The sequence below is a fragment of the Saccharibacillus sp. JS10 genome (assembly GCF_024436065.1).
Taxonomy (GTDB): Bacteria; Bacillota; Bacilli; order Paenibacillales; family Paenibacillaceae; genus Saccharibacillus.
On record NZ_JANFNS010000002.1, the window covers coordinates 519,043 to 634,385 of the forward strand.

Here is a 115,343-nt window from a genome sequence, read left to right on the forward strand (position 1 = left end):
AGTTAGAATATATTCTTTATGGATTTGGCGACCCTGGAGCGAACTTAGCAGCGGCTTACGGAGAGATCTTCGCGATGCGCGTTGCGATTCGAACGATGGAAGCTTTAGTAGACCCGAAAATTCTGGCGTTAGGCAATCCGCTCGTGATTTTAGCAAAAGCCGTACTAGAAGGCTTGATTGTTGCGGTTGCCGATATGGCAAAACTTGCGACGCAAGGGCATGTCGAGTTGGCAAAAACGATCCCGATCAAGCTTACGTACAAAGATCATCTTCGATTGTTTTTGTTCGCGCATCCGGGTAACGACAATCGGTTATCGCGAATGTTGGCGCTGATCCGGTTTGATACCGGCGTAAACCCTGACGACCACTACACGTATCTGTCTGGCGAAGCGGCGATTTCGATGCCAATCTGGTTTTTGCCGGGTGTCATGCACAGCTTAAATATAGGCGGAGATAGCGGTGTCGGTTCCGAATACACGGTCGATATCCAAGCGGACTATTCTTATTGATTGACGGAGGCGGATCATGAAGAAATGGTACCAAAAGATCCGGCGCTCAGATAACGAGCGGGGCAGCATTGTGCTTGAAGCGTCGCTGGTGCTGCCTATTTTTTTGTTCCTGTTTGTTTTTTTGGCTTATATCGTACAGATGACGGCGTACTCAACGGTGCTACAATCTACAGCTTCGGAAGCGGCTAAACAAGTCTCGGTACACTTATATCCCGTACAGATGGCAGCCGATCATTTGAAAAAAACAGAGCCGATCGCAAAAGGGCTCCAAGGTTTTTCGAAAATTTCATTTAGTGAATTGGCGGCTACATACGCTTCTGATCTTCCTGAACCGATCGGAGGTTGGGTAAGCGAAGCCGCTGCAACCGGAGACGTTCCTCTTCAATCGTTAAAAGACGAAGTTTCTTCGGCGGTACTGGATCCAGTGATCAAGCCGATGCTGCAACCTCTGATTAAAGACGGACCGCTCAAGCTCGATAAGCTTCATGTGATCGGTATTTCGGTTCCGACGACCGGAGAAACCAATCTTCCTTATTTCGGAATGGAACTGACTTACGAAATGCCGATCCGAGTTCCGTTTACGGGTAAGCCGATCTATATTCGCGCCAAAGCAGAAGAACGGGCATGGATCGGCGATACCGGAGAAACAGGTGGGGCGTCAGAAACTTCTTCCGATTCAAGCAGCGGCTCTGCCACGATTACTTCTGTACCTAGCCCTGCGTATCCGGGGAGCCGGGCGACGATTACCGCGAAGGTTGAACCGGGTCAGACGGCAACGATCAAAGTCGTTTACAAAACAGGCAATAGCCGTGCTCGTTACTTGGGACAACAAACGGCAGATGCTTCGGGGAAACTATCGTGGACATGGTTGGTAGGTGGAAATACGACACCCGGGGAATGGGCGCTTGTAGTCGAGACTGCAAGCGGAGCAACCGCAGAAGCTAGTTTTGAAGTTCGAACTCGCGATTGAATATTTAATAAAACAAAGAAAGAAGCGGGGGAGCAAAATGAATGATCTGATCGCTTATATCGGGTGTGGGTTTTTTCTGGCAATTGCGTTTATGACCGATATTCGTACACAAAAAATCCCGAATCTGTTAAATCTGGCTTTTGTTTGTAGCGGGCTGATCTATCAAGGGATTGTGCACGGTTGGGATGGGTTATTATTTGCGGCAAAAGGTGGAGCTATCGGATTTGTGGTGTTATTCGTGTTGTATGTATTAGGAGCGGTAGGAGCTGGGGATGTAAAGTTATTTGCCGGAATCGGAGCTTGGACAGGAACGCTATTTGCGGCTCAAACGCTGCTGTATTCGATCTTGTTTGCGGGAGCGATCGGTCTGGGTATCTTAATTTTCCGCCGCGAAGGCATGGTTCGAATCAAACGGATTTTCAGCAGTATATTCCGTGTTTTGATGCTTCGAAGCTTTGCGCCGCTTGCTTCTGATCGAGTCAATCATCTGACGTTTCCATTTATGTGGGCGGTATTGCCCGGCGCTTTAGCCGGATACTTTTATATGTACTAAGGAGTGTTGGATGTGGAAGAATGGATCACCGATTTTATTCAAAGCGATACAACGTATATGGTGCTAAAAAACAAACTAAGCGGCGAAGATTTGAACCGGGTGCAAGTCAAAATGCTGGCTTCTTCTAATGTGCCGCATGTGCTGGATCTGCATGTCCGCGAAGTGGATAACGAAGCACAGCTTCATTATAATATCGGCGGCAAAAGAATGTTATCGACCTGTATCAAAACCGAAAAAATCACGTTGGTCGAATATTACGCGTTACTTTTACAGATCGTAACGGCACTTGAATATGGAATGACTTATATGCTAAGCCCTAACGGATTTTTGCTACAAGAAGATTATATGTTCGTTGACGGCGCTCTATCGGAAGGAACTGTCTATCTAACGTATTTGCCTCTGAATAAGTCGGCGGAACTAGCTCCAAGTCGAGAGCGAATCGGCGGGCTTGCGGCACGTTGGATGGCGTATATCGACGATCTGCGAGGTAGCGGCGTTCAGCGTATTTTGCAAATGTGCGAACAATCTTCTTTTTCGTTACAGGCTTTAAAAAGTCTGTTGATCGGTCTATTAGCAGGAAGTGGTAAGCAACCAACCGGAAATTTAGTCGCAGCAGGAGCTGCGGCGACGCAAACTTCTTATCCGATCCATGAACAAAGCGGAATCTCTCATCAGTCGGAAAGATTTAATGCGATGCCAAACAATTACGCTGCTGCGCCTAACGGAGGTGTTGCTTATGCGGAACCGGCTGTTCCTTTTCCGGTACATTCATTGCCAATGTCTACACAGACTCAAGCGCCTTCGGCTGCCACGCAATCCGATCAGCATCATGTACGACTTGACGCTGGGAAACTGCAATCGAATTTAGAGCCTTCTTTAAATCAACAAGCGGAACTTTCGAATACTTCAGAAGAAGAATCGAAAAAAGATAAAAACGGACGCTTAGTCGTGCCGTTAATCAGTATGATGCTGTTGGCTTTATTATGGAAGTTTCTATATTTGGATAGTCCAAGTACGATCAATCTGCTGATTTGCGTTGTCGCTACGCCAATTATTCTTGTATTCGCCTATTTAGGCTGGGCGCGCAAATTGAAATTCAATAAGCGAAGTGCAGATCGGATCGACGAGCAAGAAGAAGCGGCTGCATTGTCTATGCCGTGGCAAGAACCTAGAGCGACTTCTACAGGTCAGCGCGTTTTTTATGGGCAACCTGAAGTTGCTTCTGCTGCTCCGATGCAATCGGAAAATTTTCAAGTTCCTGATTTTCTCAAGCCTGCGTCGTCTCGACAAGCTGAACGTACCGAGTATAGCTCAGGCATGCAACCACAGATAGCTTCGCAAGATGCAGTACCTAATTATGCAGCTGATTCTGCCACCGGTGTATTATCTTCACCAGCTTATCAACCGACTGTTGTATTAGGCAGCGGACAAGACGGATTTACAAATGCAGCAGGTCAAGCGTCGTCTTCTTCGTATCGATTGGAACGTTTGGAAAACGGCTCGCTTCCCAAAAGTATCGTGTTGCCAACCGGCAGCTTTACGATCGGTCGCTCTGAAGAAGTTGCGCAGCATGTGGAGACAGCAGCAGGGATCTCGCGTGCGCACGTGGAACTCGCATTATCTACCGCGCACTGCACGATTAAAGACATGGGTTCGCGCAACGGCACCAAACTCAACGACGAAGTTCTAACCCCTTACAAAGCGTATGATCTGAACGAAGGCGATACCTTTAAAATTGCCGGGATCTCGTATACGCTTCGTTGCGGATAGTTTCTTACACTCTCCAATCGCTATATATTATGGATCAAACGAGTCGAATTCGGCAACTTCCGAACCAGGCTCTTTTTTGATTTTCCTTGCTTTTTAAAAGGAACAAGGGATATTATGTTAAAAAGTAAAAAAGGAGGTAATACATAATGAAAAACACTAAAATCACAAGACTGAACTTGTCGGAAGGAATGATCAATAACAAAACTACGAGGATATTTGAAAGGGGCTAATTAAGCTCAATGACCGTATTAAAAAACTTTTTCCATTCTTTTAACCAAGTATTAACCCAGAGCGCAGATCAAGCTGCGGTAGATCCCCGTCATCGTGAACAGTTGCAAATGAATGAATACGTGAATCAAATGGAACAACAAGATCATGTCAAAAAAGGATTATGGATGAATTTGTTTTTGACGTTGAAAAAAGAGTTTTTCTCTTTTTTTGTACTGAGCTTGCTTGTTGCGACCGCGATGGCGGTACTTCCGCTGTTTTTGAATGAAGTATTTACGAGCTTGGAAAATCAAGTTTTGGGCGAACGTCTTCTTCAAGCGGCGTTAAGCCTGACTGTGCTTCTGGTTTTCAAATTAATAGTCGATACGTACTGCCGATGGAAAGAATCGAAACTGATGATTTTAATTCACCAAGTGACGATGCGATTTGTGTTTAGGCGTATTCAAAATATCGACGTTACCGAATTGCAAAGAAAAAATAAAGATCCGATCAGTTTTTTGACGATGTATGCGTCGCAAATAACCCAAATCGTTTATATCGTAGATTTTATAACGACTACTTTGCTGCAAATAGTGTTAATCGTCTTATTGGTTAAAGGATTCGGGTTGCTTAGTTTTGTGGTATTAGGTTGCCTGATTCTTTCGACTTTTGTTTTACAGCGGTTAATCGTTCTGATCGGCAGAGTCTATTTTCAATATATGACGCTCAACCATGAACGGATTAGCCTGCTCAAAACGACGATTGAAGAAATCAAAAAGATCAACCGGCAAAAGATCGAACCGCAATTTTCGCTGACTTTGAAAAAAGTCCGGAGTAAGCAAATCGGCGTTTTGAGAAAAAGAGCGACCTTGCAAACCATCAATCGTGTGCTTGAAGATAATCTTAGCCCGCTATTGTCGCTGCTGCTGGTGGTATTGGCGTTCCAGTCGAACTTGGGAATTTCGATTTCTGAGATTTTTTCGTTGTTGGTGATTTTAGGAATGATCTTAAGTAGCCTAAGTAATAACTTAGCCAACTACAGAGTCATTCGGAATACAAAAGAACCGACTCGGGAATTGGAACAAACGATTTTTAATGATACGGTGAAGCCGGATTTCAAAAGCGAAAATTTGGCAAAAGATGCGAAGTCGGAACTTCTTTTCACAAACGGTAACGAAGAAGAAGCAATTTCTATCCAACCGGGAGACAAAGTCGCGGTATTAGGAAAAAGCGGCGCAGGGAAAACTCGATTGTTATTAAAAGTTGCCGGAATCGAGAATTCTGCGTTTAAGTTTCCGTTGGAAATCGCGAATCCTTTTCGATCTTTGTTGGTGGAGAAAAACACGATCTTATTCGATGCTTCGATCCTCGAAATCATTACGCTTTTTGCTAAAGAAATCGATGCACATTGGTATCACTCAGCTGTTTCTAAAAGTGGCTTGCGCAAAGATTTGCTCAAAGAACCGGGTAGCGATCTACGGCTATTGAGCAGCGTCGAACAAAATCTATCCGAAGGGCAATTGCAACGCGTGATGCTGGCGCAAGCGCTCTATCATGATCCTGAGTTATTGTTGCTGGATAATATCTTTAGCTCGTTTGATGCCGAACTTGCACATGAAGTCGCGTCTCGACTTTTCAAAGATGAAAAGAAATCAGACACGGTTTTGTTCACGACAAGCCGAGCTGATCTTTTGCCGTATGCGGATAATTTTTTGATCATTGACGACGAACAGCTAATCTTGTACACCAAAGAAGAAGTGCAAAATCAAGATCAGTACGCACGCTTGAGCGCAATTCTAGGACAAGAGTCTATGGATGAATGGTTGGAGGAATTGAGGAAAGCGGAAGTTGAAAATTCTGGCTTTAAGTATGATTTTTCGAAAGAACTGCCCACTCAAACGCTCCATCAACCGTCTATTTCTTCTATTCCTATAGCAAGCACGTATGATCGTACAGAGAACGTCGCATATTCATTAAAAGACTTTTTCAAAAATACGTGTTCGATCTTTACGCCTCTGTATATGATATGGATTTTGGTTTCTTTGGTCGTCTATTCGGCATCTATTATTGTATTCCCTTATCTGATCCAGCAAGCAGACGGAACTCATCCTAACTTTTTGTGGCTCGGTATCGGAGTAGTGATTGCCGGGATCGTTGCCAGTATCATCAGGTATTTAGTCACGTACCGAGCTTCGATTGGTGCGATCGAACAATTGCATCAGTCGTTTTTCGATAGGATATTATCCGGTGAAAACAAGATTAACAAAAACAAAATGATCGGCAGAGTCACGGAAGACTATACCGATCTCGAGATGGAGCAGCCCAACAATCTCGTGTCAATTGCGATGGCGCTGATCTTATCTCTTGCGTATCTAGCAATATTTTTAGGGAATAACCTGATTTATCTGGTCATTGTAATTCCGATTGGCTTGGCTTTATGGCATACGTATTTTACGGTGAAAAAAGTCATCGTTGCCAGTAGCAGGCTGAAAGCGGATGTTCGAGGACCTGTGTTTAACTTTTTCAGTCCAAGTCTATACAATCGAACGTATCGGAATTCGGACATTTTCAAACAGAAAGTGTACGCTCGTTTTTCGGATTTAGCCGATATTCATTCGTATGGAGCATATTGGAGCAGCCTAGCGAATGTACGCGTATCTTTTTCGATTAACGGTCTTACGATGATTTTGTTTATCGGTATGATCTGGGGAACGGTGTGGTTTGGACAATATTCGTGGATCGCGTCGAGCGTCACCTTATATCTGGCGTATAACTTTTCCGGATATTTAACGGCGATAATCAATCAATTGCTAAAGATGGATTCAACCCAGATTCTGTTCCAAAGGCTTGCCGAATTAAACGGAACTTCAACTTTGCCTGCAACGCAAAAAGTCGCGAAGTCTGATCCAGATTATACAATCGATCGAAAGCAACTTAATGAAGAGAATTTGGCTTCGCTCCATCTGGTTGCCAAAAATCTCAGTTATCGCATGGAGGGAGAAGAAGCTTTTCTTTTCGAAAACTTGTCTTTTGAATTGAAAAATGGAGACATGATGGCTGTCGTAGGACCTTCCGGTTCAGGTAAATCGACATTGGGCAATCTGATCGCCGGTCGTTTGGAAGCTACCGAAGGGAAATTGATCGCAAAAGGAGAATCTTCGACAAGCGATAACTTTGACCATGTACTGACTGTAGAAAGCAATCTGCCTAAGCTTGCGATTACCGTTCGTGAATTTGTTGATCCTTGCTCCAAACATACGGAAGAAGCAATTCGTCTTTTGGCAACCGAGCTTCATTTGCACAAAAATGATTTGCTCAGTATGCCTTTGAATGATTTGAGTGCAGGGGAATTGCAAATCGTGAATCTGATGCGCGCTTTTCTGATTTCTCCAAAATGGTTAGTGCTAGATGAAGCGACGAGTTCAGTTGAAGCATCTGTAGAAAGAGCCATGATTAAAAAATGGCAACAAGAACGTCCGGAAACGTCGGTCGTGATGATTACACATCGGATCAGAAATTTAGATTTGTTTGAACAAGTGATTTCGATGTAGATTCATCATGCGACGAGCGAAAAGATTTCAAGAGAGTGAGGTCATTCAATGAATAAAATCGTGTTTAACCTAGCCTCATCCTTTTTAATGGGATTGCTCGCTTTTTATATTTTGACGCAGCAAATCACGGTCGCCGCCATATTCGTTAGCCTAGCCGCAACAGGAATTGTCGCACTCGGATACGTATTGCACGATCGACTCAAAAAAAGAAGTCAGTGATCTTGTTTTAACTCGCGAACCGCTATACCCATCTTTCCAATAAAAAAGAGTCTGCCCGGAAATCTCCGAGGCAGACTCTTTGCTTTGTTCATTTCTTCTCCAAATCCCGCACGGCATCTTCCGCTTCCACATGCTCGAACGTAAATCCGGCTTGTTCTGCCGCTGTCGGAACGACATGCTGGCCGCCGAGTACCATCAGCGACATTTCGCCGAGTACCGTCTTCATCAGAGGTGCCGGAACCGGGAACCAATGAGGTCTTCCGATGACTTTGGCGATGGTGCGTCCCAATTGATCTTGCACGACCGCATTCGGAGCGACTCCGTTCACAGCGCCGGAGATATTGGAATGAGTCAAGCAGAATTCGAACAGCGCAGTCAGATCATCGATATGAATCCACGACATCCATTGTTTGCCGCTACCGAGTTTACCGCCGCCCATCAGCTTATACGGAAGTTTGAGAACGGGGTATACACCTGCTTCGCGTCCCAGCACAAGCCCGATACGCACTTTCACTAAACGGATATTCGGGTTTTTCTCGATCGGATCTGCGGCATGTTCCCATTTGATCGATAATTGCGAAGGAAAATCTTGGCCGCCCGGCGGAGATTGTTCGTCAAATACTTGATGTTCGTCCGTGCCGTAGATGCCGATCGCAGAAGCTTGCACGAATACAGAAGGTTGATGTTCCAGACGGTCGATCGCTTGAATTAACTTTTGCGTAGCTTCCAGGCGGGAACGTTCCATTTCGGCTTTTGCCTGATCGGTCCATCTTTGCGTAAGGGAAGAACCCGCTAGATTGACGATTCCGTCGTAGCCGTCCAATAGCTGCGGATTTTGAGTAAGTTCGTCCCACGTAATCACGGCTGGCTCTGAACCCCGATTTTGCTCCGGTTTTTTACGCGAGATGACGACTACCGAATGACCGGAACGAACCAGTCGTTGCGCCAATTTTTTGCCGATAAATCCTGTACCGCCGCTGATTGCGATCTTCATGATAAACCTCCTGACCCAGCAGCCCGGGATAAATAACTGCCGTTTCCGCAAAATATAATTCTTTTTTTTCTATTAAACGCCGAACGTTTTCAAAATACAAATGGGAAGACAATCCAGCGGTTATTTATGACTTCCCACTTCCTCATAGATTTCTTGTCCGCTTCACGTTAAAATGAAACAAGGTTTGAGCAGTTTACTTGTTTGTATATCCAAAAAGGATATACAGAGTATCTGCCAACAAAGAGGAGGATGAAACATGCTTAAAATTGGCTCCCATGTGTCTTTTTCAGACAAGGGACTTATTAGTGCAGCGAATGAAGCGAATGGTTACGGATCGACATCGTTTATGATATATACCGGCGCTCCGCAAAATACGCGTCGCAAACCGATGGAGACGATGAATATCGAAGAAGGTCGCAAGCTGATGGAGCAAAACGGCGTCTCCGAGATTGTCGTTCATGCTCCGTATATCGTGAACTTAGGCTCGTACAAAGACGCGACGTACGAACTGGGCGTTAGCTTTTTGCAAGAAGAAATTCGCCGTACGCATGCTCTCGGAACGAAGCAGATCGTTTTGCATCCGGGTGCTTTTACCGATCGGGACGCGGAGTACGGGATTGAGCGTATTGCAGCGGGCTTAACCGAAGTGCTGCGCGGCGTACCGGAAACCGATGTGAATATTGCGCTTGAGACGATGGCGGGCAAAGGTACGGAAGTCGGTCGCTCGTTCGAAGAATTGGCGCAAATTATTGATAAAGTACCGGATAATGATCGTCTGAGCATTTGTATGGACACTTGCCATATTCACGACGCCGGTTATGATGTGGCTGGAGATTTCGATCAAGTGCTGAAGCAATTCGATGACATCGTGGGACTGAATCGTCTGGCTGTCATGCACATTAATGATAGTAAAAATCCGTCTGGCGCGAAAAAAGACCGTCATACGCCGCTCGGTACAGGATGGATCGGATTTGACGCGTTGAACAAAGTCGTGAATCACTCGTCGCTCAGCCATCTTCCGTTTATTTTGGAAACGCCGTGGATTGGCAAAGACGTCAAAACGCAGCGTCCGATGTACGAAGTCGAGATCGCGCTTCTTCGCGGCACAGTAGAGGAGCGCTTTGGAACAGGCTTTGCCGAAGACGTAGAGAAATTGCAATCGTTTTTCGCTTCCAAAGAAATCGATCCGCGCGCGTTTACTTTGGATGTATGGAATACACTCAAAAACGATGCGAAAGCGAAAAAAGCCGATCCGCGCGAACCGTTAGAACGTCTATATGATCTGGCGATCGAAGCTGCGTTACTGCCGAATCTGTCTGAAGAAGATTTGAATAAACGATTGATCGGCGTATTATCTGGAAAATATCTGAAATAGAATCAAGGGGGATCTTAGAATCATGGAGCGTCATATCAAAACTGCGGGTTCCGCGACTCAACAACCATCGGAACATCGCGCACGTATGCTTATTTCTTGCCCGGATGGTCCGGGAATCGTATCGGCAGTCTCACGTTTTCTGTTCGATCACGGTGCGAATATCGTCCAATCCGACCAATATACGATGGACCCGGATGGCGGGATGTTCTTTATGCGGATCGAATTCGATCTGGAAGGGCTGAACGAGAAGCAAGCGAAGTTGGAAGAAGATTTTGAAGAAATCGCGCAGCGGTTTTCGATGGATTGGAATATTTACCGCGCAGCGAAAAAGAAAAAAATCGCGATTTTCGTATCCAAAGAAGATCATTGTCTTGTTGAATTGCTATGGCAATGGCAAGCTGGCGATCTGGATGCCGAAATCGCGGTTGTCGTGAGCAATCATCCAGATATGCGTCAGTATGTTGAATCGTTCGGGATTGAATATCGCCATATTCCGGTAACGAAAGACAACAAGCCAGAAGCGGAACGTCAGCAGCTGGAAGCGGTAGGCGATGATATTGATCTGATCGTATTGGCACGTTATATGCAGATCGTGTCGCCGTACTTTATCGAAAATTATCGTAACCGTATCATTAATATTCACCACTCGTTTTTGCCGGCATTCGTTGGAGGAAAACCGTATGCACAAGCGTATGATCGCGGTGTGAAAATTATCGGTGCGACGGCGCACTATGTGACCGAAGAGCTGGACGGCGGACCGATTATCGAGCAAGACGTACAGCGCGTGAGTCACCGCGACGATGTGCCGGAATTGAAACGAATCGGACGCACAATCGAGCGAGTGGTTCTGGCGCGCGCTGTCAAATGGCATGCAGAAGACCGGATCTTGGTGCATCACAACAAGACTGTCGTTTTCAATTAAAATAAGACAAAATTGTAAACCGGTGATTTCGTAACTTAAAGCAACTTGGGATCGTCTTACTTAAGGGGAGACGTCCAGACTGCCAAGTTGGATCAAAAAGATTAGCCAAAAGGCACCCAAGGACGACCTGTTGATTGCTCAACAGGTCTATGTTCTTTTAAAGGATGTAAAAATCATCTAGTTATGGATAAGAGGTATGAAGGTCTTTGGCGCTTTTAATTAAAGAAAGGGGAAGATGAGATTGGATGTTATAAAAAAAGGAGTCAAAATCGTCTTCGCTGCACTGCTGGCGATGATGATCCTGATGACGGTAATTCCGACAGCACTTGTTCAAGCTCAAGTTGAATCCGAAAGTGATTCCCTACAAGTGACAACCGAATTCGGGTACGGCGGTAAAGTGAATGAAGGTCGTTGGAATCCGCTCAAAGTGACGTTAACGAGCAAGCGTGATCTGGAAGGCGACTTGGTTATTCAAGTTAGTCCGCAAAATGGATTAGGCGAAAGTACATATGTCAGACATGTTGAACTTCCGGCAGGCACGGCAAAAGAAGTCGTACTCGCAATTCCGGGAGGTTCGTATTCACGCAATACAAGTCTGCTTCAGTTTTATAAAGGATCGGTTGAAAAAGGGAAATCGGTACCTTTTAGCGAAGGACGTGCTTATTTATCGAGTGCGATTCAACAAGGCGGCGTGATGGGCGTATTATCGTCTGATCCCGACACCATGAATTTTATGAGTTTGTTGCAATCTACAGGCAGTCTTGTAAAAGTCGTGCCGCTGAAAGCTGCTGATATCGGCGAAGATCCAATGTTGCTAGATGGATTGGATGCGCTTGTTATCAACGATTTCCCGATGGATACATTAAACGAGGCTCAAACTCAAGCGATTCGTAGTTGGGTACAACGGGGCGGCACACTGGTATGGGGCGGTGGAAGCACCTATCCGAAAACGGTCGGAGCTTTGGAAGATCTATCTCCCGTTCAAGCTTCGGGAGGGACTGTACAAAGTTCGGCATCGACGTTGGCTTCCGCAGATCGCGAGAAAAAACTCCCTGCGAATACATCGCTTACGCTCACGAAAAGTGAAGCTAAGCCTAATGCACAAGTTCGCTATGAATCAAATGGCGTACCTATCATTGCTTCGATGCCAATGCAAGCTGGCGAAGTCTTTTATGCCGGATATGATCTTTCGCTAGAACCTTTGGCATCTTGGCAAGGCAGTGCGAAATTGTGGGGCGAGTTGCTGCAATCTCGTTTGCAAGGCAATGCCGTAGTCAATGGGATGTTTGGCAATGTCTATTCGAATTTATCGTATGCCCTGGATTATTTCCCTTCGATCCATCTACCTAAATTGAATGTGCTGGTATGGATGTTATTGATCTATGTGGTCATTGTTGCACCGATTCTGTATCTGATCTTACGGAAATTCGATAAGCGCGAATGGGCTTGGATCGGAATTCCGCTGATTGCAGTCGTGTCGAGCGCGGCAATCTATATGACCGGATCTTCGGATAAAACCAATGAACTTGCCCATACGCTCAGCTATGTGAATATGAACGGAGAAGGACAGGGCGTACGAAGCAATACGACTGCTTTATTTGTTCCCCGTTCGGGTGAGTATGAGATTGATTTTCCGCAAAACACATCGGTTTCGATGATGAATAGTGACGCCTTTTTCGGAATGAATGGTGAAGTTAGCCGCAAATTGTCTACCTTTGTTCGTCAAGAACCGGACAACACGCAGCTTCATTTAGGCGATATGTCGTACTGGTCGGTGTCCAAATTTGCTTTTGACGAAGCGAAGCCTGTCGATACCGGAAAATGGACAACCGATCTTAGCGTGGATGAAAAAGGCGCAATCGTAGGTACGGTGACGAATGACACGAAGCGTTCCTTTACCGATGTTGCGCTGATCGCAGGCAACCAATTGTACAAGTTAGGCACATTGAAACCTGCAGAAACCGTAACGATTGGTAAAGGATTCACGATTTCTTCGACTTATTATGATATTAGCAATCTACTGCTTACCAGTCAGACGACAGCCGAAGACCCTTATCTTCGTCAACGTTCAATGCTGCAAAATATGCCGGAAAGCAATGCAACGATGAATCCCAACGGAGTCGAGAACACTTATTTGATCGCTTTTGAAGAAAGTGCGGATGAACCTTTTGACGTAGACGGAAAGTCTGTCCGTAACGATCGACTGAGTTTGTATAAGCAGCCCGTGTCGTTAGAACTTATAAAAGATGGCGAAGTGCGTATTCCATCCGGTTATATCGGCGGGTATGTCGCACATACGAATACCACTCAAGTGAGCGACGATGGAAACGGTCGAATCAACGCTTCGCCGGGGGTTATGACGGTTGCGTATCAATTGCCGGATCTGGGGGAAGTGAATTACGAAGATCTAGAAATCAACTTGCCGGATGGACGTATTCAGACCGCGGCATTGGAATTATGGAATCAACAGAAAAAAGATTGGGAACCGGTCGATTGGAAAACAGGCGCAACGAACGCGATTTACAACAATGCTGCCGATTATGTGAATCCAGACAATCGTATCCAGATTCGTTTCCAAATCAAACAATGGACATCCCTTATATTGCCGCAGATCAAGTTGAAAGGAGCGGTGCAACCATGATCGAGATCAAAGACTTAAGTAAACGATACGGGAATTTCCAAGCGTTGGATCAGATTAGTCTGAATATCGAAGCGGGAACCGTTTTTGGATTTGTAGGACCGAACGGAGCCGGGAAATCGACGACGATGTCGATCTTGGCGACGCTCCTTTTGCCGGATTCGGGAATCGCCAAAGTCAGCGGTTTTGACGTCACGCGCCATCCGAAAGAAGTACGTCGCCGTATTGGCTATATGCCTGACTTTTTCGGTGTGTATGATCAATTCAAAACCGATGAGTATCTGCATTTCTATGGAGCGAGTTACGGGATTGCCCGTGCGGAGCGGGAACAATTGATTCCGCAACTGCTGGAACTTGTGAATTTGTCGGATAAAAAAGACGCGTATGTCGATGGTCTGTCTCGCGGGATGAAGCAGCGTCTATGCCTGGCACGAAGTCTGGTTCATGATCCGGAAGTGTTAATTTTGGACGAACCGGCTTCGGGGCTTGATCCGAGAGCGCGAATCGAAATGCGCGAGATTTTGAAAGAACTCAAACGGATGGGCAAAACGATCATCATTTCTTCGCATATTTTGCCTGAACTTGCCGAAATGGTCGATCAGATTGGCGTGATTGAACATGGTCGTATGGTGGCGCAAGGCAAAGTATCGGATATCCAAAGCCGGATGAGAGTCAATCGCGTACTTCATATTCGAACGATGAGCCGTCAAGACGAACTTGCGGAGAAACTGCAAGACGAACCCTACGTGAGCCGGGTACTGAGCGACGCTAACGGAATCCAAGTTCATTTTAGCGGGCAAGACGCCGAACAGATGCAGCTTCTTCGCCGTATTTTAGATTGGGAATATGAAGTGGTCTCATTCAATGAAGCGCAAACGAATTTGGAAGATGTCTTCCTTGAAATCACCAAAGGAGGAGCCGCGATATGAAAATGAAAACCAAATTCGGTGGCGGAAGCAATCTGTGGATCAATCCTGTACTCGACAAAGAATTCCGTCTACGGATGCGGACGCCGCGTTCTTTTGTCGCTTTGTTATCGTATATTCTGATTTTGGGGCTGCTTGCCATTGGATTTATTTACGTGACATTGGGGCTGCAAGATCAACAAAGCGGAATGCGGTTTGATCCTTCGGTGAGCCGCAGCTTGTTCTATGTGCTGAGTATCGCGCAGCTGGTATTGATCGCTTTTATGACACCGGCGTTAACCGCAGGCGTGATTAGCGGCGAACGCGAAAAGCAGACGCTGAATATCTTGCTCACTACGCAGCAAAGCTCGACCGCGATCGTGCTCAGCAAATTAGTGTCTTCGTTAGCTTTTATGATGTTGGTCGTCCTTGCGACATTGCCGATCTATAGCATCGTATTTTTGTATGGCGGGATATCGCCTTCGCAATTGATCCAAGTCTTTTTATTTTATATTTTCACGATGCTGCTGCTCGGTTCGATCGGCATCATGTGCTCGACTTTGTTCAAACGGACGATTGTATCGGTCATTACGACATACGGAATCTCGTTAGTGATCTTTTTGATTACAGGCATTGTGTATCTTTTGTTGCTTCGCGTTGTGCAGCAATCGTATTACAGCGTAGCGATTCCGCCGACGTATTCGTGGATCGGATTTATTTTGGGATTGAATCCGGCGGGAGCGTTAATCAGTATTTTCGAACCGACTCTTTCTTCGCAAGCTTTTTTGATGACTAATATGAATGCACAAAATCAAGCCCCGATTTCGTTATGGCTAGAGTTTGTTTTGGTCTACAGTGTGTTGATTATCGTGGCACTTTGGATTGCGATTCGCCGGATTCGTCCTGTGCGTCGTAAAAGTAAGAATCGATCTTCGAAATCCAATCATCCGGTGAATCCTTCTACATCTACGCAGTCAGACGTTGCCGAGATGACACCTAATCCTCCGGAAAAATCATAGAAAGGAGCCGCGATATGAAGCAGATTCTAACGTCGATCCGAGCCGTTCGATTGCGTTTGCAACTTTTCAAAGTGTTTTCTTATGCAGGGCGCGGTCTGACGATCGGATGGTTAGCCGCTGTCGCCTTGTGGAGTCTGTCTTTTGTAATACCGATTCCTTATCTATGGCTTTGGGCATTGACCTGCGCGGCGTCGGGTCTGCTTCTTGGCGCTGCTGCTTCTTTTCTTCATCCGATTTCTTTGGAGCAAGCAGCGAAAAAAATGGATCTTGCCGATTCTTCCGAGGAAAGACAAGATCTGATGATGACTGCTTTGGAGTTTCAGCAAGTGGATTCAAATGCAGCCAACTGGCAACGTAAACAAGCTCAAGCTTACGGCTTAGCATTTGTAGAGCAACGGAAAAAGCGATTGCCGCTGATTTGGAAGTGGAATAGCTGGATGGTCGTCTCGATCGGTTCAATCGCCGTTTGTGTACTGTTGTCGATCTTGCCAAGCCCTATGGATCAAGTATTAAATCAACGTGCACAGCAACAAGCAATGATCAAAACGCAGCAAAAAAAAGCGGAAGAACTGGCAAAAAAATTAAGCCAAGCGCCGCTTCAACCGGAATCGCGTCAATCGCTTCAAGAAGTACCGACTAGGCTTGCCAAGGAACTCGGCGACACGCGCCGTGTCGATCAAGCATTAGACAAAATGGAACAAGCGATGAAACAACTCAGTCGACAATCGGACGAAGCAGCGGAGGAGCAAAAAAAGCTGGAAGATTGGAATCGCCGTCTGGCTTCGCAAAAAAGTCTACAAGAAGCAGCTAAATCTTCTACAGAGCTGCCCAAGCGTACCGAAAATTTGAAAAAAGCTTTATCGAAATTATCGGAACCGCAAAAAAAGGAACTTGCCGAAGCTATGAAAAATTTAGCGAAGCAAGCTCCTCAAAGCGGGAAACAAACGGCTGCCTTGCAAAAAGCGTTGGAGCAAGCCGCGGAGCAATTAGCAAAATCAGGGCAGCTGAGCGATCAGCAGCTTCAAGATTTAGTCGAAAAAATGGCGGCGGCAGCGGCGGAATCGCAGTCGTTAGCGGAGCAAAGCGAACTTGCGGGGCAAGCGGCGGCGCAACTCGCTCAAAACGGAATGAATATGGCGTCAGAGCTTGCGGCTTCGGGCGTGTCCATCTCCGATACATGGGGAGAAGCAGGCGAAGCTGAGGCAGTGGCAAGTGCAGGATCGTCAGGAGAATCCGATTCTTCGGGCGATGGTTCCGGGCAAGGTCAAGGCGAAGGTTCTGCTCCATCGGGAGCGGAGAGCGGTCAAGGCGCAGGTCAAGGTTCTGGATCCGGTCAAGGATCGGGTCAGGGAGCAGGCACCGGTCAAGGAGCTTCCGGCAACGGTGCAGGTTCCGGGTCAGGCGGACAAGCGGGGCAAGGCGGAAGCGGAGCCGGGTTTGGCAGCGGAGGACGAGATCTTGTCACGACGCCGAGAGATCTGCAAGGTTCAGGCAACGTTCAATCCGATCAAGGGCCTTCTAGCGGCGGCGGTGAAAAGCAGAAGGGCGGAGTATCGCCGACTATTGACGGTACTCAGCGTCCGTACGATGAAGTCTATAGTCAATATTCACGGCGGGCGAAAGAGTCGATCGGTCGAAAAGATTTGCCGCAAAACGTACAAGGATTGGTCGAAAGTTATTTTACCGAAATTCAGCCCGGTTCTTAAATCGGCAATTTTAAAATTCAATCAAATCCACAGTGAAAAGGAGCGTATCTATGTTGCAAGAAACCGATCGGATCGACAGTTGGAGAGCAACGATAGAAGAGGTACGTCAAGAAATCGGGAAAGTCATCGTTGGACAAGCCGAAACGGTCGAGCAGATGTTATGGTGTGTGTTTGCCGGCGGTCATGCGCTGCTGGAAGGCATACCGGGACTTGGCAAAACGATGCTGGTACGCGCCGCTGCCGACACATTGGATTTGCCTTTTTCCCGGATTCAATTCACGCCTGATCTGATGCCTAGCGATATTACGGGAACCGATGTGATTCATTTTGGCGGAGAAGGCGGCGTCTCGGGAGAATTTCGCCCAGGGCCTTTGTTTGGCAGCATCGTACTTGCCGACGAAATCAATCGGGCTACACCGAAAACGCAAAGCGCGCTGCTTGAAGCGATGCAGGAAAAAACGATCACAGTCGGGGGAACGACGCATCGATTGCCGGAGCCGTTTTTTGTATTGGCGACGCAAAACCCGTTAGAAAACGAAGGTACCTATCCGTTACCCGAAGCGCAGTTGGATCGTTTTTTGCTCAAATTAGACGTGAATTATCCTTCGCCGGATGAGCTTAAAGAAATTATTCGCCGCACGACAACCACATTCTCGCACCAAGCTGTCAAGATCGCCGATGCTGCGTCCGTATCGGAAATTCAGCGCGGAGTGAAAGACGTATTAGTCGCTGAAGAAGTGTTGGATTACGGCGTCCGTCTACTCATGATGACACATCCCGATCAACCGTATTCCCCAGATTCCGTCAAACGATATGTCAGATTCGGTTCGGGTCCTCGCGGTCTGCAAGCCATGATCGCGGTCGCGAAAGTTCGCGCGATGATGAAAGGCAGAATGCACGTATCGACAGGGGATTTGCGAGCGGTTGCTACACCTGCCATGCGTCATCGGTTATTGCTCAATTTTGAAGGGCAAGCAGACGGCATTTCACCGGATTTGCTGGTCGCCGATATTTTAAAAAGTCTGGAATCTTCGAAATGAAAAATCAACCGTTGCTGGAAGCGGATTGGATTGCTCAATTGGATCGCTTGACGTTATCGACAAAGCAACGCGTGCGCGGCACCCGGCAAGGAAGACGCCGCTCCAAAGAATTGGGCGTATCGCTTGAATTCGCGGATTACCGGGAATATACGCCGGGTGACGATGTACGCAGATTCGATTGGAGCGTATACGGGCGTACCGGACGCAAAGTGGTTCGTCAGTATTTGGACGAACAAGAACTTCAAGTGACGCTGTATGTCGATCATTCGCAATCGATGCAGTTCGGGGATGAACACGGATATTCCAAATGGTTACATAGCGCCAAACTTGCGGCAAGTATCGGTTATATGACGCTTGCGGCTTATGATCGGCTTGCGATTTACCGGGTAGACGATGAGATTAACGAAGGGCTTCCTTTGTTGCGCGGGCGAGCTGCGGCGCATCGTTTACTTTCTTTTTTGGAACATACAGAAGTGTCGGGGCGAGGAAGTCTAAGCGAAGCTTTTCAAAACACAGCCAAGTTACCGAAGTTGCCCGGAATGACATGGATCTTCTCGGATTGCTGGACAGAAAGCGGCGAAGCCGAACTTGAAGAAGCGATTGCTAGACTGCAAGCCGCAAGGCAAGAAGTAGTCTTGGTTCAAGTGCTAAGCCGAGAAGAGATTCAGCCGAGCTTGACCGGAGATTTGAAGCTGATCGATGCGGAGCTAGGTACGTTCAAAGAAGCGGCGATTACGGGCAGATTGATCGAGGCGTATGAAAAAGAATTTGCCGCTTACCGGGGACGACTCGCCGAATTTTGCGCACGCCGAGGCGTTGCTTATGTACTGGCGCCTATTGACGTACCGCTTCGCGAAATCGTATTTGGCAGATGCCGTGAACTCGGATTGATTCGCTAACGTCATCGTAGAAAGGAGGTGCGGATTGTGGGGATCGGTTCTTGGGCTGGGCTATGGTTTTTGTGGAGTATTCCGCTTATCGTCTTGATGTATCTATTAAAGCGGAAATTTATCGACACCCCGGTATCTAGCCATTTGTTATGGAGACGGGTACTTGAAAATACCGAAGCCAATCGTCCGTGGCAAAAATTGCGGCATCGTCTACTGATGTGGTTGCAATTGTTAGTTGCGGCTTTGTTGATTTTTGCTTTGCTGCGTCCTTTTCTTTGGACCGAACACGGAACAGGAGGCAACGTCGTCGTGGTAGCGGATGTGTCCGCCAGTATGAGCGCGGTATACCATTCGGATTCTGAAGCTCAAAATTCGACTGCATCCGTTACGCGATTGGACGAAATGAAGCGGCAAATTTTAAACGATACGGCGCAAAGCACAGGCATGACGTTACTCAAAATGGGCGGAACTCCAGAAGTGATCGTATCGTCGTCTGACGATACAGAAGCGTGGAAAAGCGGAGTGGAACAATTACAGCCTAGCTTCGGATCTACTTCTTACCTTGAAGCTCTGTCATTGGCTTCGGCGGTCGCCAAGCAACAAGAAGATGCACGGATCATTGTATATACGGATGGTCAATGGGATGAATCGGTTGAAGACCTGGGTATCGATGTGCCGATCGAAGTTCGTCGAATCAGCGCAGGAAATTACCGTAATGCGTCGGTTCAGCAATTCGGCGTAGAGGGAAACCGAGCCGTTGGCGTCGTAGCGAATACGGGCGATGAAAGTATGGAAGTTACCGTAGAGTTATCTGAAGATGGACGATCCACAGAAACTCGAACCGTTCAGCTTCCGGCGGGCAAGCGCGAAACCGTCAGTTTTGAACAGATCGACGAAGCGGAAGTTTACCGATTGAGCCTGACAGGCGCAGCAGACGATTATTCGATCGACGACAATGCTTTTGCTTTTCCCGAAAGCGATGCCGATGTGCATGTATTATGGATCTCGAAAGGCAATTTGTTTTTGGAAAAAGCATTGCGTTTATCTCGAGCGGAAGTGACGCGATTGGACGTTTCGGGCAACGCCAGCGATTCGTCGGAAAACAAATCCGGTCAAGCATCGGATCAGGCGTCCGATTTGCCGCTTCCAGAAAAGCAGCCGGATATCGTCATTATAGAAGGGCAAGTTCCAAGTGCGTTACAAAGCGATAAATGGGCATCGGTATTGAACAAAGCGGCAATCTGGCGAATTGGCGGTGCTGAAAATACGCAGCAGCCTGCCAATCGGCGCGTAGAACTGAGATCTCATCCGTTAACTCGTTATTTAGCTCTGGAAGAACCTTATTTCGGTGCTTTAACGGAAGGTGAGCCGACGGGGCTCCAAACGGTTATGAGTATAGACAACCAACCTGCGATTGCAGCCGGAACCGAACAGGGGCGACGCAGTCTATGGTTCGGCTTTAACTTGGAAAACGGCGATTTACCGCTCAATAGCGAGTTTCCGGTATTGATCAACAATGCGGTGAATTGGTTGTCCGGAGGGCGCGGCGGTGGATTAGGTCGAGCGGTTCCCGGTGCTTTGGTTGAAATTCCGATTGCAGCGGGTGCGGAATCTGCGAATTGGCGTCCGCTTCAAGGATATGCCTTTGAACATCAAAACGACGCAGAGCCGAACGCTGATGCAGTCTCCGTTTCGCAAAAAGGCTTGGCTTTAAATTCGTCGCAAGCTGCACCTTCTGTTCCGGGGCTATATGCGTTTGAACAACAAGGTTCAGGGCTAGAAGCTGCACCCGTGTATCTGTTAGATGTATCGGCGGATTTATCGGAATCGGTGTCGCCGTCGAGTGAAAATCCGTTGTTGGAACTTGTTTCAACTGAACAAGGAACGGATGGCTCGACGTTGCGAACAGGTTCCAGCGAAGATTTTCGCAATCAATTGCCGCTTACGGTTCCGATCGTCGTGGTTATCATCGCAATTATGTTAACGGAATGGGGGGTGTATCGCCGTGGGCGTTCAATTTGATAGACCGTGGCTACTTCTGTTACTCGTTCCGCTGATCGTATTTGCGATATACGCTTTTCGAGGATCGTTCAGAATTTCAAAGTTTCGACATCGATTAGCGGCGACGTTCCGTACATTCGCTTTACTGTTACTGGTCTTGTTAATTGCCGGTATCCAAATCTATAGCGTAGAACGTCATCATGAAGTGGTCTATGCGGTCGACCGATCATCGAGTAACGAAGCCAATAATCAAGATCGAACATGGATTTCTTCTTCGCTGGCTCAAAAATCTTCGGAAGATCAATTTTCTGTGATTTCGTTTGGACGCAATGCTTCCGTGGAGCAGACTTGGGATACTCAGCCGACGCTAGGATCGTTAGATTCATCGGTTGACGCGGATTATACGAATATCGAACGTGCCTTGCAATTGGCTTCCGGCATGTTCAAATCCGGCGATTCCCGAATCGTATTGCTCAGCGACGGGAACGAAAATATCGGACAGGTCGAAGACACAGGGAGGCTTCTGCGGAATCGCGGAATCAAAATCGATGTCTTGGAAAAACATAATAATACCAAGCGCGATACGGCGATTGATTCGCTAAACCTACCGGGCAAATTGTATGTCGGGGAATCTTTTACCGTAGAAGCCAGATTAACGAGTACCTTTTCGGGCACCGGAGAAATCACGTTATACGAAGACCGGGTCGAAATCGGAAAGCAGACGGTACGCATAGAAAAAGGCGAAAATAGCGTGCTTCTGCAAGGTCTGGCAAAAAGCCCGGGGCTGCACCGTTACCGAGCCGAACTCAATATGCCCGGCGATGAACAATCGGCAAATAACGCCGCTTTTGCTTTTACCCGCGTATCGGGTAATCCGTCTGTGCTAGTCGTCGAAGGCAAACCCAATACTTCGGCAAATATCACCAACGCGCTCAATGCCGGATTGATCGATACGACCGTAATTGTTCCGGGGCAATTGCCGTCAGAAATCGCCGATTACGCGAAGTACGATAGCGTGATCTTCAATAACGTGTCCGGCGATTCGTTGGGACAATCCAAAATGGAAACCATCGAGACCGCTGTTCGCAGTTACGGAATCGGATTTATGATGAGCGGGGGCGATCAAAGCTTCGGGCTAGGCGGGTATTTCGATACGCCGATTGAGCAAGCTTTGCCGGTGTCGATGGAGCTTGAAGGGAAACGCGAAGTTCCTGAACTGGGTCTGATTTTAGTCATTGACCGATCGGGGAGTATGAGCGGAAGCAAGATCGAATTGTCCAAAGAAGCCGCGATGCGTACGGTCGAGCTGATGCGTTCCAAAGATACAGTAGGCGTGGTTGCTTTTGACGATACGCCGTGGTGGGTCGTTGAACCGCAAAAGCTGACGGACAAAGAAGCGGTTTTGGATCAAATTCAATCGATTCCGAGCGCCGGAGGTACGAATATTTATCCAGCGATGGCTTCGGCAGCCGAAGCGATCCAAAAGATCAAAGCACAGCGTAAGCATATTATTCTAATGACCGACGGGCAATCTGCCGGCGGCGGAAGTTACGAAGAACTTTTGAACACGCTGGCTCAAAACAAAGTAACGGTATCTAGCGTTGCTGTGGGTTCCGATGCGGATCGCGGACTCCTTCAGATGGTCGCGAATTTGGGCAAAGGGCGCTTTTACGATGTACAAGACGAGACGACATTGCCTGCGATCTTTAGCCGCGAAGCGGTACTGTTGGCTCGAACGTATGTCGTCGATAAGCCTTTTACGCCAGCCCTAGCTTCACCGGGCGATTGGGCATCTTTATTTGCAAAAGGCGTTCCGAATCTCAATGGCTATATAGCAACGACGGCAAAACCTTCGGCTCAGACGGCTTTGGTCAGCCCGGAACCGGACCCGGTGTTGGTTCGTTGGCAATATGGTTCCGGTCGAAGCGTAGCCTGGACGAGTGATCTCACGGGCGAATGGTCAAAATCTTGGGTATCTTGGGACGAATTTGCGAATACGTTGACCCAGATGGTCAAATGGACGTTTCCGCAATTTAGCGCATCGCCTTATGTAATCGAGACCTCGCGCGCCGAAAATGGAACAGAACTTGTGGTTACGGCTACAGACAGTCCGTCGAACTCTCAGCCCGATGAGTTGATCGCTTCGATCGGTGGAGGGGATAACGATGAGACCCGGCAATCGGTGTCTTTGGTTCAGACTTCGCCGGGTCGTTACACGGGCATATTGCCGATTCTTGAACCGGGTGCTTATTTACTGAATCTAGCTTCGCCGGACGAAGAAAATGTTGCGGTGACCGAAACTGCAAAAGAGCCTGCGGCTCCCGTTGCGGTCGGAACCGGCTTGGTCATTCCGTATTCGCCGGAATACGAAATCGATTTGAATCAAAGCGAAGGCAAATCACGGCTTGCCGAACTTGCAAACTTAACCGGAGGCCGCGTCTTGTCTTGGGACGATCCGGCGGCGGTCTATGCGCAGCCTGCGGCTCCGCATAAGCAGATGCAAGATTGGACATCGCTGCTTCTTGCGATGGTGCTGGTCTTGTGGATCGCCGATATTGCGATCCGGCGCCTTGCGTTTCCGTGGGAACGGCTTGCCGCTTGGGCTGCGGCGCCGCTTGCCGCGATGCGCCGGCGAAGCTCCGGCGACGCGTCAGACGCAGCCGCTTCTACGGAAGCCAGCGTGCTTGCGCGCTTGTCTACCGCCAAGCGGCGAAGCGTGACCTTCCGCGGCGGCGAGAAATCTGCCGCCGAAGAACTTGCCGCGCCGCCGAAAGGCGCGGCAGGCAAGTCTGCGACGCAGCCGTCTCCCCGCGCCGAAGGCGGGGAGCTTAAATCGTCGCAGACCGGCATCGCCAATGCGGCGGCTCGCCTGCGCGCGGAGCGCGAAAGCGGCGGCGCTTCGCAGCCGCGAGCCGCGAGCGAAGAGACTCGCGGCTCTGCTTCCTCCGGCGAACCCATCTCGCCGGAGAAGCCTGCCAGCGCGAAGCCGCCCGAACCCGGCGGCAGCGCGATGGAGCGCTTGCTTGCCGCCAAGAAACGCGGCGGCAAATCATAAAAAAACGACCTTTGATCCAACTGCTGGCGCAGTTGAATTGAAGGTCGTTTTTCTGTACATCCCTTTTGTATTATCTGCGTAGTTCGTAGAACTCGCATTGCTCCCGATCGTAATAGTCCATATCGCTGACACTGGACTGAATCGCGATCATCGAAGGTTCGAAACGAACGATCATTCCGCCGGCATTAATCATTTCGTCATCGCGAAATACCCGGACCACGCGTTCTTGTTCCATCGCTTCTTGAAATTCAAGATCGGTTTCGAGTCTGCGGTTGCTAGCCATGAAGTTCCTCCTTATTTCCCTTAAATCCGTTTTAAATACGACAATACGATTGTAACATACAGTATGAACGATATAATAAAAGAGAACGCATACATGAACCAAAAACGTTATCGAAAAAGGAGATCATCTCTATGGAAGCTATACTTTTATGGCAAGAAGGCGTACCGGATGCACTCGGAACGACAGATGAAGATACACCCGCAATCTTTCCTTATCTCGCCAAAGGCGATCATCGCGCCGCGGTTATCGTATGCCCTGGCGGCGGTTATCAATTCCGCGCCGATCATGAAGGCGAACCGATTGCGTTATGGTTAAACACACTTGGAATTTCGGCATTTGTGATTCGCTATCGGGTAGCCCCTTACCGCTACCCAAGCGCGTTATCCGATGTGCAACGTGCCATTCGCATTCTTCGCCACCGCGCCGAGGAATTCCGTATCGACTCTAAAAAAATCGGCGTGCTCGGTTTTTCGGCAGGTGGACATTTAGCTTCCACAGCCGGAACTTTATACGACGAAGGCAATCCACAATCGCCGAATCCAATCGAACACCATTCCAGCCGCCCAGATCTATTAATGCTATGTTACCCAGTCATCACGATGGAGCAACCTCACACCCATCAAGGCTCGCAAATTGCGTTGCTCGGAGCAGACGCTTCTACCCAAGACATCGAAGCCCTGTCCAGCGAACGCAACGTAAACGCCAACACGCCACCCACGTTCTTATGGCACACTTCCGAAGACGGCGCAGTACCCGTCGAAAATAGTCTTCTATTCGCTTCCGCCCTCGGACGCGCCGGCGTATTATTCGATCTACACGTCTACGCCCAAGGCGGACACGGTATGGGCATGGCTACCGACGACCCCCATGTCCGCCGCTGGACAGACGAATGTGCATCTTGGCTGAAACTAAACCGCTTCGCTGATTAATATAAAATACGAATATAAGAACTATGCAAAGTGAGTTCTGAAAACAGGTATAAAGTAATTAGAATATCGAACACCTCTTAAAGTAGCTAGAAGCGAAAAGGCGGAGGGAGGAATTCAGTATAGGAGCGTTAGCGTTCGCCTTTGAAATCGGGAAAACACAAAGTTAAATTCCAATCCATTTTTCCCAATTTCAACAAGCGACCGAAACGAATTCCTCTCGAAGCCTTTTCGCTTCCCCCACAAACATAACTTGATAAGCTCCAGGACTGCTTAAGACTAAGTCTAAAGCGGTCTTTTTACGCTTAAATAACTAAGCCGATTATCCGTTATTCATACTAATAAATATTTTACAAAAACTGATTCATGAAAATTAGAACAGGTGAATAAAAAAGTGACAAGGAGGTGGAAACGTTTCCTGTAAGTTCATAACATAACGACAGTTCACAAATACCAAAACATAACCTGTTCAAAAACCTCTAATTGTAACCGTTTACTTTTGAGAAAACTAGGGTATTTTTAGAATCAGCCAAACGCATTTAATAAAAATCAAAAGAAAGCGTTCTTTTTATTTGTGAATTTTATTTGAATGATGTTGACATGTCGAATAATGGGGTTTATGATGTGTATCGAAACGATTCGATTTTACAAGAAAACGCTTCCTAGTGTAATAGGAAACGTTTCCCATGAATTTCGACGAATTTACAATCAGTGAACTAAATTTCGACAGTTGATTGATTAGACCGAGGTGAAGCGGCAAGCGAGATGAATATCAAGGACATTGCAAAAATTTCCGGCGTGGGCATATCGACGGTATCGAGAGTGCTTAACAATAGCGGAGTTGTCAGCGATACCACTCGTGCCAGGGTGCTTTCGGTTGTGAAGCAGTACAATTACGTACCGAACAGCAATGCCCGAAATTTGAAAAAGACACAGTCCAACACGATCGCTTTGATGATCAAAGGCATATCCAATCCTTTTTTCGCCAATATGATCAAAGAAGTTGAACGTCAGGTGCATCTAAGAGGTTGCCCGCTGATGATTCAGCAAGTGGAAGACGGCGTCGATGAAATTGCGGCAGCCATGCAGTTGATTCGGGAAAAAAATCTGTACGGTGTGATTTTTATGGGCGGTACTTACGATCATTCCGAAGAAGAGTTCAAGCAACTAGGGATTCCTTTCGTACTGACGACGATTACCACCATGAAAGAAGTTGATCCTAACGTGTTTTCCAGCGTATCGATCGACGACGTACAGAGTGCTTACAAAGCGACCAATTATTTGATCTCGCTTGGGCATCGTAACATTTGTTTTATGGCAAGGTACCCTCTAATGGAGAATACCATTGGTAATCGCCGATTGTTGGGTTATAAGAAAGCGCTTGAAGAGCACGGAATCGAATACGATTCGGCGCTCGTCGAAGATTGTGAATACGCTCCGAGTTTTGGTTTTGCAGCCGCCAAGCGTTTGCTCAGTAAAAACTTAGGTGTCACGGCAATGTTTGCAGCATCCGACGCAATTGCAATCGGTGCCGCCAAAGCCGTATTATCTTCGGGTCTATCGATACCAGGCGATATCTCGATCGTCGGCTTCGATGGAATCGAAATGGCGGAGTATTATCATCCGTCGCTCGATACGATTAGCCAACCGGGCGTCGAAATGGCTCACGTCAGCGTCGAAATTTTATTCGATCTGATTGCGGGCGAGACGGCGAACCGACATGTGGTATTCGAATCCATGCTCGTCAAGCGAGGCTCTAGCCGAAAAATCAATTAAAAGCCCGAAAGGGCTTTGCGATTGCATAAAGAAGTAAACGCTTGCTGAAACCGCTACCGGTTCAGCAGCGAGTCTTCTTACGCCAATCGAAACGTTTCACCTATTCAAGCACAACCAAGACTTAAGCAGAGTGAGGAGATGCCGTGTGAAACCTGCGACAATATCCCCAGGCTCGTCCAAAGGGGAAGAATCCAAATTTAAAAGAATGTTCGTAGACATCTGGAAGTACAGAATGACGTATACGCTACTGATTCCGGGATTGATTTGGTTGATCTTATTCGCGTATATGCCAATGGCTGGTCTATCTCTAGCCTTTAAGCATTTCCGTGCGAATGACGGAATATGGGGCAGTGAATTTATCGGTCTGGAAAACTTCGAGTATCTGTTCCGAGATCCAGCTTTTGCCGCAGCGGTATGGCGCACACTGTACGTCAATATCATCAAATTGTTTATTACGTTCCCGTTTCCGATCTTGCTCGCCTTATTATTGAACGAGCTTCGGATGCGCCGTTACAAAAAGGTGCTGCAAACGGCATTTACGTTCCCACACTTTTTATCGTGGATCATCGTATCGGGTATTATCATCAACGTGCTTGCGTATGACGGTTTCGTCAACAGCTTGCTCTCGCTGGTCGGACTACCGACGGTTAACTTCCTCGGTTCCGAGCAAAACTTCTATCCAATGATTATCTTGACAGATATATGGAAATCGACCGGATGGGGCGCAATCGTCTTTATGGCTGCGATCTCCGGTATCGACCAAGAACAATACGAAGCGGCGCAGATCGACGGCGCGACGCGGATTCAACAAATGTTCCGAGTCACTTTACCGAATATTATGCCGACCGTAACGATCATGTTCATCTTGTCGGTAGGCGGACTGATGTCGTCCGGTTTCGATCAGATCTTCAACTTGGCGAATGCCGCAACGCAAAATGTATCGCAAGTACTCGACGTTTATATTTATCGAGTTACGTTCCAGTCTTCCAGCGATTTCGGTTTCTCTTCGGCAGTCAGCTTGTTCCGTTCGATCGTGAACATGGTCTTGTTGCTACTTGCTGACCGAGCAGCAAAATGGATGGGCGGAGACGGCTTGTTCCGATAAGAAAGGAGAACGAAATTTATGAGCACTTTAGCTAGAAAAACAAAAAAAGCTAAATTCAGCACCAATCGGATCACCGCACTCGATATCTTCATTTTCATCGTGCTGACACTTGGGGCATTAGCGATTCTGATTCCGTTTTGGAACGTTATTATGATCTCATTTGCTACGCAGCGCGAATATGCGGAAAATCCACTGCTGATGTGGCCAAAAGAACCGACGCTAAATTCGTATAAAGCACTCTTTGCAGACGGAAGTATTGGTAGCGGGTATTGGAACACCATTAAGCTGATGGCAGTCGGGCTTCCGCTCAGTATGTTTTTGACAGTGAGTATGGCTTACGGCTTAAGTCGTCCTAAATTCCCGGGTAAAAAACCGATCTTTTTCTTGGTCTTGTTCACAATGATCTTCAACGGAGGTATCGTACCTCTGTACCTGGTAATGAAAGACCTTCATTTGACAGGTTCACTCTGGTCGGTCATCTTGGCAGGAAGTTTCAGCGTATTCAATATGATTATTATGATGAACTACTTCCAAGGCCTTCCGGAATCATTGATGGAATCGGCGAGACTCGACGGTGCAGGCGAATGGAGAATTCTTTTCTCGGTCGTATTGCCACTCGCGGCGCCGATCATGGCAACGATTGCTTTGTTCTACGGCGTAGCATTCTGGAACAGTTGGTATGACGCGATGGTCTTTTTACGCAAAGCCGATCAGCTTCCTCTGCAAAACGTACTGCGGGCAATCATCGTCGAATCACAGACCAATGCTTCTAACGCAACTACGATCGGTCAAGGCGGGGGAGCTGAGTCCTTCTCGACAGGCATGAAAATGGCTGCGGTATTCGTAACGATCGTTCCGATCATGGCATTTTTCCCAATGCTTCAAAAGCACTTCGCAAAAGGGGTATTGACAGGGGCTATCAAGACCTGATGCACCAATACATGCAAGACAAACAAGCAGTACAAGGGGTATCACACGTTTCAAAAATATGAATCTATGGGGGTACAACATGAAAGCGAAAAACATGTTTTCGGTAAAAACGCTGCTTCTCCTCGCTTTGTCTCTGGTCATGGTGCTTGTAACAGCTTGTTCCAATGGTTCCGATGATGCAGCCACAGGTACAGCAGACGAGAAAAATGAAGATGGTACGTACAAAAATAATTTGACCATCTCCTATGCCGGCATTACGGACATTTCAAAAGCGGATCTGCAAGACAAGTTCCACAAAACATTTAGCGACAAATTCAACATCACTTGGGATTACAACTATGTAGATTGGGATTCATGGGGCGAAAAACTTCGTCTGTGGATCAACTCTGGCGACCTGCCGGACTTCGCAAGCTGGAACTATGTTAACGGCGACGCGATGAACTACATCGACCAAGGGCTATTCTATAAATTCCCTGAAGATTGGAAAGAACGTTGGCCGAACGCGGCGAAAGCTTACGAGTCTACAGGGCTTGGCGAACGTCTGGAAGAAAAAGTCGGCGGTACTTACGTTCTGCCTAGACCGGTATACTTCCAAAACAAACCGGCTGATCCACTGTTGAACCAAATCGGCGTTATCGCGATTCGTAAAGACTGGGCGGAAAAAGTCGGCTTCGAATTGAAAGATGCTTACACAATGAGCGAATTAATGGAATTCGCAAAACTCGTGAAAGAACAAGATCCGGGCAAAGTTGGCAAACGACTGGTTCCGATGTCCTTTAACGCAGGCGATATTTTGACAGGTTTCGTAATGGCAAACAATGAACACGGCCGCGTTGAATCCGCATTCTACAAAGGCGAAGACGGCAAGTATCATTGGGGTCCAGCAGACGAGTCGACTTTGACAGGTCTGAAACTGGCTCAACAAGCTTATAAAGATGGTCTGCTTGATCCAGAATTCTACACTTGGAAAAACAGCGAAGGCGGCGACGCATTCAAAGTAACAGGCATTTCCGCAGTAGCAGGTCTGGGCGGTCTGGCTTCTTACAGACAAGAGATGGATACGGCAATGAAAAAGAACTTGAACTTGAACAGCTCCGATGTGGTACACGAAGCATTGATCATCGGCGAAGACGGTAAATACCGTAACTTGGAACAAGTTAACTTCTGGTCGTCGCTCGTATTCTCGCCAAACGTTACGCAAGAGAAATTCGAGCGCATCATGGATATGGTCGACTACTCCGTCACTGAAGATGCACAGAAATTCTTGAACCTTGGCTTCGAAGGCGAAGACTGGAAAGAAGAAAACGGCGAATTGGTAAGCACGCTTCCAGAAGGTACAACATTGGAAGATAAATACCCAGGTCGCTTCGAAGGTCTGTATGTATTGGGCGATGACTTCAGCGTAATCAACCCTGCAATCAAAAAAGAATTCCGCGATCGTTCGGTTGAATTGTACAAAGAAAAAGCTTCGCTTAGCACAGACGGCGGCGCGATGGCAACTTACGATTGGGACTTCCAATTGTATACGTCTAAAGCCAAAGACCAAGCTAACTTTACGTTTGAAACCGAGTACGCAAACTTGATTCTGCAAGATGGCGACCTCGAAACAAACTGGAAGAAATGGGTCGAAAGCAAACAATCGATCGTTCAACCGGTTATCGATGAACTGAACGAAAACTTTGCGAAGTAAGCATTGAAGTCTTCTGACTTTTGACAAGATCCAAATCGCAAGATCCGGGTCCTAACGGCACCTTGCCTCTAGACCCGACCGTTATTCGAACCCGGTGCGCGCGGAAATTCCGCACGAACCGGGTTTTCTCTTCTACGATGAGGAATTTGCATAATTTCTATATTTTTATTTAGCCAATTGTGCAAAATCCTGAAAGATAGAGAAAGTTACCATACATTACCGCACCATACAGAAAAAAATGAGTAGGCTTGGGGGAGATTCCATATGAACAATCAGCAGCTTCTCGATCTGATTGATAAGATGACGCTCGAAGATAAAATTGCGCAGTTGCTTCAACTGGCGGCGCCGTTTTATGAAGGGGCAGAGGAAGAAGGGCAAATTACCGGACCTATGGAAGCGATGGGGATCACCGAATCGATGATTACTCATAGCGGTTCGATTCTCGGATATGCAGGAGCAGCGGGAGCGATCGAAGTACAAAATGCGCATCTTCGCAAAAACCCGCACGGCATTCCGTTACTTTTTATGGCAGACATTGTACATGGATTCAAAACAATCTTCCCTGTACCTTTGGCGATCGGTTGCTCTTGGGATACCGATTTGGCGCAAAAAAGCGCTGAAGTTGCAGCTCGCGAAGCGGCTGTCTCCGGGATTCACGTAACGTTTGCACCGATGGTCGATCTCGTACGCGATCCTCGCTGGGGACGCGTGATGGAATCGACAGGCGAAGATCCTTATCTCAACAGCTTGTTCGCAAAAGCTTTTGTCCGAGGCTTCCAAGGAGAAGATTTGACCGCTGAAGTCGAACGTGTCGCCGCTTGCGTCAAGCATTTCGCGGCATATGGAGCATCCGAAGCTGGACGAGACTACAACACGGTGGATCTGTCAGAACGTCAACTTCGCGAATATTATTTGCCCGCTTACAAGGCAGCGCTTGACGAAGGTTGCGAAATGGTGATGACTTCGTTCAATACGATTGACGGAATTCCGGCTAGCGGCAACCAAAAGCTAATGCGCAAGTTGCTACGGGAAGAGTGGGGCTTTGACGGCGTATTGATTTCCGATTGGGGCGCAGTGAAAGAATTGATTCCACACGGCGTTGCCGAAGACGAGCGCGAAGCGGCTTACCGGGCAATTACCGCTGGCATCGATATCGAAATGATGACCGCTTGTTACGTCCACGAATTGCCGGAGTTAGTTCGTAGCGGTCAAGTGGACGAAGCGTTAGTGAATGAATCGGTACTGCGCATTTTGCAATTGAAAAATAAATTAGGATTGTTCGACAATCCGCATCGCGGCGCTAACCCAGAACGCGAAGCGGAAGTGGTCTACAGTCGTGAACACCGAGATGCCGCTTATGAGTTGGCAGTTCGTTCGACCGTATTGCTCAAAAACGATAATATTTTGCCGCTGCAAAAAGAGTCTTCGGTTGCACTCATTGGTCCTTTTGCACAAAGCGGAGATATTCTCGGTCCGTGGTCTTGGAGCGGATCGACCGAAAATGCAGTGAAATTGGATGCTGCTTTACGCGAACGTCTAGGGCGCGAAAAGTTGACGGTCGCGACAGGCTGCGGCATCGAAGAAGGCACGCAAGAGCAGCTTGACCAAGCGCTGGAGATTGCCAAACAAGCTGATGTTATCGTATTGGCACTTGGCGAAGCTTCCGAGATGAGCGGCGAGGCTGGTTGCCGAACCGATATTCGTTTGCCGCAGATTCAATTGAATCTGATCGAGCAGATTGCAGCACTGGGTAAACCGACAACGGTGGTCTTGTTTAACGGTCGTCCGCTTGATCTGCACGGCGTATACGACAAAGTCGGAGCAGTCGTGGAAGCTTGGTACCCGGGTAGCGAAGGCGGAGCGGCCGTCGCGGATATTCTGATCGGCGCAGTAAATCCTTCGGCTCGCTTGACCATGTCATTCCCGTATTCGGTTGGACAGGTGCCGGTCTACTACAACCACTTCAATACAGGTCGCCCGCAAGGGGCGGAAGATGCACAGGTTCGCTACGTCTCGCAATATCTGGATGCGCCGAACACGCCGCTGCTTCCTTTTGGCTACGGATTGTCTTACACGACTTTCCAATATGAATCGCTGACTGTTTCTTCGGAGCAGATGACAAGTGATTCCACGCTTACGGTCTCGGTCGATGTGACCAATACGGGCACGGTGAGCGGAATCGAAACGGTTCAATTGTATGTCCGCGATATTTCGGGCGAAGTCGTTCGTCCGGTTCGAGAATTAAAAGGCTTCGTGAAGCTGGAGCTAGCACCGGGTGAGAGCGGCAAAGCTGTATTCACTTTAAATGAAGAGCAATTACGTTACCATCATTCGGATCTGAGCTTCAAAAGCGATCCTGGGCGTTTTGACATTTTTGTCGGTGGCAACAGCCGAGACACCTTGCAACATTCTTTCATCTTATCTTAAAAGACTATCTATATAGGAGTGAGCGCATTCATGGCAACTATCGCAAACACAAATTCGAAATTTAACGTGCAAGCAGGAAATTTGAACTTTACGTTCTGGCCAAGCGGCGATCTATACCAAGCGACGGGCGGCAAAAGTATGTTAAACCAACTGCTGTCTTCTCCGCTGGACGGATCTTTGAACAATATCTATCTGCGTATTCATGAACAATCGGGAATCACTTTTTACCCGCTGCTTGGGATTCATTCTTCCAGCACCGTTCGTCAAAACGACAAACGCGTCGTATGGGAAGGTCAAGCCGGCAATGTAGAGTATAAAGTCACTTTTGCGGCGACCCAACATGACGTGTGGTTCTGGGATATCCAAACTTCCGGCAAAGGCGTCAAAATCGATATCGTATACGCTCAAGATATCGGCGACGCTGACCCGGGTGCCGTACGTAGCAACGAAGCATATTTGTCCCAATATATCGATCATGCTGTGTTCCAAGATTCCGAAAAAGGCTATATCGTCTGCTCGCGTCAAAACCAACCGCAAGGCGGCGCATTCCCGTATATGCAACAAGGTTCGTTGACGCGCGCAGTTGGCTATTCGACAGACGGATTCCAGTTCTTCGGCAAGTCTTACAAAGAAACGAATGTGCCGGAAGCTTTGACGCAAGAAAAATTAGTGAACGAAGTGTATCAGTATGAATTTGCTTATACCGCTTTGCAATCAGAGTTAGTCGAGCTAAATGGCGAACAGAATTTCGTGTTCTACGGATTGTATCGCGATAATCATCCATCCGCGATCACAGAAATCGAGTATGCACAAGACGTGCAAGCGGCTTGGGAAGCTTATCAGAAGGAAGAAGTTGGCGAACTGCAAACTCAACCTAGCGTATCTTTCAAATCGACAATCGGCGAACCGCTGCAAACGCTGGATTTGAGCGACGCAGAAGTCGAAGCGCTGTTCCCGAACCGTTACGAAGAAGAACGCGAAAATGGCAAATTGCTCGCTTTCTTCACGGATACGTATGAACATATCGTGTTGAAAGAAAAAGAACGTCTCGTTGAGCGTCCTCACGGTCATATCTTAATGAGCGGCGGCAATGTAGAGTTTGGCGTACCGGTACTGGCTTCAACCGCTTACATGTACGGTATTTTTAACTCGCAACTTGTACTTGGCAACACGAACTTCAACAAAATGATGAGCAACGCGCGTAACGCACTGAATGTTCCGAAAACAGCGGGTCAACGTATTTATATCGAGCTGGATGGACAATATCGTTTGCTAACGATGCCGTCGATGTTTGAGATCGGCTTCAATTATGCGCGTTGGACGTACAAAATGGAAAGCGATACGATCTTCGTCACGACGTTTACGACAGTAGACAGCCCGGAAGTTCGTTTGGAAGTTCGTTCGCAAAGCGGCAAAGCGTATACGTATCTCGTAACGACGCAAGTCACGATGAACGTGAACGAATACGAATTCCCGCTGCATATGACGCAAAAAGACGGGCAGTTGGTCTTTAAAGCAGATACCGACTCGCTCAGCGCAACGGCGTATCCAAACCTAACCTTCGTGATGCAAGTTGACGGTGCGAAAGTTTCGGTTCACGACGAGTCGGCGCTTGCAGACGGCGTAAACTCTGGCGATGCGTCTCTGGTCGCGCTGAACGTACAATCCAGTGCGCAATGGACATTGACGATTCAAGGGCTTTTGGACGGTAAGGAACTTCCTTTGGAATCCAAGTCGTTGGATAACGAGATTGCCGCGTACCGTAATTTCTATCAAGATGTGATGAACGGATTCCGTTTGTCCAAAGACGGCGAAGCGACACATGAAGAATTGTTCAAAGTGAATGCACTCGCTTGGTGGTACACGCACAACATGCTCGTTCACTACTCGTCTCCGCACGGATTGGAGCAGTACGGCGGCGCAGCTTGGGGAACACGCGACGTGTGCCAAGGACCAGTCGAATACTTTATGGCGACGCAAAAATACGGTCAGGTCAAAGACATTCTCAAAACCGTCTACTCGCACCAATATGAAGACGACGGCGCTTGGCCGCAATGGTTTATGTTCGATCAATACTTTGCGATTCAACAAGAAGAAAGCCACGGCGATATTATCGTATGGCCGCTGAAAGTATTGGGCGACTACCTGCAAACGACTCGTGATTTCAGTATCTTGGAAGAGCAAGTTCCTTATACAGTGAAACACAAATTCGGATTCACCGAAGAATCGTATAGCATTTTGGATCATGCCAAAAAAGAAATTCAGTATATCAAAAACAACTTCTTGCACGATACGTTCTTGTCTTCTTACGGCGACGGCGATTGGGACGATACGCTTCAACCGGCTAATGCACAACTGAAGCAATACATGGTCAGCAGTTGGACTGTTGCATTGACGTATCAGACCGTGAACGTATTGTCGGCAGCTTTAGGAGATGCAGATTCCGAATTCGCGCAAGAACTTGCAAATCTTGCCGAAGGTATTCGTAGCGACTTCAATCGCTATATGCTGAATACCGATGTCATTCCGGGCTTTGTCTATATGGAAGAAGCCGACAAGCCAAAACCGATGCTGCACCCAAGTGACGAAGAAACAGGCATCCATTACCGTTTGCTGCCTATGACGCGCAGCATGATCGGAGAATTGCTGACACCTGAGCAAGCGAAGTCGCATTATGAACTGATCAAACGCGAATTCTATTGCCCAGACGGCGTACGTCTGATGAACCGTCCTGCGCAATATGCTGGCGGCGTCAGCACGCATTTCAAACGTGCGGAACAAGCCTCGAACTTCGGGCGTGAAATCGGTTTGCAATATGTTCACGCACATATCCGTTATGTCGAAGCGATGGCAAAACTGGGTCTTGCGGACGAGACATGGAACGGGCTTGCGATCATTAACCCAGTCGGGATTCGTGATGTCGTTCCAAACGCGGAACTGCGTCAAAGCAACTCGTATTTCAGTAGCTCGGACGGTAAATTCAACAACCGTTACGAAGCTCAAGACCGTTTTGGCGAACTGAAAAGCGGCGATGTAGCGGTCAAAGGCGGGTGGAGAATCTACTCTAGCGGCCCTGGGATCTACATGAACCAGTTGATCGGCAACGTACTCGGTATCCGTCAAGAAGGCGGCGATCTGATCGTCGATCCGGTTCTTCCAGCTTCGCTAAATGGTCTGCATTTGGACTTTAGCTACGATGGGATTCCAGCAACGTTTATCTACCGAATCGGTACTGATCGATCTGGAGAAGTGACTTTGAACGGTCAGCCGATCGGAGAAAAAGTTCAAAACAATCGTTATCGCGAAGGCGGTCTTCGTATCTCGCGCAGCGAATTTGAACGTTTAGCTGACAAAAATAGCAACCAAATCGAAATTTTCGTGTAAAATTCACTGAAAAACACAAGGCGATCTTGACGGATCGCCTTTGTTGTCTGTTAGATGGTTATAATAAGAATAAGACGACCAGACAGAGGAGCGAGTGGATTGGTAAGTATTAAGGATATTGCCAAAAAGGCGGGAGTATCGATTTCGACGGTTTCTTACGCGTTAAACGGTAGCAGCAAAGTGACAGATGAAACGAGTTCGCGAATACTTGCGATCGCAGAAGAGTTGAACTATGTCCCAAATGCCGCAGCGCGCACGCTGAAAAAGCGAGAATCCCGTATTATCGGCGTATTCTTGACTGATTTTCGGGGAGAAGTGTACGGGGACTTGCTAGATGGCGTGAAAAACGTGCTGAACCAAAAAGGATACGATATGATTGTGTGCAGCGGTGTGCAATCGCATCGGATGTTGCCTGAACGTATGATTGATGGCGCGATCATTTTGGATTCGGATTTTGATAGTGAAGAGATTTTGCGATATGCCGATCGCGGGCATCGCATTGTGGTTATGGATCGTGAATTGATTCATCCAAATATCAATCGAGTATTGCTAGACAATCGTTCCGGCGCACAAGCTGCGATGCAGCATGTATGGGATCAAGGTCATCGCAAAGTCTACGTCGTGACCGGACCTGAAGATTCTTACGATTCGAATCAACGTCTGGCGGTTGTACGTCAATTTGCCGAGCAGCATCAAGAACTTGAATTGATTGAAATCGTCAGTAATTTTGAAAAACAAGGCGGCGAACTCGCAGCGAAAATAATCATCGACGAATATACAAGCCCTGTCGCTGTTTTTTGTCTCAATGACGAAATGGCGGTCGGCATCAATAATGTGTTACAAGATACGAATTTGCAAATTGGCGAGCATGTGCATGTAATCGGTTTCGATAATATCGAACTGGCGAAATACGTACAGCCGAGACTTGCCACAGTTGATTATTCACGTGCGAAATGGGGAGCGTCGGCAGCGGAACACTTGCTACGTATTTTAACAGGCGACTCGATTGACCACGAATTGATTCAAGTCAAACTGATTGAAGGCGCTTCGATGGGACCTTCTCGTAATATCGGCAATCCCGTAACTTGAACGTCAAAAAGTTAAAGCGTTTTCCTTTTAAGGAGAGCGCTTTTTTTGATGATAAAGTAAAACTTGATTGAGGCAACAAGCTCATTTGAACCTTAGCCTTACGCTGTGTTTAAATGAAAGAGAACGAAGTTCTTCGATACGGAAAGGTAGGAGACAAAATGGCAGATACAATGACTCAAACCAAGCAAGGACAATTGCGAGGAAGTTCTTCGAATGGCGTATCCTTTTGGAAAGGAGTACCTTATGCGCAGCCGCCGATTGGCGATCTACGATTCCGTGCTCCTCAGCCGCCTACATCTTGGGAAGGTACGCGCGATGCTTTAAATTATGGTTCGATTGCTTTGCAACCGAAGCCGCCGGAAGATTCGATTTTTGCTTCTCCAGGCGTCACCATGTCTGAAGATTGCCTATACCTGAATGTCTGGGCACCGGAAGATCGGGCGGAGAAGTTGCCTGTTATGGTATGGATTCACGGAGGATCTTTCGTCACCGGTTCTTCAAGCTTGCCTTTGTACGATGGCACGGTGCTGGCGCGGCAAAGTCGATGTGTCGTCGTTTCGTTGAATTATCGGTTAGGGCCGTTAGGCTTTTTGCATCTGTCTCCGCTGGGCGAAGGATTTGATTCCAATGTTGGATTGTTGGATCAAGTACAAGCGCTAGAATGGATCAAAAATAATATCGAAGCTTTTGGCGGCGATCCCGGAAACGTGACATTGTTTGGCGAATCGGCGGGTTCGATGTGTATCGCTGCATTAATGGCAATGCCTGCGGCAAAAGGATTGTTCCGTAAAGCGATTATGCAAAGTGGTGGCGCCCAATCCATGTCGTCTGTTCAAGGTGAGATTGTCGCGGCAGCCTTTTTGCGCGGCTTGAATATTGATGGCGGAGAATTGGAACGACTCAAGACGTTTACCTCTGAAGAGCTCATGATCGCAGCTTCGCAGATGCAGCCGCAAGCCGGGGAATCTTGGCCAGCGTTACCTTTCCAACCGGTTGTAGAGGAAGCGACATTGCCGGAGGAACCTTTGCTTGCCGTGTCGCAAGGAGCGGCAAAAGGTGTAGATTTGCTGATCGGGACGAACCATGACGAAGGTCACTTTTTTATCCGTGAACAATCGCAAGTCACATCGCCCGAGCAAACGGTGCATACGATTCGAGCGTTGACGGGTGTGCAAGATGTCGAAGCTTGGATAGCTGCTTATCCGTCTACGATAGACGGACAAGCACAGATGATGACCGATGTGTATTTCTGGAGAGCGTCGTTACAATTTGCAGAAGCGCAAGCTCAGTATGCTTCCGTATGGATGTATCGATTCGATTGGACTTTTCCGGGACATCCTTTCTTTGGAAAAGCGGTGCACGCGGCTGAAATGCCTTTTGTTTTCGGGAATACGGCTTTGTTGCCACTGGTCGGTGTACGTGTCGATTCTTCTTTGCAACAAGTATCCGATTCCATGCGCAGCGCTTGGCAAGCTTTTGCAGCTTCGGGCGATCCGTCTACTTCTGAACTTCCGTGGACACCTTATAAGAATGAGACCCGCGATACGATGATTTTTAATACGAATTCGAAGCTGGAGCAAGATCCACAGCAACAGAAACGTCAGCAATTATTTATTTGAACCTTTGATTAAATCTTTATTAATTTTGCCCAGAAAGCGAATATTTACATGCGCGATGGGTAAAAAGTCAAAGAAAGATTGAACAGATGGACGAAAAATCGGAGTAAAGGCAGGGATGAAATTTCGCCTTTGTTTCGAATCCTATGGAAATGAATATTTCAAAGTGATATACTGGACTATAGGAGTCTTCACAATCCGTTTGCGGGAACACCGAAAACGACCGAGGAGGATATTAGAACATGGCTAACAATATTAAAATCGACGATTTGTCGATTGCTACTGTACGTACACTTTCGATCGATGCGATCGAAAAAGCAAACTCAGGACACCCGGGTATGCCGATGGGTTCGGCTCCAATGGGTTACCAACTTTTCGCAAAAACAATGAACCACAATCCGTCGAACCCGACTTGGGTTAACCGAGACCGTTTTGTGCTGTCTGCAGGACACGGTTCGATGTTGCTTTACAGCTTGCTGCACCTGTCGGGTTACGATCTGCCGATGGACGAAATCAAGCAGTTCCGTCAATGGGGAAGCAAAACTCCGGGTCACCCGGAATTCGGTCATACTGCTGGTGTTGACGCAACGACAGGCCCACTGGGTCAAGGCGTGGCGATGGCAGTCGGTATGGCGATCGCAGAAGCACACACGGCTTCTGTCTATAACAAAGGCGATTACAAACTCATCGACCATTATACCTATGCAATCTGCGGCGATGGCGACTTGATGGAAGGCGTATCTCACGAAGCGGCTTCGATGGCAGGTCACATGCAGCTCGGCAAATTGGTTATGTTGTACGATTCTAACGATATTACGCTGGACGGCGAAGCTTCGCTGTCGTTCTCCGAAAGCGTACAAAAACGCTTCGAAGGTTACGGTTGGCAAGTGCTTCGCGTAGAAGACGGTAACGATCTGGACGCGATTGCCAAAGCGATCGAAGAAGCTAAAATGGATACGGGACGCCCAACATTGATCGAAGTAAAAACGATCATCGGTTACGGTAGCCCGAACAAACAAGGTAAAGGCGGTCATGCAGGCCCTCACGGTTCGCCGCTGGGTTCGGATGAAGTCAAACTGACTAAAGAATTCTACGAATGGGTTCACGAAGAAAACTTCTTCGTACCAGACGAAGTTCGCGAGCATTTCGCTAAAGTAAAAGAAAAAGGCGAACTGACCAACAAAATCTGGGATGACCAATTCGAGAAATTCCAAAACGAAAATCCAGAATTGGCAGCTCAATTCTTGAACGCATTCAACAGCGATCTGCCAGTAAGCTGGGATGCTGATCTGCCGAAATATACAACAGAAGACAAAGACTTGTCGACTCGCGTGGCTTCCGGTAAAGCTTTGAACGGTGTTGTACACCGCGTCCCACAATTGTTCGGTGGATCTGCCGATCTGGAAAGTTCGACAATGACTCACTTGAACGATATTACAGTGTTCACGCCGCAAGACCGTGCCGGACGTAATATTTACTACGGTGTACGTGAATTCGGTATGGCAGGCGCAATGAACGGTATCGCCCTTCACGGCGGGATCAAAGTCTTCGGCGGTACGTTCTTCGTATTTACCGATTACCTGCGTCCAGCAATCCGTTTGGCTTCGCTGATGAAGTTGCCAGTGACTTACGTCCTGACACACGACAGTATCGCAGTTGGCGAAGACGGCCCTACGCATGAACCGATCGAACAATTGGCTTCGATCCGCATCATTCCGGGTCTGACCGTTATTCGTCCGGCAGACGGTAACGAAACTTCCGCGGCTTGGGCTTACTCGCTCCAAAACAAAGAAAACCCGGTTGCACTGGTATTGACTCGTCAAAACTTGCCGATTCTTGAAGGTACAGTCGAAGGCGCTTGGGAAGGCGTGGCACGCGGTGCTTATGTCGTGTCCGACGCAAAAGACGGCAAACCAACGGCGCAAATCATTGCCACAGGTTCGGAAGTTCAATTGGCAGTGAAAGCTCAAGCCAAACTTGCCGAAGAAGGCATCCAAGTTCGCGTAATCAGTATGCCAAGCTGGGATCTGTTCGAAAAACAAGACAAAGCTTACAAAGATTCGGTCTTGCTTCCTGACGTCAAAGCTCGCCTGGCTGTAGAAATGGCTAGCCCGTTCGGCTGGGAGCGTTATGTAGGCGATGAAGGTGCAATTCTCGGCATCGACACATTTGGCGCTTCGGCTCCAGGTGGTAAAGTGATGGAAGAGTACGGCTTTACCCCAGAAAATGTAGTCGCTAAAGTGAAAGCTTTGCTTAAATAATTAACTTAACTCCGCCCCTACGGCGTCCAAGCGAAAGCGAGCATCCGTGATGGACTCCTGCTGGATAACGATAGGGGCGGCTTTATTTGAAAGATTGAGATTAGATCGCATAGAAGATCGAAGCAGTCCATTTACGAGGAGGAATTTTTATCATGGCTAAAAACGTTCATTTTGATTACAGTAAAGCACTGAGTTTCGTAGGTCAGCACGAAGTCGATTATTTTGCAGAACCGATCAAATTGGCTCACGAGCAACTTCATAACAAAACAGGTGTAGGTTCGGATTACCTCGGCTGGATCGATCTTCCGAAAGCTTACGATAAAGAAGAATTTGCACGTATCAAAAAAGCGGCTGAAAAAATTCAAAGCGACTCCGAAGTACTGATCGTAATTGGGATTGGCGGTTCGTATCTGGGTGCGCGTGCAGCGATCGAAATGTTGACGAACTCGTTCTACAACGTACAAGACAAATCGCAGCGCAAAACCCCGCAAGTCTTTTTCGCAGGGAACAGCATCAGCTCGACCTACCTTGCTCATCTGCTTCAACTGGTAGAAGGCAAAGACTTCTCGGTTAACGTCATCTCCAAATCCGGTACAACAACAGAACCGGCTATTGCTTTCCGTATCTTCCGCGCGGCTCTGGAAAAGAAATACGGCAAAGAAGAAGCTCGCAAACGCATCTATGCAACAACAGACCAAGCTCGCGGCGCTCTGAAAAAATTGTCGACCGAAGAAGGTTACGAATCATTCGTGATTCCTGATGATGTTGGCGGACGTTATTCGGTGCTGACAGCAGTAGGTCTGTTGCCAATCGCAGCAGCGGGTGTTGATATTGATGCTATGATGCAAGGTGCGGCTGACGCTTCGGACGAATTCTCGAACCCGAACGTGGCAGAGAACGAAGCGTATCAATACGCAGCGGTTCGAAACGCGCTGTATCGCAAAGGCAAAGGTACAGAAATCTTGGTAAACTATGAGCCTTCGCTGCACTTCGTATCGGAATGGTGGAAACAACTTTTCGGCGAAAGTGAAGGTAAAGATTTCAAAGGGATCTATCCGTCTTCGGTGGACTTCTCGACTGATTTGCACTCGATGGGTCAATTTATCCAAGAAGGTAGCCGTAACATTTTCGAAACGGTTATCCAAGTGGAAAATGTATCCGAGCAAATCACGATCGAAGAAGACGCAGACGATCTGGACGGTCTGAACTTCCTCGCTGGTAAAACGATGGACTTCGTCAATAAAAAGGCGTTCCAAGGTACAATGCTTGCTCATACCGATGGTCAAGTACCGAACCTGATCGTAAATATCAAAGACTTTAGTCCGTATACATTCGGCTACCTGGTCTACTTCTTCGAAAAAGCTTGCGGCATCAGCGGCTACTTGCTGGGCGTGAACCCATTCGACCAACCGGGCGTTGAAGCATACAAGAAAAACATGTTCGCTTTGCTCGGAAAACCAGGTTTCGAAAAAGAAAAAGCAGAATTGGAATCCCGTTTGTCGGAATAATTCTGACATCAATCTTTACGGAAACGTAAAATCCTGTTTTAATAAGAGAATAACCACCGGTTAATTCGCTAGCCGCGGATAATCGGACCAAACAGAAGAAAGCAGTTCATCCGTAAGCTTTGCGTTTTACGCAATCGCTCAAACGGGGAACTGCTTTCTACTATAAGGAAAGGTTCGAAAACATCTATGTTGGAACGTTACAAGACAGTCAGAACAGAAGGCAATCAAGAAATAGTGATTCGTAAATCGCGTTTTATCGGTCATATCCGACCTGTCGATACCGAAGAAGAAGCGATCGCTTTTATCGACGAAATCAAAAAACTTCATCGCGACGCTACTCATAATTGTTCCGCTTACCTGCTCGGCGAGCGTGATGAAATCCAAAGACAGTCCGACGACGGAGAACCAAGTGGAACCGCCGGTAAACCTATTTTGGAAGTGCTAAAAAATCGGGAGTTAAAAAATGTTGCGGTCGTGGTCACTCGCTATTTCGGAGGGATTATGTTGGGTGCAGGAGGACTGATTCGGGCTTATGCAGACGGAGCGGTAGCTGCGGTGGAATCCGGCGATGAAATTGTGCAGGTGCTACATACGCAAGTATTTATTACAATCGACTATACGTGGCATGGCAAAATAGAAAATGAGCTGCGTGGACGCGATATTCGTACGGGTGAAACCGTTTTTACGGATAAAGTGACGTTGCTGGGTTTACCTTTGTTTGCGGAAGCCGATCGTTTTATTTCTTGGATCACCGATCTGACTCAAGGACAAGCCGAGATCGTGAAAGGAGATCCGGTTTATTACATCGAAGGGGAATAACGACTATGGCGAGAAGAGCAGTAGAGCAGGAACTGTCGCGGGAGCGAATCTTGGAAGCCGCCAGACATTTGTTTATCACCAAAGGATACCGTGCGATTTCGATGCGCAGTATCGGACAACATCTAGGCTACAGCCACGGTTCGCTCTATTATCATTTTAAAGAAAAAGCGGAGCTGTTTTACGCAATCGTCATTGAAGATTTCGGTTATTTATCGAGCTCCTTGAACAGTGTAGTCCATGCTCCAGAAGTTGAAGGATTTACACGTACCGAATTGTTATTGCTGGAATTTATCCGGTTCGGTTTGGATCATCCGCATCAGTACGAAATTATGTTTATGACGCGCGACGAAGAATTACTGGCTTATTGTCGAAACGAACAAGGGCGATGTCTGGATTTATTCGCTTCGATCGTCAGGCAGCATTTGGATCAAAACGGAGTATATAGCGAAGAGTCTTTGAAAAATATTCCACTGAGCCTATTTTTGTCTGTGCATGGTTTTGTTTCGTACTATATTCATGAAAAGTCTTCTTTTGAAGACATACAAGCTGCCGCAATCGCACATGTGCGTATTTTGTGCGCGCCTCTACAGCTGCCTGCTTCACAACACTGAATAAGTACAAGCCAAACGCTTCGATGCGTTGATTTATGGAAGCGAGCGAATTGAAAAAACGTTAACCCTTCAGCTTTTCAAAAAGCTACAAGGGTTAACGTTTTTTTGCATGTATTATAAAGACTTTCGAAGATGTTCGACTTGGGGAATCGTTAAACCTGTAGCCTCAGCTACTCCTTCAGTGCTTAATTGCATTTTTAATAAGCGCCGAGCTGTATCTTCAATACCACGTTGAATTCCTTCGGTAATCCCTTGCTCAATCCCTTTCTGTATGCCTTGCTCAATGCCTTGCTCAATGCCTTGTTGCAAGCCTTGCTTCATGCCATACTTAAATCCAAAAGCTTCCGCATTTTTTGCTGCATTCATCATTGAAGCTTGATCGTGCAAAAACTTTTGCCGAGCTTCATATTCCATACGTAATTCTTTATCTTGACTCAAAAACTCTAACGTATTCATGGCTTTTTTTAATTTTGGCTCGTTCATGGTCAGCACCTCCCAATGAGTATGATCGACACCTTTAAGGAATAATAACCAGTTTGCAAGTCCGCCTTCTTCAAGATCCACAGCATGTTCTTGTAACTTGGGTAATTCTAGAAAATGAATCTCAATATCGTCAGTCAACGGTATACCTGTACGGTCTTCACGCAGATGAAATACACTATGATAAAGTTCGTTCGGCAATAAAGAAAAATTTAGAATATTGATAGTTACACAGCGTTTTAGCGTATCATAAGATTGACCTTCGACCAATTGGCTCCCATATTGTTTACTCCAATAAAACAGTGTTCGCTTTTCCATATCGTATCGGTTAAATAGCTGCATTTCAACATTAATAAGTTCGCCTGCTACCGTTCGCGCTCGAATATCCAAAATGGACTGCTTATCGCTGGGTGAGTCTTTATCTGTATAAGGGTTAAGTAGTAAAATCTCGCTTAAAGGGGGTTGCCCAACTTCAGTAAAAGTACGATTTAGAAAAGCCAATAGAACATCCCGATTTTCTTCGCTTCCAAATATACGTTTGAATAAAAAGTCATTTCGAGGGTCAAGCAACTCCACCATAATCAACTCCGTTTTCTTTTTAATTATAAAAGGAAATCAGAAGAATGAATACAGTTTTAGATATAAAAATGATGCAAATACGCAATAAATTACGTTTTTACATCATTTTAGCTAGAATCTATTTCAACTAACCTTCAATAATCTTCACCTTAAATGTCCGCGTACGAGGGCCATCGAACTCGCAAAAATACACCCCTTGCCAAGTCCCAAGCACTAATTTCCCGCCATCAATCATCATCGTCTGCGACGAACCGCAAGTGATCGCTTTAAGATGTGCCGCTGTGTTGCCTTCCGCATGGCGGTATTTCGGATGTTCCCACGAATACACTTCGTCCAAAATCATCAAAATATCCCGCTTTACATCCGGGTCCGCATTTTCGTTAATCGCAATCCCAGCCGTCGTATGCGGACAATACACCATCACAATCCCTTCTTTAATCCCACTTTTCTGCACCAATTCTTTCACGTGCCCCGTAATATCCACAATCTCATCCCGACGCGAAGTAGACAATTCCACAGTATGCAACATACCATCTCCTCCTTTTATCTTTATCATTAACTCTCTTCACAAATCTATATCTTATCCCAACTTCACATTTTATCGCAGCAGCAGCTCTCTATGTTCTTATATTACCCTTCACCCACCACATTGCCCAGCCGCGAGCGTGTTTCGAACCGAAGCGCCTTTGCTCTTTCCCCTTACCTACATCTTTTATTCCAATCAAAAGGGGAAAGGACAACGAAGCGCAGGTCGAAACACGCTCGCGGCGCCCCCAATGCTCCCCCCTTTCTCCCATTTCGAAAAAAAGAAGATTGACGCTCACCTCCAACCCTGATACATTATGCAGTAAGTTAAACCGACTAGACTAATAGGAATAATGAAAAAGGGCGACCTTTTTTAAAATGGAGGAAGATCCGGTGCAAACGTCATGGCTACGTCACAAAGGGTGGACCTATGGATTTCGGACAACGGTATTGCTTTATTTTGTAGTTTTAATTGTGCTTCCGATTACCGGTGTTTATGTGTATGCGTTTAGCGAAGGGTGGACGCCTTTTTGGGAAAGTATCTCGGATCCAATCGCTTGGAAAGCCGTATTGCTAACCCTCAAGCTTGCGCTGATCGCGACGGTAATCAACGTGTTGATCGGGACCATGATCGCTTGGGTTTTAGTGCGTTACCGCTTTGTGGGAAGAACGATTCTGAACAGTCTGGTCGATCTGCCTTTTGCTTTACCGACCGCGGTAGGCGGGCTGATGATCTTGCTGCTGCTTGGTCCAAATAGTTGGATCGGCGGTCTTGCCGAACGTCTTGGCTTCGATATCGTATTTCACCAGCCGGCAATCGTTATCGCGATGGTATTCGTGACGTTTCCTTTTGTCATTCGCGCGATTCAACCGCTACTTGAAGAAATGGACGGTTCGGCAGAAGAAGCTTCTTATACACTGGGCGCTTCTCGTTCCACAACTTTTTTCAAAGTCATTTTGCCGCAAATTACACCGGGAATCGCCGGAGGCGCGATGTTGGCTTTTTCCCGAGCTTTAGCGGAGTTTGGAGCTGTCGTATTGGTAGCAGGCAACATTCCGGCAAAAACGCTGACCGCGTCCGTTTTTATTTACGGGGAGGTTGAAAGTGACAACAACCTGGGAGCGGCTGCGGTTTCTGTATTGTTGCTGACGTTATCGCTGCTGATTTTATGGATCATCAACCGAGTACAGCGCCGCGGAAGGAGGGAATAATCAATGAAAAAGTTATGGATTATTCTCACGTATATCGTGTTCGCTGTGCTGCTGATTGCTCCTTTGGTCAAAATGACGCAAAGCGCTTTTTCCGGCGGATGGTCAGGCTTTGTCGAATCGATCAGTCGCCCGGAAGCGCTGCATGCTTTGATGATGACCGGCTTAGTCGTGTTATGCGTAACGATCCTTAACGGGATATTCGGTATTATGACGGCGTTATATCTTGTCCGAGGCAAATGGCTGAATCGCAGATTACGCAGTGTAATGAACAGTATTGTCGATCTGCCTTATGCGGTTTCTCCTGTGATCGGTGGACTAATGATCGTATTGTTGGTCGGTCCCGATACAGCGCTTGGCGCTTTTTTTGCAAAACTCGGGCTGAATATCGTATACGCGTTTCCGGGGATGGTCATTGCGACTTTATTCGTGACGTTTCCTCTAATGGTGCGGGAGATTATGCCGGTACTCGAAGAAATCGGTGACGACCAAGAGCAAGCTTCGGCAACACTCGGCGCTTATGGATGGACAACGTTCCGGCGCGTCACTTGGCCTTCGATTCGTTGGGGCGTCGCGTATGGAGCGGTACTCACGATTGCGCGTTCGATGGGCGAATTTGGAGCCGTACTCGTCGTATCCGGTAATATTATCAATCGCACGCAGACCGCTACAACCCTTGTCTATCAAGACGTGGAAAACTTTAATATTGCAGCGGCTGGCGGAATTGCATTGATCTTGGCGGCTTTCTCGGCGGCATTGCTGCTGCTCATGGAATGGACGAAAAAAAGAAGGGAAGTGCATTGACATGCAGCATGTGGAAGTACGCGGCTTAGATAAGCATTTCGGTAATTTTCATGCCGTCAAAGACGTCTCGTTCGATATTCAAAAAGGGCATCTGATCGGTTTGCTCGGTCCAAGCGGCGGCGGCAAAACGTCCATACTACGGATGCTTGCCGGGCTGGAAAGCCCGGATCAAGGCGAAATCAGATTCCACGGAAAATCCGTGAACAAATTGCCGCCGCAAGAGCGGGGCATCGGCTTTGTTTTTCAAAATTACGCGTTATTTAAGCATATGACTGTTTTCGAAAATATTGCCTATGGATTAAAAGTCCAAAAAACGCCGAAAGCGAGAATCCATGAGCGAGTTACCGAATTGGTTGAGTTAACGGGGCTAAAAGGATTCGAGCAACGTTATCCGCAGCAATTGTCCGGAGGGCAGCGTCAACGCGTCGCTTTTGCCCGCGCGCTTGCGCCCGAACCCCAACTTCTTTTGCTCGATGAACCATTTGCGGCGATCGACGCGAAAATCCGGCAAGAATTGCGGATCTGGTTACGTGAACTGATTGAGCGTGTAGGCATTACTTCTATTTTTGTGACGCATGACCAAGAAGAAGCGATCGAAGTTGCCGACGAAATTATGGTCATCAGTCAAGGGAAAGTCGAGCAAAAAGGTACGCCGTGGGATATTTACAAACAACCTGCGACGCCTTTCGTAGCATCTTTTATCGGAGAATCGACGCAAGTCGAGCACGCTGCTCGTTTACACGGATTTGATCGCGCCGCGGAAAGACCAGGCACCAAAGCGCTGATCCGTCCCGAATATATCGAAGTTGGGCGTCCGAACGAATTCCCGTTATTGTCGGCTACCGAAGAAGGAGTCGTCAATCATCTGCATTTTCGCGGCAATCAATGGTTGGTTGAAGTGCAGGTGGGCGACCAGAAGCTGATTACGTACCGGTCTTTGGAAAAAGAACCGTTGCAAGTCGGCGATCCCGTTCGAGTGATGGTACACCGTGCTTATCTATATAACGAAGAAAAAAGTTGGATAGCCGAAAACCGATTCAAACTCGATCCGATGTCGATGATGATCTAATGACGAGCAATATCACAAAAAAACGAGGGTGTGAAAACCGTGAAAGATAAGGATCAACGCAAACGTAGTGCATCTACTATTCAAAGATCCAAACGTCTGTTGTCGCTAGGTATGGTGCTATCGCTCATGGCTTCCTTGTTTGCAGGATGTTCGTCGTCAGCAGATCAAGCCGAAGCTAGCGGAGGAACTGCGCCGCAAGGTGATGTGACGCTGGTAATCGGTGCTTATAGCGTCGTCAAAGATTCGGTGCAAGATATCATTCCGTTATTTCAGAAAAAGTGGAAAGAAGAAACCGGCCAAACGGTGACTTTTCAAGAATCGTATGAAGCTTCCGGTACGCAAGCTCGCGCTATCGTCGGAGGGTTCGAAGCTGATGTGGCACTGCTGTCATTAGAAGGCGATATCGATAAGCTGACGAAAGCTGAACTAGTCAACAAAGATTGGAAAGATAAGCCGGATGGCGGTATGATTACGACTTCGGTTGCGGTAATCGGAACGCGTGAAAGAAATCCGCTGGGGATTCGAAGTTTTGCGGATTTAGCGAAACCGGGAGTCAAAGTGTTATATCCGAATCCGAAAACGTCCGGCGGTGCACAATGGGATATTAATGCGATCTATGGAGCAGGTCTCAAAGAATCTGAACGTGAAGAAGGCAAAAAAGACCCAGCATTTGCGAAAGCTTTTTTAGAATCGGTTCATGCCAATATCGAATCTTTGGATAAAAGCGGTCGTGCTTCGATGGCGGCTTTTGAATACGGGGTAGGCGATGCGTTGGTCACGTATGAAAATGAACTAGTCGCACGGATCAAAAAAGGCGCCAAATACGAAGTCGTCGTACCGGACGATACGATTCTGATCGAAAATCCGGCGGCGGTCGTAGATCGTAATGTAGATAAGCACGGGACGCGAGAAGTTGCCGAAGCTTTTCTTGATTTTTTGTGGTCGCAGCAAGCTCAAGAAGTGTTTGCGGAAAATGGATTCCGTCCGACCAATCCTGAAGTGTACGCGAAGTTTGAAAAAGATTATCCGGTACCCTCAGGATTATTCGATATTGAGTATTTGGGTGGATGGGGAGAAGTACGCGATACGCTTTATTCGAAGCGCGGGATCTGGTATCAGGTATTGGCGGGAATTTGAGATGCTGGGGCGAGGGCGAGGGAATTTCGACTTTCGCTCTAGCTCGTTTTCCTTGCGGAAAGCCGAAAGTCGCTCAATTCGAAATTCCCTCGCCTGCGTCGCATCGTCGTGGGGAAGGTAGGGGAGGGGGAAAAGATTTAAAAAATTCAAAGATTAAAGATTAAAGATTAGGGATGAAAAGATAAGAGATGGAAAGATAAGAGATGGAAAGATAATATATAAAAGATGAGATTATGAGAAACGTTGGGTGGCGGGGACGCGGGCTAGCGTTTTTTTGCGTTAGAGAAGGTAGGGAAATGGGGTATAGTTTATAGAGAGGAAGCAAGGGAGTCATTTTGAGGAAGTTTAATAGGATGGAACGATGGAAGGGGAAGAATGGTGGAAGATCGGGTTGTGTTTTGGGGGACAGGGGATGCGATGGGGGTTCCTCGGGTATATTGTGAATGTGAAGTTTGCCAAGAAGCACGGGATACCGGAGTGAATCGGAGGTTGCGGTCGCTGGTATCGGTAGAAGGTGAGTTTGGACGTTTTTTGATAGATTGCGGACCGGATTGGCGAGTGCAGATGGAAGCGCAAAAGATTCGTACGGTCGATACGATCTTGGTGACGCACGCGCATTTCGATCACATCGGCGGATTGCCGGAATGGGCAGATCAGTGTCGATGGACAGGGATGCAAGGTATATTGTATGCGCCTGGCGAAGTGCTGGACGCGATCATAGATCGTTATCCGTGGTTGGAGCGCAACATTGAGCTTCGAAAAGTAGAGCCGGATCTGGTGCTTGGCGGCTGGTCGATTTTCAGTTGGAGGGTCAATCATGGAAAGAACGGGTATTCGTATGCATATAGGCTTAAAAAAGATAATTTCTGCTGGGTATATTGTTCCGACTCGATCGGATTGTCCGACAACGAGCTTGCGCCGATGAAAAACACGGATTTATTGATTTTAGGTACGAGCTTCGTACAAGAAGATGCACCGTATGAGACGCGTTCGGTATACGATATGCGCGAAGCGGCAGAACTTTTGCCTAAAATCAATCCAGCACGCACGGTGTATACGCATATGTCGCACGACGTCGATCTGAACAAATTGCCCGATCTGCCTATAGCAGTATCTACGGCACGAACAGGAATGATTGAACGATTAACACGGTAACCAATCAAAAATTTTTTCAAATATGGAGGGATTTATGATGAGCGAATATCATGACGAAAAAAACAAAAAACACACGTCCGACCCACTGGATGGACGAGTTGATCCAACGTTGGATGAAGCTACAAATCTGCGGGATGACGGTACGATGGAGCCGCGAGACGTCGAAAAAGAAAAATCGGTAGACGAACGCGCCGATATGCACGAAGGGAATCAGATCGGTCAAGTCGATCCACGTATGAAAGAAGCGGCAGCCGAGTTCAAAAAAGAACATGAGAACGAATAAAGATAACGATGCGGTCAAACATAATCTTGTGTTTGGCTTACCTACAAATGAAAGCGATTTATGGATCGAGCAAGCTTGGCAAGAATCATCGCATAAAGTACATCAGTTACACCAACGAGTCGGTGCTTCGTTTCCGCATGTCGTGCAAGATGGCATGTATCAATCGGAGTCGCCGCAGTGGTGGACAGCCGGATTTTACCCGGGTATCTTGCATCTGGTAGGGCGAGAGTCGGGTGATCCAGAGCTACGCCAATCGGCAAACGAATGCGAAATTCGGTTGGAGCAAGTGCTTGGCGATCCCGAGCAGGTCGATCATGATTTGGGGTTTATCTGGCTGCTGACAGGAGTGGCTACGTATAAGCAATATGGAGAGCAAGATTCGAGACGTCGAAGTCTGTTGGCTGCTAATCTTCTCGCGGCGAGGTATAACGAATCCGGTGCTTTTATTCGAGCTTGGAATTTCGAAAGTGCGCATATGGATACGCGCGGCGTAGCGATTATCGATTGCATGATGAATCTGCCGCTACTGTATTGGGCTTCGGAAGAAACAGGCGATCCGCGTTTTGCGCATATTGCGAACCGTCATGCCCATACTGTGCTAAAGCATTTTATTCGATCTGGTTACTCAGTATGCCACACCGTTGAATTTGATCCTGAAACCGGCGAAATGCTTACCGAGCATGGAGGTCAGGGCTTTGCTAAAGGATCAGCTTGGGCACGGGGGACATCCTGGGCTTTGCATGGATTTGCATTGGCTTACGGTTACACCGGTCATGCCGCGTATTTGCAAGCTGCCGAAGGCATAGCCGATTTCTTTTTAGCATCGCTTGGGGAAGAAATTGTACCGGTCTGGGATTTTCGAGCGACCGAACCGCATCGCGGGGCAAAAGATTCTTCGGCAACAGCGATTGCCGCGAGCGGGCTACTGGAATTAGCCAAACATTCGTCTCGGGGAGATTTTTACCGCCAAGAAGCGTCCCGTCTACTTCACGGATTACATGTTCATTTTAGCGCGCCAGCAGACGAAGAAGGATTGGTGATCTTGGGTACCGTGCATTATCCCGAGCGTCGATCTTTGAATGTACCGATTATTTACGGCGATTATTTTTTCTTGGAAGGTCTAGCAAAATTGCGAGGATATTCAGGATTATTTTGAACATGAGAAAGGGGAGGAAAGGTTATGTGGTTATTGAACCCTGCCGAAGCGTTTCCCGATCCATTGTTTCGTTTAATTTGGATAGCTGAACTACTTGTGTTGCTTGCGCTTCTGGCTGCGGCTATGCGATTTTCGCGCCGAGCTTGGATAAGCTGCGGGATTTTATTGGGAATTGGATTGCTCGCTACCTTGCCCGGCTTGATTTACCAATGGTTGAACCCCGACTATATCGGAGCTTTGATTGATATTCCGCTGTTATTTATGTTCCCGCTTATGGGCGTCACCGTCATATGGACGATCATCGCTTGGGCGCTTCGTTTAACCGGACGGAAATGGACGAAAAAAGTCCCGTTTCCGAATAAAGACTAAGCAGCAAAAAGCCCGAAAGCGATAAGCTTCGGGCTTTTCGTGATGAGTTTCAATTACGTATTCAATACAAATTTATCGATGACCACTTTCACGCCATCTTCGTTGTTACTGGTCGAAATGTAATCCGCAATCGCTTTGAGCGGTTCAATCGCATTGCCCATCGCTACGCCAAGACCTGCCGCTTCCAACATCTCGTGATCGTTCCACGAATCGCCGACTGCGATACATTCTTCAAGCGTACAACCGAAGTAATCCGCCAAAAATGCCAAAGCATGACCTTTCGTTCCTTCATGGTGCATGATTTCAAGGAAATGAGGCTTCGACTTCGTGATATGCACTTGATCGCCAAGCAATTCATGCAGCTTAGGAGCCAATTCATCCAAAAAGTCAGGATCATCAATAATCAACATTTTCGGAGTCGGCTGCGAGAACAACTTTTCGAAATCCGGTTCCAAATAATATTGAGTATTGTTCAGTTCCGCGTAAGCGACCAACTTGTCGTTTTTCTCGCGCGCATACAATTTGTCGTCGATATACGTTTGCAGATGCAGATTGTTTTCCAAGCAGTATTTGCCGAGTTTCAAAGCCGCTTCAACCGGAACATGACGTTCGAGCAGCACTTTACCGTCGAGCAAGTTTTTGACCAAAGCTCCTTGATACGTGATGATCGGGACGTTAAGGCCGGTTTGCGCAGCCAATTGTTTGGCGGAAGCATAAGCGCGTCCAGTTGCCAGCGTAACTACGACTCCAGCTTCAACCGCTTGTTCCAATGCTTTTTGCGTAGCCGGCGTAACTTGTTTGTCGTCGTTAATCAAAGTGTCGTCGATATCGATTGCGATTAATTTGTAAGTCATGATTTCTCTCCTGTCTTGTCTATCTCTTTTTTATATTTAGTCTTTCAAAAATACCAGATTAATAAAGTCTTCCGTTTCGATATTGCCAAAGTAATGTTTCAAATTCACGCCTTCGAGCGCAGCGCGAATATCCGATTCTTCGTAACGTTTGCCTTTAAGCATAGCCGCTACTTCGGACGCATCGCCAACGCCGAAAAAGTCGCCGAAAATCGTCATCTCTTCGATACGCCCGTCTTTGACATCCATACGCAGATCGATAATGCCGACGGGTAGTTTTTTAGCATGTTTAACGTTGTAAGCAGGAGACTGACCATAGTTCCAATCCCAATTGCGGTAACGTTCTTCCGAAATTTCGTGGATTTTTTTCCAGTCTTCTTCGGTCAATACGTACTGAGGCACTTCGCTTGGTTCAACTTTGAAAATATGACGCAAAATATTGTCTTTGAATTGCTCCAGCGACAGTTTCTCGTTCATAAATTCGGAGATGTTGGCTACGCGGCTGCGGACAGACTTCGTGCTTTTCGATTTGAACTTTTCCGGATTTGCTTTGAGAGCCGAATGTACGTTGTCGAGTTCGGAATCGAACATCAGCGTACCGTGACTGAACATGCGTCCACGCGTCGAAAATTGGGCATTGCCCGAGATTTTCTTTTCGCCCACTTGCAAGTCGTTACGACCGGACAACTCTGCGGCTACGCCAAGATCGCGCAGCGCTTCGGTCATCGGTTCGGTGAACTTACGGAAGTTGTGGAACGATTGCCCGTCGTCTTGCGTCAAAAAGCTGAAATTCAGATTGCCAAGATCGTGATAGACCGCACCGCCACCGGATAATCGACGCACCACATGAAGCCCGTTGGCTTCAACGTATTCCGCATTGATTTCTTCGACCGTATTTTGATGCTTGCCGATAATGATCGACGGTTCGTTGATATAAAAAAGCAGATAACTTTCGCCATCCATCGGCAAATGACGGAGAACAAATTCTTCAATAGCCAAATTGATCCGTGGATCGTGAATGCCTTGATTGTCGATAAAAAGCATGAGGAAGCCTCCTGTTTTATACAAAATAAAAAACGTTCGAAATTGCGTGAGATTCGCCTTTATCATTGTAAACCATATAAATCGCGGAAGACCAGTATTCGTGAAAAGATTGTGGGAAACGATCGCGATTTTGGCATTTATCGTTTCAAATTGACTCATACGTGTAATACATAACTATCTTCATTCAACACCAATACGCGATGGACGCTTCAAGCGGACAGCGAAGAGGAGGTTGCATCAAAGATGGATGAAAAAGCGAAAGCTATGTTAGATCAGAAGAAAGACAGTCAACACAGTGGAAAGTTGAAGGATTTCGTAGAGAATCAGGTCGAAGGTTCAGGCAAATCAGTGCCGGAAGGCATTGAAGCGACGAAAGACCAGATGCAAGATCAGCAAAACAGACTGAAAGATACTCAAAATATGCGGAAATAGTTTCATGGAGCGGACACGCGAATTCTGTTAAACCCGAAAAACCGTTTTGCGGCACTCGAAGTGAAGAGTGGGCAAAACGGTTTTTATTTGCGTGTTCAAGTGGTTGTGTGCTTTTGAACATTCCTCTATAATTCGGGAAGCAAGGTTCGCATCGAAGAACCTTTACGATTTCTATACATGTACAGCTGTTGAGGTGTGAAGTTCGCACAAAGATCAACGCGATTTCACTTAAAAGGGAAGCCGGTGCAAATCCGGCACGGTCCCGCCACTGTAACAAAGGTAGAATCGATATCGCCATTGTACGTAAACTTTCGTATGAGAAGGCAGATTCTATACGATCTAAAGGTTATTTTAATGACCTAGATCGACCTTTGAGTCAGGAGACCTGCCTTACAGCTCCGTTGCTGGTTCAGTTCTTCGCGGAAAGAACGCTCTATGCACGTACGCTCACTTACAGTTCCCAGACTTTTTTCAAAAAAGCAGGAGCTTTATTGACGTGCGTCCATATCGAAGCTCTTTTTGCAGGCTGTTGCCGGTAAAGGGCTTTTTTTCGTTTCGATTGGCGGGGACAGACGCTGACTCTGACGCAAAATCTACAGTACCCGAAATCGAATCAAAAGGAGGAATTTACCCTATGAACGTGTACAAGGTTGAGAAAAAGACTACCGAAGTAAAAACATCGAGTTCGATTGATTCCCGTTATGCAGGCAAATGGAGTCGTCCGATTTTGACGGGAGCTGCCGCATTATTATTGACGCTTAGCCTTGCGGCTTGTGGTCAAGCACAGACAGCGGAAGCGCCGAAGCCAGCTAATCAGGCGACGACGCAAACAGCGCCTGCATCCGAGAATGCGCAGTCTTCTAATGAAGTGGCGAAAACCGTATATCCATTGACGTTAAAAGATGCGACAGATACAGAAGTGACGTTTGACGCGGCACCTACGAAAATTATTTCTTTAGCGCCTTCTGAGACCGAAGCTTTGTTTGCACTCGGCTTAGATGAGCAGATTGTCGGCGTAACCGAAAATGACGATTATCCAGAAGCCGCAAAAAGCAAACCGAAAATGGGCGGTTTTGAATTAGATACGGAAGCGATCGTTGCGGCTCAACCCGATATTGTATTTGTCGCGGACGTAACCGATGATGCAACGGTCGAATCATTGCGCGGCTTAGGGTTAAAGGTATTTAAGTTCAATCCGGATACTCTCGAAGATGTGATAAACGATATGGATGCCTATGGCGAGATCACAGATCATCAAGCTCAGGCAACAGAGGTTACAGACAAGATGCGTGCCGATATTGAACAAGTGAGTCAAGCCGCATCCAAGATCGATGAAGCAGACCGCAAAAATGTCTATTTGGAATTTTCACCGGGCTGGACAGTCGGCAAAGGCGAATTCATGGATGAGTTAATCCGTATGTCCGGTGCAAAAAATGCCGCAGCGGATACAACGGGTTGGAACGAAGTGAATTCGGAGCAAATCATTAAGCAGAATCCGGATGTGATTTTGTATAGCGAACTTTCGGTTGATCCGAAAAGTATCGAAGACCGAAGCGGTTGGTCAAATATCGCAGCTGTCAAAAATCATCAGCTATTTGCGATCGAAGACAATCTGGTGAGTCGCCCGGGTCCACGCTTGACGGAAGGATTGGTTGAAGTCTTCAAAGCCATCTATCCGGATCAGCTACAATGATTCGCAAGTTAGGCGGGTACGGCGCGATTGGCATTTTGTTGCTGCTGATCAGTCTTATTTTGACGCTGCGAATTGGATCGGTTGATTTGTCTGCTGGCAAAATCTTTTCGATCCTTATGCACCACATCCCGTGGATCGGGCAAGGTTTCCCGCAATTTTGGGACAGTGGAGAAGCTCAAATTGTATTAAAGGTCAGACTGCCGCGTATTATACTTGCCGCGTTGGTTGGAGCGGCACTTGCTGTCGCTGGAGCGGCGTTTCAGGGCGTACTGCGTAATCCGCTCGCTGATCCTTTTACATTAGGCGTATCTTCGGGTTCCTCATTAGGCGCCGCTTTGATCATATTTTTCGGTTTGCGAACCGCGTGGATTGGGCAATGGACATTGCCTTTGACCGCTTTTGTGACTGGTGCGCTTACGCTTATTCTTGTATTAATGTTAGCTCGGGATCGAGGGAAACTGCCGATTTATGGTCTTTTGCTGGCAGGCGTCGTGATGCAGTCTTTTCTCGGAGCGGTCGTTACGTTTCTGTCGGCTTTGTCCGATCGTCCAGTGAATGAAATTTTATTTTGGACAATGGGGAGCTTGAATCTTCGGGGGTGGAGTTATTCCGTTATTTTGCTTCCTTATGTGTGTATTGGCGGGTTGATTCTGTGGTCCTACGCCGGAGCGATGAATATATTTGCTTTGGGCGAAAAACGTGCAGGGCAATTAGGGCTACATACGGAGCGTACGAAGATGATTGTATTACTCGTAGCCACACTGATCACAGCGGCGGCGGTCTCCGTCTCCGGCGTAATCGGATTTGTCGGCTTGATCGTACCCCATATGCTTCGATTGATTGTCGGCTCGGATTATCGCTTGCTGATCCCACTATCTGCTTTAGGCGGGGCTTTGTTTCTCATGTGGGCGGATACATTGGCACGTGCGCTGTTGGGTGGAGTCGAAATTCCGCTCGGCGTCGTGACTGCTTTTGCAGGAGCGCCATTTTTTGCTTGGTTATTACAGCGTAGTAAACGTGGAAAAGGAGGAGGGAGTTCATGGAGTGGTTGAAGAAAAAGAGAAAGCAACAGCCAAGTCAACCACAACCGACCGAACACTCTCCTGCGTTACAACTTCTTGCCGCGTCTTGCCGCTACGAAGAACATCAAGCGCTTTATCCGCTGGATTGGACCGTCCAACCTCAAGAATTTTGGGTTGTGCTTGGACCGAATGGAAGCGGCAAATCGAGTTTGCTGGATTTAATCTCAGGTACGACATCTGCTTCAAGTGGAAGTATTCATATCAACGGTCGCCCTTTTCAACATTACGGACGTCGTGAATTGGCACAGTCTTTGGCGGTATTGCCCCAAGAAGGATTGCCGCCACTTGGGATTACGGTTCAAGACGCGCTGGAAATGGGACGATTCCCTTATCGAGATCCTTTCGGACGCGAGCCTGATCCTCAATCCGCAAATGTATTGCTTGCCCGTATTGCGCAGCGGCTTTCTTTGACTGATCTATTAGATCGTCGGTTAGACGAATTGAGCGGGGGACAGCGTCAGCGCGTAGCGCTGGGGCAAGTGATGGCACAACAGCCGTCGATTCTGCTCTTGGATGAACCGACAGCGTATTTGGATATTCATTATCAGCTGGATTTGATGGAATGGGTGCAAGAATGGCGAGCTGAAGGGAATTTGACTGTGATTGCGGTGCTACATGATGTGAATTTGGCAGCTCAATACGCCGAATACTTATTGCTGCTTCGAGGTGGCAAAGTGGTTGCGCAAGGAACACCGCAGCAAGTATTGACTGCGGATATCGTTGGCGCATTATACGATATACAACCTCCAACTGTGATTCATCATGAAACGATTGCAGTCCCGCAAATGTTATTTCGAGCAAGCCCTGATGAAGATTCAAAATCTTGAGTTGTCGTAAAAAGGTTGTCGTAAAAAAGTCTGAATACAAAAGAGCCGAGGCAATATGCCCCGGCTTTTTTGGTATAAATTAAATTTTAAAGCGTCTAACCGTTTCTTCCAATTCATCGGCTTGGCGAGTTAATTCGCCGACGGTACGTGCATAACTTTCCATTTCTTCGACTTGACGTGCGCTGCCTTCGGATACATCGACAACGCGCATTTGTACACGTTCGGTAATCCGAGCGGTTTCTTCGACAGAAGCACTCACTTGCTCACTGCCTGCCGATACCTGCTGGGTCGAAGCCGATACTTCTTGTACCGACTGATTGAATTGTTGCATCAAGCTCATCAGTTCGTCAAAAGCGCTTCCCGCACTACGTACGGCTTCTGCACCCGACATAATTTCGTGATGCACCGATCCGATTGCGTTAACCGAACGTTCGGAGTTTTCACGCAAAGCGGATAATGACAGCTCGATTTGACCGGTTGCGACGCGCGATTGATCGGAAAGTTTGCGGACTTCATCAGCAACAACCGCAAAGCCTTTGCCATGTTCGCCAGCTCTTGCAGCTTCGATCGAAGCGTTTAACGACAACATCTGAATTTGTTTGGAAATGCTGGTGATCGATTCCAGGACTTTGGTGATTTCATCCGAACGCGAACCCATCGATTCGATATACGAACGAGCTTCTACGGTGATTTCTTGAACGCGGTTCATCTGACCCACCGCTTGTTGAGCTAGCGTATTACCGGATATCGCTTGCTGCGAAGCTCGGGTGATCTGTTCGTTGACTTCTGCCGCCGATTCCGCAATATGCTGAATCCCTCCGCTAATCTCTTCCATTGCTTTGGCGTTTTCAGCAGCGCTGGTTGCAACGGTTTCGCTATTTTGAGCGATTTCAACAGCGGATGAAGACGTCTTGCCGCCGATTTCGTAAAGCAAGCCAATGCCGCGCGACAATTCAAGCGAATCGTTTTTGACTCGATCTGTCGCTTCAAGCACTTGACCGATCATTTGGCGAAGGTTGCTGGTCATCTGCTGAAATGCCGAAGACAACTGACTAATTTCGTCGCGACCTTTAACTTCGATATTTTGCTGCAAATCGCCTTCAGCGATCAGACGCGCATGTCGCACCAATCGGCTAAGGGGTTTCGTCATTTGACGGCTAACCATCGCAGCAACCAGAGCGCCGACTATGATCACGACGACGGTGATTGCGATACTCGTCCATAAGATCGCTTGAGTAACTGTGGTTACGAAATTCGCATCCATCGTTCCCGCTACAAGCAGCGTACTTCCGGATACGCCTTGATAACCTTCGATTTGAGCATTGTTGTTTGTTCGATTCAAAGGCGTTACGAACGTTTCTTTTGTATTTTTCAATGCTTGTTGCATCTGTGGGTTAATCGGTAATTTGTCTCCGGCTTTGATGATCGCGCCTTGATTGGCAAGAACCACGGTCGCTTCTTCGCCTTGGACATTGATCAGATAAACGTTTTCGAGACGGAACTCCTTAGCAGAATCATTGAGGTAAGTCTGCATTTTCATCGACGCAACAGCATTCGCTTTTGCAGTCATGCTGGCTTGGGTCGGATCGACGCCGCCTTGGATTTCGGTCACGCTCAGATCAATCGTTTTACTAAACTCCGGTACGATTCGAGTGTGCAAAGCATTATTGAAAATGACAAAAAAACTTCCGCATAACAGCAAACTCACGATAAGAATAATGGCACCTGACATAAAAATGATTTTGTGACTGATCGATCGGTTTAACATAATGGGCTCCCCTTTCAATATAAACAGCCAAACGTGATTCTGAACGCGGTTCTACAGGCGAACATTCGAACGAAACCGGGTACTACTTATTATGTACGAAAAGGGGACCGGGTATTTAAGTTCAGAACGATACCATGCACAATAGGACCAAAGAATTGAAAAAAGTAGGTCTAACGCTCTTAAAACCAGATTAACTGTTTTATATCATACATGAATGTAGCCAAATTTGACCATATTTATGTAAGGTCTTTTTACGAATTCTCAAATTTTTCTTTTTTTATTGAAAATGCCCTAAAAAATGATATCAAAATTAAGTCTATGAAAATGATCGGAATAATGGTACTATAGATCACGAATTTGGAAAACTTCCACCAAACAGAAGGGTTGACTTCTGAATACACACACAGAGAAAAGAGGGAGTAAATCTTGGGTACCTTTTTCGTCATTTTGAACGTCGTGGTTTTGCTCGGCTTGGCGGCTTTGCTCTTCTTCATGCAAAAGCGTCATGTTTCATTCAGTAAACGAGTATTTACTGCGCTAGGTTTGGGGATTTTACTTGGTGGGGCTTTGCAACTGATTTATAATGCGGATTCCGAAGTCATTAGTAAATCGATGGACTGGTACAGTCTGCTTGGTAATGGATATGTACGGTTGCTGCAGATGATCGTAATTCCGCTTGTTATGGTCTCGATCATTACAGCGATTATGAATATCAAAGGCGGCAAAAAGCTGGGTAAAATCAGTGCATCCGTCTTGCTTACACTGGTACTGACTACAGCGATTGCAGCCGCAGTCGGGATTGCTTCGGCAACAGCATTCGGTCTAAATGCAGGCGATTTGTTAAACGGGCAAGAAGAACAAGACCGAGGGGCAGCTTTGGAATCGCGTCTAGGCGATGTCGAAGGATTGACGCTGCCGCAACAAATCTTGTCGTTTATTCCAACGAATCCTTTCGAAGATATGACAGGCGCACGTCCTTCGTCGACATTGGCTGTCGTAATCTTCTCCGCGTTTATCGGTCTCGCGGTACTCGGTCTGGATCGTAAAAATGCACAGCAAGCGGAGACGTTCCGAGGGATCGTGAACGCGGTACACGGCGTCGTGATGCGTATCGTGACGATGATCCTGCGTATTACGCCTTACGGAATTTTGGCTTTGATCGCAAAAATGATGGCAACGACGGAATGGTCAGGTATCGTTCGTCTCGGCGAGTTCGTGATCGCGTCTTACGTCGCGCTGATCGTTATGTTCGTTATCCATCTGGTGATCTTGCTGGTATTTGGTCTGAACCCAGTCACTTATCTTAAAAAAGTCGTGTCTCCGCTCGTATTTGCGTTCACTTCGCGTTCGAGTGCAGCGACGATTCCTTTGAATATCGAAACGCAACGCAAAAAATTGGGCGTATCCGAAGGGGTAGCCAATCTGTCGGCAAGCTTTGGCGCAACAATCGGGCAAAATGGCTGCGCCGGGATTTACCCAGCGATGCTGGCTGTCATGATTGCGCCTGTAGCTAATGTACCTATCGATCTTCCATTTATTTTGACGTTAATCGCAGTTGTTGCGATTAGTTCGTTCGGCGTAGCAGGCGTTGGCGGCGGCGCTACCTTCGCGGCATTGATCGTATTGTCGACGATGAATCTGCCTGTTGCGCTTGCAGGTCTGCTGATTGCAGTTGAACCGCTGATCGATATGGGTCGTACGGCTCTGAACGTTAACGATTCCATGGTCGCAGGCGTAGTAACAGGCAAAGTCACAGGCGAACTGGACAAAGACGTGTACGATTCCAACGACACACCCGAATTGGAAGCGGCGCAAGCTTAAGAGAACGTAACTGGAAGCAAGGATGCGGAAAGGGAAATTCAGTGAAGTGAAATCTTTTCGTAGAAAAGATACTTCGGAAGCATAAGCTTAGAATGTTCGCCTTTGAAATCGGGAAAATTCCGCTAAATTTAATTCATTTCCCAATTTCAACAAGCGACCGAAACGAATTTCTCTTGTAGCATCTTTGCTTCTAACGCATACGTAACTTTTTCAACAGCTTTAGGACGGCTCAATAGCCGTCCTTTTTCATGCGTTCAAAAAAAGATAGCTGTTCGCGTCACATTATGGTAAACTAGTATGCTGACCGCTTAAGCTGTGCGTGTTTCCGAAGGACTCAAACCTTAGATTCAGTGCGGTCAACTCACTAGGTCGTTGCGTTTTGAAATTTCATATTTGTATCACGCGGTTCGTAACCATCCCGCGATACCAAAACTAGGAGGATTTATCGTGTTCAATTTTACATGGGGCGTATTTTTCGTCCTCGTCAACTTTGCGTTTTTCTTATTGTGCTTTAAATTTTTCGGCAAAAAAGGGCTGTACGCTTGGGTCGGCGTAGCAACGGTGATCGCCAATCTTCAAGTTGCCAAAACGATCGATATGCTCGGAATCACGATGACGCTTGGCAATACCATGTATGTCAGTATCTATATGGCAACCGATTTGCTTAACGAACGTTATGGGGTTAAAGCGGCACGTAAAGCTGTCTGGTTCGGCTTTTTCATGTTGATTATGACGACCGTCATTATGCAGATGGTACTTGTTTTTCGTCCGTCTGAAGTCGATTTTGCTCAAGCTCCGCTTGAAGCTTTGTTCGGATTATTGCCTAGACTCGCACTCGGTAGTTTGACTGCGTATCTAGTCAGTCAGCTGCTGGATGTATATTTATATGCAGGAATTCGTCGTCGTTTTTCTTCGTCGAATCAACTCTGGATTCGCAACAACGGTAGCGGGATCATCAGTTCCTTCATTGATACGTTGATCTTTTGCGCGATTGCATTTACCGGTCCGGAATATGGCGGATTTTCGGTATGGATTCAATTGTTTATCTCGACGTATCTGTTCAAATTTATTTTAACCGCAGCAGGAACACCGATCTTGTATTGGGCACGCGGAATGAAAGTTCCGGCTGTCGAAGCGGATTCGGGTTTACCACAGGTTGCTTCCAAGCAATGACGATAATTTGATTACGAAAAAAGCCAGTTCTCGTAGGATACGAGAACTGGCTTTTTGCTATTGCGTTGTAGCTATTTGTTTTTAATGAAAGTATGCGTTATCCGACAATCGTCAATTCTTTCGGGAATGTCGTCAGGACATCGACGCCATCCGAAGTTACGATTATGTCGTCTTCGATCCGAACTCCACATTCACCCGCTACATAGACACCGGGTTCAACCGTGAAACATAATCCTTCAGTAATTACTTCTTCATTATTCCCGTGTACAGAAGGGTATTCATGCACATCCATACCGAGTCCATGACCGAGGCGGTGCATAAAGTAAGGGCCGTAACCGGCTTCGGTAATGACTTCGCGCGCTGCGGCATCGATCGACGCCAATGTAGCACCTGGACGAATCTTCGAAATCGCAGCGAGGTTTGCGGCAAGCACCGTTTCGTAAATTTTAATCGATTCGGTATTCGGACGTTCGCCGACAGCAAAAGTACGGGTAATATCCGAAGCATAGCCATCCAAGTACACGCCCATATCGAACATCAGCATATCGCCGGCTTGAATAGCACGGTTACCCGGATTGCCGTGCGGCAAAGCCGTTTTATCGCCGGACAATACCATCGTATCGAAAGAAGGGCCTTCGGCGCCGAGCTTTTTCATCTGATATTCTAGTTCCGCTACGATTTCGATCTCGGTTACGCCGACTTTCACATGACTTAACCCTTCGGTTAACACGGCTTCGATCAGATGTGCGGCACGACGCAATTTTTCGATTTCTTCTGGCGTTTTCGCAGCACGAAGCGCAGTCAGAATTTGACCGACATCGCTGTAGTTCGAACCTCCGAGTACCGCATTCAAACGTTCAAAACGAGATACTGACAAATGATCTTTTTCGATACCGATCCGTTGGCCTTTTGTATGCCCCAACCATTGTTGGAGCAAGGTATACGCATCGTCCGTATCGCTGTGTGTGCGGATTGTCGATACCGAAGATACCGCTTTTGCTGCTTCCAGATCCAAAGAAGGAACAACGAGAAACGGTTCATCGTTTTTAGGAATCGCAAGCCCTAGGAAACGCTCATGCGGATTGGAGAAAAAGCCAGTCAGATACCCGACATGCTTCGGTTCTGTAATCAACAGATATTCTAATTGTTGTTCATCCATATGCGATTTGATTTTGTTCCAACGTGAATCGTTCATATGATCTTTTCACTCCTAAAGTTCGAATTATTGAGATGTATTTCGCCGCGAATCATGCACAACTTCTATTATAAACCAAGAATCAGACTCGGCAAAAGACTCAGAAGTGCGTAGTTGACAGTGTTTAGCTCAAAAGGCTATGATTAGTTTACTATTTGGCAAAGGAGGATGGCAGCAATGATCGTCGTTAAGCGTTTGAAAGCTCATTGGACAACTGAACAGACGTCTTACGATTTGCCTGTCCTCAACGGAATCGATCCGGTCGGATAGCAGGCAAATCGTTGCAAGTTCAATCGATCTGGATCGGCAAAGCCGCGGACGAGAGTTCTGCGGTTTTTTGTTATGTTTTTGCTTAAGGAATTGAAAGGGGAGAACGTTAAAGATGGAAAAAAATAGACAAGCTAATTTTGATTTAGATAAAGCACACCAATCTTCGCCAGCTCAACAACAACGAACAATTGTATCTTATGAACCGGGCAATGTGAATATGGCAGAATACGAATCGTATGCTCGCGTGACTCGCGGAATCGAAGCGATGCTAGAAGAGCAATACGGCGTTTCCTACAAATTATATGCGAGCGACGACGGTAATCAAGATTACTGGGATCTGCTTGAAGAAGATGTGAAAAAAGATTCGCCGGATGTAGAATGTGCAGGTCGAATTTATGAAGGTATCGAAGGACGTACATTCGCTTACGATGAAGACAGTGTGACACCGGAATATACGATTCATCCAGCTATTCGCAATAACGTCTTTGTGTATCCGGCTCAAGGCGTAGCGCTTGCGCGTATTCCGATGTTCCGTCAGCATGGTATTTATAGTGAGGACTTTGTGTTTGCGACAGGCGATGAAGCGATCAGCGACTTTTTGCGTAGCGTACGGGATCGTCAGCGGAATCGGGATCAGAACCGGATTACGGTCTTTACCGATACCAACAATGGGATACAACGTGAAAGCGAACCGATTACGCGTGCTGTGTCTCGGGACGATGTCATTTTGCCGGATCCGCTGAAAAAAGAGATCTATCGTTCGCTGGATCAATTTTTCGAATCGGATCGAAGTTTTTACCGCAAGCATAATTTGCCGTTCAAACGCGGGATTTTGCTGTATGGTCGTCCGGGTAACGGGAAAACAACTTTAGTGAAGTCGATAGCAGGAAGTATACCGGGACCTGCTGCTTATTGGCAGATTACCGAGTATACGTCCAGCGGTTCGGTGCAAGAAGTGTTTGAGACCGCAGCGAGATTGGCTCCGATGGTGCTTGTGATTGAAGATATCGATTCGATGCCGCAAGGCGTGCGTTCGTTCTTCTTGAATACGTTAGATGGTGCCACCTCAAAAGAAGGGATCTTTTTGATCGGGACAACCAACTATCCTGAAAAAATCGATCCGGGTCTGATGAACCGCGCAGGACGTTTTGACCGTTCTTATGAAATTACACTGCCGGATCAAGAAATGCGCCGTGTATTTTTGGAACGCCGAGGATTGCTTGATTTTGTATCGGCGGAAGAGTTGGAACAAGCGATTTCGCTCACCAAAGGATTCAGTATGGCGCAGCTTGGCGAATTATATGTCTCGGCGGCATTGGAATGGAACGAACGCGGCGAAGTCGACGTAGCGACAATCGTTCGTTCGATGGGCGGCGAGATGAACAAAGAGAAAAAAGGAAGCTGGATGGACGCTAAAAACGGCGGGATCGGGTTTCAGTTATAAAAGTGGAGTTTGAATATCAAATGAAATTAAAGTTGCATATCAAAAAAGCGCCCCGGAAATCCGAGGGCGCTTTTTTGGTATGCCATATAAGATCGAGCGAAATTAGATAATGCGGCGACGTAACCAGCCGGAAATCAAGTCGATAATAATGACAAGAATAACGATACCGAGCAAGATAATGCCTACACGGCTCCAGTTACGCGTTTGCAGAGCGAAGATCAACGGCGTACCGATACCGCCTGCACCTACCAGACCGAGAACGGTCGCAGAGCGGATATTGATCTCGAAGCGGTAGAGCGCGTACGAGATGAATTGCGGAATTACTTGTGGGAGTACCGCAAAACGAAGCACTTGCAGCTTGCTTGCACCACTTGAAACCAAAGCTTCGCGCGGACCGTTATCGACAGCTTCGATGGTTTCGGAATATAGTTTTGCCAACATGCCGATCGAGTGAACGCCGAGAGCCAGAACGCCGGCAAAAGCACCAGGGCCTACTGCAACGATAAACAAGATCGCCATAATGATTTCCGGGAATACGCGGATAACAGTCAATACGAATTTGCCGCTACCCGATACGATACCCAGACGGCTCATATTTTGCGAAGCCCAAAAAGCAAAAGGAATACATAGGAACGCGGAGATAAATGTACCCAGAATCGAAATAATCAGCGTTTCTAGCAATCCGCGAAGCAAATCTTCGCCTTCCGACATATACACATAGCCCCAATCCGGGTGGGTGAAGCCGTCCCAGATCGAAAGCATAACTTGTTTGCCGTATTCTTGAATCCCATCAAATTGCAGGGACGATAGCGACCAGATGAACAATACGATAATACCGGCACCGACAATCCAATTACGGATTAACGCAGAGCGGGATTTAGAAGGATCGGTTGGGTTCATAGCAATTTCCTCCGTAAGTAAGTACTCGCGTAATCGATCAGCAGTACGATCACCAACGTAATGACAATGATCGTCGAAGCGCGGTCATAGCGCAGCGAGTTCAATTGTTGATCGAGATGCAGGCCGATACCGCCTGCACCGACGAAGCCGAGTACGGCTGCCGCGCGAACATTAACTTCGAACGTATACAGAACATACGAGAAGAAGTAAGGCAGAGCTTGCGGAATAACGCCGAAAACGATCAATTGAATTTTATTCGCACCCGATGCAGTCATGGCTTCGAGTGGACCTGGATCAATGGCTTCGATCGCTTCATAAGTCAGCTTGGCAACAAGACCGAACGAGAAGAATACGAGTGCCAACATACCGGCAAAAGCCCCGATTCCGAATACCGCAACGAAGATCGCAGCGAACAGCAGATCCGGTACGGTACGAACCAAGTTAAGTACCATACGAGCAGGAATCGAAACGATTTTTTTAGGCATAATATTGACAGCACATAACAGAGCCACCGGAACGGCAAGAACCGCACCGATAATCGTACCGGCAATCGCGATCTGTACCGTTTCAACCATAGGTTTCCAAATATGCGAAGCATACGACCAATCCGGGCGCATCATTTCGCCGAGGATTCTACCCATATTTTGACGGGCGCCATCACTGAACAATGCCATGAAGTCCGCATCTACGCCAACAAAACATACAACTAAAACACCAATAAATATGATCCATGTCGCCAGCATTTTGTAACGCTGAAGCCCTTTGGAATCGATGGTTGGCGCCGGCTTTTTGGACGGCGGAGGAGTCGGAGCCCCGCTCGCCGCCGCTTCCGGCGTAGGAGCAGGAGTCATACCGTTACTCCTCCTTTCGGAGCGTCGGCTGCGAGAAGTTCGTCTTCATTGATCGGACGACCGTAGATTTCCGAGAACTTCGCGTCTGTGGCTTCGGATACCGGGCCGTCGAATACGACTTCACCTGCGCGTAGACCGATAATACGCGTCGCATATTCGCGAGCCAGATCTATAAAGTGCAAATTGACAATCGTCGTGATTTTCAATTCGCGGTTGATGCGCTGCAAGTCGTCCATAACTTGACGAGTCGTCAGCGGGTCAAGCGAAGCTACCGGTTCGTCTGCCAAAATGACTTTTGGCTTTTGCGCCAAAGCGCGAGCGATCGAGACACGTTGTTGTTGTCCGCCAGACAGTTGATCGGCGCGGATATATGCTTTTTCGCGAATATTGACGCGTGTCAGCGCATCAAGAGCGATATCATGATCTTCTTTAGGGAAGTAACCGAACATGGTGCTGAATGTCGAGTGATACCCAACACGTCCAGATAATACGTTGCGAAGAACCGTGGCACGTTTTACTAAGTTAAAGCTTTGGAAAATCATGCCGATATCGCGGCGAATTCGGCGAAGCTGCTTACCGTTAGCGCGGGTAATCGATTTACCATCAACCAAAATTTCACCGGAGCTAATATCGTGTAGACGGTTGATCGAACGCAGCAGCGTCGACTTACCCGCGCCAGAAAGACCTACGATTACAACAAATTCGCCTTCTTTGATGTTCAGGTTGATATTGTTCAGACCAATCGTACCGTTCGGGTATTGTTTGACTACATTTTTAAATTCAATCATCGTTGCCCGCTTTCTCCGGAGCGTCTTTCTGATATTCAGAAAGGAAACCGGTTTAGGATGACCTCTTCACAAACGCCGCACAGCGCCGCTTGCGGCGGTAAAACCGCAAGCGGCGCTGCATGTGAGATTGAAAAGGCGTTAAATAAACAACTAGGAGTCGTGACTACTCGATTTTTTGACCTACAGCTTCAGCCGATTCACGAACGATTTCGAAGTTCGCATCGTCGCCTTTTTCATAACCAACGTGAGTGTACACGTCGTTAATGATTTTTTGACCTTCTGGATCGTTACCCAGTGCGATGAACGCGTCGGAAATTTTTGTTTTCCACTCGTCAGTCATGTCGCTGCGTACGCTGATTGTATCGTTCGGGATTGGATCTGTTGCAAACAAGATTTCTGTTTTGTCGAATACGTCCGGAACGTCACCTTTAACGGTGTTACGAGCATCTTGGAATACGGCTACTGCATCAACTTGTCCATTCAGCAAAGCCAGAACCGCTTGGTCATGACCTTTCAAGGTTACGCCTTGAACGTCTGTACCTGGGTCAAGACCCGCTTTGATCATAGCAGCTGCCGGGAATACATAACCCGCGGACGAAGTTACGTCTTGCCATCCCATTTTTTTGCCTTTCAGATCTTCCAGGCTTTTGATACCGGAATCTTTTTTAACAAGAATCAACGATTTGTAGAAGTCTACTTTTTCTTCAGTTGGTGCGCCTGTTGCTTCTTCAACGCCGTAACGTTGAGCTTGCAACAGCAGATCAGCCGATTTTCTTACGTCGTGAGCGAGTACATAAGCGTTTGGAGGCAAGAAGCCAACGTCTACTTGTTTCGCCGTCATCGCTTCGATGATTGTATTATAGTTAGGAGAAACGCTGACTTTTACTGGAATACCGAGTTCGTCGCCCAGAAGTTTCTCAAGCGGTTTCGCTTTAGCTTCAAGAGTTTCTGCGTTTTGCGAAGGAACGAATTGTACTTTCAGCTCAGTAGGCGTATAACCCGCTGCCGCTGTATCCCCACCCGTTGCTGTATCGCCACCTGCCGCGTTGTTGCTACCACTTCCACTTCCACATGCTGCCAAACTCGCCGTTACTGCAAGAGACATGCAGACCGTAAGTACTTTCTTGAACAAAATCTTTTCCCCCTTGATAATAGGTATGTTGTGTTTGTAATCTTCGCGACTTCAAGCCGACAAACAGAAGTGTACCAGCATTTTCCTAAGACTGAGTAAAGTGGAAGGGCGATTTTTGTTAAAACTACGTAAAATAATTAACCCTACTCTTGCGAAAAACAGCGCAAAATGTCATCCTAATCAAGTCGGAACATACAAGTAAGCTTCTGATTTACCAGTTGGAGAAGCGAACATTTAAACGCCGTATGTTAGTTAATGTTGCTTTTTTTAATTAACTACCACCGGTGAATTAATCTTCATAAAAGATACTACCACAAAAAACGAAAATTGCACGGGTTTTATCTGAAAAAGTCTCGGGAAAAAATCCCAAATGTATTTTTGTGTAAACTCATGTTATTTAAGCTGACAAATTGGAGGAGAGTAAACTGAATATTAAAGCCAACCTAAGAATACTCGAAACGACAGACCTGCATGTGCATATGATGAATTATGATTATTACGGAGATCGCGCTGTCGAAGAGTACGGTTTTGCACAAACGGCTACCTTGATCAGACGGGCTAAAGCCGAAAAAAAGAACGTATTGCTATTCGATAACGGGGATCTGTTGCAAGGCAATCCGATGGGTGATTATATGGCGTCTGAAGGATTGGATGCTCAAAACGGTATACATACGGTGTATCAAGCAATGAATCCTCTCGGTTACGACGCGGCAACGCTTGGCAACCACGAATTCAATTACGGATTGGCGTATTTGGATCGTGTATTGCAAGGTGCTGATTTTCCTTATACGAATGCCAATCTGTATTTGGATGGAGAACAAGTTCCTACGGGTTCGCATTATTTGCCGCCTTATTTGATTTTGGATCGGACACTCGAAGACGAAGACGGTCAAAAACATCCAATCAAAATAGGTGTTATCGGCGTCGTTACGCCGCAGATTATGAGCTGGGACAAAGCTAACTTGGAAGGTCGCCTAAAAGCTGAAGATATGGTGGAGACGGTTCGGATGTTCGTACCCAAACTCAAAGCTGAAGGCGCAGATCTGGTTGTATTGCTTGCCCATTGCGGTTACGAAGACGCTCCCGAAGCGCCGATGACCGAAAATGCAGTGCTCCATCTGAGCCGTGTTCCGGGCATTGATGTATTGTTGTTCGGACACGCACATAAAGTATTTCCAAGCCCTGCTTTCGAAGGGAAAAGCGGCGTCGATCTGCAAAAAGGTTCAATCAATGGAATTCCTGCGGTCGAAGCTGGATATGCTGGCGATCACTTAGGCGTTGTCGATCTGGAACTTACGTTAACCGAAGACGGATGGAAAGTCGCGGATTATCAGGTTGAAGCTCGCCCGGTTTACGATCTGTCGAAAGCTCAACCTTTGGTGCGTACAGATGAAGAGACGAAAGAAATCGTTCGCGCAGGTCATGAAGGGACATTGGGCTATATTCGTGCCGCAGTCGGATATACGACGCAACCCATCGATAGTTTTTTTGCATTGATTGAAGATAGTGCTTCGGTACAGATCGTGAATGATGCACAGCGTTGGTACTTGCAAAAAGAATTACAAAACACGCCATATGCCCATCTTCCGGTGCTTGCCGCAGGAGCACCGTTCAAAACAGGAGGTCGTTACGGCCCTTCGTATTATACGAACATACCGGCGGGAGCACTCGCGGTCAAACATATCGCGGATTTGTACAATTATCCGAATACATTATGTGCGGTAATCCTTAACGGTGCGGAGTTAAAAGAATGGTTGGAATGGGCAGCCGGATTATTCTGCATGATTGATCCTCAAGGCGGAGACGGGCAAAGCCTGATTAATCCTGATTTCCCTTCGTTTAATTTCGATATTATCGATGGAGTTACCTATACGATCGATATCACGAAATCGCCTAAATATTCGGCATCCTGCGAATTGCTGCATGCAGAATCGGCTCGAATCGGTGATCTTTGTTACGAAGGACGTCCGGTAGAAGCCGAAGAAAAGTTCGTGGTTGCAACGAACAATTACCGAGCGTTTTCTACGCCAATCGCGAATCCCGACGGGAAGCGCGTAATCGTAGATTCTTCAGACGAAAATCGGCAAATTTTGACTGATTACATTCGCAGTTCCGGTCGATTGACGCCGAAAGCAGATCACAACTGGAAACTGGTTGGCGATTTGCAAGGACTTCAAGTAGAACTGCTGACCTCACCGGATGCTAGAGAAGCGAAGTTACCGGCAGGCACTACATTTAAAGGAATTGCTGAAGGCGGATTTGCACGGTTCTGGGTAGATTTGTCGAAGTAAGCAGAATTGCAAATAGATAAAAAGACTGACTCTCGTTGTGTACACAATGAGAGTCAGTCTTTTTTATCGGACTTTATTTTTGCTCTGAATATTTACGGTCGGCTGGGAACACAAGACCGAATTGGCGCCGCGCTTCTTCCATCACTTCGGCTGCTGCTAACGAACAGGCATGTGAATTGATTGAAGATTCAAAAGCACCCGAACGTATCGTATCTACGAATTCTTGAATTTCGTAACTCATTACGGGTTTGCCGGCAGGTTCGCTCAAATCTTCGACGCTGCCATCGCGGTAACGAATTTGTACGCTGCGCGGTTCGCTGATTTTATCGATTAAAATACTGCCTAACTCGCCTTGAATTTCCGAAGGTACATGCGAATCGGTAATTTTAGAAAAAGTCACGACGCCTTCCATGTCCGGGTAACGAGCGAGTAGACTGCCTTCGCCGTCTACGCCAGAGTCCAGCATATAAGCGCTCGCTTTGACTTCCTCAGGTTTGCCGAACAGCAGCACCATCGGATAAATACAGTATAGACCGAGATCCATCAAAGCTCCGTTCGAAAACTCGGGACGGAAAGCGTTCAGTACCATACCTTCTTTGTACGCATCATAACGAGACGAATATTGACCGTAATTGGCAAAATAACGACGTACCGTACCGATTTTATGCAGGTTTTCGCGGAGTAACGTAAATGAAGGCAACAAGGTAGTTTTAACCGCTTCCATTAATACAGCGCCGCTTTCTTTTGCTGCTGCAAACATCTCGCGTACTTCTTGCGCATTCGAAGCCATAGGCTTTTCGCAAAGTACATGCTTACCTTGCTTCAAAAACAAAATCGACTGTTCCGCGTGAAGCGAATTGGGACTGGCAATATATACCGCGTCGATCCGATCCGAAGCTACCATTTCATTCAGGTCCGTAAAAGTAAGCCCGATCCCGTAACGGTTTGCAAATTCTTGCGCGCGATTTTCCGTGCGTGAGTACACCGCAGTTAACTCTATTCCTTCACACTGCCGCGCAGCGTCGATAAAGCGTTCCGTAATAAAATTTGTGCCAATCATGCCGAATCGAATCATGAATAAATCCACTCCTAGTCCATGTATTAAAAAATCCGATGATATTCCTGTCCATCATAACATGAACGGTCAAGTTCGCCTTAATTTTTTTGACGGCTTTTTTGGATCAAATGAAGGTTTCAATCTTTTTCGGGTAATACATCAACAAAGATCATGGAGATCAGAAGTTTTTTTAAAAGGAGAGAATAAAGATGAATCAACAAGATCCGTGGAGTATGAGCGTGCGTGAATTTGTGGATCGTGCGGGTAGCGGGCAAGCGACGCCGGGCGGCGGAAGTACTTCTGCATTGGCGGCGGCACTGGGTTCTGCTATGACTTCGATGGCAGCACATCTATCGCATCGTGAACGTACATCGGAACAGCTTGAAGAGATTGAGAAAGCAGAAGATGAGATGAACCAAATCGTTGCCGAGAGCGAAAAGTTGATGTCGGAAGATATGCAAAACTTTGCGAAATATGTTCAAGCCAACAAAGAAGCGGAATCCAAAGAAGACGAAGCTTTGGTGCAAATGACGTTGCAAACGATTGAGGTACCGCTGCGGCTGATGGAATTGGGTGTTCGAGGGCTGAAGATTGCACGTACCATCGCCGAAGCGACGAGAGAACATGTATTGTCCGATCTAGGCATAGGTATTGTTATGTTTGAAGCGTCGGTGCGTGCGGCTTATCTGACTGTACGGATCAACCTGCCGACATGCCAAGACAGCCGAGCACGCGAAAATTTCAGCGATCGTGCAGATCGGCTCATGTACGAAGCGGAAAAGTTAAAAGAGCTTGGGCTTAACGAAGTGATGAAGCGTTTATGAAGGCATAGCGTTACGGGTCAAGGGATGGCATAATAAAACATAGGAGCCGGCGGCTGTAAGCAGTTGCCGGTCTTTGCGTTTTTGGAAGGAGCGAACAAGATGGAAGGCACACAATCGGGTGGAACTATTCCCGATGAAGTCATAAAAAGTGAACAAACACCCGAGCAGTGGAAACGCCGACGTATTGAACTTGCGAAATGGGCAGAGCGAGAAAAAGTCCGTCGTTCCCCCAAACAAATCGGTTGGTTAAATGGCGTGGAAGTCGATGCCGAGTTAGTGAAGACGTTGCGTATTTTAAATCGACTTGGTATCCAGACTGAATTTTCTTGCGCAGGGGTTAGCCCGCTCGACGAACCGGAAGAACATTCGTTATATGCGTATGTAACGCTGGTCGATAGTCCGTTAAGCGAAGCTTTCGTGATGCACGCTATCCAGAAAATGAAGCATCGATTGCTCGTTTCCTATGAACCGTCGATCCAGCGATATGATCTGTCTTCTTTTATGGTCGGTCAAAACCGTTCGTTTTGTCTGTTGCTTGAAGTCTGTGCAAAGACATTTGAAGCTCAGCAAAGATAATAAACGAATGAAAAAAAGTAAAAATCACCGCTGAAATAAGGAGTGAATCATTACAATATGTTGAGTTTGGAAAAAAGAAGTCGTCAGTTAATCGGTAAAGTTGCGGCGCAAGCAGCGGCATATCCAAAGCAAGCAAACGGTCTATGGTTCGAAGACGAGATTTCTCTTAACTTTTATGCGGCATCGTATTTGTTCGCAGCGTCGTTAGATGCCGATATTCGAGTCCGCTTCGATCGCGAGCAAGCCAAACAAAATGCAGAAGATGTATTTAGAAGTTTACTTCAATTGCAAGATGTTCAAGAAGATAGCGCCACATATGGCTTGTGGTCGTCAAATGTAGAGTCGGTAGAATTGATGGGGATCTTAATGGTGTACTTCGTCGAACGTTGCGGAGACGATTTATCGCCTGATCTTCGAGCGGAATTTGAGAAAGCTCTACAAGCGATCTACCAAAGTCGCTTTTACGATATTCCATTGCAAGACTATGGGCATCAAGATGCAAAATATACAGCGTCTAAGCTGATCTTTGGATATACGTATGGCGATGGAGAACTGCTGGAAGAAGGACGCCGTTCGCTGCAACAATTGCTTCATCATGTCAAAGAGCAGGGGATGAGCGAATATTCAGCGCCATCATGGTTTTGGCATTGGGTACAAGCTTTTACTTGCGTGCGCTTACTATTGGATGATCCCGAAGTTACTGACCACACCAATCAAATTTTGGATTATTTATGGAATGAGCGTTCGCTGTATTATATCGGAGGGGCTTGGGCAGGTCCTCATGCGCACATACAACCGGGTGATGCGCCAAAAGACGGCAATGTCGCTTTTGATTATTTACAGTACGGAGATTTTCGTCTGCCGCCGCAGTTGCTTCAATATGAATACGCAGGATTTTTATTTTATGAAGCGCCGGAAGAAGCACGAATCGCGGCGATGGATCGTTTGGTACCGGTCGAAGTGAAAAAGAATATCCCGAAAATGTCGGCAGAAGGCTCGAAATCGATGCTGCATAGCTATACCTACTTAACCGATGCTTACGCAGTAGGTGGCATGTGGGAGTATGATGAATCCCCGGATCAAGTACAGCATCGCTGGGACGTAACGCTTCCGCTTTCTTACGAGTTAGGGAGCACCGTCAATCAAGCGTACATGATTCATCCTAAAGACAGTTCCAAGCCAAACAATCTGCTGCACGGAAGTTCATATACCCATATTTTGCCCGACCGCAGTGTAGTCATGGCGATGTATACAGTGCCTCAAGATGAGCATCCCGATCTAGTCGGCGTGCTGCCAAAAGGCGAATGGATTTATGACGAAAAAGCGATGTTCGGGCTGGTCGGCGGTGTCTATCTCGCTGTTTTCATACGTAATGGTTACCAAAAAGACGAACAAGATGATCGGATTCTGCTCAGCAGTACCGGGCATCAGAATGCAGTCGTATTCGAAGCCGCAAGCGTAGAAGAAGCTGAGAGTTTGGATGCTGAAGATTTAGAAGAGTTTGCAGATTTGATGCGTGAGCGCGCGCCGATGTTTAGCGAAGACGGCAATCGTCTGCAGTATCGAAGTCTGCATAGTCGCAAACTGGAACTTTCGGTTACCGAAGTCAATAAAGTTCAAGCACAGATCAATGGGCAGCTGGCTTCATTCCACGATCATATAAAATAAACAAAAACCCCGATCCATCTACGAGATGTAGAGATCGGGGTTTTTGCTTGATACACTGATCATGAGGGTCGATATTAGTTTTCTTGGAACAAAGCCAAGAACGGCTTGGGTACTTCGGTCTCAATCTTTGTTGTCCGTCCGCTTGTCGGATGGACAAAAGTCAATTCATGCACATGCAGAGCAAGACGTCCAAGACTGCGCAAAGTCGAACCGTACTTTTTGTCGCCGACGATCGGATGACCGATATCTTCGAACTGAGCGCGAACCTGATTTTTGCGATTCGTTTCAGTCGTCACTTCAAGTAGTGAAACTTGGCTGTTCGCGTTCAACAACTTGTAATGCGTTACCGCATGCAGCCCGTCGCCTTCTTTTTGACTTGCGTACATTTTGAGCGTTTTCGTTTCACGCAGCCAAGACTTAATGGTATCGGAATCGCGTTTGATTTTGCCTTCAACTACGATCGTATATGCCTGCTTGGCAAGACCGTTACTCCACTGTTCCAAAATGGTTTCTTTCGCGGCTTCTGTTTTTGCCAGCAACATCACGCCGGAAGCGTCTTTTTCCAAAAGTTGCAACGAAAAAAGGCGACCGTTTGGATTGCTGAGACGGATATGCCCCATCAGTTGACGGTAGACTGTATTTTCTTCATCGCGAGAAGAAGACATCGACAAAAGCCCTGCTTCTTTGCGTACCGCAATTACATCATCGTCTTCATGCAAAATACGCAGCCCCGTCAGCTTTTGCTTCGGCTTCGCGCGTTCTTTGCCGACGACGACCGTCTGACCCGGTTGCAATTCATGATTGTGACGCGTGACCGGTACGCCTTCGACGCGGACTTGACCATGCGACAACATCGATTTGACCGAGTTGCGTCCGGTACCGCTCATAGATTCCAATAAAAATGCCAGAAGTTCAGCAGGTTCTTTCACGATGAAACTACGCGATTGAGCTTCGGCTTTTTGTTGCCGCGCTTGTTCGCGAGCTGCGTAAGACGTATCTTTTTTGATACCAGGAGGACGTTTTTTGCCGCCCGGTCTTTTATTCGTATAAGCCATAATTGGATAAACTCCATTCTAAAAAAAGGTTCTGTGCAGATTCGGATCAGGCATCAGGATTGAAGTCGTGCCAGTCGATATTCGCCGAGTCCACTATACCAGAGCTACCGTCAAAAGGCTAGAACTAAGAAATCCGTAAAAAAAAGAATATTCGTTCGTATTCACCGGTTGCCCCAATTCGTATTGCCCGGTAAACTATAGAAAGAACGCGTCTTGTGCATCGCTCTACAGCGGAGTAGAGGATGCCTTTTTTTGCCGAAGTTTCAAGTCAGATGAACTTCTAGCTGGGCGCTTGGAGAGCAATGAATTTACGGGGATGCCGACTGCGGTATTCCCTTTAAGGAGTTTTGCATAATGGCGATACAAGAACATAAGCTAATGGAGCAAGCCGGCGAGCTTTTACAAAAATATTACGGTTACCCCGATTTTCGCGAAGGTCAAAAAAAGATCGTCGAAAGTGTCCTAACGCGAAGCGATACACTCGGCATTATGCCGACAGGCGGCGGTAAATCGATCTGCTACCAGATCCCTGCGTTGATGATGGATGGGCTGACGCTTGTGATCTCGCCGCTCATCTCATTGATGAAAGACCAAGTGGATGCGCTGGTGACGAACGGAATTGCGGCGGCTTATATCAATAGTACACTTAGCGGACGCGAAGTGAACGAGCGGATTCGCGCAGCGCAGCGCGGCGAGTTGAAGCTGCTGTATGTCGCGCCGGAGCGTCTGGAACTGGATTGGTTCCGAAGCGAAATGGCGAATTTGCAGATCGATTGCGTCGCGGTAGACGAAGCACACTGCGTTTCGCAATGGGGACACGATTTTCGTACCAGTTACTTGGCGGTCGCGCCTTTCGTCGATTCGTTACCGCTGCGTCCGACCGTAGCTGCTTTTACCGCAACTGCGACGCCTCAGGTCATGGACGATATCGTTCGACTATTGCAACTGCATGAAGCGAAGTTATTCGTTACGGGTCTAGGACGGGACAATCTATCGTTTTCCGTATTGCGCGGTGAGAATAAAAAAGAATACATTTTGGATTTCACGAAAAACCATTCGAATGAATCCGGTATCGTTTACGCGGCAACGCGCAAAGAAGTAGACGAACTTTATTCGCAGTTATCCATGCAAGGATTATCTGCGGGGCGTTATCATGCCGGGATGACGGATGAAGAACGCGAAAGCGCGCAAGAAGCCTTTTTATATGACGATGTGCAAGTGATTGTCGCAACGAACGCTTTCGGAATGGGGATCGACAAATCCAACGTGCGTTACGTCATCCATTATAATATGCCCAAAAATATGGAAGCGTATGTGCAAGAAGCGGGACGCGCAGGGCGGGACGGCGAGCCGAGTGAATGTATTTTATTGTTCAGCGCTCAAGATACCGTCGTCCAGAAGTTCTTAATCGAACAAAACGGGCAAGAAGAAGAACGTCGCCACAATGAATATCGCAAACTTCAGCAAATGGTCGATTATTGTTATACGACAAGATGTTTGCGTAGCGCGCAGCTTGACTATTTCGGCGAAGAACATAGCGATGAGCCTTGCGGAATATGTAGTTCTTGCCGAGACGACCGCGAAGTGCTGGATATTACCGTGGAAGCGCAAAAGATCTTTTCTTGCATTTACCGGATGCGGGAGCGTTTCGGTGCTTCGATGGTCGCAGGCGTGCTAAAAGGATCGCGTAACAAAAAAGTGCTGCAATACAAGTTCGATCAATTGTCGACGTATGGCATGATGAATGGCAAAACCGAAAAAGAAATTGTCGATATGATCAACGTACTTGCTTCGGAAGGATATTTAGAGTTAACCGAAGGGCAATATCCGATCGTCAAATTACGTCCGCTGGCAACCGAAGTGCTCAAAGGCGGTCGGCAAGTCTTCCAACGCGAAGCACGTAAAGCTTCGTTCGCCGCTTCTTCTTCGGGATCGCGGACTAGCCGTCCGCGCGCCGAAGTGAAGTTGTCCGCGATGGAAGTGACGATCTTCGAGCAGCTTCGTCTGATTCGCCGAGAACTTGCATCCAAAGAACATGTACCGTCTTATATTATTTTCAACGATGCTACGCTCAGCGAAATGAGTATACACAAGCCGAAAACCGAATTCGAGATGTTGCGGATCAAAGGGGTCGGCGAAGTGAAATACCGGAAATACGGTCAGCCGTTCTTGGACTTTTTCCAAAGCCGCGAAGGCGATGCCGGAGCCGGCGGCAACAACGACGACGGTTATTATGACTTAGAAGCGCCGCCCGAAGACGACTCTAATCTGTTTGCTTATTATGAAGATTACGATCATTAAATCTTAATCTTCGGTCTATATCGCAAAAGAGGGTTCTCCTAATTATGGAGAACCCTCTTTTTAGTTAAAATGTTTTCTTAATTTCAACACGTGACCGAAACGAATTTTCCTCGCAGCCTTTTCGCTTCTAGCTGAAATGTCTCTCCAACCAACTGATCCAATCTTCCGTCACTTCGCTTCGATTGATTTCAAAAGCGAGCTCATGCCGGGCTTCTGGATATAAGCGGCATTCGAGATCGTCAATCCCGGCTTCTTCGTAAAAATCTTTAAGCTTCGCCAAGCCTTCTGCACCGCCAACCGGATCGAGTTCTCCCGAACAAAGTAAAACGGGCTTGGAAACATCCAAACGCCGAGCATAATGCGGGGTTTGGATTTCAAGCAACAATCGAAAAAAGTCACGGAAAAATCCGCAACTGAATAGCGTCTGACCGTAGTTTTCGATAAAATCATCAACAGATTGCGGATCACGCGATAACCAGTCGAAAAAAGTACGACGTTGTGCGAAGCGGCGAACAAAAGGACCGAATACAAGCATATTCAATGTTAGAGACGCAAAAGCAGGCGATAGAACGCGAGCTTCAGCAGCGGCAAGCGCACTGCCGATTTTGAGAGGGAGCGCGGATCGTGGACCGCTGCTTCCGGTCAAAATAAACCCGGCATAATTCGCTGCATGTTCCGCCATCGTTTTTTGAGCGATAAATGAGCCCATGCTATGCCCGAATAATACGATAGGAACATTCGGATGACGCTGAGCAATCTCATCGGTTACCGTTCTTAAATCGCGACACATTCCGTTAATCGCATCGGGTCCCGCATAACCTTGACGAAAAGGACCTTGCGGCGTATCGCCTTTGGTAAAGCCGTGACCACGGTGATCGTTGGCATAGACCGCATAACCGGCTTTGTTTAACTCTTCGGCAAGTGCAGCATACCGCGCACCGTTTTCGCCCATTCCATGTGAAATTTGCACAATCGCTTTTGGGCTTGGAATCGACCACGCATGCACACAGACCATCACTTCATTCGTTCCTTTAACAAAAAAATAAGGATGTTTATTTCGTAGCAAATCTTTCCGGATTGTAGGTAAGACTCTATGGCGAGTCGAGCGTTTGAACGCCGGACGCGATGAAGATGCAGTAGATTTCATAGTAAAACGGTTCAAATTCATAACCGTCCCTCCCAAGTTTCGAATGGACTTAATACTTATCGATCAGTTGTCTTTACAAAATGTATACCCGCTAAGCTGCGAATCAATCGCTAGCCTTGCATACCAAAAAGCCGAACATACGGGATTTTCCCCGCATGTTCGGCTGGATCACATCTTATACAACTTAGGATTGACTATACTTTTCGATCGCAATCAGATAAGGAGCATCGGCTTTTTGCAGTTGTCGATAGGAGATGACTTGAGCTTCTCGCTTCGGCAATTGCTGCGCCCACTCCTGAACGGCTAAAGCTTCGGCGCCGCCCCCATCATGACCCGGATATACGATAATCGTCATGATTCCTTTGGGACGAAGGATAGACAATGCGGCTTCAAGTGCGGGAATCGTTGAACTTGGCGTCGTCATCACGCTCAGATCGTCGGCACCTGGCAAGTATCCCAAGTTGAACATGACCGCACCTATTTTGCCGATATGCTCACGAGGTAGGGCTTCTGCCATTTCTGCATGGTTTCGCAACATCCATTGTACAGTAGACAATTTGAACGGGACTTTTTGAGAATGAGGTTGCTTTTGTTGCGAACGCTGCGACTTTTCTTGTTCCAAACGAAGCTGCGCTTGTTCTAAAGCAGATTGCTGAATATCGAAGCCATATACGGTTCCTTTGGCACCGACGGTTTCAGAAAGAAACAACGTATCCGCACCCGTGCCGACGGTAGCGTCAATCGCAAGATCGCCAGGACGGAGTTTTTTTTGAATCAATTGTTGAGCAAAACTAAGTACCGATACAAATCCCATACGTTAGCTCCTCCAATATTTCCCTTGCCACGTATTTCGCCGTTTCAATTCATCGTCGATTCCGTTCAAGACTTCCCACTTTTTGAGACTCCACATCGGGCCAATCAGCAGATCCCGCGGAGCATCACCGGTTAGTCGGTGCACGATCATTTCAGGCGGTAAAATCTCCAATGTATCGACAATCAGCTTGATATACTCGTCGCGTTCCAAAAAGCGTAGCAAGCCAGCTTCGTATTGCTTGACCATCGGGGTTTTACGCATCAAATGCAGCAAGTGGATTTTGATTCCTTGCACATCCATATTGGCGACCGCTTTACCGGTATCGAGCATCATCTCGTGGGTTTCTTGCGGCAAACCGTAAATGATATGCGCGCAGACTCGTATGCCGTGAGCGCGAAGTTTAGCGACAGCTTCTTCATAAGAGTTGGTATCGTGCGCCCGGTTAATCAACGTAGATGTGGACTCATGAATACTTTGCAGACCCATTTCGACCCAGAGATACGTCCGTTGGTTCAATTCAGCAAGATATTCGATTACGTCGTCGGGCAGACAGTCTGGACGCGTCGCGATCGCAAGGCCGACTACGCCGGGTTGACGAAGAATTTCTTCGTAATATTCGCGAAGCGTTTCTACCGGTGCATACGTATTGGTATATGCTTGAAAATATCCGATATATTTGGCACTCGGCCATTTCAGATGTTGGCGATCGCGAATATTGTTGAATTGCGTGACCAGATCATCGCGACGACTGCCCGCAAAATCGCCCGAACCTCTGGCACTGCAAAACGTACAGCCGCCTTTGGCAATCGAACCGTCGCGATTCGGACAAGTGAATCCGGCATCTAGCATAACTTTAAATACCTTGTCTCCGAATTGATCGTGCATTTCGGTGTTCCATGTATGGAATCGCTTATCGCTCCAAAGTGTCGGAGTTTGATCCGTAGGAGCGAATGTCGATGAAAAAAGGCTCGTCATAAAGGGTGAACTCCTTTCGTTGTGGACAGAAGTACATGAGATAAATACGTTCGATCCGTCGATCTTTCATTCTAACAAAATGTCGCCTTCGAAAAAAGGTAGATTCCGTGAAGTTTCATTTTGAACCTTAAAAATAGACATAAAAAAATAAATTTTGCACTTGATAAATGTTACATCGATGTGTTATATTTATCTCAAGATCGGAAGACGGGAAAACAGCGCTATATCAACAATGGTAACGCTCTCTTTTTATCCCGGAAGTACCCGATTATTCTAAAGAAATGAAGAGGTGATTGACAATGACGACTCAATTTGCACCGGATCGTTCGGAAGACAAAATCTCGGTTGAACTGACTCGCGAAGAAGCATTGGCGCTAACAGGTGTTCGTTTCCATAGCGGTCATAAGATCGAAATTGATGCCCGTAAAAAAATTCGCAGTGCTTTTGAAAAAGCATTCGATATTGCCGCGGATCACACGGAGTAAACGAGTACAAGGAGCCATTCGCTCTTTTCGGTTAACCGGATTATTATCCCGGCATAGATCGACGGCGCTATCTTTTAGCGAAGCCGTCTTATGAAGCCTATCCTTAGCGGAAGGCTTCTTTTTCATGGAATCTGTTTGTTTTGATCTTTACTTTTACCAGGAAGTTGGGCACAATAAGGCGGGGGCTCAGACAAGCTTTTGAAAGACAGAGCCGAGATTTTGATAGCGGAGGAATGACATGCGTTTACGCGGAAGAAAAGGAATTTTGGAAAATTTACAGGCACAGACGGATCTGGTTATCCTTGAACCTGAGCAGTATAAAGGACGTTGGTCAGAGTTATTTGGCAACGATCACCCGATCTACGTAGAATTGGGTATGGGCAAAGGTCGCTTTATTAGCGGAACCAGCACACGGATGCCTGAAGCCAACTTTATCGGTATCGATATGTATGACGAGTTAGTGAGACGCGCAAGCGACAAAGCTAGAGCGGCTTGGGAAGAACAAGGGCATGATACGCCGCCAAGTCTAAAACTGGCTCGTGCCAATGTAGAAAAGCTCGAAGATATTTTTGCGCCGGGCGAACTGGAACGTATTTACTTGAACTTCAGCGATCCATGGCCGAAAAAGAAGCATGCTCGCCGTCGCTTAACGCATCCTCGTTTTTTGGATATGTACAAGCGCGTGTTGAATACAGACGGACAAATTCATTTTAAAACCGATTCGGAAACGTTGTTCGAGTTCTCCTTGAACTCATTTGCCGACTCCGGTCTGCAAATGACGAACATCAGCTTGAACTTACACCGAGACGGCATTAACGAAGAACATGTGATGACGGAGTACGAGCACAAGTTTATGGGCAAAGGCATGAATATTCATCGCTGCGAAGTCGTGATTGGCGAACGTGCGTTAGAGCGCTACGACGAGATTCGGATGGAGCCTTACCGGATTTCTTCGGATGAACGTGCAGCATTGGCAGCCGAAGAAGACGAGCAAGAATAAGTTGAAATAAAGTTCAAACAAATAAAAGGTGCTCTTAAGCCATTCGCTTAATAGAGCACCTTATTTGTGGTTTCCAAGATTTCGATAATCCGTTTTGCGCTTTGCATCGGGCGAAGTTTTTCGATATTGCGACGACTCTCGGCGCGCCGGCTAACCAGTTCTGCGTATTTGTCTTCATCGGTCAAACGCGCCATCCATTTATCGACGACTTCCAAAGAAGATAATCGCTCGCCCCAGCCTTTACTCGTAAAGTACTCGCAATTTTCTTCTTCTTGACCCGGCAGCGGATTGTGGAACAGCATCGGAAGCGCTTTGGCAAGCCCTTCGGTACATGTCATCCCGCCCGGTTTGGTAATCAACAGATCCGACGCCTCCATCAGCTTGTCGATTTCTTTCGTGTAGCCGATGACATGCGTATTTTCATGCTGAAAACGAGGATCTTTTTTTAACTTGCGCATCGCTTTTTCGTTGCTGCCTACGCAAAAGACCAATTGAACTTTTTCGCGAAAGCGGGTTAAGTAAGGATTGAGCACATCTCCGTTAATCAGTCCCCAGCCGCCGCTCATGACAAGCACGGTAGGCATCGCTTTTAGACCCATTTGTTCTAAAATGCTGGCTTTAACCGGATGCTCCCAGAAGCTTGGGTCAACCGGAATACCCGTAACATCGATACGAAAAGGCGATACCCCTCGCTGTAACACTTTGTTTTTCACTTCTTGCGTCGAAACCAGATAATGATCCACACCCGAGCTAATCCAAGTTCCGTGTACGTCATAATCGGTCACTACCGTACAGAGGGGCACGCGAAGCCCTAGACGTTTCAATCTGGAAATAACAGCACTTGGAATCGGATGTGTGCAGACGACCAGATCCGGTCTTAATTGTTCAATGACTTCTCTGGCATGCGCATAAAATAGTCGATGCAAAGCCAGTGTAGTCAATCGATTTAACGATTTTTTATATTGCTGCTTATACATCATGCTGACAAAGCGCGGCTGAGTAACGACCGTTTTTTTGTAAGCATTGATAAACAAAGGAGCAACTTTGGGGTTCAGAAAGCTTCCGAGTTCGAGCACGCGGGTCTGAACGTCGGGGCAAAGTCTGCGAAGACTGGCAGACAGGGCAAAAGCAGCCCGCGTATGTCCGGCGCCGAAGCCTTCCGACAGAATCAGGACTCTGTATTTGGACACGTTTTTCTTCACCTTTTCGCAAAAGCCCGCCTTTCTACACATCGAAAAATGTAGAAAGCGGACCGATTTTTCGATCTGTTTACCCACAGTCGGATAGGTTCGGCTTCTTTTTCGGACGGTTATATCTATCCGCTCAATTGCGAATTTCGTCTTCTTCTACGATAGCGGCTTTAAGGCCATAATGCAACCGTGAGCCAAGCCGTTAACGAACCGATAAATCCACCTGCGAGTACATCGGACGGATAGTGTAGACCCAAGTACATTCGCGATGTTCCTACAATTAACGCAATCGGAAGTAGGAAAGGAACAGTCGAAGGAATCATCAACATCAATGGAACGGTAACCGAGAAGATCGCTGTCGTATGACCGGATGGGAAAGAATGATCCACCAGCGGATTACGAAACGTATTGGTTTCCGGCAACGCCAAATGCGGACGTACACGTGGATATAACTTTTTGACGATTGCCACCGGTACGTGACTTGCAGCTAGCGCAACCAGACTGTGCAGCGCAGCCGAATTCCACGGCGAAGGCGCAAGCCAAGACGCGAGAATAGTCGCAGTGATCGTAAACGTAGCCCCACCGAGGTGAGTCAAATAATAAAGCACAACACTGAGAACGCGATGATGCAAACGGCCGTTCACCCATTTGAAGATACGCTGATCCCATTCACTCAGTTTAACCAGTAAATTACGCATAACATCCCTCCGGATAAAGAGCCCGGGCAATTGGAGAAGGCGACGGGGCTATCTTTTTTTGCTGCCTTTTTAAAAGCAGTTCCATATCAAGTTGCAGTTTTAACTCCATCGACCCCAAATTATACAATGATTCAAGGCAATTATAATAGGGTTAAAAAAAATTAACCGAAATTGTCCAACTTTTATCAGTAACCTTTCGTTTATTTAGAGTAAGCAAGAACGAGAGGAGGGCAAGGGTTACTCATTCATACCCTTAATTCATGCCGAAATCGCGAAAGTGAGAGTAAATCGTATGAAAAAGACGATGCGGAAGCGAATTGACAGAGCCATGTAAGGAATTTGGGCAGTAGGCATTCTTTTTTTGCCCTGCATCGCCTAATCAAGGTTTTGACAAATGACTGCAAAATCGCCAGAATCGAAAAGAACGATTTATACCAAGCATAAAAACAAAATTGGGTCATTCAAAAGGTCACTATGCAACACAAGACACAGAGAACAAAAAACAAAAAATCTTTCTGTGTACATAGGGGTACAAAATAAGGGGGTCAAACCAACCATGCTGCAAGGAATATTTATGACGCTCCAGGTGCTGCTCGCTCTGATCGGAGTCTATCAGTTCGGATTTGCATTGTTCGGGCTGTACAAAAAGAAAAAAGAAAAGTCGTTTGTCCCACAAAAGTCGTTTGCGATTCTAGTCGCCGCGCATAACGAGGCGGAAGTCATCGGCGCACTGATGGAAAACCTCAAAAAACTGCGTTATCCAAAAGAGCTGTACGACGTATTCGTTATTTGCGATAACTGTACAGACGAGACCGCTGAGATCGTACGTCAACACGGATGGAACGCTTGCGTTCGCGTAAACCCGAATCTTCGCGGTAAAGGATACGCAATCGAATGGATGCTGGAAGAACTATGGAAGCTGGATCGCGAATACGACGGTGTCGTGATGTTGGACGCCGATAACCTGGCACATCCGGATTTCTTGAGCGGAATGAACGACGACTTGTGCAAAGGCGCAAGAGTTATTCAAGGTTATATCGACACGAAAAACCCGAACGACTCGTGGATCACAGCCGCTTACGGGATTTCGTACTGGTACATTAACCGTCTGTGGCAATTGTCGCGTCATAACCTGAATATGGCGAACTTCCTGGGCGGAACGGGAATGTGTTTCGATAACAAATTGCTCAAAGAAGAAGGCTGGGGCGCAACAAGCTTGGTCGAAGACTTAGAGTTTACAATGCGCTGCGTGAAACGTGGGATTTATCCGAAATTCAACTACCATGCCAAAATTTACGATGAAAAGCCTTTGACGTTCAAAGCTTCGTCGGTACAACGTCTTCGTTGGATGCAAGGTCACTTCACCGTGGCGAGAAAATACTTCTTCCCATTGTTGTGGCAAAGTATCCGTGACCGCAGCATCGTAAAACTGGACATGGCTCTTTACGCGGTTAACGTATACATCGTATTGCTGACGCTGCTATTGTCGGCTGTATTGTACGGAGACATCGTATTGTTCGGCGGTCCACACTTGCTGACGATGTATGATTACTTGCCGCTATGGGTTGCTGTTATTGCAATCTTTGCTCAAGTTGCCGTATTCTTCGTCGCGATGATCTTGGAAAAGGTCAAATCGTGGAAAGTGTATGCGTACATGCTGCTCTTCCCGATCTACTTGCTGTCATGGTTCCCAATTACGTTCTATGCGTTCTTTACGCAAAACAACAAACAATGGAGCCATACGAAGCACACACGCGTTGTTCGAATTGATGAAATGCAAAGCGAACAAAGCTAAAACTTCGATATCTATAAAAAGTTTTTGAAAAAGCTTTACAAAATACTTTTTATCCGGTATAGTAGTTCAAGTATTGTTTAACCAATAAGGATTTAAAAGCAGAAGCTTCCGCTTCTCACCTGTCTGGCAAAAGTCAGCTGGTTCCCAATCCGATCATTTATGAAGAATTTTTCTCATGAAGATTGAAGATTACCGGGATGCGGACTGCTTGTCCGTATCCCTTTTATTATGGGCAAAAAAGCCCTTGTAACAAACTCGATTCGGAGGTGGACGGTTATTAGTAAGGACCATATGATCAATGAGGAAATCCGGGCGCGCGAAGTACGCCTGGTAGGCGCAGAAGGCGAACAGATCGGAATTACACCGATTCGCGAAGCGCTTCAAATGGCAGCAGACCTGAATTTGGATTTGGTAAACATGGCGCCACAAGCAAAACCGCCGGTTTGCCGGATCATGGATTATGGCAAGTTCCGTTATGAGCAACAAAAGAAAGAAAAAGAAGCCCGCAAAAATCAAAAGATCGTCGAGCTCAAAGAAGTTCGCTTCAGCGCGAATATCGAAGAACACGATTATCATACGAAATTGCGTAATGTTGTGAAATTCCTCGAAGCCGGCGATAAAGTGAAATGCTCTGTGCGTTTCCGCGGCCGCGAGATTACACACGCTTCGCTCGGCCAAAAAGTGCTGGAACGCGTTCGGGACGAAGTAACGGAAATTTCCGTTGTCGACCGTCAACCGAAGCTTGAGGGCCGCAGCATGATTATGATTCTAGGTCCGAAAAACCAATAGGGGGAACGTAAAATGCCTAAAATGAAAACACACAGCAGTTTGAAAGGTCGCTTCAAAATCACTGGTACTGGTAAAGTTACTCGTTACAGCTCGCACAAAAACCACTTGCTTTCGCACAAATCTAAACGCGCTAAGCGTAACCTGAAAGCCGATCATTTGATGGCTCAAGGCGACGTTAGACGTCTGGCTCAACAACTGAAATTGCTTAAATAGTTTTAATTAAACACAATCGACTGGGAGGTCTTTAGATATGGCAAGAGTTAAAGGCGGTTTCGTGACGCGTCGTCGTCATAAAAAAGTACTGAAGCTGGCAAAAGGTTATTTCGGTTCTAAACACCGTATTTTTAAAACAGCAAAAGAACAAGTTAACAAATCGTTGGTTTATGCTTACCGCGATCGTCGTCAAACAAAACGTAACTTCCGCAAACTGTGGATCGTTCGTATCAACGCAGCAGCACGTCAAAGCGGTTTGTCTTACAGTAAAATGATGCACGGCCTGAAATTGGCGGGTATCGATGTAAACCGTAAAATGCTGGCTGATCTGGCTGTTAACGACCTTACGGCGTTCAACACGCTTGCATCTGCAGCAAAAGAAAAAATCAACGCTTAAGTTAAGCGTAAACGGGTCCTTTCCTCAAACGTATCGTTTGAAGAAAGGCCCTTTTTTGTATGGTTATAAATAAACGTTGTATATAATAGAAGAAAAAATGATTCATTGCGTTACAGCGGTTAGGCGATGGTTCCTTAAATGAAAAAAGCGATTGTTCGTTATTAAGTCACAACATATGTTAACTATGACTCACGTAAGCGATTTCATCATAAAATATACGAATTTTATCGTTAAAATCGATTTTTAATAGTAGATTTTGCAGCGAGCTGAATGTATAATCTGTAAAGCGAAAGCAATCCTGCGAAGAGAGACGTTTGAGGTTCCGAACATCGGGCTTATACAACAAATGCTCAACTTATGCAGGCAAAGATCCTAAGGGGGAAATATCCAAAATGAAGAAAGCTGTAAAACTCTCGCTTTTCATGTTGCTGGCATTCTCGCTCGTCCTAGCTGCTTGTGGTAACAACAACAGTAACACGGCTGCTACTGGTGGAGATAGTGCAGAAGGTGGAGCAAAAAGCGACATCAAAGTTGCTATGGTTACCGACACTGGCGGCGTAAACGACAAATCGTTTAACCAAACAGCTTGGGAAGCTCTTCAAGAGCTTCAAAAAGAACAAGGCGTCGAAGTAAAGTATCTGCAAAGTAAAAGTGAAGCAGAGTACGAGACTAACTTGAACCAATTCGTAAAAGATGGATATAACCTCACTTGGGGTATTGGCTTTGCTTTAGAAAAAGCACTGGGCGATATTGCAAAACAAAACCCAGATTCTAACTTCGCAATCATCGATGCTGCTGTTGACGCACCAAACGTTGAATCTGTTCTGTTCTCTGAGAACGAAGGCGCGTTCCTGGTTGGCGTAGTAGCAGGTAAAATGACGAAAACAAACAAAATCGGCTTCGTAGGCGGTATGGATTCGCCAACGATCAAGAAGTTCGAAGTAGGTTTCAAAGCAGGTATTGAAGCGGTTAACCCTAACGCTCAATTCAACTCGGTATACGCAAGTGGCTTTGACAAGCCGGACGAAGGTAAATCGGCTGCGGCAACCCTTTATAACGAAGGCGCAGACATCGTGTTCCAAGCTGCTGGTGGTACAGGAACAGGCGTCTTCAACGAAGCGCTTGACCGTAAGAGCCAAGGACAAGAAGTATGGGTAATCGGCGTAGATAAAGACCAATCGATCGAATTCGGTACAGACGTTACATTGACTTCGATGATCAAACGCGTAGACGTTGCAATCAAAACGGTATCGCAACAAGTTATCGACGGAACATTCAAAGGCGGCACAATTACAACTCTCGGTCTTAAAGATGACGGCGTAGGTATTGCCGACACTTCGAGCGTAAACGTACCTCAAGAAGTTCTGGACGAAGTAAAATCGTACTCCGAAAAAATCGTGAGCGGCGAAGTTAAAGTTCCTACAGTTACACAGTAATTAATGGTTTTACCACGATAGAATACGAGCGACAAGGTCGGTTCCTTGAACCCGGCCTTGTCGTTACGTTTAGGGTCAAAAACCAAGATATAGAAGACGCGCACGTCTGACGCAAAATGAGTCTTGATTTGTTTTCGCGTCATACTACTACGAAAGATAAGGGTGATTTCATGGCAGCCGCAACTCCCGTAGTCGAGTTAAAGCAAATTACGAAGCGTTTTCCCGGAATCGTAGCCAACGATTCGATCAGTATCCAGCTTCAAAAAGGCGAAATTCACGCATTGCTTGGTGAGAATGGCGCGGGCAAATCGACGTTGATGAATATCCTTTTCGGTCTGTACCAACCGGACGAAGGGCATGTTGAAGTCAACGGACAAACTGTCGCGATCGACACACCGAATAAAGCAATTGAACTCGGAATCGGTATGGTGCATCAGCATTTTAAATTGGTGCAATCGTTTACCGTAACAGAAAATATCATCTTGGGGATGGAGCCTTCTAAAGGCGGTATCCAAATCGATTACAAAACCGCAACGAAAAAAGTCAAAGAAATTTCCGATCAGTATGGATTCCATATCGACCCGAATGCTAAGATTGAAGACATTTCGGTAGGTATGCAGCAACGTGTCGAAATTCTCAAAACGCTTTATCGCGGCGCCAATATTCTGATTTTCGATGAACCAACCGCCGTATTGACTCCGCAGGAAATATCGGAATTGATCGAGATTATGCGTAAGCTTGTCGCTGAAGGCAAATCGATCATTTTGATTACTCATAAACTCAAAGAAATCATGTCTGTTTCGGATACCGTTACGATTATTCGTCGGGGTAAAGTCGTAGATACGGTAAAAACGAGTGAAACGAGCCCGTTGGTTTTAGCTGAAAAAATGGTTGGTCGTAACGTTTCGTTCAAAGTCGACAAAAAACCGGCTGAACCTGGAGAAACGGTCATTGAAGTCAAAGACGTGTCGCTCAAAAATAAAGAAGGCATTTCTTTGCTTAATGAAATGTCCTTTAACGTTCGTCGCGGCGAAATCGTTGGAGTAGCCGGAGTAGACGGTAATGGTCAGACTCAGATTATCGAAGCACTGTCCGGTCTGCGTAAGATCGATAGCGGATCGATTAAGCTTAGCGGCAAAGAAATCGCAAACCATACACCGCGTCAAATTTCCGAATCTGGCGTAGGGCATATTCCAGAAGACCGTCATAAGCACGGATTGGTCTTGGATTTTTCCGTCAGTGAAAATATGGTGCTTGAGAGCTACTACAAAAAGCCTTATACGCAGCGTGGATTTTTGAACTTCCGTGCGATTAATGAACTGGCAACACGTCTGGTAAAAAGCTTCGACGTACGCACGCCAAGCATTCAGACAAAAGCTCGTTCGTTGTCGGGCGGTAATCAGCAAAAAGCAATCATTGCGCGTGAAATCAATAAAAATCCCGATTTCCTTATTGCAGCTCAGCCTACGCGTGGTCTGGATGTCGGCGCGATTGAATTTGTGCAAACTCAGCTGATTCAGCAGCGCGATCAAGGGAAAGCCGTACTGCTCGTTTCGTTTGAGTTGGACGAAATTTTGAACGTATCGGATCGGATCATCGTGGTTTACGAAGGTAAAGTCATCGGCGAAGTACGTCCGGAAGAAACGAACGATCAAGAACTTGGCTTGATGATGGCAGGCAGTCGGCAAGGGGGAATAGCGAATGAATAAATTTTTGAAATGGTTTGCAAGCGATTCGTTTATCGTATCGCTCGCAGCGATCGTAATGGGATTGCTACTTGGCGCAATCGTCATGATGATTGGCGGCTACAACCCTATAACGGCTTATGGCGCTTTATTATCTAAAGTGTTCGGCGATTGGTACGGGTTCGGCGAAGCTTTGCGCGAAATGACGCCGCTCGTTCTGACGGGTCTTGCTGTCGCTTTCGCTTTCCGCGCCGGGATGTTCAACATCGGTGCGGAAGGTCAAGTCTTGATGGGCATGACGGGAGCTTCGTTGGTCGGTATTAAAATCACAGGTCTTCCCGCATTAATCCATGCCCCTCTTGCTATTATTGCAGGCGCTTTGTTTGGCGGATTATGGGCTGCTCTTGCCGGTTATATCAAAGCAAAACGCGGCGTAAACGAAGTTATTACGACGATCATGTTGAACTGGACAGCGTTGTTCTTGTGTAACTATATCGTTCGTACCTTCCTTTTGGTTCCGGGCAATCAACGTTCGGTCGATATTCAGCCTTCGGCATCGATTTCGATTGAATGGTTATCCCAAATGATGGGCAACGCTCGTGTGCATTGGGGCATTTTGCTTGCGCTTCTGGCTTCGACGTTCTTCTATTATTTCTTGTGGAAAACGAAACAAGGCTTCGAATTGCGTGCAGTAGGCAGCAACCCTGAAGCTGCTCGTTATGCAGGTATTAACGTTAACAAAAATATCGTTAAAGCGATGTTTATCAGTGGTGTTTTCGCAGGTCTTGCTGGCGCGTTCGAGACACTGGGCGTCTTCCATTATCAAAGTGTATATGCGTCGCTTCCAGGTTACGGATTTAACGGGATTGCGGTTGCATTGCTCGGGATGACTCATCCATTCGGCGTACTTGCGGGTGCAGGATTATTCGGTACGCTGACTTACGGTTCGGCAGGTATGAGCTTCGAAGCAGGTGTTCCGCCGGAAATTATTCAAATTGTAATTGGATCGATTATTTTCTTCATCGCGGCACAAGGCATTGTTCGTTTCATCCTCAAGCCTGTGTATAAGCGCAAGAAAGAGAAGGTGTTGTAAATATGGATTCTCTTCTTATTTTCGGCAACTTGCTGAATACGACGCTCGTCTTTGCGACAGCTTTGATTTTTGCGGCACTTGGCGGTTTGTTCTCTGAACGTTCCGGCGTCGTAAATATCGGGATCGAAGGTCTGATGGTCTTCGGTGCTTTCGCGGCTGCTGTAGGTACGCATTATGCTGAAAAAGCAGGCATGGAAGGCGCGTCGCCGTGGGTAGGATTGTTGACGGCTATTGTGGTCGGGGTCTTGGGTTCGTTGATCCATGCTGTTGCCACGATTACATTCAAAGCCGATCAGACGATCAGTGGTGTTGTTATCAACTTCTTGGCGACCGGTATTACTTTGTACCTCGTTAAATTGTTGTTTGATGGTGCGGGCGAGACTCCACTCTTGCTGCATCGTTTGGCTAAACTCAACTTCCCGGATTTCGCTTCGATTCCGGTCATCGGTCCGATCTTGGGTACGGGTATTTTGAATTCGTATCCGACGACGTTTATTGCGCTTATTTTGGTATTCGTAACGTATTACGTTCTGAACAAAACGAAGTTCGGACTTCGTCTGCGTTCGGTCGGTGAGCATCCAAGTGCTGCGGATACGATGGGGATCAATGTTAATCGTATGCGTTATATCGGCGTAATGCTGAGCGGTGCTCTAGCAGGTCTGGGCGGTGCAACGATTACGTTGACGACAACAGGGTTGTTCTCGCATACGACGATCTCGGGTCAAGGCTTTATTGCGATTGCTGCGTTGATCTTCGGTAAATGGAACCCGCTTGGTATCATGGGAGCTGCATTGTTCTTCGGATTTTCGCAAGCCATTCGAAATTATGTTCAATTGTTCGCATGGTCTTCCAATATTCCGCAAGATTTCATTTTGATGCTGCCATACGTGTTGACGGTTATCGTATTGGTTGTCGCGATCGGTAAATCGAGAGCTCCAGCTGCGCTTGGTGAAGCATACGATCCAAGTAAACGCTAAATAAACGATCGATCTCTTTCGACGTTTTCCACAGGGTAAGCATCTTTCATTCACGAACAATAATAAAAGCCGCTGACTTTGAACTGCTTAGGCAGAACGAAGTCAGCGGCTTTTTTGTCCGTGAGAGAAAGACTATAGGTGAGTTTATGAGGTATAAGCGATGATTATCTTTTATTTTTTATTGAAAATAGGTGTTGACTTCACTAAAACTTAAGTCATATAATAACTCTAACATTCAGAAACAAACAACAGATTGAATAACTGATCGGCTATGAAGAGGACGAAGTTTTAAGGGCGCTTTTGCCAGAGAGCGGGGAAGCAACACGCTGTAATCCACCGCCAAAATCCCTTTTATACGAGCTCACCTCGGAGCTGTTTTCCTGAAAAGCGAAAGAACCTGTTTCGGATGATTAGGGAAAATCGTGAGGTTCGCGTTACGAACCGCGAGTTTGGAATCGGCAACCCGATTTTAAACCCGCTTGAGGCTGTGCGCTGCGAGGCGTCGGCAAATTTGGGTGGTACCACGTGAGGATTATAACCTTTCGTCCCTCGAAGCAGATTTTCTGCTTTGCGGAGCGAAAGGTTTTTTGGTTTTTTAAAACCCTTTTAAGTTGATAATCGACGGACTTTTACAAACTGACGATGTGAGATTGATGTAATCTTTGGGAGGAGGAAACACGATGAGCGCACAAATGCCAGAAGTGAATTCGACGGAAGAATTGAAAGAAAAATGGGTGGATAAGCAGGAAGTTTTGACCGGTTCAGATATTTTGCTCCGCAGTCTGGTACTTGAAGGTGTAAAATGCGTTTTCGGTTATCCCGGCGGTGCAGTTTTATATATCTACGATGCGATGTACGGATTCAAAGATTTCCACCACTTGTTGACTAGACACGAACAAGGTGCAATTCACGCGGCAGACGGTTACGCTCGCGCGGCAGGCGAAGTCGGCGTATGTATCGCAACTTCCGGTCCCGGAGCAACAAACTTGGTAACCGGTATCGCGACAGCTTATATGGATTCGACGCCTCTGGTTGTGATTACAGGTAACGTTCCTTCGACGTTGATCGGAACCGATGCTTTCCAAGAAGCGGATATTACAGGAATCACAATGCCGATCACGAAGCATAGTTACCTGGTACGCAGTGTAGACGAGCTTCCTCGTATCATTCACGAAGCGTTCCATATTGCGAATACAGGCCGCAAAGGACCGGTACTGATCGATATTCCAAAAGATGTATCGGCAGCGATGACCTTGTTCCAACCGCATACGGAGCCGGTTGCGCTGAGAGGTTACAACCCGCGCACCGTACCGAATAAGTTGCAGATCGAACGTCTTGCCGAAGCGATTGCTCAAGCGGAGCGTCCGTTGATTCTAGCAGGCGGCGGCGTGGTCTACTCCGGTGGGCACGAAGCGTTGCTGGAGCTTGTTACCAAAACGAATATTCCGATCACGACGACGCTACTTGGTCTGGGCGGTTTCCCAAGTGGTCATGAACAATGGCTGGGAATGCCGGGGATGCACGGAACCTTTGCTTCCAACATGGCGATTCAAGAAGCGGATCTGCTGATCAGCATCGGCGCTCGATTCGATGACCGGGTAACAGGTAAGCTGAACGGATTTGCGCCAAAAGCGAAAATCGCGCATATCGATATCGATCCAGCCGAAATCGGTAAAAACGTCAAAACAGATATTCCGATTGTCGGTGACGTCAAAACGGTACTGGACATGTTGAACAAATCGGTAGCAAATACAGATTTGGCGGACGAATGGCGCGCTCAACTTCAACAATGGAAAGCAGAAAAGCCATTCCGTTATACCGATAATTACAAAGAAGACGAGATTGGTTTGAAACCGCAATGGGTCGTAGAGTTGCTTAACGATACAACCAAAGGCGAAGCGATTGTAACCACTGACGTCGGTCAACATCAGATGTGGGCAGCTCAGTATTACAAATTCAACAATCCACGTTCATGGATCACTTCGGGCGGACTTGGCACAATGGGCTTCGGATTGCCTTCCGCAATTGGTGCTCAGATGGCGCAGCCAGACCGTACGGTAATCTCGATCAACGGCGACGGCGGTATTCAGATGTGTTCGCAAGAACTCGCGATCTGTGCGATCAACAATATTCCGGTCAAAATCGTGGTATTGAACAATCAGGTGCTGGGTATGGTTCGTCAATGGCAAGAATTGATTTACGAAAACCGCTACAGCCATATCGATCTGTCGGGTAGCCCGGACTTCGTAAAATTGGCTGAAGCGTACGGCGTAAAAGGCTTGCGTGCATCGACCAAAGCCGAAGCGAGAGCAGTATGGCAAGAAGCGATGGATACACCTGGACCGGTACTGATCGATTTCGTTGTAGAAAAAGGCGAAAACGTGTATCCGATGGTACAGCAAGGCATGACGCTGGATCAAATGTTGATGGGGGACGAATAACGATGACGAATACGACGCAGACCAAACATACAATTTCGATTCTGGTAAATGACCAACCGGGTGTGCTGCAACGGGTATCCGGATTGTTCGGCCGTCGCGGATTCAACATCGAAAGTATCACGGTAGGTCAATCGGAAGAATCCGGTCTTTCCCGTATGGTTATCGTGACAACAGGCGACGACAAAACGGTTGAACAGATCGAAAAGCAACTTTACAAAATTATCGACGTGATCAAAGTCGTGGATCTGAGCGCTAATCCGATGGTTGGACGCGAACTGGCTTTGATCAAAGTTAAATCCGAACCAACTGCTCGTCCAGAAATTATGGGCTTGGTCGAGACGTTCCGCGCTGCGGTAGTCGATATCGGTACACATAGTCTGATGGTACAAGTCGTTGGCGATACCGAAAAAATCGATGCAATGATCGAATTGCTTTCACCTTACGGGATTCGCGAATTGTCTCGCACAGGCTTAACGGCAATGATTCGCGGTAACGCTTAATTCAATAAGTGAACTGTAACCCAGTCGGATAATCGCAAAACGGATCCGTTGAAAACATTCAATGGATCCGTACATAAACGCTCATCACAAGCGGGGAACTGAACGGAGTTTGAGTCGTTCATTGATCTAGCTCCGCTGAGTTACCCGCTTGTTTGGGCAGGGTTGAGGCTTTATACACAAAGGAGGAAATAAGAATGGCAATTACTACTTATTACGAAAATGATGCAGACCTGAGCGTACTTCAAGGAAAAACGATCGCGATCATCGGCTACGGAAGCCAAGGACACGCACACGCGCAAAACTTGCGTGACAGCGGTCTGCAAGTGATCATCGGTCTCCGCGAAGGCAAATCGGCAAACAAAGCAAAAGAAGACGGCTTCGAAGTGCTGTCTGTTGCTGAAGCAACAAAACGTGCCGATCTCGTTCAGATCCTCATGCCGGACGAAACGCAAGCCTCCGTGTATAAAAACGAAATCGAACCGAACCTGAAAAGCGACGCGACACTGCTGTTTGCTCACGGTTTCAACGTTCACTTCGGTCAAATCGTAGCTAAAGAAGGCAATGACGTTCTTCTGGTTGCTCCTAAATCGCCAGGTCACATGGTTCGTAGAACCTATGAAGAAGGATTTGGCGTACCAGGTCTGATCGCGATTCACCAAAATGCGACAGGCAAAGCGCAACAAATCGGTCTGGCTTATGCAAAAGGTATCGGTTGTACGCGTGCAGGCGTTATCGAGACTTCGTTCCGCGAAGAAACCGAAACCGATCTGTTCGGCGAACAAGCTGTACTTTGCGGCGGCGTAAGCGCGCTGGTAAAAGCTGGTTTCGAAACATTGACAGAAGCAGGCTATGCTCCAGAAATGGCATACTTCGAATGTCTGCACGAGCTGAAACTGATCGTCGACCTGATGTATGAAGGCGGTCTGAGCACAATGCGCGATTCGATCAGTAACACAGCTGAATATGGCGATTACGTAACTGGACCTCGCATCGTAACAGAAGATACGAAAAAAGCGATGAAAGAAGTTCTTTCGGATATTCAACAAGGTAAATTCGCTCGCGACTTTATGTTGGAGAACCAATCCGGCCGTGCTTTCTTGACGGCTACTCGTCGTAACGAGTCCGAGCACCAACTGGAAGTTGTCGGTTCGCAACTGCGCGATATGATGCACTGGATCAAAAAATAAGTTCCCGACTTTAGGGACGGGGCCTTTCCCGCGTCGCAACATGCGGCGCTTGGGACGGCCCTTTTACTTATTCATTTCCATTACAAAAAGGAGGCAATACCGTGCGGAAAATTCATATCTTCGATACGACGCTGCGTGACGGCGAACAATCGCCTGGCGTGAACTTGAATACACGAGAAAAAGTCGAGATTGCGCACCAATTGGAAAAATTGGGTGTAGATCGAATGGAAGCCGGTTTCCCGGCTGCTTCGCCCGGCGATCTGGCAGCAGTTAATGCTGTCGCTCGCGCTGTGAAAAATGCGAGTGTCGTCGGTTTGTCCCGCTCGCGTCAAGGGGATATTGACGCAGTACGTGAAGCATTGAAAGGTGCGGTTGATCCTTGTCTGCACGTCTTTTTGGCAACATCGCCGATTCACCGTCAATACAAACTCAAGATGGAAAAACATCAAGTATTGGAAGCTGCGCAGTCTGCGATCCGGTATGCGAAAAAATATTTTTCGAAAATTGAGTTTTCGCTTGAAGACGCTGGACGTACCGAAGCCGATTTCCGCGCCGAGATGGTTGCGATGGCGATTCGAGAAGGCGCTTACGTGATCAATATTCCAGATACCGTCGGATATTTGAATCCTGAAGAATACGGGGGTATTTTCCGTCATCTGAAAGAAACCGTACCGGGTATCGAAAAAGTGCAATTGAGCGCGCATTGCCATGACGACCTTGGAATGGCGACAGCGAATACGCTGGCAGCTATTTTGAACGGAGCCGATCAGATCGAAGGCACAATCAACGGAATCGGTGAACGTGCCGGTAACACAGCGATCGAAGAAATCGCGATGGCGCTGGAGACACGCAGCGATTATTTCGGAGCGAAAACAAGTCTAGTCCTGAGTGAAATCGCACGTACAAGCCGCTTGGTAAGCAAGTTGACGGGTATGAATGTACCGGGTAACAAAGCGATTGTAGGCGCGAATGCTTTTGCCCATGAATCGGGGATTCACCAAGACGGCATGTTGAAGGAAAAAACGACGTATGAGATCATGTCGCCAGAGACGGTCGGCTTCAAAGAAAGCAAACTCGTTCTTGGCAAACACTCTGGTCGCCACGCGTTCCGCGAGCAATTGCTGGAGCTTGGATATACGCTGGAAGAAGAAGCGTTGAACGAAGCTTTCGCGAAGTTCAAAGACCTTGCGGACAAAAAGAAAGAAATTACCGACGACGATCTGCTGGCATTGCTTGAAGAACGTCTGCCGGATGCACCTGAGCAATATCGTCTAGAATCGCTCAGCTTCTCGTTTGCTACCGAAGAAGCGCCGACCGCGAAAGTTCAAGTTTCGGTGCAAGGCGAAGAAGGAAGTCGGGCTGCCGAATCCGGAGGTAACGGTACGGTCGATTCAATCTACAACGCGATTGATCAAGCCGTAGGGGAAGAAGTAACGTTGGTCGATTATTCGATCCAAGCGGTTACACTTGGGAAAGACGCGCTCGGCGAAGTTCATGTCACCATGCGCCAGGGCGATACCGAAGTTCGCGGTCGCGGAGTCAGCACCGATGTGTTGGAAGCCAGCGCGCGTGCTTATATCGACGCCTTGAATCGTTTGGCGGAAAATCGCCGTGTTCCGAGTGGACGCAAAGGCGCAGAGAAAGTCTGGGAATCTTAAGTTCAATACAAAAAAGCGAGACTGCAAATCCGAGTTCGGATCACAGTCTCGCTTTTGATTTAGTCTTTTACCACGCGTAAGCGTTTGGTGCGGAACCGCCCGGTCCCGGGAAAATTTCGTCCAGACGCTTCATTTCGGCTTCGCCGAATTTCACATCCAGGATACGCAGCGCGTCCTCGAATTGTTCCAATGTACGCGGTCCGATGATTGGAGCCGTTACGGCAGGATTCGCCAGTACCCAAGCCAGCGCGATCGTATCTTGCGGATGACCCAGTTCTTCGCTGAATGCCGCGAATTGTTCCAGTTGCTCTTTATGCTTCTCTACGCGTTCGGCATTACCGCCGCTGCGGGAACCTTCGATTTTTTTCAAAGCATTCCGACCGAGTAGACCGCCGTCGAGCGGGCTCCACGGAATAACGCCAAGCCCCAACGCTTGAGAAGCAGGAAGCACTTCAAGTTCCGGTTGGCGCGTGAGTAAGCTATATTTATGCTGCTCCGAGATCAAGCCGAGGAAGCCGCGTTTTTCCGCTTCTTTTTGCGCAACTGCAATATCCCAACCGGCAAAGTTACTGGAGCCGACATAGCCGATTTTGCCTTGCTGCATCGCGACTTCGAACGCTCCCCATAACTCGTTCCAGCTTACATTGCGATCGATATGGTGCATTTGATACAGTTCAACATGATCGGTCTGCAATCGTTTGAGCGAGCCTTCTAAGTGACGGCGAATTTTATACGCCGATAAGCCGCGATCGCCATTCGGACCGTCGGTTGGATCACTCATTCCGCCGTAGACTTTGGTGGCAAGTACGACTTTTTCACGGCGACCGCCGCCTTGCTGGAACCAACGTCCGATAATTTCTTCGGTACGTCCGGCATTGTCTTTTCCTCCGTAAACGTTTGCAGTATCGAAGAAGTTAACTCCTGCATCAAGCGCGGCATCCATGATTTTGAACGATTCTTGTTCGTCTGTCTGTCCGCCAAAATTCATCGTTCCCAAACAAATCTGACTGACTTTTAGCCCGGATTTTCCTAAATACGAATATTCCATGGTAATGATTCAGCTCCTCGGTCTTAGTTTGAAAAGATGGTTCTTGTACCATTACCCAATTTTATGTAAGGACTGACATCCGATTGTTCTTATAGGTGATTCCTATCAAGCTGATAGTTTCTATATCTTGGTCAATTTCTGACTTCATATGTTACTGTTTTTAAATAGAAGTGTTAACCGGGACGGTATTATCAAGCGCTAAGATTCAACCAACCGGAATTCCATAACGAACAGGGAGTGCGACAGATGACGGATACGAAAAAAATCGCAGTAATCGCAGGAGACGGCATCGGACCGGAAGTCGTAGCAGAAGCGGAAAAGGTGTTGCAAAAAGTCGGAGAAGTATTCGGTCACTCTTTTGAAATGGAACACGCGTTGTTTGGCGGAATCGCAATTGATCAAAAAGGAACGCCGCTACCCGTAGAAACGTTAGAAGTGTGCAAACGCGCTGACGCGGTATTGCTCGGTGCAGTCGGTGGGCCGCAATGGGATAATAATCCAAAAGAACTGCGTCCGGAAACAGGGCTGCTCGGTATTCGTAAAGAACTCGGTTTGTTCTCGAACTTGCGTCCAGCTGTGGTCTTCGATTGTCTGAAAGACGCTTCGACGCTGAAGCCGGAAGTGCTGGAAGGTACAGACTTGATGGTCGTACGCGAGTTGACTGGCGGAATCTACTTCGGTGAAAAATTCCGTCGCGAGACCGAACATGGCGAAGAAGCTGTGGATACTTGCGCTTATAATGTAACGGAAGTTGAGCGGATTGCTCGCCAAGCGTTTGATATCGCGATGAAGCGCCGCAAAAAGCTGGCTTCGGTCGATAAAGCGAACGTACTGGAGACGTCGAGACTTTGGAGAGAAACGGTAAACCGGATCGCTGCCGATTACCCGGAAGTGGAATTGGAACACGTACTGGTCGATAACTGTGCGATGCAATTGCTGCGTCGTCCGTCGAGCTTTGACGTCATCGTGACCGAAAATATGTTTGGCGATATTTTGAGCGATGAAGCGGCGATGCTGACAGGTTCGATCGGAATGCTCGCTTCCGCTTCGATGGGCGAAGGAAGCTACGGCTTGTACGAGCCGGTACACGGTTCCGCTCCTGATATTGCGGGTCAAGGGTTGGCGAATCCGATTGCGACAATCTTGTCGACAGCATTGATGCTGCGTCTAACGTTCGGATATGCGGAAGCGGCAGATGCGATCGAACGTGCGGTTGCAGAGGTGCTGGACGCTGGATATCGCACAAGCGATATTGCTGCGGGTAAAGCAGATCCGCTGTCTACCACTGAAATGGGACAACAAATTCTCAATGCAATTCGCAAATGATAATTATTATAAATAAATAAGCGTTATAATCTTGACTTCGAAAAATCCCGGTGATAACATGGTGTTATAGGTTTCAGAATATTCAGAAAACACCCATCACCGGGTGTCATTTTGAGGAGGATTTAACGAACATGGCAGAACGTTTGGTAGGTAAACCAGCTCCGGCATTTACAATGGAAACTGTATCCGGAGACGGACAAGATTTTGGTAAAGTATCTCTCGAAGATTACCGTGGCAAATGGCTCGTATTCTTCTTTTATCCGCTTGACTTCACGTTTGTTTGCCCAACAGAAATTACGGCAATCAGCGACGCTTACGGCGATTTCCAAACTTTGGATACTGAAGTTCTTGGCGTAAGTATTGACTCCGTGCACAGCCACAAAGCATGGATCGCAGCTCCAACCGAAATCGGCGGTCTGGGTAAGATCAACTTCCCACTGGCTTCGGATATCACGAAAAAAGTCGCTAGCGATTATGGCGTTCTGATCGAAGAAGAAGGCGTTGCGCTTCGCGGTCTGTTCATCATCGATCCAGAAGGCGAACTGAAATACCAAGTCGTGAACCATAACGACGTAGGTCGCAGCGTAGAAGAAACACTTCGCGTGCTTCAAGCTCTGCAATCCGGTGGCCTTTGCCCAATGAACTGGAAACCGGGCGACAAAACTTTGTAAGAAACGTTCGCGAAGCAGCGACGTCGCTGCTTGAACATTTTATAGTAAAGCCTTCTTTCCGGTTTATATCGGAAAGGGGGCTTTTTTGCACCTTTTCCCTCTGGTATCTATAAAAGTTCCATGCTAAGATGGATGCCAAGCACGTTAAATGTTCCAAAAGTGGTTAAGTATGAGTAGACAGATGTGAGACAACAAGGAGGGGAACGACCATGAGTTTCTGCTGCGGAGCCAGTATGATTGGAACAAAAGGAACGCTGACCCATTACCGAACCCAAGTACACAACGTTCCTTTACTGCATTGTCCGGTATGCCAACGGATTGAAGTTCATTATAAAGTCGAAAGCGAATACGAGATTTTAGCTGAATATGCACACGGAGACGGCGAATCGGAGATCGATTTCCAAGATTATATTTTGGAAGACGACGAAGAGATTTTTGCGAACTGCGTGAGTTTGGATAGCGACAACAAAACAGAGTCCGTTCGTAACCAGATCGATCTATCGCTTGACTTACTCGGCGTTGCGAAGCAGATCGGCGATAAGCGCTGGCAGCTGGACTTGAAGCGACGTTTAGCTGTAATGAGCCAAAAGCTAGAGCAATTGCAGCATCAGAAATAAACACAACTTTATTGAACTAAAGTATAGATAAACCGGAAGCGATTTTTGAAGCTTCCGGTTTTGTGTTATTTACAAGGAGAAATTCGAAATGAATAGAAGTTTGGAAAAGGTTATCAGGTTTGTTAATATAGATTTTAATACATATTTTAATATTGACGCCCAAGTAATGTGGCAGACGGAGGAATAGTCATGACAAATGTACAAGATCTAGCGACCAGACTCAAGCGTAATATCGGAACGGTTATTGTGGGTAAAGAAGAAGAAGTCGATCTACTACTGACCGCACTACTTGCTTCGGGTCATGTTCTGCTTGAAGATGTACCGGGAACAGGGAAGACCATGCTTGCGAAAAGTCTGGCAGCTTCACTTACCTTAAGTTTTCAACGCATCCAATTCACGCCCGATCTGCTACCTTCGGACTTGACCGGGATTCATTTTTATAATCAAAAAGATAGCGAGTTCCATTTCCGTCCAGGCCCGTTGTTCGCCAAAATTGTCCTTGCCGACGAGATCAACCGGGCGACGCCGCGTACTCAATCCAGTCTGCTGGAATGTATGGAAGAACGGCAAATCAGCGTAGACGGTCAGACGATGAAGTTGGAACAGCCGTTTATGGTACTTGCCACGCAAAATCCAGTCGATAACCAAGGCACATTCCCACTGCCGGAAGCGCAGATGGACCGTTTTATGATTCGGATGAAGCTGGGATATCCTTCTGCTACAGAGGGTAGAGAAATTTTGCGCCGTACCGTGCAAACCGAAGGCTTATCGGCGAATTCTGCCGCGACAACAGCAACAGCCGAAGAAGTGATTGCAGCTCAAGAACAATGCCGTCAGGTGACGGTTGCGGATGATCTGCTCGATTATATTGTGGCTTTGGCAGAAGCTTCGCGAACACATCCTGAGCTTGCGTTAGGAATCAGCCCACGGGGAACCCAGTCGTTGCTGCGGGCTTGCCAAGCGTATGCGGCACTTCAAGGACGTAATTACGTATTGCCGGACGATATCAAAAGATTGCTGGTTCCGGTATGCGCGCATCGCCTTGTATTGAACAATCGTTACGATCTGCAAGACAATCCGGCAGAACGTATTTTGGCGGAATTGACAGATCGGATTCCCGTACCGAGCGAGGCGGGGTTGGAAAGCGAAGTGAGATAGATGGCGCTGCTCGGATTTATAATCCTTGTTGGGCTTCTCGTCATTGTGCAAGGCTGGGTGCTAGGCAGACCCGCTCTTGCACGTCTTGATTACCGTCGTCATTTTAGCAAATACACATGCCGCGCCGGCGAGAAGATCGAGATGGTCGAGACGCTTTCCAATCGCAAATGGCTGCCGGTTCCGTGGGTGAGGTTGGAAGCAATGCTTCCGTCGACGCTGCTGTTTGCACGTAGCGACGATATGAATATGAGCGAAGGGCATATTTATCAAAATCATACGAGTTTATTTACGCTGTCACCAAGCACCAAATTAACGCGCACTCATCATATTTTATGCCAGCGACGAGGGATTTATCCGATAGATTCGGTCACGATGACGGGAGGCGATCTATTCGGATTGTATACGCCTTCAAAAAAAATTAATCTGGATACGCGCCTTGTGATCTATCCTCGTTTATTAGGAGACGGCGACTTGCCGATTTCATGGAAAACGTGGCAAGGCGAACTTGCGGTGCGGCGCTGGATTGTGGAAGATCCTTTTTTGATTACTGGAGTTCGAGAATATGCTGGGCACGATCCGATGAACCGGATTCATTGGAAAGCAAGCGCCCGTACCGGGCAACTTCAAGTGCATAAAAGCGGTTATTCGGCTGATCCGCGCGTAATGGTGTTACTCAACGTCGAAGATTCAGAAACGATGTGGAGTGTGGTTACACGCACAGAGTTGATTGAACAACAGTTGTCGCTTGCGGCTACCTGCGTTGCGTCATTGATCGGTCAAGGCATGTCGGCTGGATTTGCACATAATGGAGATTCCCAATTAGAAGCCGCTGAGCGGATTGATATGGATTATGGTCCCGTGCATTTGAATCGGATGATGGAAGCAATGGCTGCATTTGAATTGAAGTCCAGGTTGCCTTTTCATCAACTATTGCAACATGAAGAACAACGCGAATTTCGCGAACCGATCGATTATTTATTGATTACTTCGCATCGATCCGAGCCATTGGAGCAGGCTATCGCTTCTTTGGAAAAGCGCGGTCACCGTGTTGGCGTTACAGGGTTTACAGTGAATGGCTCGGATCGTTCATCGTCTCACTCTCGTTTTGATCGTCGATCTCAGCAAGCAGAGGAGGCGATTCAATGAGCCATCAAGCTCAGAGATTCAAAGAATTCGGTCGCCCGATTGCTTATTCTTTATTGGAAGCGTTATCTGTTTATGCGCTCGTCATTTTACTCGCATATTTTGTATTCCAAATATCTGATCTTTTGTTGTTGCTGTCCGTATTCGTTATCCATGCCGCTTCCAGTATCATTGGGCTGAAACAAGCTCAAAAATCAGGTGCTGCATGGCTTACGATCGTTCCTTTTGGCACTGCGGTTGTGATTTCTTTGATTGTTGCAGAAGGCATATGGGGAAAAAGTATCGGAGCTGTTCTTTTGCTGTTGATCGCGCTTCGGGGATTACAGGTCGGACGGCAGCAATTATGGGATCATATTTTATTGCGTATTCCGCTGGTCGGCTTATCGACGTTATTAATCTTGTATATCGCAGTCGGGAATGCAGTGAGCTTGGCTAATCTGGTCATCTACCGTTCGCCGCTTTATGTCGCTTCTATCGCGCTGCTTGTACTCTTACTCTTGCTAGCAAATGGAGATCGAGTGCGAAATGCGGCGCGTGAAGAAACATCGGCGTTGTATAGCGTTTTGACAATGAATCGTCGATTGACTTGGGCGATGAGTTTGTTCATCGTTTTAGCTGGAATCATCGGCGGGCCGACAGGGCTACTACGTTCGATTCGCGATTGGTGGTTGTCTATATTCAATGCAGCCACTCCCGGTGAACCGGAATCACCGACAATGGCTCCCGTTGATTATTCCGCGTTAGACGGATTAACAGAGCAGACAGGCGAAGAAACGGTATGGCAAAAAATAATGGCGTTCGCGGGTCAAATCTTGCTAGGGCTTGCTGCTGCGATCTGCGTCGTCGTGGTGGTATGGATTCTTTGGATATTGATTCGTAAATTGATACATGGATTGCCTGTAGGCATCCGCAATCTGATTTCTTCTATCGCAAAACGTTTTGGAATAATGAACAGCGTTCGCGCCATCCATCGTGAAGAAACGTATACCGACCAAGCAGAAAAAATTGCGGTAGAGAGACAAGGTGGATTTATGCAAAGATTCCGCCGTCGCAAACGTGAAGAACGTTATACAGGCAACGATCCTAAACTTCGTTATCGAAGTGTATTGATTGAAGCTTCCCGAAACGGGTATTCGTTACGAACAAGCCGGACTCCATTGGAAAACGGTAAAGAATTATCTTCTGGAACTTATACCGAATTGTCGCAAACCGAGTTGGATCAGTTAGTTGAACGATACAATCAAGTACGTTACGGAAAAGAGCAGCAGTCTGAATAAAAAGGATGCAAAAAGAAAAGCAACTTCGATACCGAAGTTGCTTTTCTTTTTGCATCTATCTGTTCTTTTCTATTACAATGAGAGAATAAGGAAATAAACGGGAACTACTAAGTTCGAAGAAAGAAGGGGAATTTTGGCTTTAATCTGGATGATTGTAACAGCTGTTTTACTACTTCTTATACAAGCTCAGCTGATTGGACGTTTTGCGCTTCGAGGTGTTCGATACAGTCGAACGTTAAGCCGGGATCGTTGTTATGTGGGAGAGAATTTGGAGCTGATTGAAGTCCTTGAAAATGATAAACGACTATTCGTGCCGTGGCTACGTCTGGAGTCCGAATTTCCGGCTTCTTTTAGGTTCCGTGGTGTTACTTCGCACCATACATACTTAGGTAACGTTTATCAGACACATACAAGCGGATTTTCGTTATTGCCTCGTCGCCGAGTCACGCGCCGTCACTTTTTGACTTGTGAAGGGCGTGGTATTTTTCAGCTATCGACGGTATTTATGACTTCGGGTGATCTTTTTGGTTTTGTGGAACAATCGCGTTCGGAAAATATAAAAACGCCGCTCATTGTATATCCTAAATTGCTGAACACTTCGCAGCTTCCCTTATCTTGGCACAATTGGCAAGGGGACTTATCGGTGCGGCGTTGGATTCTCGAAGATCCTTTTTTGATTGAAGGTTCTCGCGAATATCATTCTGGCGACCCGACGAACCGGATTCACTGGAAAGCGAGTGCGCGTACCGGAGGGCTTCAAGTCTTCAAGCAAGGCTATTCAGCCGACCCTTATGTGATGATTGTTTTGGATATGGGCAAAGTCAACTTGGGTGCGCAAGGGGGCGGAGGCGAACAAGAAGCGGAATATGCGATTTCGCTTGCAGCGACTTGTATAACTGAATTGATCGCAAGCGGCGTTGCTGTGGGACTCGTACATACGGCTCATACGTTAAAAGAAAATCGGATTCCTCCGGGGAGCGGATCAACGCAGCTTCAAATTCTGATGGAAGCCTTGTCCGGTATCCGTCTTCAGCAGAAGCGAACATTAACCGATTGTCTGATCGAAGAAACGACATACAAAGGACTAACTCGCGATTACTTAATTATAACCGAAGCTGAAATCTCTAGTTTTGGTCAAGCTTACAAACAATTAGAAAATCGCGGTCATAAAATCAATCTTCTTGATCCAAAAGACCGTAATCAAAGTTCTCGCGAAAAATATGCAGCAGATGAACAGGTATCGCTTCGCAAGGAGGCTCAAGGATGAACCGTATAATCAAAAAAGCATTGCCGACTTCGATCCGCGATACGGCATTGATCTATGCCGCTTGTGTGTTGTTAGCGATGTATATATTCGATATGTCTCCTTATCTACTGGCGGGAATGATTGGAGCTAGTCTGTTTTGCGGAATGATTGGAGGTTATCGTTTACAGACTGATCCTGCTTATGGAGTTGCTATGGTTTTTCCTATGTTGTTTACTGTAGGAATGTTCATTGTAGGAGGGCTTGGGTTCCGAAGCGTTTTTCTTTTTGCGGTATTGGCTTTCGCTGGTGTGAGAGGAGTTCAACAAGCCGGGCGTGCATCAATCACTCAGCGAAAACAGACCTGGATGTTCTACAGTTGGTTGCTTGTAGGGGCTGTTATTTATATCCGGTCGCTACAGTCCGAATTTTTGTTACCCTATAGCTTTTCGATTTATATCGCTTGTATCGTCATTTTAATTTTTCTATTTATGAGTTGGAATGATCGCAAAGTCCGCGAAGCGAGTGGGATTTATGGAGATGAAGAAGCTCCTGTGACTACATTGAAAAAAATCAACCGTTTTTGGGTAAGTGGATTTATCCTACTTATGGTTTTGATCGGCGGTGCAACGCAACTTTCCGTGATTTTGGATGGGATTGTGAAGCTATGGCGGTTATTATGGGGCGGTTCGGTCGGCGGCGGAGAACGCAGGGGTTCGGCAAAGCCGGATCTAAATTCTATTGCTCCTCCAGATATGATGCCTTATGAAGATATGACGAATAACCAAGATTCAGTATGGGTGCAAGTCATCATCTGGATTGCACTTTGCATTATCGGGGTTGCGGTCGCAGTTGTTATTTTCTTTTTACTTCGAGCGTTGTACCGCATCTTATCGCAATGGTTCCCGGAATGGTTAAGACGTTTGCTGGAAAGACTGCGTATATCAGCGCGTCCTATTCAGAAATCAAAATTGATCGGGTATGCGGATACAACAGAAAAGTTAGAACCGCGTAAAAAGGCGGTAAAGACTAAGACTGTACCGATCACGAAACCGCCGGAAGGCGCACGGTTGGAATATTTTAAAATGGTGCAGGAAGCCGTTCGCCGCGGATACAAGTTCCGTCCGTGGAAAACGCCGAGCGAAACCGGACGAGAGATTGCAGATCAACCGACGTATCGGGATTTGGAAACTTCGCAAGTCAATACGTTAACGGAAGCTTACAACAAAGACCGATATACGAACAAGTGAGCTTGAATAGAAAAAGCAGCGACTCTATTGAACAGAGTCGCTGCTTTTTATCGTTATGAGAAGGCGTAGCAAGTTGGAAAAGAATCAGTTTTGACGAATCCGTATCAACAGTTGTGCCGCTTCCGCTCTAGTCGTTGGCGCAGCTGGAGCAAAGCGGTTAGCACTTTGTCCTTGTACGAGCCCGGCTTCATGCAGACGGTTTGCGGCTTCTTTTGCCCAGTTCGGAATATCCGAATCATCAGCAAACGCTGCTTTTGTAGTCGGTGCATTTAGCTTCATCGACCGATCAATCATCACTGCCATTTCGGCACGACTGATTGGCTGATTCGGAGCAAAACGATTGTTCGTATCACCTGTGACCCAACCTAATGCGACCGCTTGATTCACTTCTTTTTTTGCCCAAGCTCCGATACTGGAAGCATCTGCAAAAGAGTGAGGGGAAGACAAGTTGTCTGCGACTTGTGGTTGCAGGGTACGCATCAGCATCACGGTAAATTCAGCTTTGGTAACCGCTTGGCTAGGACGGAAAGTCTGATCCGCATAACCTTCGATAATGCCGAGTGAAGAAGCTTCACGAACGCTTGCCGCTGCCCAATGATTGACCATATCGCTAAATTCGATCGCTTTTGGTGGAATCGTCATAACCGCAAAGCGCGTAAAGTGATTCACACCGACTTTAATCGTATTTCCGTTTATGATGCCGTCTTCGATTTCAATCCACGGCGTATTGTCTTGCGTTTGATAAAAGACTGCAAAAGATTGATTGTTAGGAATCAAAGCCCGATCAAAATTCAATGTCAATTGAACAGGGACTTTAAAGTTTTCTGTGATATTTTTGGTGAATTCATACACAGGGCTAATCAATTTTGCATTGCTGTTTATTCCGTTCAACGGACTGCTGAACAAACTTCCTTTGATCTCCAGCGGTCGATCCGCAGCTCCGGCAGGAACTTCGAGCAACATACCGTTGCCGATTCGAAGATTTCCAGCTTGACCGACCGGGATCGTGACCGTTGCTTGGTTAGGATTTGTGTTATTCGGCGGTGTCGGGATAGGCGAAGCAGGAGCAGCGCCTGAATCTGGATTCGTTGGAATAGAGCTGCCGCCGTTGTTTCCTGTGCCTCCATTTCCGCCGCTTGGAGGAGGTACCAGAGACCAACCTGCGTATAGCTTCACATCTGAATTTGCTGTTGTCGTTGCAAAGTCAAAAGCTTGCGAAAGATTCTGATCCATATACCATCCAGTAAACACATAACCCATTCGAACCGGATCATTTGGACGCGACCATAAGGTTGCGTTTTCGACAATCTGTGGTTCGACTTTCGATCCGCCGTTACTTTCGAACGTCGCCGTATAGAGGGCTACATTCCAAGCTGCGTATAAGGTCAGATCAGAAGTCACTCTATCATGATTAAAATCGAAAATCTGTTCAAGCTGAGCATCTTTGTACCAACCGCCGAACGTGTATCCGCTACGTTCTGGATTTGCCGGACGGGATAGACGGTCTCCATAAGCTGCTTGTTGTGGATCGACGGAAGTGCCGCCATTTGAGTCAAACATAACCGAGTGGACTTGAATCGCCCATTTTGCATACACTGTAAGGTCTTCAGTAATCGCTTGGCTAAAATCAAACGGCAATTCGCGATTCGGGTCGGAGAACCATCCAGCAAACACATACCCTTCCGTGTCCGAAGTTGGAGAAGTCGGCGCTGTCAGTGTATCTCCGTACAAAATCGTCTGATCGTCTATAGCTGAACCGCCATAGGTGTCAAAAGTCACGGTATGTTGATGACGTTCCCAGTTGGCATATAACGTCATATCCCCTTTGATTTTTAGCGTTGTCCAATCTACAGGGTGTTCAAAATTCGGATCCGTGAACCAACCGATGAAGGTATGCCCATCGCGAACCGGCGCTTGCGGCTCGGTCAGTAAGCTTCCGAAGTTCAGTGGTTGCGAATTCACTTCGCTACCGCCGTTGCTATCGAAAACAGCGGTATATCCGTTGATTTTCCAACCTGCATAGATCGTCGTCGAATTTTCAATGATTTTTTGGAAATCGAAAATTTGTGTATAATCGGCATCTTCATACCAGTTAATAAACGTATATCCGGGTTGCTCTGGATTTGCCGGAGCTTGAATCAGATCGCCGTACGAAATAAGCTGATCTGGTACATCCGCTCCTTCGTAAACGTCGAAATTGACCGTGTACTTTTGCAACGACCAACCTGCATATAAAGTAGCATCTCCGCTTACCGTTTGAGTTGTAAAATCAAAAGATTGCTTAAGGTCTTCGTCGCTATACCAACCCGTGAAATCATGTCCGACCCGAGTAGGCGCAGCAGGTTCTTGAATTTTGCTGTCAAAATCTACGGCAAGATCGGCAACGGCACTTCCGCCATTGCTGTCGAAGCTGATGTTGTGCACATTGGCTTTCCAACCCGCGTACAGTTGCGTATCGCCAACGATAGAAGTAGCAAAGTCGAATAATTGAGTATGATCCGTATCGGTATACCAACCTGTGAAGATATAACCGATGCGAGTCGGAGACGTAGGCTCATCAATGCTCAGTCCATGTTTTACAGGAAGATCGCTTACGGCTGATCCGCCTTGACTATCGAATTGAACGTGATACGTATTCAATTCCCAACCTGCGTATAATTGAGTATTTTCCGCAATCGACGTATTCGAAAAGTTAAAAAGATTCTGATTGGAAGCATCGGTATACCAACCCGTAAACGTGTAACCCGTACGAGTCGGTGCAATCGGTGGAGCGATTTTTGTCTCATAATCGGCGTTGAGATTTCCTACCGCTGTGCCGCCTTGACTATCGAAACTCACCGTGTACGTATTTACTGCCCATTTTGCATAGAGATTCGTATTTTGGGTCACCAACGTGTTTTCAAAATCGAAAGGTTGTGAAAGGGCTAAGTCTGTGTACCAGCCAGCAAAAGTATGACCCAGCTTCGCTGGATCTGCCGGCCGTGTGATTTTTGCTCCATAGAAGATTGGAGCGTTTTTCACACCGTCGTTATTATTGTAATGAAGATTAAGCACATATTCGTTCGGACTCCATTTTGCATACAACGTTGTATTTTCTTTAATACGTGTCGCTGCAATATCAAAAATGTTCGTAAATGATTCATCAACATACCAATTCACAAAGGCATAACCGGTGCGAGTTGGATCGGTAGGTTTGGTACCAAAAGAATCATACGTGACAGCTTGAGCCGGAATGGATGTACCGCCCAAACTGTTAAATTCAAGTTGTCTAGGTTTGTAGTACATAAATGTACGGCTCGCAGTGTTGCCTGCTTTGTCCGTCACGACTATTTCATAATTGCCTTCTTGAGAAATCGTTGTTCCGCTTGTAAAAGGGACTCCGTTTAGCAGAGCCGTTCCTTCGTTAAACGTAATCGTAGGTGCAGTCGTTTGAAGTGAATTGTCGGTAAGCCCACTTAAAATCGGAGGGGTAAGATCAATCTCGAATTGAACTTGTGCTGTACCGTAAGCATTAATAGCAATTAGTGTGTACTTGCCATCTTGAGTAATTGCAGTTCCACTTGTAAAAGGAACACCGTTTAAAGTTGCAGAACCATTATTAGTGACTGTAGGAGTAACGGGATGATTGTAAATCCCGCCGTTGCTAACATTGTTGATCACGGGAACAGGGGAGACGACGTTAATATTAATTGTGGAATAGCCTGTTGCAAAGCCCGAAGAATTATAGCTTCGAACCGTAAAGCGATCTGTTCCAGAAAATTTGGCATCTGCGGTATAGAGGAAACTGTTTCCTAAATCTACGATACTTCCATGTGTGGTTGCTGTACGCAAAGAAATTCCTGGATTCGTAGCTCTATCCCAATTGAATTCAGATTTGTAGATCGTCATCGATCTTCCGTCACTGATTGTAGATAATCCATCTTTTGATACAGATGTGGAAGAATTATTTCCACTATTGTCTCTTGACGGATAAACTCCTGATGGAGCCATGTAATAAGAAAAGGAATAAGGGTTACTCATTAGATTAGGTAAGAAGTAATTCAGATAATTACCGGTACTTCCAAACCTACCAACTAGTAGCGAATATAAAGCTTGATTCTCCGATCCTGACATTTGACGTCCGTCCGTAGGCAATAAAGTAGTGTTCATAGGCTTTAGGAAAGAAATAGTTTCTCCCAGTAGCATACTATCGTAGTTTATCGTGATTTGATTACCGCTCTGTGTCCCTGCTGGATTTGTGGCTATAGCAAAATATACATTCGGCTGAGTAAGAGAAATCTTAGGCAAAGTAAAAGCGGGGCTACCTGAGGGATCGATCGCTGCAGAAAGTTTCGGATAATCGGATTGGTTAAGTGTGCTTCCGTCTAGTTTACGCCAACCATTTGGGACAAACGAGTAAGCGAACAATCGAACTTCGCCAGCAAATGCTTCTAGATTAGGAGCGCTTTGATTATCGCCATCAGGTCTAGTCGGGTAAATACCGGATGTAGCGACGTAGTAAGCCATGCCGTCAGGAACCGGCAACGAAGTCAGATCAGGCAATGCAAAACTATCTCTTCCATTGCCGCCGTA

General features: G+C 47.0%; 92 protein-coding genes and 1 riboswitch (2 of these 93 only partly in view). Of the genes, 71 read left to right on the forward strand and 21 right to left on the reverse strand.

Features of this window, described 5'->3' with window-relative positions; all coding sequences use genetic code 11:
• From NOM90_RS07815 to NOM90_RS07840, 6 genes are all read left to right on the forward strand, one after another.
• A protein-coding gene (locus tag NOM90_RS07815) for a DUF5702 domain-containing protein (protein ID WP_255941148.1) crosses the window boundary here: on the forward strand, positions 1-509 show its end. The gene continues 1,705 nt to the left of window position 1, outside the view; 509 of the gene's 2,214 nt are visible here — the last part of the coding sequence; its start codon lies beyond the left edge, outside the window; it ends in the stop codon at positions 507-509.
• Between the two features lie 16 nt (positions 510-525).
• On the forward strand, positions 526-1,479 hold the full coding sequence (locus NOM90_RS07820; RefSeq protein ID WP_255941149.1) for a TadE/TadG family type IV pilus assembly protein: 954 nt from the start codon (positions 526-528) through the stop codon (positions 1,477-1,479).
• A 37-nt stretch (positions 1,480-1,516) separates the two neighbouring features.
• Positions 1,517-2,032 carry an A24 family peptidase gene (locus NOM90_RS07825; RefSeq protein ID WP_255941150.1) on the forward strand — a complete coding sequence of 172 codons (516 nt, stop codon included), beginning with the start codon at positions 1,517-1,519 and terminating at the stop codon, positions 2,030-2,032.
• Between the two features lie 12 nt (positions 2,033-2,044).
• The gene (locus NOM90_RS07830) at positions 2,045-3,802 is read left to right on the forward strand and encodes a DUF6382 and FHA domain-containing protein (RefSeq protein WP_255941151.1); all 1,758 of its coding nucleotides are present in this window, start codon (positions 2,045-2,047) and stop codon (positions 3,800-3,802) included.
• Positions 3,803-4,041: 239 nt separating this feature from the next.
• Positions 4,042-7,560 carry an ATP-binding cassette domain-containing protein gene (locus NOM90_RS07835; RefSeq protein ID WP_255941153.1) on the forward strand — a complete coding sequence of 1,173 codons (3,519 nt, stop codon included), beginning with the start codon at positions 4,042-4,044 and terminating at the stop codon, positions 7,558-7,560.
• 48 nt (positions 7,561-7,608) lie between these two features.
• Positions 7,609-7,779 carry a hypothetical protein gene (locus NOM90_RS07840; protein ID WP_255941155.1) on the forward strand — a complete coding sequence of 57 codons (171 nt, stop codon included), beginning with the start codon at positions 7,609-7,611 and terminating at the stop codon, positions 7,777-7,779.
• A gap of 88 nt (positions 7,780-7,867) precedes the next feature.
• On the opposite strand, the gene NOM90_RS07845 is transcribed toward NOM90_RS07840, so the two are convergent.
• The gene (locus NOM90_RS07845; RefSeq protein ID WP_255941157.1) at positions 7,868-8,773 is read right to left on the reverse strand and encodes a TIGR01777 family oxidoreductase; all 906 of its coding nucleotides are present in this window, start codon (positions 8,771-8,773) and stop codon (positions 7,868-7,870) included.
• A gap of 256 nt (positions 8,774-9,029) precedes the next feature.
• On the opposite strand from NOM90_RS07845, the gene NOM90_RS07850 reads away from it, so the two are divergent.
• The 10 genes from NOM90_RS07850 to NOM90_RS07895 all read left to right on the forward strand — a co-directional run bounded on the left by NOM90_RS07850 (position 9,030) and on the right by NOM90_RS07895 (position 24,324).
• Positions 9,030-10,148, forward strand: coding sequence for a deoxyribonuclease IV (locus NOM90_RS07850; RefSeq protein ID WP_255941159.1), 1,119 nt, complete (start codon positions 9,030-9,032; stop codon positions 10,146-10,148).
• Between the two features lie 22 nt (positions 10,149-10,170).
• Positions 10,171-11,070, forward strand: a complete 900-nt coding sequence (purU, locus tag NOM90_RS07855; RefSeq protein WP_255941161.1) for a formyltetrahydrofolate deformylase — start codon at positions 10,171-10,173, stop codon at positions 11,068-11,070.
• Between the two features lie 241 nt (positions 11,071-11,311).
• Entirely contained in the window at positions 11,312-13,711 is a 2,400-nt protein-coding gene (locus NOM90_RS07860; RefSeq protein ID WP_255941162.1) for a DUF7408 domain-containing protein, read from the forward strand.
• A complete protein-coding gene (locus NOM90_RS07865; protein ID WP_255941163.1) occupies positions 13,708-14,637 on the forward strand; it encodes an ABC transporter ATP-binding protein in 930 nt (309 codons plus the stop codon). Before NOM90_RS07860 ends, NOM90_RS07865 begins: the two co-directional genes overlap by 4 nt.
• Complete coding sequence (locus NOM90_RS07870) at positions 14,634-15,632, forward strand: ABC transporter permease (protein ID WP_255941165.1); 999 nt, start codon at positions 14,634-14,636, stop codon at positions 15,630-15,632. The genes NOM90_RS07865 and NOM90_RS07870 overlap by 4 nt, the downstream gene beginning before the upstream one ends.
• A 14-nt stretch (positions 15,633-15,646) precedes the next feature.
• Positions 15,647-17,338, forward strand: coding sequence for a phage tail tape measure protein (locus NOM90_RS07875; protein WP_255941166.1), 1,692 nt, complete (start codon positions 15,647-15,649; stop codon positions 17,336-17,338).
• A 50-nt stretch (positions 17,339-17,388) separates the two neighbouring features.
• Positions 17,389-18,378 (forward strand): AAA family ATPase, encoded by a 990-nt coding sequence (locus NOM90_RS07880; RefSeq protein ID WP_255941167.1) that lies wholly within the window; start codon positions 17,389-17,391, stop codon positions 18,376-18,378.
• Positions 18,375-19,277, forward strand: a complete 903-nt coding sequence (locus NOM90_RS07885; protein WP_255941168.1) for a DUF58 domain-containing protein — start codon at positions 18,375-18,377, stop codon at positions 19,275-19,277. Before NOM90_RS07880 ends, NOM90_RS07885 begins: the two co-directional genes overlap by 4 nt.
• Before the next feature lie 27 nt (positions 19,278-19,304).
• Positions 19,305-21,290 carry a vWA domain-containing protein gene (locus tag NOM90_RS07890; RefSeq protein ID WP_255941169.1) on the forward strand — a complete coding sequence of 662 codons (1,986 nt, stop codon included), beginning with the start codon at positions 19,305-19,307 and terminating at the stop codon, positions 21,288-21,290.
• Positions 21,274-24,324 (forward strand): VWA domain-containing protein, encoded by a 3,051-nt coding sequence (locus tag NOM90_RS07895; RefSeq protein WP_255941170.1) that lies wholly within the window; start codon positions 21,274-21,276, stop codon positions 24,322-24,324. The genes NOM90_RS07890 and NOM90_RS07895 overlap by 17 nt, the downstream gene beginning before the upstream one ends.
• Before the next feature lie 70 nt (positions 24,325-24,394).
• Here NOM90_RS07895 and NOM90_RS07900 read toward each other — a convergent pair whose 3' ends face one another.
• Positions 24,395-24,607 (reverse strand): hypothetical protein, encoded by a 213-nt coding sequence (locus tag NOM90_RS07900; protein ID WP_255941171.1) that lies wholly within the window; start codon positions 24,605-24,607, stop codon positions 24,395-24,397.
• A 131-nt stretch (positions 24,608-24,738) separates the two neighbouring features.
• Between NOM90_RS07900 and NOM90_RS07905 the strand changes: the two genes are divergently transcribed.
• The 13 genes from NOM90_RS07905 (at position 24,739) to NOM90_RS07965 (ending at position 44,749) form a co-directional block, all read left to right on the forward strand.
• On the forward strand, positions 24,739-25,536 hold the full coding sequence (locus NOM90_RS07905; RefSeq protein WP_255941172.1) for an alpha/beta hydrolase: 798 nt from the start codon (positions 24,739-24,741) through the stop codon (positions 25,534-25,536).
• A gap of 762 nt (positions 25,537-26,298) precedes the next feature.
• Positions 26,299-27,309: a LacI family DNA-binding transcriptional regulator gene (locus NOM90_RS07910; RefSeq protein ID WP_255941173.1), complete on the forward strand. Its 1,011-nt coding sequence runs from the start codon at positions 26,299-26,301 to the stop codon at positions 27,307-27,309.
• 205 nt (positions 27,310-27,514) lie between these two features.
• A complete protein-coding gene (locus NOM90_RS07915) occupies positions 27,515-28,414 on the forward strand; it encodes an ABC transporter permease (RefSeq protein WP_255941851.1) in 900 nt (299 codons plus the stop codon).
• A gap of 18 nt (positions 28,415-28,432) precedes the next feature.
• A complete protein-coding gene (locus tag NOM90_RS07920; protein ID WP_255941174.1) occupies positions 28,433-29,344 on the forward strand; it encodes a carbohydrate ABC transporter permease in 912 nt (303 codons plus the stop codon).
• Positions 29,345-29,423: 79 nt separating this feature from the next.
• Positions 29,424-31,034, forward strand: a complete 1,611-nt coding sequence (locus NOM90_RS07925; RefSeq protein ID WP_255941175.1) for a type 2 periplasmic-binding domain-containing protein — start codon at positions 29,424-29,426, stop codon at positions 31,032-31,034.
• A gap of 264 nt (positions 31,035-31,298) precedes the next feature.
• Positions 31,299-33,461 (forward strand): glycoside hydrolase family 3 N-terminal domain-containing protein, encoded by a 2,163-nt coding sequence (locus NOM90_RS07930; RefSeq protein WP_255941176.1) that lies wholly within the window; start codon positions 31,299-31,301, stop codon positions 33,459-33,461.
• A gap of 30 nt (positions 33,462-33,491) precedes the next feature.
• Positions 33,492-36,845: a GH36-type glycosyl hydrolase domain-containing protein gene (locus NOM90_RS07935; protein WP_255941177.1), complete on the forward strand. Its 3,354-nt coding sequence runs from the start codon at positions 33,492-33,494 to the stop codon at positions 36,843-36,845.
• A gap of 99 nt (positions 36,846-36,944) precedes the next feature.
• Entirely contained in the window at positions 36,945-37,934 is a 990-nt protein-coding gene (locus tag NOM90_RS07940) for a LacI family DNA-binding transcriptional regulator (RefSeq protein ID WP_255941178.1), read from the forward strand.
• Between the two features lie 158 nt (positions 37,935-38,092).
• Entirely contained in the window at positions 38,093-39,553 is a 1,461-nt protein-coding gene (locus NOM90_RS07945) for a carboxylesterase/lipase family protein (RefSeq protein WP_255941180.1), read from the forward strand.
• A 239-nt stretch (positions 39,554-39,792) separates the two neighbouring features.
• Positions 39,793-41,811 (forward strand): transketolase, encoded by a 2,019-nt coding sequence (tkt, locus tag NOM90_RS07950; protein WP_255941182.1) that lies wholly within the window; start codon positions 39,793-39,795, stop codon positions 41,809-41,811.
• A 152-nt stretch (positions 41,812-41,963) separates the two neighbouring features.
• On the forward strand, positions 41,964-43,319 hold the full coding sequence (locus NOM90_RS07955) for a glucose-6-phosphate isomerase (protein ID WP_255941183.1): 1,356 nt from the start codon (positions 41,964-41,966) through the stop codon (positions 43,317-43,319).
• A 186-nt stretch (positions 43,320-43,505) separates the two neighbouring features.
• Complete coding sequence (locus NOM90_RS07960) at positions 43,506-44,138, forward strand: YigZ family protein (RefSeq protein WP_255941184.1); 633 nt, start codon at positions 43,506-43,508, stop codon at positions 44,136-44,138.
• Positions 44,139-44,143: 5 nt separating this feature from the next.
• Entirely contained in the window at positions 44,144-44,749 is a 606-nt protein-coding gene (locus NOM90_RS07965; RefSeq protein ID WP_255941185.1) for a TetR/AcrR family transcriptional regulator, read from the forward strand.
• Positions 44,750-44,863: 114 nt separating this feature from the next.
• On the opposite strand, the gene NOM90_RS07970 is transcribed toward NOM90_RS07965, so the two are convergent.
• Entirely contained in the window at positions 44,864-45,808 is a 945-nt protein-coding gene (locus NOM90_RS07970; RefSeq protein WP_255941186.1) for an Rpn family recombination-promoting nuclease/putative transposase, read from the reverse strand.
• A 127-nt stretch (positions 45,809-45,935) separates the two neighbouring features.
• The gene (locus tag NOM90_RS07975) at positions 45,936-46,337 is read right to left on the reverse strand and encodes a secondary thiamine-phosphate synthase enzyme YjbQ (RefSeq protein WP_255941187.1); all 402 of its coding nucleotides are present in this window, start codon (positions 46,335-46,337) and stop codon (positions 45,936-45,938) included.
• A gap of 374 nt (positions 46,338-46,711) precedes the next feature.
• On the opposite strand from NOM90_RS07975, the gene cysT reads away from it, so the two are divergent.
• From cysT to NOM90_RS08015, 8 genes are all read left to right on the forward strand, one after another.
• Complete coding sequence (gene cysT, locus NOM90_RS07980) at positions 46,712-47,545, forward strand: sulfate ABC transporter permease subunit CysT (protein ID WP_255941188.1); 834 nt, start codon at positions 46,712-46,714, stop codon at positions 47,543-47,545.
• A 3-nt stretch (positions 47,546-47,548) separates the two neighbouring features.
• Positions 47,549-48,346, forward strand: coding sequence for a sulfate ABC transporter permease subunit (locus NOM90_RS07985; protein ID WP_255941190.1), 798 nt, complete (start codon positions 47,549-47,551; stop codon positions 48,344-48,346).
• A 1-nt stretch (position 48,347) separates the two neighbouring features.
• Positions 48,348-49,415, forward strand: a complete 1,068-nt coding sequence (locus NOM90_RS07990) for a sulfate/molybdate ABC transporter ATP-binding protein (protein ID WP_255941192.1) — start codon at positions 48,348-48,350, stop codon at positions 49,413-49,415.
• Between the two features lie 111 nt (positions 49,416-49,526).
• Positions 49,527-50,552: a sulfate ABC transporter substrate-binding protein gene (locus NOM90_RS07995; RefSeq protein WP_255941853.1), complete on the forward strand. Its 1,026-nt coding sequence runs from the start codon at positions 49,527-49,529 to the stop codon at positions 50,550-50,552.
• A 375-nt stretch (positions 50,553-50,927) separates the two neighbouring features.
• On the forward strand, positions 50,928-51,707 hold the full coding sequence (locus NOM90_RS08000; RefSeq protein WP_255941193.1) for an MBL fold metallo-hydrolase: 780 nt from the start codon (positions 50,928-50,930) through the stop codon (positions 51,705-51,707).
• A gap of 37 nt (positions 51,708-51,744) precedes the next feature.
• The gene (locus NOM90_RS08005; RefSeq protein ID WP_255941194.1) at positions 51,745-51,990 is read left to right on the forward strand and encodes a hypothetical protein; all 246 of its coding nucleotides are present in this window, start codon (positions 51,745-51,747) and stop codon (positions 51,988-51,990) included.
• Positions 51,977-53,146, forward strand: coding sequence for a glycoside hydrolase family 88 protein (locus tag NOM90_RS08010; protein ID WP_255941195.1), 1,170 nt, complete (start codon positions 51,977-51,979; stop codon positions 53,144-53,146). Before NOM90_RS08005 ends, NOM90_RS08010 begins: the two co-directional genes overlap by 14 nt.
• Positions 53,147-53,170: 24 nt before the next feature.
• Positions 53,171-53,515, forward strand: coding sequence for a hypothetical protein (locus tag NOM90_RS08015; protein WP_255941196.1), 345 nt, complete (start codon positions 53,171-53,173; stop codon positions 53,513-53,515).
• 53 nt (positions 53,516-53,568) lie between these two features.
• Here NOM90_RS08015 and NOM90_RS08020 read toward each other — a convergent pair whose 3' ends face one another.
• Both NOM90_RS08020 and lplA read right to left on the reverse strand, forming a co-directional pair.
• Positions 53,569-54,369 carry a Cof-type HAD-IIB family hydrolase gene (locus tag NOM90_RS08020; protein ID WP_255941198.1) on the reverse strand — a complete coding sequence of 267 codons (801 nt, stop codon included), beginning with the start codon at positions 54,367-54,369 and terminating at the stop codon, positions 53,569-53,571.
• 36 nt (positions 54,370-54,405) lie between these two features.
• Positions 54,406-55,410, reverse strand: a complete 1,005-nt coding sequence (gene lplA / locus NOM90_RS08025) for a lipoate--protein ligase (protein ID WP_255941200.1) — start codon at positions 55,408-55,410, stop codon at positions 54,406-54,408.
• A 243-nt stretch (positions 55,411-55,653) separates the two neighbouring features.
• Here lplA and NOM90_RS08030 point away from each other — a divergent pair, with 243 nt between their 5' ends.
• From NOM90_RS08030 to NOM90_RS08045, 4 genes are all read left to right on the forward strand, one after another.
• Positions 55,654-55,842, forward strand: coding sequence for a hypothetical protein (locus NOM90_RS08030; protein WP_255941202.1), 189 nt, complete (start codon positions 55,654-55,656; stop codon positions 55,840-55,842).
• A 174-nt stretch (positions 55,843-56,016) separates the two neighbouring features.
• Positions 56,017-56,248: riboswitch (cobalamin riboswitch) on the forward strand.
• Between the two features lie 228 nt (positions 56,249-56,476).
• Positions 56,477-57,535: an ABC transporter substrate-binding protein gene (locus NOM90_RS08035; RefSeq protein ID WP_255941204.1), complete on the forward strand. Its 1,059-nt coding sequence runs from the start codon at positions 56,477-56,479 to the stop codon at positions 57,533-57,535.
• Positions 57,532-58,587 (forward strand): FecCD family ABC transporter permease, encoded by a 1,056-nt coding sequence (locus NOM90_RS08040; RefSeq protein ID WP_255941206.1) that lies wholly within the window; start codon positions 57,532-57,534, stop codon positions 58,585-58,587. Before NOM90_RS08035 ends, NOM90_RS08040 begins: the two co-directional genes overlap by 4 nt.
• Positions 58,575-59,444 (forward strand): ABC transporter ATP-binding protein, encoded by an 870-nt coding sequence (locus NOM90_RS08045; RefSeq protein ID WP_255941208.1) that lies wholly within the window; start codon positions 58,575-58,577, stop codon positions 59,442-59,444. Before NOM90_RS08040 ends, NOM90_RS08045 begins: the two co-directional genes overlap by 13 nt.
• A gap of 79 nt (positions 59,445-59,523) precedes the next feature.
• On the opposite strand, the gene NOM90_RS08050 is transcribed toward NOM90_RS08045, so the two are convergent.
• On the reverse strand, positions 59,524-61,212 hold the full coding sequence (locus NOM90_RS08050) for a methyl-accepting chemotaxis protein (protein ID WP_255941209.1): 1,689 nt from the start codon (positions 61,210-61,212) through the stop codon (positions 59,524-59,526).
• Positions 61,213-61,638: 426 nt separating this feature from the next.
• Here NOM90_RS08050 and NOM90_RS08055 point away from each other — a divergent pair, with 426 nt between their 5' ends.
• Both NOM90_RS08055 and NOM90_RS08060 read left to right on the forward strand, forming a co-directional pair.
• Complete coding sequence (locus NOM90_RS08055) at positions 61,639-63,033, forward strand: L-cystine transporter (RefSeq protein WP_255941211.1); 1,395 nt, start codon at positions 61,639-61,641, stop codon at positions 63,031-63,033.
• A 447-nt stretch (positions 63,034-63,480) separates the two neighbouring features.
• Positions 63,481-64,206, forward strand: a complete 726-nt coding sequence (locus tag NOM90_RS08060) for a queuosine precursor transporter (protein WP_255941213.1) — start codon at positions 63,481-63,483, stop codon at positions 64,204-64,206.
• A gap of 97 nt (positions 64,207-64,303) precedes the next feature.
• Here the strand turns inward: NOM90_RS08060 and NOM90_RS08065 are convergent, their stop codons facing one another.
• Entirely contained in the window at positions 64,304-65,401 is a 1,098-nt protein-coding gene (locus tag NOM90_RS08065) for a M24 family metallopeptidase (protein WP_255941215.1), read from the reverse strand.
• A gap of 487 nt (positions 65,402-65,888) precedes the next feature.
• Between NOM90_RS08065 and NOM90_RS08070 the strand changes: the two genes are divergently transcribed.
• Positions 65,889-67,115: an AAA family ATPase gene (locus NOM90_RS08070; protein WP_255941855.1), complete on the forward strand. Its 1,227-nt coding sequence runs from the start codon at positions 65,889-65,891 to the stop codon at positions 67,113-67,115.
• A 102-nt stretch (positions 67,116-67,217) separates the two neighbouring features.
• Here NOM90_RS08070 and phnE (NOM90_RS08075) read toward each other — a convergent pair whose 3' ends face one another.
• From phnE (NOM90_RS08075) to NOM90_RS08090, 4 genes are all read right to left on the reverse strand, one after another.
• Positions 67,218-68,015 (reverse strand): phosphonate ABC transporter, permease protein PhnE, encoded by a 798-nt coding sequence (gene phnE, locus NOM90_RS08075; protein ID WP_255941217.1) that lies wholly within the window; start codon positions 68,013-68,015, stop codon positions 67,218-67,220.
• The gene (phnE, locus tag NOM90_RS08080) at positions 68,012-68,758 is read right to left on the reverse strand and encodes a phosphonate ABC transporter, permease protein PhnE (RefSeq protein ID WP_255941856.1); all 747 of its coding nucleotides are present in this window, start codon (positions 68,756-68,758) and stop codon (positions 68,012-68,014) included. Before phnE (NOM90_RS08080) ends, phnE (NOM90_RS08075) begins: the two co-directional genes overlap by 4 nt.
• Before the next feature lie 104 nt (positions 68,759-68,862).
• On the reverse strand, positions 68,863-69,654 hold the full coding sequence (gene phnC, locus NOM90_RS08085; RefSeq protein ID WP_255941219.1) for a phosphonate ABC transporter ATP-binding protein: 792 nt from the start codon (positions 69,652-69,654) through the stop codon (positions 68,863-68,865).
• 163 nt (positions 69,655-69,817) lie between these two features.
• Positions 69,818-70,786 (reverse strand): phosphate/phosphite/phosphonate ABC transporter substrate-binding protein, encoded by a 969-nt coding sequence (locus tag NOM90_RS08090; protein ID WP_255941221.1) that lies wholly within the window; start codon positions 70,784-70,786, stop codon positions 69,818-69,820.
• Between the two features lie 410 nt (positions 70,787-71,196).
• Here NOM90_RS08090 and NOM90_RS08095 point away from each other — a divergent pair, with 410 nt between their 5' ends.
• Entirely contained in the window at positions 71,197-73,077 is a 1,881-nt protein-coding gene (locus NOM90_RS08095; RefSeq protein ID WP_255941223.1) for a bifunctional 2',3'-cyclic-nucleotide 2'-phosphodiesterase/3'-nucleotidase, read from the forward strand.
• A 73-nt stretch (positions 73,078-73,150) separates the two neighbouring features.
• Here the strand turns inward: NOM90_RS08095 and NOM90_RS08100 are convergent, their stop codons facing one another.
• The gene (locus NOM90_RS08100; RefSeq protein ID WP_255941225.1) at positions 73,151-74,152 is read right to left on the reverse strand and encodes a Gfo/Idh/MocA family protein; all 1,002 of its coding nucleotides are present in this window, start codon (positions 74,150-74,152) and stop codon (positions 73,151-73,153) included.
• 191 nt (positions 74,153-74,343) lie between these two features.
• Here NOM90_RS08100 and NOM90_RS08105 point away from each other — a divergent pair, with 191 nt between their 5' ends.
• The 3 genes from NOM90_RS08105 to NOM90_RS08115 all read left to right on the forward strand — a co-directional run bounded on the left by NOM90_RS08105 (position 74,344) and on the right by NOM90_RS08115 (position 77,202).
• Entirely contained in the window at positions 74,344-74,958 is a 615-nt protein-coding gene (locus tag NOM90_RS08105; RefSeq protein ID WP_255941226.1) for a cyclodeaminase/cyclohydrolase family protein, read from the forward strand.
• Between the two features lie 99 nt (positions 74,959-75,057).
• Complete coding sequence (locus tag NOM90_RS08110; protein WP_255941227.1) at positions 75,058-75,534, forward strand: hypothetical protein; 477 nt, start codon at positions 75,058-75,060, stop codon at positions 75,532-75,534.
• A 57-nt stretch (positions 75,535-75,591) separates the two neighbouring features.
• Positions 75,592-77,202 (forward strand): hypothetical protein, encoded by a 1,611-nt coding sequence (locus NOM90_RS08115; protein WP_255941228.1) that lies wholly within the window; start codon positions 75,592-75,594, stop codon positions 77,200-77,202.
• A 74-nt stretch (positions 77,203-77,276) separates the two neighbouring features.
• On the opposite strand, the gene NOM90_RS08120 is transcribed toward NOM90_RS08115, so the two are convergent.
• Positions 77,277-78,257 (reverse strand): RluA family pseudouridine synthase, encoded by a 981-nt coding sequence (locus NOM90_RS08120; RefSeq protein ID WP_255941230.1) that lies wholly within the window; start codon positions 78,255-78,257, stop codon positions 77,277-77,279.
• Positions 78,258-78,611: 354 nt separating this feature from the next.
• Between NOM90_RS08120 and recQ the strand changes: the two genes are divergently transcribed.
• Positions 78,612-80,558: a DNA helicase RecQ gene (gene recQ / locus NOM90_RS08125; protein WP_255941231.1), complete on the forward strand. Its 1,947-nt coding sequence runs from the start codon at positions 78,612-78,614 to the stop codon at positions 80,556-80,558.
• Between the two features lie 127 nt (positions 80,559-80,685).
• On the opposite strand, the gene NOM90_RS08130 is transcribed toward recQ, so the two are convergent.
• The 3 genes from NOM90_RS08130 to mnmL form a co-directional block, all read right to left on the reverse strand.
• Complete coding sequence (locus NOM90_RS08130; protein WP_255941232.1) at positions 80,686-81,726, reverse strand: alpha/beta hydrolase; 1,041 nt, start codon at positions 81,724-81,726, stop codon at positions 80,686-80,688.
• A gap of 163 nt (positions 81,727-81,889) precedes the next feature.
• Positions 81,890-82,519 (reverse strand): tRNA 5-(aminomethyl)-2-thiouridylate-methyltransferase MnmM, encoded by a 630-nt coding sequence (gene mnmM, locus NOM90_RS08135; RefSeq protein WP_255941233.1) that lies wholly within the window; start codon positions 82,517-82,519, stop codon positions 81,890-81,892.
• Between the two features lie 3 nt (positions 82,520-82,522).
• Entirely contained in the window at positions 82,523-83,494 is a 972-nt protein-coding gene (gene mnmL / locus NOM90_RS08140; protein ID WP_255941234.1) for a tRNA modification radical SAM protein MnmL/YtqA, read from the reverse strand.
• A gap of 299 nt (positions 83,495-83,793) precedes the next feature.
• Here mnmL and NOM90_RS08145 point away from each other — a divergent pair, with 299 nt between their 5' ends.
• Together NOM90_RS08145 and trmB are read left to right on the forward strand one after the other, a co-directional pair.
• The gene (locus NOM90_RS08145; protein ID WP_255941235.1) at positions 83,794-83,979 is read left to right on the forward strand and encodes a hypothetical protein; all 186 of its coding nucleotides are present in this window, start codon (positions 83,794-83,796) and stop codon (positions 83,977-83,979) included.
• A 238-nt stretch (positions 83,980-84,217) separates the two neighbouring features.
• The gene (gene trmB / locus NOM90_RS08150; protein ID WP_255941236.1) at positions 84,218-84,979 is read left to right on the forward strand and encodes a tRNA (guanosine(46)-N7)-methyltransferase TrmB; all 762 of its coding nucleotides are present in this window, start codon (positions 84,218-84,220) and stop codon (positions 84,977-84,979) included.
• Between the two features lie 47 nt (positions 84,980-85,026).
• On the opposite strand, the gene NOM90_RS08155 is transcribed toward trmB, so the two are convergent.
• A complete protein-coding gene (locus NOM90_RS08155) occupies positions 85,027-86,169 on the reverse strand; it encodes an MGDG synthase family glycosyltransferase (RefSeq protein WP_255941237.1) in 1,143 nt (380 codons plus the stop codon).
• 170 nt (positions 86,170-86,339) lie between these two features.
• Positions 86,340-86,867 (reverse strand): phosphatase PAP2 family protein, encoded by a 528-nt coding sequence (locus NOM90_RS08160; RefSeq protein ID WP_255941238.1) that lies wholly within the window; start codon positions 86,865-86,867, stop codon positions 86,340-86,342.
• Between the two features lie 556 nt (positions 86,868-87,423).
• Between NOM90_RS08160 and NOM90_RS08165 the strand changes: the two genes are divergently transcribed.
• The 12 genes from NOM90_RS08165 to NOM90_RS08220 all read left to right on the forward strand — a co-directional run bounded on the left by NOM90_RS08165 (position 87,424) and on the right by NOM90_RS08220 (position 101,038).
• Entirely contained in the window at positions 87,424-88,662 is a 1,239-nt protein-coding gene (locus tag NOM90_RS08165; RefSeq protein ID WP_255941239.1) for a glycosyltransferase family 2 protein, read from the forward strand.
• Positions 88,663-88,953: 291 nt separating this feature from the next.
• On the forward strand, positions 88,954-89,451 hold the full coding sequence (infC, locus tag NOM90_RS08170; protein ID WP_255941240.1) for a translation initiation factor IF-3: 498 nt from the start codon (positions 88,954-88,956) through the stop codon (positions 89,449-89,451).
• 12 nt (positions 89,452-89,463) lie between these two features.
• The gene (gene rpmI / locus NOM90_RS08175) at positions 89,464-89,664 is read left to right on the forward strand and encodes a 50S ribosomal protein L35 (protein WP_255941241.1); all 201 of its coding nucleotides are present in this window, start codon (positions 89,464-89,466) and stop codon (positions 89,662-89,664) included.
• A 37-nt stretch (positions 89,665-89,701) separates the two neighbouring features.
• Positions 89,702-90,061 carry a 50S ribosomal protein L20 gene (gene rplT / locus NOM90_RS08180; protein ID WP_141449006.1) on the forward strand — a complete coding sequence of 120 codons (360 nt, stop codon included), beginning with the start codon at positions 89,702-89,704 and terminating at the stop codon, positions 90,059-90,061.
• 392 nt (positions 90,062-90,453) lie between these two features.
• Positions 90,454-91,497 carry a BMP family lipoprotein gene (locus tag NOM90_RS08185; RefSeq protein ID WP_255941242.1) on the forward strand — a complete coding sequence of 348 codons (1,044 nt, stop codon included), beginning with the start codon at positions 90,454-90,456 and terminating at the stop codon, positions 91,495-91,497.
• A 170-nt stretch (positions 91,498-91,667) separates the two neighbouring features.
• Complete coding sequence (locus tag NOM90_RS08190) at positions 91,668-93,206, forward strand: ABC transporter ATP-binding protein (RefSeq protein WP_255941243.1); 1,539 nt, start codon at positions 91,668-91,670, stop codon at positions 93,204-93,206.
• Entirely contained in the window at positions 93,199-94,275 is a 1,077-nt protein-coding gene (locus NOM90_RS08195) for an ABC transporter permease (protein ID WP_255941244.1), read from the forward strand. The genes NOM90_RS08190 and NOM90_RS08195 overlap by 8 nt, the downstream gene beginning before the upstream one ends.
• Before the next feature lie 2 nt (positions 94,276-94,277).
• Positions 94,278-95,252: an ABC transporter permease gene (locus NOM90_RS08200; RefSeq protein ID WP_255941245.1), complete on the forward strand. Its 975-nt coding sequence runs from the start codon at positions 94,278-94,280 to the stop codon at positions 95,250-95,252.
• 680 nt (positions 95,253-95,932) lie between these two features.
• Positions 95,933-97,693 carry a biosynthetic-type acetolactate synthase large subunit gene (gene ilvB, locus NOM90_RS08205; protein WP_255941246.1) on the forward strand — a complete coding sequence of 587 codons (1,761 nt, stop codon included), beginning with the start codon at positions 95,933-95,935 and terminating at the stop codon, positions 97,691-97,693.
• A 2-nt stretch (positions 97,694-97,695) separates the two neighbouring features.
• Positions 97,696-98,193, forward strand: a complete 498-nt coding sequence (gene ilvN, locus NOM90_RS08210; RefSeq protein ID WP_255941247.1) for an acetolactate synthase small subunit — start codon at positions 97,696-97,698, stop codon at positions 98,191-98,193.
• A 194-nt stretch (positions 98,194-98,387) separates the two neighbouring features.
• Positions 98,388-99,380 (forward strand): ketol-acid reductoisomerase, encoded by a 993-nt coding sequence (gene ilvC / locus NOM90_RS08215; RefSeq protein WP_255941248.1) that lies wholly within the window; start codon positions 98,388-98,390, stop codon positions 99,378-99,380.
• Between the two features lie 101 nt (positions 99,381-99,481).
• A complete protein-coding gene (locus tag NOM90_RS08220) occupies positions 99,482-101,038 on the forward strand; it encodes a 2-isopropylmalate synthase (RefSeq protein ID WP_255941249.1) in 1,557 nt (518 codons plus the stop codon).
• Positions 101,039-101,105: 67 nt separating this feature from the next.
• Here the strand turns inward: NOM90_RS08220 and NOM90_RS08225 are convergent, their stop codons facing one another.
• The gene (locus NOM90_RS08225; protein ID WP_255941250.1) at positions 101,106-102,086 is read right to left on the reverse strand and encodes an aldo/keto reductase; all 981 of its coding nucleotides are present in this window, start codon (positions 102,084-102,086) and stop codon (positions 101,106-101,108) included.
• Positions 102,087-102,332: 246 nt separating this feature from the next.
• On the opposite strand from NOM90_RS08225, the gene leuB reads away from it, so the two are divergent.
• From leuB to NOM90_RS08265, 8 genes are all read left to right on the forward strand, one after another.
• Positions 102,333-103,412, forward strand: a complete 1,080-nt coding sequence (gene leuB, locus NOM90_RS08230; protein ID WP_255941251.1) for a 3-isopropylmalate dehydrogenase — start codon at positions 102,333-102,335, stop codon at positions 103,410-103,412.
• Between the two features lie 131 nt (positions 103,413-103,543).
• Positions 103,544-104,083, forward strand: coding sequence for a peroxiredoxin (locus NOM90_RS08235; protein WP_037283248.1), 540 nt, complete (start codon positions 103,544-103,546; stop codon positions 104,081-104,083).
• Positions 104,084-104,292: 209 nt separating this feature from the next.
• The gene (locus NOM90_RS08240; RefSeq protein WP_255941252.1) at positions 104,293-104,700 is read left to right on the forward strand and encodes a hypothetical protein; all 408 of its coding nucleotides are present in this window, start codon (positions 104,293-104,295) and stop codon (positions 104,698-104,700) included.
• A 189-nt stretch (positions 104,701-104,889) separates the two neighbouring features.
• Positions 104,890-105,858 (forward strand): AAA family ATPase, encoded by a 969-nt coding sequence (locus NOM90_RS08245; RefSeq protein WP_255941254.1) that lies wholly within the window; start codon positions 104,890-104,892, stop codon positions 105,856-105,858.
• Positions 105,859-107,004: a DUF58 domain-containing protein gene (locus NOM90_RS08250; protein ID WP_255941256.1), complete on the forward strand. Its 1,146-nt coding sequence runs from the start codon at positions 105,859-105,861 to the stop codon at positions 107,002-107,004.
• Positions 107,001-108,278 carry a hypothetical protein gene (locus NOM90_RS08255; protein ID WP_255941257.1) on the forward strand — a complete coding sequence of 426 codons (1,278 nt, stop codon included), beginning with the start codon at positions 107,001-107,003 and terminating at the stop codon, positions 108,276-108,278. The genes NOM90_RS08250 and NOM90_RS08255 overlap by 4 nt, the downstream gene beginning before the upstream one ends.
• A 133-nt stretch (positions 108,279-108,411) precedes the next feature.
• Positions 108,412-109,545 carry a DUF58 domain-containing protein gene (locus NOM90_RS08260; RefSeq protein ID WP_255941258.1) on the forward strand — a complete coding sequence of 378 codons (1,134 nt, stop codon included), beginning with the start codon at positions 108,412-108,414 and terminating at the stop codon, positions 109,543-109,545.
• Positions 109,542-110,771: a DUF4129 domain-containing protein gene (locus NOM90_RS08265; RefSeq protein WP_255941259.1), complete on the forward strand. Its 1,230-nt coding sequence runs from the start codon at positions 109,542-109,544 to the stop codon at positions 110,769-110,771. Before NOM90_RS08260 ends, NOM90_RS08265 begins: the two co-directional genes overlap by 4 nt.
• Positions 110,772-110,855: 84 nt before the next feature.
• Here the strand turns inward: NOM90_RS08265 and NOM90_RS08270 are convergent, their stop codons facing one another.
• Positions 110,856-115,343: the 3' portion of an InlB B-repeat-containing protein gene (locus tag NOM90_RS08270; RefSeq protein WP_255941260.1), read on the reverse strand. 240 nt of this gene lie beyond the right edge of the window; 4,488 of the gene's 4,728 nt are visible here — the last part of the coding sequence; the start codon falls outside the window, past its right edge; it ends in the stop codon at positions 110,856-110,858.

What these genes read in the sequence shown, in the direction of transcription:
- tkt (WP_255941182.1), top strand. Translation starts at nt 39,793, where the DNA reads ATGGCTAACAATATTAAAATCGACGATTTGTCGATTGCTACTGTACGT.
- NOM90_RS07865 (WP_255941163.1), top strand. Translation starts at nt 13,708, where the DNA reads ATGATCGAGATCAAAGACTTAAGTAAACGATACGGGAATTTCCAAGCG.
- NOM90_RS07840 (WP_255941155.1), top strand. Translation starts at nt 7,609, where the DNA reads ATGAATAAAATCGTGTTTAACCTAGCCTCATCCTTTTTAATGGGATTG.
- NOM90_RS07915 (WP_255941851.1), top strand. Translation starts at nt 27,515, where the DNA reads ATGTTCGTAGACATCTGGAAGTACAGAATGACGTATACGCTACTGATT.
- NOM90_RS07920 (WP_255941174.1), top strand. Translation starts at nt 28,433, where the DNA reads ATGAGCACTTTAGCTAGAAAAACAAAAAAAGCTAAATTCAGCACCAAT.
- NOM90_RS08115 (WP_255941228.1), top strand. Translation starts at nt 75,592, where the DNA reads ATGTTGAGTTTGGAAAAAAGAAGTCGTCAGTTAATCGGTAAAGTTGCG.
- NOM90_RS07820 (WP_255941149.1), top strand. Translation starts at nt 526, where the DNA reads ATGAAGAAATGGTACCAAAAGATCCGGCGCTCAGATAACGAGCGGGGC.
- NOM90_RS08160 (WP_255941238.1), bottom strand. Translation starts at nt 86,867, where the DNA reads ATGCGTAATTTACTGGTTAAACTGAGTGAATGGGATCAGCGTATCTTC.
- NOM90_RS08070 (WP_255941855.1), top strand. Translation starts at nt 65,889, where the DNA reads ATGGCAGAATACGAATCGTATGCTCGCGTGACTCGCGGAATCGAAGCG.
- NOM90_RS07985 (WP_255941190.1), top strand. Translation starts at nt 47,549, where the DNA reads ATGAAAAAGTTATGGATTATTCTCACGTATATCGTGTTCGCTGTGCTG.
- phnE (WP_255941217.1), bottom strand. Translation starts at nt 68,015, where the DNA reads ATGAACCCAACCGATCCTTCTAAATCCCGCTCTGCGTTAATCCGTAAT.
- NOM90_RS08235 (WP_037283248.1), top strand. Translation starts at nt 103,544, where the DNA reads ATGGCAGAACGTTTGGTAGGTAAACCAGCTCCGGCATTTACAATGGAA.
- NOM90_RS07905 (WP_255941172.1), top strand. Translation starts at nt 24,739, where the DNA reads ATGGAAGCTATACTTTTATGGCAAGAAGGCGTACCGGATGCACTCGGA.
- NOM90_RS08265 (WP_255941259.1), top strand. Translation starts at nt 109,542, where the DNA reads ATGAACCGTATAATCAAAAAAGCATTGCCGACTTCGATCCGCGATACG.
- NOM90_RS08185 (WP_255941242.1), top strand. Translation starts at nt 90,454, where the DNA reads ATGAAGAAAGCTGTAAAACTCTCGCTTTTCATGTTGCTGGCATTCTCG.
- rpmI (WP_255941241.1), top strand. Translation starts at nt 89,464, where the DNA reads ATGCCTAAAATGAAAACACACAGCAGTTTGAAAGGTCGCTTCAAAATC.
- NOM90_RS08110 (WP_255941227.1), top strand. Translation starts at nt 75,058, where the DNA reads ATGGAAGGCACACAATCGGGTGGAACTATTCCCGATGAAGTCATAAAA.
- NOM90_RS07935 (WP_255941177.1), top strand. Translation starts at nt 33,492, where the DNA reads ATGGCAACTATCGCAAACACAAATTCGAAATTTAACGTGCAAGCAGGA.
- NOM90_RS07825 (WP_255941150.1), top strand. Translation starts at nt 1,517, where the DNA reads ATGAATGATCTGATCGCTTATATCGGGTGTGGGTTTTTTCTGGCAATT.
- purU (WP_255941161.1), top strand. Translation starts at nt 10,171, where the DNA reads ATGGAGCGTCATATCAAAACTGCGGGTTCCGCGACTCAACAACCATCG.
- NOM90_RS07975 (WP_255941187.1), bottom strand. Translation starts at nt 46,337, where the DNA reads ATGTTGCATACTGTGGAATTGTCTACTTCGCGTCGGGATGAGATTGTG.
- NOM90_RS08100 (WP_255941225.1), bottom strand. Translation starts at nt 74,152, where the DNA reads ATGATTCGATTCGGCATGATTGGCACAAATTTTATTACGGAACGCTTT.
- NOM90_RS08195 (WP_255941244.1), top strand. Translation starts at nt 93,199, where the DNA reads ATGAATAAATTTTTGAAATGGTTTGCAAGCGATTCGTTTATCGTATCG.
- NOM90_RS08000 (WP_255941193.1), top strand. Translation starts at nt 50,928, where the DNA reads ATGGTGGAAGATCGGGTTGTGTTTTGGGGGACAGGGGATGCGATGGGG.
- recQ (WP_255941231.1), top strand. Translation starts at nt 78,612, where the DNA reads ATGGCGATACAAGAACATAAGCTAATGGAGCAAGCCGGCGAGCTTTTA.
- phnC (WP_255941219.1), bottom strand. Translation starts at nt 69,654, where the DNA reads ATGATTGAATTTAAAAATGTAGTCAAACAATACCCGAACGGTACGATT.
- NOM90_RS07880 (WP_255941167.1), top strand. Translation starts at nt 17,389, where the DNA reads ATGTTGCAAGAAACCGATCGGATCGACAGTTGGAGAGCAACGATAGAA.
- NOM90_RS07925 (WP_255941175.1), top strand. Translation starts at nt 29,424, where the DNA reads ATGAAAGCGAAAAACATGTTTTCGGTAAAAACGCTGCTTCTCCTCGCT.
- leuB (WP_255941251.1), top strand. Translation starts at nt 102,333, where the DNA reads ATGACGGATACGAAAAAAATCGCAGTAATCGCAGGAGACGGCATCGGA.
- NOM90_RS08015 (WP_255941196.1), top strand. Translation starts at nt 53,171, where the DNA reads ATGTGGTTATTGAACCCTGCCGAAGCGTTTCCCGATCCATTGTTTCGT.
- NOM90_RS07960 (WP_255941184.1), top strand. Translation starts at nt 43,506, where the DNA reads ATGTTGGAACGTTACAAGACAGTCAGAACAGAAGGCAATCAAGAAATA.
- NOM90_RS08190 (WP_255941243.1), top strand. Translation starts at nt 91,668, where the DNA reads ATGGCAGCCGCAACTCCCGTAGTCGAGTTAAAGCAAATTACGAAGCGT.
- NOM90_RS07885 (WP_255941168.1), top strand. Translation starts at nt 18,375, where the DNA reads ATGAAAAATCAACCGTTGCTGGAAGCGGATTGGATTGCTCAATTGGAT.
- NOM90_RS08245 (WP_255941254.1), top strand. Translation starts at nt 104,890, where the DNA reads ATGACAAATGTACAAGATCTAGCGACCAGACTCAAGCGTAATATCGGA.
- NOM90_RS08005 (WP_255941194.1), top strand. Translation starts at nt 51,745, where the DNA reads ATGAGCGAATATCATGACGAAAAAAACAAAAAACACACGTCCGACCCA.
- NOM90_RS08105 (WP_255941226.1), top strand. Translation starts at nt 74,344, where the DNA reads ATGAATCAACAAGATCCGTGGAGTATGAGCGTGCGTGAATTTGTGGAT.
- NOM90_RS07995 (WP_255941853.1), top strand. Translation starts at nt 49,527, where the DNA reads ATGGTGCTATCGCTCATGGCTTCCTTGTTTGCAGGATGTTCGTCGTCA.
- NOM90_RS07900 (WP_255941171.1), bottom strand. Translation starts at nt 24,607, where the DNA reads ATGGCTAGCAACCGCAGACTCGAAACCGATCTTGAATTTCAAGAAGCG.
- NOM90_RS08165 (WP_255941239.1), top strand. Translation starts at nt 87,424, where the DNA reads ATGCTGCAAGGAATATTTATGACGCTCCAGGTGCTGCTCGCTCTGATC.
- phnE (WP_255941856.1), bottom strand. Translation starts at nt 68,758, where the DNA reads ATGCTGGCGACATGGATCATATTTATTGGTGTTTTAGTTGTATGTTTT.
- NOM90_RS08050 (WP_255941209.1), bottom strand. Translation starts at nt 61,212, where the DNA reads ATGTTAAACCGATCGATCAGTCACAAAATCATTTTTATGTCAGGTGCC.
- NOM90_RS08010 (WP_255941195.1), top strand. Translation starts at nt 51,977, where the DNA reads ATGAGAACGAATAAAGATAACGATGCGGTCAAACATAATCTTGTGTTT.
- NOM90_RS07955 (WP_255941183.1), top strand. Translation starts at nt 41,964, where the DNA reads ATGGCTAAAAACGTTCATTTTGATTACAGTAAAGCACTGAGTTTCGTA.
- ilvN (WP_255941247.1), top strand. Translation starts at nt 97,696, where the DNA reads ATGACGAATACGACGCAGACCAAACATACAATTTCGATTCTGGTAAAT.
- NOM90_RS08045 (WP_255941208.1), top strand. Translation starts at nt 58,575, where the DNA reads ATGGAGTGGTTGAAGAAAAAGAGAAAGCAACAGCCAAGTCAACCACAA.
- NOM90_RS07845 (WP_255941157.1), bottom strand. Translation starts at nt 8,773, where the DNA reads ATGAAGATCGCAATCAGCGGCGGTACAGGATTTATCGGCAAAAAATTG.
- NOM90_RS07930 (WP_255941176.1), top strand. Translation starts at nt 31,299, where the DNA reads ATGAACAATCAGCAGCTTCTCGATCTGATTGATAAGATGACGCTCGAA.
- NOM90_RS07850 (WP_255941159.1), top strand. Translation starts at nt 9,030, where the DNA reads ATGCTTAAAATTGGCTCCCATGTGTCTTTTTCAGACAAGGGACTTATT.
- cysT (WP_255941188.1), top strand. Translation starts at nt 46,712, where the DNA reads ATGGAGGAAGATCCGGTGCAAACGTCATGGCTACGTCACAAAGGGTGG.
- mnmM (WP_255941233.1), bottom strand. Translation starts at nt 82,519, where the DNA reads ATGGGATTTGTATCGGTACTTAGTTTTGCTCAACAATTGATTCAAAAA.
- NOM90_RS07970 (WP_255941186.1), bottom strand. Translation starts at nt 45,808, where the DNA reads ATGGTGGAGTTGCTTGACCCTCGAAATGACTTTTTATTCAAACGTATA.
- NOM90_RS07910 (WP_255941173.1), top strand. Translation starts at nt 26,299, where the DNA reads ATGAATATCAAGGACATTGCAAAAATTTCCGGCGTGGGCATATCGACG.
- NOM90_RS07945 (WP_255941180.1), top strand. Translation starts at nt 38,093, where the DNA reads ATGGCAGATACAATGACTCAAACCAAGCAAGGACAATTGCGAGGAAGT.
- NOM90_RS08240 (WP_255941252.1), top strand. Translation starts at nt 104,293, where the DNA reads ATGAGTTTCTGCTGCGGAGCCAGTATGATTGGAACAAAAGGAACGCTG.
- NOM90_RS08030 (WP_255941202.1), top strand. Translation starts at nt 55,654, where the DNA reads ATGGATGAAAAAGCGAAAGCTATGTTAGATCAGAAGAAAGACAGTCAA.
- NOM90_RS08035 (WP_255941204.1), top strand. Translation starts at nt 56,477, where the DNA reads ATGAACGTGTACAAGGTTGAGAAAAAGACTACCGAAGTAAAAACATCG.
- mnmL (WP_255941234.1), bottom strand. Translation starts at nt 83,494, where the DNA reads ATGACGAGCCTTTTTTCATCGACATTCGCTCCTACGGATCAAACTCCG.
- NOM90_RS07835 (WP_255941153.1), top strand. Translation starts at nt 4,042, where the DNA reads ATGACCGTATTAAAAAACTTTTTCCATTCTTTTAACCAAGTATTAACC.
- ilvB (WP_255941246.1), top strand. Translation starts at nt 95,933, where the DNA reads ATGAGCGCACAAATGCCAGAAGTGAATTCGACGGAAGAATTGAAAGAA.
- NOM90_RS08225 (WP_255941250.1), bottom strand. Translation starts at nt 102,086, where the DNA reads ATGGAATATTCGTATTTAGGAAAATCCGGGCTAAAAGTCAGTCAGATT.
- NOM90_RS08145 (WP_255941235.1), top strand. Translation starts at nt 83,794, where the DNA reads ATGACGACTCAATTTGCACCGGATCGTTCGGAAGACAAAATCTCGGTT.
- NOM90_RS07990 (WP_255941192.1), top strand. Translation starts at nt 48,348, where the DNA reads ATGCAGCATGTGGAAGTACGCGGCTTAGATAAGCATTTCGGTAATTTT.
- NOM90_RS08255 (WP_255941257.1), top strand. Translation starts at nt 107,001, where the DNA reads ATGAGCCATCAAGCTCAGAGATTCAAAGAATTCGGTCGCCCGATTGCT.
- lplA (WP_255941200.1), bottom strand. Translation starts at nt 55,410, where the DNA reads ATGCTTTTTATCGACAATCAAGGCATTCACGATCCACGGATCAATTTG.
- NOM90_RS08250 (WP_255941256.1), top strand. Translation starts at nt 105,859, where the DNA reads ATGGCGCTGCTCGGATTTATAATCCTTGTTGGGCTTCTCGTCATTGTG.
- NOM90_RS08120 (WP_255941230.1), bottom strand. Translation starts at nt 78,257, where the DNA reads ATGGCTTATACGAATAAAAGACCGGGCGGCAAAAAACGTCCTCCTGGT.
- NOM90_RS07870 (WP_255941165.1), top strand. Translation starts at nt 14,634, where the DNA reads ATGAAAATGAAAACCAAATTCGGTGGCGGAAGCAATCTGTGGATCAAT.
- NOM90_RS07875 (WP_255941166.1), top strand. Translation starts at nt 15,647, where the DNA reads ATGAAGCAGATTCTAACGTCGATCCGAGCCGTTCGATTGCGTTTGCAA.
- NOM90_RS08040 (WP_255941206.1), top strand. Translation starts at nt 57,532, where the DNA reads ATGATTCGCAAGTTAGGCGGGTACGGCGCGATTGGCATTTTGTTGCTG.
- NOM90_RS08020 (WP_255941198.1), bottom strand. Translation starts at nt 54,369, where the DNA reads ATGACTTACAAATTAATCGCAATCGATATCGACGACACTTTGATTAAC.
- NOM90_RS07965 (WP_255941185.1), top strand. Translation starts at nt 44,144, where the DNA reads ATGGCGAGAAGAGCAGTAGAGCAGGAACTGTCGCGGGAGCGAATCTTG.
- rplT (WP_141449006.1), top strand. Translation starts at nt 89,702, where the DNA reads ATGGCAAGAGTTAAAGGCGGTTTCGTGACGCGTCGTCGTCATAAAAAA.
- NOM90_RS08130 (WP_255941232.1), bottom strand. Translation starts at nt 81,726, where the DNA reads ATGAATTTGAACCGTTTTACTATGAAATCTACTGCATCTTCATCGCGT.
- NOM90_RS08065 (WP_255941215.1), bottom strand. Translation starts at nt 65,401, where the DNA reads ATGAACGATTCACGTTGGAACAAAATCAAATCGCATATGGATGAACAA.
- infC (WP_255941240.1), top strand. Translation starts at nt 88,954, where the DNA reads ATGATCAATGAGGAAATCCGGGCGCGCGAAGTACGCCTGGTAGGCGCA.
- trmB (WP_255941236.1), top strand. Translation starts at nt 84,218, where the DNA reads ATGCGTTTACGCGGAAGAAAAGGAATTTTGGAAAATTTACAGGCACAG.
- ilvC (WP_255941248.1), top strand. Translation starts at nt 98,388, where the DNA reads ATGGCAATTACTACTTATTACGAAAATGATGCAGACCTGAGCGTACTT.
- NOM90_RS08200 (WP_255941245.1), top strand. Translation starts at nt 94,278, where the DNA reads ATGGATTCTCTTCTTATTTTCGGCAACTTGCTGAATACGACGCTCGTC.